We start from the raw sequence: 115,343 nt of genomic DNA, 5'->3' as shown, positions 1-115,343 counted from the left end.
TCCGGGAACCACTGGTCCCAGCAGATGCCCACGCCGATTTTCGCGTAGCGGGTGTTCCACACCTTGAAGCCGGTATCGCCCGGGTTGAAGTAGTACTTTTCGTGGTAGCCAGGGCCATCCGGGATGTGGCTTTTACGATAAATCCCGAGGTTGGAGCCGTCGGCATCAATGATCGCGATGCTGTTGAAACGCGCACGGCCGGCCAGCTCGAAGAAGCTGATCGGCAGGACCACTTGCAGTTCCTTGGCGATTTTCTGGAAGTGCTTGATGGCCACGTTGTCGGCCACCGAGGTCGCCAGTTGCAGGTAGTCCGGGTTCGGCTTCTGGCAGAAGTACGGGCTCTCGAACAGTTCCTGGATCAGGATGATCTGCGCGCCTTTGGCGGCGGCCTCACGGACCAGCTTTTCAGCGGTCTCGATGTTGGCTTCAAGATCCCAGGAACAAGCCATCTGGGTAGCGGCGACGGTAACGATACGGCTCATGAATCATCTCCTGGGCGGTGGTCAGCGGCCAGGATAGCCATGGCCGATGACAGAAAGGGGAATGCTGGACGACTTTATAACGGATAAAAATCGGCTTTTAAAGCCGGCCGATCTCCATCCATCGAAAAAAAACAAAAAATTCCCGATAACAATCGAATTTAAAATTGAAATCCAATCAACAGTGTTGATCTCATTTCAAGTCATTGAAAGGGGTCTACAACCCTTCATCCAACACCTTCGACAGCATGTCGACAAAGAAATCCACACTGCGTCTGGACGTCACCATCGGCGGTTTGATCTTGAGGATGTTCAGGTAGTCCCCCGTCGGCTGCATGAAAATCCCCAGCTCGCGCAGGCGATCACACAACTTCGCGGTCTCTTGCGTCGCCGGCTCCAGGGTCTGCCGATTCCGCACCAGCTCCAACCCCAGATAGAAACCCGAGCCATGCACCGCCCCCACCAGCGGATGCCGTGCGATCAACGCCTCCAGCCGCACCTTGAAATGCCCGCCGACCACTTGGGCGTTTTCCCAGAGTTTTTCCTCCTCCATCACGTCCAGCACCGCCATGCCAATCCGGCAACTGACTGGACTGCCGCCCGAAGACGAGAAGAAGTAGCCCTCAGCCTCCAGCGCTTCGGCGATTTCCCGGCGGGTGATCACCGCGCCCAGAGGCTGGCCGTTGCCCATGCCCTTGGCCATGGTGATGATGTCCGGCACCACGCCCTGCTCTTCAAAACCCCAGAAGAAATGCCCCATGCGGCCATAGCCGACCTGCACTTCATCGGCGATACATACCCCACCCCGGGCGCGAACCAGGGCATACACCTGCTGCAAATAGCCTGGCGGCAGGGAGATACCGCCCGCATTGCCATACACCGGCTCGCAGATAAAACCCGCCAGTTGGCGCTTGCTGGCGGCGATCTTCGCCAGGTTGTGCTCGACGCTGCGCACATAATCCGGTGCACTGTGCGGGCCGCGGAATTCGCCTCGATAAGTGTTGGGCGCGGTCACGGGATGCACCCAGTCCGGCCGGCTGCTCAAGGCCTGGGGGTTGTCGGCGATCGAGGTGGACACCGCATCCGCCGCCACCGACCAGCCGTGATAGGCCTCCAGCACGCTGAGCATGTCGCGCCCGCCGCTGTAGGCCCAGGCCAGGCGGATCGCCAGGTCGTTGGCTTCGGTACCACTGTTGACCAGGAATACGCGGTCCATGGAATCCGGCGCCAGCGCCAGCAGCCGCTCGGAAAACTCGGCAATCGCGGCGTAATGAAAGCGCGAGTTGGTGTTGAGCAACGACCACTGCCGTGCCGCCACCTGTGCCATGCGCGGATGGCCGTGGCCCAGCACCGCGACATTGTTGAGCATGTCCAGATAGGAACGGCCCTGCATATCGATCAGATGATTGCGCCAGCCGCGCTCGATGCGCGGCGGGTCAACGTAATAGTGCTTTTGCGAGCGGGCGAAGCTGGCATCGCGCCGGGCCAGCAAGGCGTCTGGATCCAGCTCCGGCTCAGCGTCACAGGCAAGGCCCAGCAACGTCGCCGGGGACGGGCACAGCGCCTGCCAGGCCGCAGCGCGCGATGGCGTGCAGAACAACGGCGGCTCAAGATCGACGCGGCACAACTGCACCCGTAATGGCCCGCCAGCCTCACCCAGGACCTGGCCCTTGAGCACCGCTGCACCGGGTTGCAACGCGGGTTTCACCCCCCAGAGTCGTACATTCAGTTCCGCGCTGTGCACACATAAGCCGCCATCGGTCGTGCTGCGCAGGGTGCCGGCAAACGGTGCTTGTACGGCAGTACCTTGGGGCGCATGCAGTTCGACGTGCAGCGCGAAGGTCTCGGGTTCGGTCGCGCAGTCAGGCAGCGTGCGGGACAGCCGATATTGACCATAACGGCTGGCCGCCAGGCCATGGACCGCTGCCGCTTGCTGTAATAGATGTTGGTCGATGCCGGGGGCTTCCCAGTTTCCCGCCTCGAAATGCGGACTGAGCACGCCCAGGTCGATCAGTGCGAATTCGCGCCCCACCAGGCTCGGTAGCAGCGGGGCAAACCCTTCGCTGGCCAGCGGCGCCAGGCTTGTACTGACGCACGCCAGGATCGCCGCTTCCATCAGTTCGAAGGGTACCGAGAGGGCAACCTGGAATATTTCCCACTCGTGCTCGGCATTCTTCAACAGGTAGGTGTTATCCGGGTCCAGGCGCTGTTGCTGCTCACTGCTCAACACCAGGACCGCCGCGCGGGCCACAATCAGCGGCCACAACGCCTGCAACTCTTGCGGTTGCAACGGAGTCAGCGCGTGATAGGCCTGGATCGCCGGCAGGATCGCAAACGGGTCACCTTCGGCGTGGTGCAGTAGCGCGGCGCAAGTCACCGACAGATCGGCAATCCGCCAGGTGTGCACCAAGTCACCGAAATCGATAACGCCCTGCACCTGCCAATGCTGCTGGGTATCGCGCTGCCACATCACATTGTCATCGGTGATGTCCATGTGCGCGGCCTGCCAGGGCAATTGATCCGCCAAGGGGCGCAGGTGCTGCTCGACCTGTACCGCGACCCGCTCCAGGGCCGCGCGCTGGGGCACGTTGTCGAGTGTCGACAATAAATGCCTGATCAGCTCCAGCGCGTGGCGCGGGTCCCATTGCAGGGTGCGCGCAAGCCCCGCATGGGTGAAGCCAGCCAATGCCTGGCTCATCTGCCCGCATAGCCGGCCGAAACCTTCGATCACCCCACGATCCAGGTGCGGCAGGTGGGTCAGCGGCTGGCCGTCGATATAGTCCAGCAGCCGCAGATGCACGGCCTGCCCGGCAACCGTCAGACTCAACAGTTGTTCGCCGGCGAGGGTGCTGATGACCTTGGGCACTCGGACGCTGGCGTGTGCCTGCAAGTGCGCCAGGGCCGCATGCTGGGCGTGCAACTCGATGGCCGCGTACTCGCCACGGCAGATTTTCAGGACGAAGCGCCCACGATCACTGTCGACCCGGTAATTGAGATCTTGCTGGCTGCCCAGGGACTGCAGCGTGCCACCGAGGCCGTAATGCTGCTCAAGCAACTGCAAGGCTTGCCCAGGTCCGACCTGTGGGCACGGCAAACTGGCGCGGTGGATCAATGTATCGAGCAACATCTGACAGCCCCTGGTTTTTTATCTGGCGCTTATATCGCCATTGTTATCAGGTCTGATGCAACCCCAACCTATTGCGATTGTCTTCTTTAAGCACGCAAGCCGAGCCAATCTGACCACCGCCTCTTGCACCGCCCACCGCAAGCCCGCAAGCTATGCCCCATTCGCTCAATGTCCGTCTAAGGAAAAGGCCTCTCGACATGCGTATTCTTGTTACCGGCGGCGCCGGTTTTATCGGCTCCGCACTGATCCGCCATTTGATTCAAAACACTGAACATGAAGTTCTCAACCTCGACAAACTGACCTATGCCGGTAATCTTGAGTCGCTGACCAGCATCGCGACCAACACCCGCTATGAGTTCGTCCAGGCCGATATCATCTACCAGGCCACTGTCAGCGCAGTGCTGGCACGCTTCCAGCCCCAGGCCATCATGCACCTGGCGGCCGAGTCCCATGTCGACCGCTCCATCGACGGTCCGTCGGATTTTATCCAGACCAACATCGTCGGCACCTACAGCCTGCTTGAAGCCACTCGCGCCTACTGGCAACAGTTGGCAGAGCCGGCCAAGAGCGCCTTCCGTTTCCACCACATTTCCACCGACGAAGTGTATGGCGACCTGCATGGTGTAGATGACCTGTTCACCGAAACCACGCCTTACGCGCCAAGCTCGCCTTACTCCGCCAGCAAGGCGGCGTCCGACCACCTGGTCCGTGCCTGGCAGCGCACCTACGGCTTGCCGGTGCTGCTGACCAACTGCTCGAACAACTACGGGCCGTTCCACTTCCCCGAGAAACTCATCCCGCTGGTGATCCTCAATGCCCTGGCAGGCAAAGCCCTGCCGGTGTACGGCGACGGCCTGCAAGTGCGCGACTGGTTGTTTGTCGAAGACCACGCCCGTGCGCTGCTCAAAGTGGTCACCGAAGGTGTGGTGGGCGAGACCTACAACATCGGCGGGCACAACGAGCAGAAGAACATCGATGTGGTCCGTGGCATCTGCGCACTGCTCGAAGAGCTGGCGCCACAGCGCCCGGCCGGCGTTGCCCAGTTCACCGACCTGATCACCTTCGTCAAGGACCGCCCAGGCCACGACCAGCGCTACGCCATCGATGCCAGCAAGATCGAGCGCGAACTGGGTTGGGTTCCGGAAGAAACCTTCGAGACCGGCCTGCGCAAGACCGTGCAGTGGTACCTGGATAATCTGGAATGGTGCCGTCGGGTCCAGGACGGCAGCTATCAGGGCGAACGCCTCGGCAGCACCGACGCGAAGGACCTGATTGCATGATGAAGGGAATCGTACTGGCCGGTGGTTCCGGGACACGCCTGCACCCCATTACCCTGGGGGTTTCCAAGCAGTTGCTGCCGGTGTACGACAAACCGATGATCTACTACCCGATTTCCGTGCTGATGCTGGCCGGAATCAAAGAGATCCTCGTGATTTCCACGCCGGTGGACTTGCCGCAATACCGCAATCTGCTGGGCGATGGCAGCCAGTTTGGCGTGCAGATTAGCTATGCAGAGCAACCATCGCCCGACGGCCTGGCGCAAGCCTTCCTTATCGGCGAAGCATTCATCGGCAATGACCCGGTGTGCCTGATCCTGGGCGACAACATTTTCCACGGCCAGCACTTCGGCGAGCAACTGCGCACCGCTGCCAAGCGTCCATCCGGCGCTACGGTATTCGGCTACTGGGTCAACGATCCGGAGCGTTTCGGCGTAATTGATTTCGACGGTGAAGGCCGCGCGCTTTCCATCGAAGAAAAACCTGCCAAGCCGAAATCCAGCTATGCCGTGACCGGCCTGTACTTCTACGACAACGATGTGGTCAAGATCGCCAAGGCCGTCCAGCCATCGCCACGCGGCGAGCTGGAGATCACCGACGTCAACAATGCCTACCTCAAGCGTGGCGACCTGCATGTCGAGCGTTTCGGCCGTGGGTTCGCCTGGCTCGATACCGGCACCCATGACAGCCTCCTGGAAGCCTCGATCTATGTTCAGACCATCGAGCACCGCCAGGGCCTGAAAGTGGCTTGCCTGGAAGAGATCGCCTACGAGAACGGCTGGATCGACCGCGACCATTTGCTCGAACGGGCCAAATACTTCGGCAAGACTGGCTATGGCCAGTACCTGTTCGCCCTAGCCGGGGAAACCAAATGAATGTGAGCGGCACGCCGTTGAAAATCCTCATCACCGGCCAACACGGCCAGGTTTCCCGCGAGCTGCAACAGCGGCTCCAGGGCCTGGGGGAGTTGGTCGTGCTCGGTCGCGACCAGCTCGACCTGGCCAACCCCGAGCAGATCCGCCAACAGGTACGCAGCCATCGCCCCGGGTTGATCATCAACGCGGCGGCGCATACCGCTGTCGATCAGGCCGAGAACGAGCCCGATGTGGCCTTCGCGATCAATGCCACGGCGCCCGGTATCCTGGCCGAAGAAGCCAAGGCCTTGGGCACCCCGCTGATCCACTACTCCACCGACTACGTGTTCGACGGCAGCAAGCCTGCGCCCTACACCGAAGACGATGCTCCCAACCCGTTGGGTGTCTACGGCGCGAGCAAACTGGCGGGCGAACAGGCCATCGCGGCAGTGGGTGGTCAGTACCTGATCCTGCGCACCAGTTGGGTGTATTCGAGCCACGGCAAGAATTTCCTGCTGACCATGCAGCGCCTGCTCCAGGAAAAACCTCACATGCGTATCGTCGCCGACCAGATTGGCGCGCCGACCTGGGCCGGGACCATCGCCAACAGCACCCGCGCCCTGATCGAGCGCTGGCAGGCTGGCCAGGCCGGGGACTGGGGCGTGTATCACCTGACAGCCCAGGGCGAAACCTCATGGTTCGGCTTTGCCCAGGCCATCGGCGAGCAACTGCTGGCCGAAGGCAAGGCATGCGCCGCGCTGGAAGGGATTCGCGCCAGTGAGTACCCAACGCCCGCCAAACGCCCGTTGAACTCGCGCCTCGATTGCAGCCGCCTGCAACAACACTGGCACGTTAGCCAACCGCAGTGGCGCGAAGCATTGCGCGAGTGTCTTGCACAGCAGCACTAGGCATAATGCGCCTGTACCCACAGGCGCAGACTTACATGACTCCACCCCTTCCACGCAGACCCCGCTGGCGCAGCCTGGCCTTGCTGGCATTGTGCCTGGCGCCACTGCTGTGGCCGCTGGAGCATCTGGCCGAGCGTTACTACCGCAGCGAGCTGGCCGGGCAGAACCGCCAGACCCTCGACCTGTACGTCGCCAACCTGCTGGGTACCCTGCACCGCTACGAAGTGTTGCCGCAAATCCTCGGCGACCTGCCGGCCCTGCGCACCGCCCTGGCAGCGCCCCACGTCAGTACCAACCTGGTCGCCGCCAACCAATTGCTCAAGCAGGTAGCGGCCCAGGCGGGCGTGGAAGTGATGTACCTGATGGACACTCGCGGCAAGACCCTGGCCGCCTCGAACTGGGACAAACAAGACAGCTTCGTCGGCCGCAACTTTTCTTTTCGGCCTTACTTCAGTGAGGCCATGGCCGGGCGCCTGGGTCGTTTCTTCGGCCTGGGGACCACGTCGGCCAAGCGCGGGTATTTCTTCGCCGCCGCAGTCCGCGAAGACGAGCATGTGATCGGCGTGCTGGTGGTCAAGGTCGACCTGGACCACACCGAAAGCCTCTGGGGCCAGACCCCCGAGCAATTGCTGGTCACCGACCACAATGGCGTGGTGATCCTGACCTCACGCCCACAATGGCGTTTTCGCACCACCCGGCCACTGACCGAGGCCGAGCGCCAGGCCATCATCGCGATCCAGCCCTACCCGACCCGCGATCCGCAGCCCCTGAATTTCAGCTCCAGCGCCTGGCTGCGCCAATCCACCGAAATCGCCGAAACCGGCTGGAATGTGGAAATCCTCGCTCCGCGCACCTTGATCGATCGCCCTGTACGCACGGTAGTCGCGGTCGGCGGCGCGACCTTGCTGGTGCTGATGCTGCTGCTGGGCCTGATGATGCAGCGCAGGCGTCATTACCTGGAACGCATTGCCTTTGAAGCCAAGGCCCGGCGCGAGCTGGAAATGCGCGTGGCCGAACGGACCAGCGACCTCGAAGGCCTCAACCGCCGCCTGCGCCAGGAAGTGCTGGAGCGCGAAAATGCCCAACAGGAACTGGTGCGCGCCCAGGACGATCTGGTGCAGGCCGGGAAACTGTCGGCGCTGGGCACCATGTCGGCCAGTATCAGCCATGAACTCAACCAACCCCTGGCGGCCATCCGCAGTTACGCGGAAAACGCCGAGATTCTCCTCGACCACCAGCGCACCGACGATGCCCGGGGCAATCTCAAGCTGATCAGCGAACTGACCGGGCGCATGGCCTCGATCATCGCGCATTTGCGCGCGTTTGCCCGCCGCGACCGCCATGCCCCGGAAAGCGTGGCCCTGCAGCCGGCCCTGGACGATGCACTGGCGTTGCTGGCCAAGCGCCGGCGCTCCATGGAAGTGGAGCTGATCCGCGACTTGCCAGAGGCATCCTTGTGGGTAGAAGCCGGGGAAACCCGCTTGCGCCAAGTGCTGGGCAACCTGCTGGCCAATGCCCTGGACGCCCTGACCGAAAAAGGTCCGCCGCGCAAACTGTGGCTGAGTGCCGAATCCACCGAACAGGGCGTCAACCTGTACATCCGCGACAACGGGCCGGGGTTCTGCATGGAGGCCCTGGGCCGCGCCGGCGAGCCCTTCTACACCACCAAGACCCGGACCCAGGGCCTGGGGTTGGGCCTGGCCATCTGTGACACCCTGATGCGTGCCTTTGGTGGTGAACTGTTGTTCGCCAACCACAAGGAAGGCGGCGCACTGATAACCTTGAAACTGCGCGCCGGAGCACCCGGCGTCAGTCTGCAACCGTCCGAGGACCGCAGTGTATGAGTATCGATAACCAGATTCAGGTGGTGTTGATCGACGACGATCCACACTTGCGTCAGGCCCTGTGCCAGACCCTGGACCTGGCCGGGCTGAAAGTCCTGCCCCTTGGCGAAGCCACCGGCCTTACGGCGCAGCTGTCGCGCGACTGGCCGGGGGTGGTGGTCAGCGACATTCGCATGCCCGGCATGGACGGCCTGGAGCTGCTCGCCGAACTCCACGGCCAGGATCCGGAGTTGCCGGTGCTGCTGATCACCGGCCACGGCGATGTGCCACTGGCGGTGCAGGCGATGCGCGCCGGCGCCTATGATTTCCTCGAAAAACCCTTTGCCAGCGACGCCCTGCTCGACAGCGTACGCCGCGCCCTGGCCCTGCGCCGACTGGTGCTGGACAACCGCAGCCTGCGCCTGGCCTTGAGCGATCGCCAGCAACTGAGCACGCGCCTGGTGGGCCAATCGGCGCCAATGCTGCGCCTGCGCGAGCAGATTGGTGCGCTGGCGGCGACCCGCGCCGATGTGCTGATCCTCGGTGAAACCGGGGCCGGCAAGGAAGTGGTGGCGCGCGCCCTGCACGACCTGTCGAACCGCCGCACCGGGCCCTTCGTTGCCATCAACGCCGGGGCGCTGGCTGAGTCCGTGGTGGAAAGCGAACTATTCGGCCATGAACCGGGAGCATTTACCGGGGCGCAGAAGCGGCGGATCGGCAAGTTCGAATTTGCCAACGGCGGGACCTTGTTCCTCGATGAAATCGAGAGCATGAGCCTGGATGTGCAGGTCAAGTTGCTGCGCCTGTTGCAGGAGCGTGTGGTCGAGCGCCTGGGGGGTAATCAGCAGATCCCGCTGGATATCCGCATCATCGCAGCCACCAAGGAAGACCTGCGCCAGTCCGCCGACCAGGGCCGCTTTCGTGCGGACTTGTACTACCGCCTGAATGTCGCGCCACTGCGCATTCCACCCCTGCGTGAGCGTGGCGAAGATGCCTTGATGCTGTTCCAGCACTTCGCCGACGAGGCCAGCAGCCGCCACGGCCTGCCGCTGCATGAGTTGCAACCCGGCCAACGGGCAATGCTGCTGCGCCATAACTGGCCCGGCAACGTGCGCGAACTGCAAAACGTCGCCGAACGCTTCGCCCTTGGCCTGGAATTGGCCCTGGACAGCGCACCGGACGGGCCGGCGCCCGGTGTGCCGATGTCTACCGGAGGCTTGAGTGAGCAAGTCGAACACTTTGAAAAAGCCTTGATCGCCGCCGAACTCGGTCGCCCTCACAGCTCCATGCGCAGCCTGGCCGAAGCCCTGGGGGTGCCGCGCAAAACCCTGCATGACAAGCTGCGCAAGCATGGGCTGAACTTTGCCGACAGCGGTAACCAGCACGCCGATGACGAATGACCTTTCCCACCCGCCAAGAGACCGCCATGAGCCGCGATAGCCGTTACCTGGAATCCATTCTGCACCATGACATCCCCCTGACCCGGGAGATGGGCCTCAAGGTACTCGACTGGCAGGATCGGCAACTGCGCCTGCACTTACCCTTGCAAGCCAATATCAACCACAAGAGCACCATGTTCGGCGGCAGCCTGTACTGCGGCGCCGTGCTGGCGGGTTGGGGCTGGCTGCACCTGCAATTGCGCGAGGAAGGGATCGAAGACGGGCACATCGTGATCCAGGAAGGGCAGATCAGCTACCCGCTGCCTGTCACCCAGGACGCCACGGCGATTTGCCAGGCCCCGGAGGACAAGGTGTGGAAGCGCTTTTTGGCGACCTACAAACGCCATGGCCGGGCGCGGCTGGCGTTGCAGACGTGGATTGTGAATGAGGGCAGTGAAGAGCAGGCGGTGGCGTTTACCGGGCAGTACGTCCTGCACCGCTAAACCCCACAACGCATAACCAATGTGGGCACAGGGCTTATGTGGGAGCGGGCTTGCTCGCGATAGCGGAGTGTCAGTCAATACATGTGCTGACTGACCTGCCGCATTCGCGAGCAAGCCCGTTCCCACATTTTGTTCTGCATTGCCTTCAAGAACGGGCCAGCGCCAGCAAGCGCTCGCGCCACGCAGCCTTGGCCGGCAAGGCCAGGAAGAACGGGTTCAACAGCGACGCACGCGCCGGGTAGCTGAACGGCTGGCCATTCAACTCCAACACTTCGCCGCCTGCGCCCTCCAGCACGCCTTGGGCGGCGGCGGTGTCCCACTGTGAGGTCGGCGCCAGGCGTGGATAGCAATCGGCGCTGCCTTCGGCCAACAGGCAAAATTTCAGGGAGCTGCCGATATTGGCCAGTTTCAACGCCCCCAACCCTTCACTCAAACCGTCGAGCAAGCGCTCCTGCTCAGGGCTGGTATGGCGACGGCTGGCAACCACAGTAAACGCCTCGCCTACGGCGGGCTTCTGCCGCACCTGGATCTGCCGGGGCGCAGCATTCACATCGGAGCGCCACGCCCCAAGGCCAGCACCACCGAAGTAACAGCGGCCGCTAGTGGGCATCGACACCACGCCAAACACCACCCGCCCGTGTTCGATCAAGGCAATGTTGACGGTAAACTCTTCACTGCCGCTGATAAATTCCTTGGTGCCATCCAGCGGGTCCACCAGCCACCAGCGCTGCCAGCCAGCGCGCACGCTCTGGTCGATATCGGCGTCTTCTTCCGACAGCACCGGGATGCTCGGGTCCAGCGCGGTGAGGCCGGCGAGAATCAGGTGATGGGCGGCCAGGTCGGCGGCGGTGACCGGCGAATCATCCGCCTTGGCCGTCACGGCCACATCGGCGCGCCAGTACGGCAGGATGACCTCGCCGGCCTGGCGGGCCAGTTCAATCACCGGAGCAATGTACGGGTGGCCGAGGAACAATTCGCTCATGGCTGGTACGCTCCGCGCTGGGTCAGCAGGTCTCGCACCAGGTACAACGCAGCCAGGGCACGGCCTTCGCTGAACTGCGCGTTCTGCGCCAGTTGCGCAAGCTCGCGCAGGTTGACCCGGTCCACGCGCATCGGCTCGGGCTCGTCACCTTCCAGGCGTTCTTCGTACAGATCGGTGGCCAGCACCACCTGGATTTTCTGGCTCATGTAGCCGGGGGAAAGGGACAGTTCGGTCAAGTGCTCCAACTGCCGTGCGCCGTAGCCCGCCTCTTCCTTGAGTTCACGGTCGGCCGCCGCCAGCACGTCTTCGCCCGGCTCGATCAGGCCCTTGGGCAAGGACAGCTCATATTCATCGGTGCCGCCGCAGTATTCTTCCACCAGCAGCGCGTGGTCAGCGTCGATCATCGCCACGATCATCACCGCGCCATACCCTGCGCCACGGCCCACCAGGCGCTCGTAGGTCCGCTCAACGCCATTGGAGAAGCGCAACTGCACTTGCTCCACGCGGAACAAACGGCTACTGGCGACAATTTCGCGGGCGAGGACGGTGGGTTTCTGGCGCATAAAGGGCTCCTTGGCGTGATCGGGTTACTATACCGTGGCTTTTCCGATTGTCTGTGTCGGATATATTTACTTACCTGCTTGAGAACCCACCATGCCTCCATTGCCCTGGTCCGATATCGATACCGTCCTGCTGGACATGGACGGCACTTTGCTCGACCTGCATTTCGACAACCACTTCTGGATGGAGCACCTGCCCCGGCGCTATGCCGAACTGCACGGGGTGAGCCAGGCCATGGCCGAGATGGAATTGCAGCCGCTGTTCGAGCGTAACGCCGGACAGTTGCAATGGTATTGCCTGGACTTCTGGAGCGCCGAATTGAAGATCCCGGTGCGCGAACTCAAGCTGGAAACCGCCCACCTGATCGCCCTGCGACCGGATGCCGATACCTTCCTGGCAGCCATCAAACAGGCCGGAAAACGCGTGATCCTGATCACCAATGCCCACCGCGACTCGCTGTCGTTGAAGCTGGAACGCATTGAGTTGGCGCCATATTTCGAGCGCCTGATCAGCTCCCATGACTATGGTTTTGCCAAGGAAAACCCGCAGTTCTGGGACGCATTGCAAGCGGACATCGACTTCGACCCGGCGCGCAGCCTGTTTATCGACGATACGTTGCCGATTCTGCGCAGTGCACGGGATTTTGGCGTAGGGCATTTGCTGGCGGTCAAACAGCCGGACAGCCGCAAGGGGCCTAAGGATACGGCGGAGTTTGCTGCTGTGGGGGATTACCGGGAATTGATTTCAGGATTACCGTTGTAGGAGCGAGCTTGCTCGCGAAAAACGTCTAGACAGCGCTTTCATTCAGGATGTCCGCGTCATCGTTAACGACCTTCGCGAGCAAGCTCGCTCCTACAAGGGGACAAGCTTACTCAGGAATACGCAGCGTCTGCCCTGGGTAGATTTTGTCCGGGTGCGACAGTAGCGGCTTGTTGGCCTCGAAGATTTTGTTGTACTTGTTGGCATCGCCATAAACGGTCTTGGAGATCGCACTGAGGGTATCGCCGCTTTTCACCACGACAAAGCGCGAAGCCACCACTACGGCCCCTGGGGCCACGGTAATCTGATCGTCAACAGTAGCCACGCCGGCAATATTGCCCAGCGCCAACAGAATCTTCTCTTTCTCTTCCTGGCTGGCGACTTCACCGGTGACCGTCACCTTGTCGCCGTCCACCGTGGTCTGCACATTCGGGTTACCCAGACCAACCTTGGCAACGTGATCCTTCAACTGCTCACTCGCGTTCGCATTACCCGGCGTCAACAGATCAACGATTTTTTCGCCGGCTTCTTTGATAAAGCTAAAAAGACTCATAGTGCGCTCTCCTTGGGATTGGGTTTCCAGATGCCAAAGACTAGACCAGTCTTACAGACCTTGGTTCCAGTCCGACCAATGACGCAAACGCGCTAGAATCCCTACGCCATTGGAATAAGAGCCCCGGAGCGAAGATGGACATCAAACAACTGAAATTCCTCATCGCCCTCGACGAAACCCGTCACTTCGGCCAGGCCGCCGCGCGCTGCCACATTACCCAGCCGACGCTGTCGATGCGCTTGCGCAGCCTGGAAGAAGAGCTGGAACTGCCGCTGGTCAATCGCGGCCAGCGCTTTGAGGGCTTTACCGCCCCAGGCGAACGGGTGCTGGCGTGGGCGCGTACGGTGCTGGCGGCCTATGACGGCCTGCAGGCCGAGGCGGCAGCCTGCCGGGGCAACCTGGTGGGGACATTGCGCCTGGGCGTGGTGCCGCTGTCGAGCTTTGATCCACTGGCCTTGATGCAACAACTGCACAAGCAACACCCCAGCCTGCGCTTTGAGTTGTCGGCGTTGAGTTCTGAACAGATCCTTGAGCAACTGGCGAGCAATCGCCTGGACCTGGGCGTGTCCTACCTTGAGCGCCTGGACGCCGAGCGCTTTGACTCCCTGGCCCTGGACGAAACCCGCATGGGCCTGCTGTACGACCAACGGTTCTTCAGTTTTGGCGAAAGGCCCCTGAGCTGGGAGGCGCTGATCGAGCTGCCTCTGGGCATGCTCACCAGCGGCATGCACTTTCGCCAATCCATCGACCATAACTTCCACAGCCGGGGCCTGACGCCACAACCGTTGCTGCAAACCGATGCCGTCCATCAGTTGCTGCAGGCCGTGCACGGCGGCCTGTGTTGTGCGGTGATGCCCCTGGACGGCGGCCTCGACGCCCTGACCGAACACCTGCGGCTGCAACCCATCGAAAACGCGCAGACCCTGGCCAAACTGGGGCTCATCATGCGCCGCAGCGCGCCGCGTTCGGCACTGGCCGAGGCGTGTTTCGCGCTCTATCAGTAATCGTTGCTGGAACCTTGATCGACGTCATCTATCGGTAGATCAGTACTGACGATTAGACGCGACCCTTTGTCGCGCCTAGTCTTCACGCTGAACACTTCGCCGGTGACTAGACTTCATGAACGCCCAGCGCCCAGCGTGCGCGGCGCCCGCCCTGACAACGCCCGCGCCCACCGCCAGCCAGAGTTATCAGTACTGCAACCTCGAACACACGGAATCGGCCAGTACCGCACTGGCCGAGGAAGTCGCGTTGGCGATTGCCTATAACGACATCAGCCAGGCCGTGATGCTGGTGACCCCGACCGACCTTGAAGACTTTATTGTCGGTTTCAGCCTGGGCAGCGGCATCATCAGTGACATCAGCGATATCTACGACCTGCAACTGAGCGGTGCAGGCTCAGCCCAGTACGCCCAGGTGCAAATCTCCAGCCGCGCCTTCTGGAACCTCAAGCAACAGCGCCGGCAACTGGCTGGCACCAGCGGCTGTGGCCTGTGTGGCGTGGAAGCGGTGGAGCAGGCGCTGCCCGACCTCAAGGTGTTGCCTGGCGCACCATTGCCGCCTGCCGTGTGGCTGGAGGGCTTGCGCCAGCGCATCAGCGCCTTTCAGCCATTGGGCCAGTACAGCGGCGCGGTGCATGCGGCGGTATTCATGAATGGCCAGGGCGAACTGCTGCTGGGCCGCGAAGACATCGGCCGGCACAACGCCCTCGACAAACTGATCGGCGCCCTGGTCCGCCAGCGCATCCCGACGGCAGGCGGCGTGGCAATTGTTACCAGCCGTTGCAGCCTCGAATTGATCCAGAAAGTCCTGCGCGCGGGCATCCAGACCCTGGTCAGCCTGTCGTCGCCCACCGGCCTGGCCCTGCAATGGGCACGCCGGCACAACCTCAATCTTATCCACCTGCCGCAGAAAAGCGCGCCGCGGGTCTACAGCCCTGCGATGGAGTACCAGCCATGAGCAATCATCACCAAGCCGACCAAACCCCAACCCCGCGCTACAAGCCCTATAAAGGCCCGGCTGGCGGCTGGGGCGCGCTGATCAGCGTGGCGCAGGCGTGGCTGACCAGCGATAACGCGCTGAAAAACCTGCGCATGATGCTCAAGACCAACCAGAACGGCGGCTTCGACTGCCCAGGTTGCGCCTGGGGCGACTCGCCGGAAAGCGGCATGGTCAAGTTCTGCGAGAACGGCGCCAAAGCGGTCAACTGGGAAGCTACCAAGCGCCGGGTCGATGCCGCGTTCTTCGCCAAACACAGCGTCAGCGCGCTGCTGGAACAAAGCGACTATTGGCTGGAATACCAGGGCCGCCTGACCGAGCCGATGAGCTACGACGCCGAGACCGACCGCTACAAGCCCATCAGTTGGGAAGCGGCCTTCGACCTGATCGGCCAGCACTTGCAAGCCCTGCCAAGCCCGGACATGGCCGAGTTCTACACCTCGGGCCGCGCCAGCAATGAAGCGGCCTACCTGTATCAACTGTTCGTGCGGGCCTACGGCACCAACAACTTCCCCGATTGCTCGAACATGTGCCACGAAGCCAGCGGTGTGGCCCTGGCGCAAAGCGTGGGCGTGGGTAAAGGCACGGTGACGTTTGACGATTTCGAGCACGCCGACGCGATTTTTGTCTGGGGCCAGAACCCCGGCACCAACCACCCACGTATGCTCGAACCGCTGCGCGAAGCGGTGAAGCGCGGCGCCCAGGTGGTGTGTATCAACCCGCTCAAAGAGCGTGGCCTGGAACGCTTCCAAAACCCGCAACATCCGCTGGAAATGCTCACCAACGGCGACAAGCCAACCAACACCGCGTATTTCCGTCCGGCACTGGGTGGCGACATGGCCATCCTGCGCGGCATGGCCAAGTTCCTGCTGCTGTGGGAGCGCCAGGCCCAGGCCGAAGGCAAGGACGCGGTGTTCGACCACGACTTCCTCAATGAACACACGGTCAATGTGCTGGATTACCTGGCGAAGATCGACGACACCTCCTGGGAAGAAATCGTCGCGCAGTCCGGCCTGCCGTTGGTCGAGATCGAACAAGCTGCGCGGATGTATGCCAAAGGCAAGAACGTGATCATGTGCTGGGCAATGGGCATCACCCAGCATCGGCACTCGGTGCCGACCATCCAGGAAATCGCCAACCTGATGCTGCTGCGCGGCAACATCGGCCGCCCTGGTGCCGGCCTGTGCCCGGTACGCGGCCACAGTAACGTGCAGGGCGACCGCACCATGGGAATCAACGAACGGCCGCCCGTGGCCTTTCTCGATGCCCTGGAACGCCGTTTCCAATTCAAGGTACCCCGTGACAATGGGCATAACGTGGTCGAAGCGATCCACGCCATGCTTGAAGGCCGTGCCAAAGTGTTTATCGGCCTGGGCGGCAACTTCGCCCAAGCCACGCCTGACAGCCCACGCACCTTCCAGGCCCTGAGCAACTGCGACCTGACGGTGCAGATCAGCACCAAGCTCAACCGCAGCCACCTGGCCCACGGCAAACAAGCCTTGATCCTGCCGTGCCTGGGCCGCACCGACATTGATATTCAAGCCGACGGCCCGCAGGCGGTGACCGTGGAAGACTCGTTCAGCATGGTGCACGGCTCCAATGGCCAACTGCAGCCGCTGTCGAAGCTGATGAAGTCGGAACCGGCGATTCTGGCGGGTATCGCCGCCGCCACGCTGGGCAGCAAACCCGTGGACTGGAACTGGCTGGTGGCCGACTACCGCCGCATCCGCGACTTGATCGCCGATACCATTCCCGGCTTCAAGGATTTCAATGAGCGCGTGCAGCATCCAGGCGGTTTCTACCTGGGCAACAGCGCCGGCGCACGCCGCTGGAACACGCCGTCAGGGCGTGCCAATTTCCGCGCCAATATCCTGCCCAAGGATCTTGTGCATGAACGCACCCGCGCCACTGGCCAATTGCCCGACCTGATCATGCAATCCATGCGTTCCCACGATCAGTACAACACCACCATCTATGGCCTGGATGACCGCTATCGTGGGGTCAAGGGCCAGCGTGATGTGCTGTTCGTCAACGAAGCCGACATCATCCGCCTCGGTTTCAAGCCAGGGCAGAAGGCCGATATCGTGTCGATCTGGGATGATGGCCGCGAACGCCGGGTCAAAGGCTTTACCTTGCTGGCGTTCGATATTCCGGCGGGGCAGGCGGCGGCCTATTACCCAGAGGTCAACCCGCTGGTGCCGTTGGAAAGCACGGGGGATGGTAGCCATACGCCTACTTCCAAGTTCGTGGCGATTCGCCTGGAAGCGGCCAGTGAGAATGGTTTGATCATGGCCAAAACCGCCTGATCGTTCCTGGCACAAAAAAGGCCGCTTTTGCATAAAAGCGGCCATTGCGAAGTAGTTAAAGACCGGCAAAAACGACTTAAGTTCCCTTGTCAAAACAGTAACTTAGCTAATTGTATACAACCTGCACCACTGGTCGGAATTCGATTGTCAGAAAATTCTCGCAACCTCAGGATCGCGCCGTCATCCTCTTGAGGTTCCCCTATGAAGTTCTCCTCGATTCTCTTGTTGTCCCTTGGCCTGGTCAGTGGCGCAGCCATGGCCGGTGGCACCACCGAAGCCGGTGTAGGCGGCGCATTGGGCGGGGTTCTAGGTTCGGTCGTCGGCCAACAGCTTGGCGGCAATACCGGCTCGGCCATTGGTGCAGCCCTGGGCGGCGCTGGCGGCAGCGCAGTGGGCGCAGACAAACGCAGCCGTGGTGAAGCCGCCATCGGTGGTGCACTGGGCGCAGCGGGCGGCAACGTGGTCGGACGCAGTGTCGGCGGCAGCACCGGCAGCCTGATCGGCGCGGCAGCAGGCGGTGGCGCCGGCGGCGCGCTGGGTAACTACATGGGCAACAAGAGCGATGACGACGACCGTCGCTATCGCGATCGCGGGCGTGATGACCGTCGTTACTACCGTGACGACCACCCTGGTCGCGGTCATGCCTATGGCCATCGCAAGAACAAGCATCACTACCGTCACCGGTAAAACCTAAAGAACACTGCACAACCCTTGTGGGAGCAAGCCCGCTCCCACATTTGCTTCGGTGGCGTTTACGCGTTCGGGGTCAGATCACCAACCGCTGCAACGCCTCGCGCAACACTCCCGCAATCGCCACCGGCTGGTTTGTCGCCCGGTCCACAAACACATGGACAAACCGCCCCGCCGCACAGGCTTCGTCCTCACCGGCCTTGAACACAGCCAATTCATACTGCACTGAACTGTTGCCCAACTTACCCACCCGCAGGCCAATGTCGAGGTGGTCGGGAAAGGCAATCGAGGCGAAATAGTCGCACGCCGAACTCACCACAAACCCCACCACCTTGCCGTCATGGATATCCAACCCGCCCTGCTCGATCAGGTAGGTGTTCACTGCCGTGTCGAAGAAGCTGTAATAGGTGACGTTATTCACATGGCCGTACACGTCATTGTCGTGCCAGCGCGTAATGATCGGCTGGAAGTGACGGTAGTCGGCACGCTGTGGCGTTGAGTCTGGCATGGACAAGTCTCGTTGAAGTTGATTTACACGTCGCCCAAGTGCGCCTCGGCCCACTCCCGCACCTCGGCATACGGATACTCTTCCAGCGCAGCAAAGCCCGGAATCCCCCGGGCCTTGAGCTTGGTAAACAACGGCACGCTGATCCCACACAAGAACCGCGTCAGGCGCTCAGCACCCGGCAAACTGCCGGTGTGCTGATGATGCCTGTGGATAAAATCGCCGCACAATCCCTGAAAGTGTTTATCCACAAGCGGCGCCAGGCCAGGGGGAGATGGCAAGTGGGCGATCTGGCCATGACAAACCGAGCAATGCCCGCACTGCCGGGGCGCATCCGTATCGCCAAAATACTCTGCCAACCGAAAACCCAGGCAACGCTCGCTGGCGAACAGTGCCAGCATCCCATGAATCCGCGCCACTTCTGTGGCCTCATGCTGCTTGAAGCTTGTGTATAACTCGGCGCTCAAGGCCAGGGGATCAAACCCGGTGTCGAGCAGGCTGTAGACCTCGGTCATCTGCTTGCTCTCCAGTTCGATCAGCCCCAGCTCCTGGAAATAGTCCAGCGCCTTGACCACCCGGCCACGCTCGGCCTGGTGCTGCTGATACAGCGCGTCGAAATCTACGGTGGCCCAACTCCTGGCCCGCTTGCACACCTGGATGATCGCGGCGACGAACTGCTGCCGTTCGCCGGAAAAACGCGCCAGCAATACCTCCGGCTCCACCAGATACTTGAAGCGATACTCAGCGTAAAACGCGTAGCGCGGTGCGATCACCCCCTTGAGCTCCAACTGCACCAGCAAGGTCTTGAGCGGTAGCTCGCGGATATTGCTCAGGTCCGCCAGCGCTCGCAACAGGAACTCCCATTGCCCTTCGCCACTGGCCGCCAGCAAGTCCTCCAGCACAAGTCGGATGCCTGCCTGCTCCGGCGTATCGCCGTACACGAAGTTCTCCAGCACATTGAGGCTGTCACGATTGGCCAGCACCAGGCACTCGGAAGGCTGGCCATCGCGACCGGCACGCCCGATTTCCTGGCTGTAGTTTTCGATGGATTTGGGCAGGTCGAAATGCACGACGTTGCGGATGTCACTCTTGTCGATGCCCATGCCAAACGCGATGGTGGCGACGATGCAATTGGACTGGCCGCCCATGAACCGGCGCTGGATACCCTCGCGTTTATCGTGAGGTAAACCTGCGTGATAGGCCTCGGCCTGGATGCCATGGCGATTCAGATGCTCGGCGATCTGCTCGGCGGTTTTCTGCAAGGTGACATAAACGATGCTCGGCTGGTTGGGCCGCGCGCCCATCCATTCCACCAGGCGCCGGCGCTTGTCCATGCCCGTGACCGGCTCCACCCACAGATTGAGGTTGGGCCGGTAGAAGCCGGTGGTGATCACGTCAGCGGGGGCGATAGCAAACTTGGCCTGCATATCGGCAATCACCTTGGGTGTCGCGGTGGCCGTCAACAACAGTGCCTGGGGAATCTTGAACTGGCGCTGGTAGTCAGGGAGCTTCAGGTAGTCCGGGCGGAAGTTATGGCCCCACTCGGAAATGCAGTGCGCCTCATCCACCACCAGCAACGAAATCGAAACACTGTGCAAAAAGTTGCGAAAGCGCTCGTTCTTCAGGCGCTCCACGGAAATCATCAGGATTTTCAGCTCGCCGGAGCGGGCACGAGCCATGACGTCATTGGCTTCATCGCGACTTTGCGCCGAATCGATGCTGCCGGCCGAAATACCATGGCGCTGTAAAAAGCCCAACTGGTCCTGCATCAACGCCAACAGCGGCGACACCACCAACGTCAGGTGCGGCAGCAATACGGCTGAGAGCTGATAACAGAGGGATTTACCGGAACCGGTGGGAAAGATCGCCGCCGCCGAACGACCGGCCAGCACGGCGCTGACAGCCGCTTCCTGGCCCGGGCGAAATTGTGGGTAACCAAAGACCTGCTGGAGGGTGTCGTGCATGAGCTGTCACTCCATTGACCGCTGAACAGGCTTAAAACATAGCCCGGTATTTTCAGCGCATCGAGAAAGGTCGCGAGTAAAAGAGAGACAGGATGATACACAGGCTGCGGGGGCGAAGCCGGTAGCAAACGGCAATCTATAAAACACCCCAAAACAAATGTGGGAGCGGGCTTGCTCGCGAATGCGGTGGTTCAGTCACAGTCTCTGTTGACTGAGCCACCGCATTCGCGAGCAAGCCCGCTCCCACATTTTTAGATCTTCACTACAACTCAATCAGCGATTCTGTACACGCTCAATAGCTTTGTCATACACCGGGTTGGCCTTCTGTTCCTTGGCCAATTGGTAGTGACGCAGCGCATCGGCAAACTGCCCAGCCGCTTCGTAGATCCGCGCGATGTTGTAGTAGGAACCGGCACGCACAGTGGCGGCTGTCGGGCCACTGGCCAGGGCAATCGCCTTGCGGTTGGCCCAGATCGACTCGGCGGTGTTGCCGGCTTTCTGATAGGCCAGGCCGAGGTTGCCGTAGGCTTTGCCGAAGGAATTGTCCAGCTCGATGGCCTGGCGGAAGTAGTCGATCGCCTGGTCCAGGTTACCGGCCTGGTAGGCCGCTTCGCCTTTGAGGTTCAGCTTTTTCGCATCACCCTGGACTGCGGAACTGACCACCACGGCATCCACGGCAACGCTATCGTTGAGCAGGGGTTTGACTTCGTTGAGTACATCCTTGGCTTCGACCAGCACGCCGGTGAAGGTATTGATGTCCTGGAAGTCGCCGCTGCCAGTCATGCGGAACACCGTCCACAAGTTGCCGGTGCGGTTGGTCGGCACGTAGTAGGTACGTACCAGGGACTGGCCCATGTACACAAACACTTTGGCCTGGCTCTCGGAGAGTGCCGTGGAACCGGTATTGGTGCGGTTGGAGAAGTCATGCACGGCGTAGACGTAGCTTTCGCCGTAGTGTTTTTTCTGCAGGGTGATGGTTTCGGGGCCGTAGCTGTCGGTGTCATCCACATCCAGCTCGGCGTCGGTGCCGGTCTTGCTGTTGAAGTAGATGTTATTGCCAGGGAAGATCATGTGGGAGTCGAGGTCCGAAGGCGTCTGCCCCCAGGTCAACACCACACGCAGGCCGTCGAGGTTTTCCATCACCGGGCTGATGGCGTAGGTCATGCCTTTGCACGGGCACTTGACCACCAGGTTGGAGTAGCCGGGCTTCTTGATGATCAGCAGGTTGTCAGCGCCGTCGGCAGCTTCGCTGGTGAGGGTGACTTGGCCCTGGGCATTGGTGCGCCCCACCACGTTCTGTGCGCCGTTGCGTTGCAACAAAACTTCGGCATCGGCGATTTTCTGGTCCTTGACCACCGCACTGAGCACTTCAATTGGCAACTGCTCGGCCTGGACGGCAAACGCCAGCGCGCACAAAGACATCGCCGAAGCGACACGAAGCAAACCCATGCTTAACTCCCTTTAAGTAGTGGGCGGAATCGCCCTACAAGATTTTGCGGTGAAACATACGCTGAATTCAGGCTGTTTGCCGGGATTTTATACAAAATGTGACGTGGTTTTTATCCCAACTATGGGTGGGCGCCTCTTAGCCCAACTTCAAGTATCGGAAGCCTCTGTAGGAAATCGCCAAGCAAGGCACCATACGCTTCCCAAACTACCTCCAGTGCAAACTCAACCCCCTACAGAATCAACCAAGCTTGACCGAAACTAGCGCCCTCACAACCCTCTCGGCAAGAAATCCATGGACCTTGAAAGGACTCAATACATTGGCCATTACGGGGTCACGTTCAGCGTGATTCGTTTCACTGTACGACCCAACAACAAGCAAGCACTTGCCAGCCTTTGCTTACTAGAAGCAAAGACCTCAGCGCAGGAAGTTCGCCTGCGACTACAAAATCTGTATGAGCGAATGCTCGCCCAAGACCTTCCTTGCCTCATGACAGTGGTCATTTCAAAACCGCTGACTAGAAAACAGGCAGATAGCTTGAACAACCGGAACAAAGTCATCAAAGAAACTATATCTGGAGCGGTGGCAGCCCCAATTGGGCTCATGTCCAGCAAGGCAGAATCACTGGTCGAAAAAGCTACCAGCGATTTGATATCGCGCCAGCTGCGCAACTTCCAGCATGCAGACATCATCATCGGCCTAGAGGCTCAGGTCAGCGGGGGAATTGGCCCGCAGCGCTCCAGCCTCTCACTACACGTGTACTCAAATGAGCCATAGTCAAATGCTCTATCTACAGGCGGCGATCTTCTTCGCCTTTTATCTGTTGCTGTATTACAAAATCACCGACTGCACACTCAGGAAACGTTTTGCTGTCACGTTTATCGCAAGCGGCTTGATCCTGACATTCTGGCTACCTTACGTAGCGATCATTCTTAGTATTCAACTGCTCCCCCTCGCTCTGTTCTTGATAGGCTTGGCACTGTTCTTCACCCGCAACAAGTACCGCTACCGCCATGACCAACCCCCTCACCCACTCCGGCGTGCCCCCACCATGAACCTGGCCCCGCACTTCCCAGAAGACCCCGTCATGCAGCAGCTCCTGCAATTGCTGCATGAAGAAATCGGCCTGCCCAAGCACAAGACCATCCGCCTTAAAACCTCGCTCAACTTCGACCTCGGGTGCGACGGCGCGGAAGCCAGGCAGTTCATGGAAGCGCTGGAGCAGACATTTGATCTCGACCTGGGCGACTATGATGCCTACCGTTACTTCAACCCACCGGTGTTTGACGTGTTCCTCAAACATCGCGCCAAGGGCCGGGGCGAGAAGATGCCGCTAACCATTGGCATGCTCTACCTGGCCGTCAAGACTCAGGGCTGGGATACGCAGACGCTGGAAAATTTGAGTTGAAAAACACCGAGTCATTAATCTCGGAGCGGGCTTGCTCGCGATAGCGGTGTATCAGTACCAGATTTATCAACTGACACTCTGCTATCACGGCATTGCTAAGCAGATAGGGCTGCTGTGGCGAGCGGGCTTGTCGGAACGCCGCATCGTCCGCGCTGGGCTGCGAAGCAGCCCAAAAACCAGCCGCCACGGTGTATCTGATACAGCACATTCGGCTTACTGGGGCTGCTTCGCAGCCCAGCGCGGCTGGTATTTCAGATTCCCTTGCGCACAAAAAAGCCGCCCACTAGGGGCGGCTTTTTAACAGCCAGTGAATCTTACAACTTAGGACCCGCTGCCTTGATCGCGTCGCTCACTTCAAACTTCTTGAAGTTCTCGACGAACAGGCCGGCCAGAGCCTTGGCTGCTTCGTCGTAGGCAGCCTTGTCAGCCCAGGTGTTGCGTGGGTTCAACAGGCCAGTCTCAACGCCCGGTACGGCCAATGGCACGTCGAGGTTGATGGTGTCCAGGTGCTCGGTTTGCGCACCGATCAACGCGCCGCTCTGGATCGCTGCGATCACTGCACGGGTGGTCGGGATGTTGAAGCGCTTGCCGACACCATAGCCGCCGCCGGTCCAGCCGGTGTTGACCAGGTAGACCTTGGAGCCGAAACCGCGGATGCGCTTGATCAAAAGCTCTGCGTATTCACCAGCTGGACGCGGGAAGAACGGCGCGCCGAAGCAGGTAGAGAACGTCGACTTGATGCCGCTGCCCGAACCCATTTCAGTCGAGCCAACCAGTGCGGTGTAACCGGACAGGAAGTGGTAGGCCGCTTGCTCTTCATTGAGGATCGACACCGGTGGCAGCACGCCAGTCAGGTCGCAGGTCAGGAAGATCACTGCGTTCGGCTCGCCACCCAGGTTCTGCTCGGAACGCTTGGCAACGTGCTCCAGCGGGTACGCGGCGCGACTGTTCTGGGTCAGGCTGACATCGGTGTAGTCGGCGTGCTTGGCATCGTTGATCACGACGTTTTCCAGGACCGCGCCGTGCTTGATGGCTTTCCAGATGACCGGCTCGTTCTTCTCGGACAGGTCGATGCACTTGGCATAGCAACCGCCTTCGATGTTGAACACCACGCCCTCGCCCCAACCGTGTTCGTCGTCACCGATCAGGTAACGGCTTTCGTCGGCGGACAGGGTGGTCTTGCCGGTGCCGGACAGACCGAAGAACAGGGTCACATCGCCTTCTTCACCGATGTTGGCAGCGCAGTGCATTGGCAGCACGTCAGCGGCCGGCAGCAGGAAGTTCTGCACCGAGAACATGGCTTTTTTCATCTCGCCGGCGTAGCGCATGCCAGCGATCAGGACTTTCTTCTGGGCGAAGTTGAGGATCACGCAACCGTCGGAGTTGGTGCCGTCACGCTCAGGTACGCATTCGAAGTTGGCAACGTTGAGCACTTGCCACTCTTCACGACCGGCCGGGTTGTACTGGGCCGGGTTGATGAACAGGCAACGACCGAACAGGTTCTGCCAGGCAGTCTGGGTGGTCATTTTCACGGCCAGGTAGTGGTCTTGCGCAGCACCAACGTGAACGTGGGAAACGAAATGCTCTTGCGCGTTGTTGAAGGCCTCGACGCGAGCCCACAGGGCATCGAACTTGTCGGCCGGGAACTTGCGATTGATCGGGCCCCAGGCGATGGCGGCCTGGGTGGACGGCTCTTCAACGATGAAACGGTCGACCGGCGAACGACCGGTACGGTGACCGGTTTCTACGACCAGCGCGCCAGTATCGGCAAGCACGCCTTCACCGCGCTGCAGGGCTTCTTTGACCAGATCGTCAACACTCAGATCGGTGTATACGGCGTTATTGGCTTGCGTCATGAGGTTCCCCGTCGGCCTATGGCCGAGTGCTCCAAACGTTTTGTAGTAGAAAGTTGCGCACTACTACCGCGAAAAAAGTGGGCCGGATTATGCCAGAAAAGCCCAAAAAGAGTAGGGCCCTCCCGTCAGAACACCTCTAATCCGGCGTTTGTCAGGTGATTTACCTGTGCTTAAACGTTTTAGTGGTGGGTACCCGAAGGGGTGTCAACGCCAGCGCCAGCGAACAATTGGGCGATATCGGCAGCGTCGAACAGGTAGCGCTGGTTGCAGAACTGGCAGTCGATTTCGATTCTGCCACCGTGCTCCACCGCAAGGTTTTGTGCATCTTCCAGGCCCAGGCTCACCAGAGCATTGCCCGAACGCTCGCGGGAACAGCTGCAATGGAAACGCAGCGATTGCGCATCGAACAGGCGCACCTCTTCTTCGTGGTAGAGGCGGTGCAGGATGGTTTCGTTGTCCAGTCCCAGCAGCTCTTCAGCGGTCAAGGTACCGGCCAGGGCAGTGAGACCGCGCCAGCTTTCTTCGCGCTCATCCTCGTCCTTGATACGGTCGGCCGGCAGCTGTTGCAACAGCAGGCCACGGGCGCGCTTGCCGTCGGCATTGAGCCAGAAACGGGTGCCCACTTGCTGGGACATGACGAAATAGTTGGTGAAGCAGTCGGACAGGGTTTCACCGTCCAGGTCGACAATGCCCTGGTACCGCTGGCCAACGGTCGGGTCGATGGTCAACGCCAGCACGCCGTTGGGCATCAGGTCGGCCAAGGTCGCGTCCGCCGGGATCTGGTCCTCTTCATAACGGGCCAGGCCACGGATTTCGCGCTCGCTGGAGCACTCGATCATCAGCATGGGAACCGGGCCTTCGGAGCGGGCCTGGAGAATCAGCAAGCCATCGAACTTCATGGTGCCCACCAGCAGCGAGGCGGCGGCCATCAGCTCGCCGAGCAACTGCGCGACCGGCTCCGGATAGGGGTGCTTGGCAAGGACTTCGGCATAGCTGCGCTCCAGGGCAACCAGTTCGCCACGAGCGTCGTTGTCGTCAAAGAGGAAACGTTGGGTGAAGTCGGTATCCGGTAGATCAGTCATAGGTCTGGGTATCTGAATTGATGACGATATTTCTAAAATTATGCGCCCTGGCACCAATTTGGTGCGCTCTTCTTCCGATAGGTGGAGAGTTTTAGAGCGAAGAGGAAACAGTTTATGAACAATCCGGGTTTGTTCCAAGCCAAGTGAAACCTCGGGCGATTGGCCCTGTGCAATTTACTCGCTCTGGGGCTCCTGTGTTTTGGCTATGGCCCACGGGCCAGATGCTTTGCGTGATATTCGACGAGTGGCTGTTTCAGTTGCTCAATGACCCGCTGGCCAGCCACCCGTTCTGACTGAATGTGTGGGCGATCGCCCGAGCGTGATCCACAACGCCTGAGCCAGTTCCTACAGCAGATAACTGACATTCAGTCGTCATTGCCACTGCCGCGAAACTTGAACAGGTCGCGACGCTGTTTCTTGCTCGGTTTGCCATCAGTGCTCATACCCAACGCTCCGGCCTTGCGCATGGCCGCGGCGTTTTCGCGCTTGGCGATACTGGCCGGGGTCTCGGTGTACAGCGCCTGCGCTTCGGGAGCGCCGCGGCGGACGATGGACAGCGCCTCTACCACCACTGTTTTCTCTTCAAACCCAACACGAATCTGCAACTCGTCGCCAATGCGCGGCTCCTTGCCCGGTTTGCAGCGCTCGCCACGGCAATGCACCTTGCCGCTCTCGATGGCGGCCTTGGCCAAGGCCCGAGTCTTGTAGAAACGTGCGGCCCACAACCACTTGTCCAAACGGACTTTTTCGTCCTCTTCCTGCTTTTGAGCCACTTGAATTCCTCGCTCTGAAAAATGTCGCAACTTAACAGTCGAACCCCTTCGACGCACAAACGCCAAGGCTCACCTAAGATACGCCAGGTGTCAGGCAGTTTCCCTTCAGCCGTGGTTTTTCATGGCGTGAAGATATCTGTCGCCATTTGGTGAATATTCTGCGTGAATACCGCGAATTCGGCTCCAAGCGCTCGTCAACGTTCCTGGGTTGTCACAATCCGTGAGCAGTTGGGCGCTAGTGTCGTCTGACTTGGAAATATTTCTGATTGCCGGTTGTTCATATTGAAGACATTTGACCATTTGACCGTTGTCGGTCTGCGCGAGTGGGTGGCACTTCCCGATTTGGGAGTGGCGGGCCTGCGCGCGAAGATCGACACCGGGGCCAGTACCTCCAGCCTGCACGCCACCGAGATCGAGCCTTTTGAGCGTGACGGTGAAAAGTGGGTGCGCTTCACCGCGCACCTGGGCAGCGTGGTGCAACTGCGCCACCGGCGCTGCGAAGCACCGCTGGTGGCAATGAAAACCATTAAAAGCTCCAACGGCCAGGCGCAGGTGCGCTACGTCATCAGCACCACCTTGGCCCTGGGTGATCGGGTATGGCGGGTGGAGTTCACCCTGGCTTGCCGCAAAACCATGCGTTACCGCCTGTTGCTAGGTTCCAAAGCCCTGATCGACGGCCAATTGGTGGTCAACCCCGGGCTCAAGTACGTTCAAGACAAGCCGGTGTTCCCGGTCTCTACTATTGCTGCCACAGGTGTTGCATGAAGATCGCTGTGCTGTCGCGTAACCCGCGTCTGTATTCCACCCGTCGTCTGGTCGAGGCCGGCACCGAACGGGGCCATGAGATGGTGGTGATCGATACGTTGCGCGCCTATATGAACATTGCCAGTCATAAGCCGCAGATCCACTACCGGGGCAAACCGCTGGAAGGCTTCGACGCGGTGATCCCGCGTATCGGCGCCTCGGTGACCTTCTACGGCTGCGCGGTACTGCGCCAGTTTGAAATGATGGGGGTGTTTCCGCTCAACGAATCGGTGGCCATTGCCCGCTCCCGGGACAAGCTGCGCTCCCTGCAACTGCTGTCGCGCCGAGGTATCGGCTTGCCAGTGACCGGCTTTGCCCATTCCCCGGATGACATTCCCGACCTGATCGAGATGGTCAACGGCGCCCCCTTGGTGATCAAGGTACTAGAAGGCACCCAAGGCATTGGCGTAGTGATGTGTGAAACCGCCACGGCGGCAGAGTCGGTGATCGAGGCGTTCATGGGCCTCAAGCAGAACATCATGGTCCAGGAATACATCAAGGAAGCCGGTGGCGCTGATATCCGTTGCTTCGTGGTGGGGGACAAGGTGATTGCGGCGATGAAACGCCAGGCCAAGCCGGGGGAATTTCGCTCCAACCTGCACCGAGGCGGCAGCGCCAGCCTGATCAAGATAACCCCGGAAGAACGCATGACCGCCCTGCGAGCAGCCAAGGTCATGGGCTTGAGTGTGGCAGGTGTGGATATCTTGCGCTCGAACCACGGGCCGCTGGTGATGGAAGTGAACTCCTCACCGGGCCTGGAAGGGATTGAGACCACCACCGGCAAGGATGTGGCGGGGATCATCATTCAGCATCTGGAGAAGAACAGCGGGCCGAATATGACCCGGACCAAAGGCAAGGGCTGAAATACGCCCTGGAAGACGGCACGAACCCTTGTGGGAGCTGGCTTGCCTGCGATGACTGACTAACATTCAACATCAATGTCGACTGTTACATCCTCTCGCAGGCAAGCCAGCTCCCACATTTGATATTCGTCGTGGTTTAGACCGCATCTCTTGGCAACATCAACCCCAACGGCAAGCGCACCCGCGCTTCCAGCCCGCCATCGACACGGTTGCGCAATTCGACATTGCCGCCATGCATCGAAGCAATCCTCCGCACAATCGCCAGCCCCAGCCCGGTGCCTTTACCGCCACGAGCACGGTCGCCACGGGTAAAGGGGTTGAAAATGCCCTCCAGCTCCGCCGGATCGATCCCGGCGCCACGGTCCATGACACTCAGCACCACATAAGGCGCGCTGGTATCACCAGACACATAGGCAGCGACCTCCACCTCAGTGCCCGCATGATGCAAGGCGTTGCCAATCAGATTGTTCAGCAGGCGCTTCATCGAGACCCGACGCAACGCAAAGGGTTGGATCGGTTCCAGGCGCAAATGCACCTGCTCGCCGTTCTGGTTATAGGGCGCCACGACCTCGCGTACCAGGTCGGTCAGGTCCACCTCTTCCACCACTTCATCGCGACCATCACGGATAAACGCCAGGAACTGGTCGAGAATCGCGTCCATGTCTTCGATATCACGGACCATGTCATCGGTAAGGTCGGTGTGGTTGCCCATCAACTCCAGGGACAGGCGCAAACGTGTCAGCGGCGTGCGCAGGTCGTGGGAAACCCCGGCCAGCATTAGCTCGCGCTCACGACCGGCCTGTTCGACATCCTCGGCCATCTGATTGAACGCGCTGTAGACCTCGGTCATTTCGCTAGGCGTGTCGCTGATTGGCAGGCGCACACTGCGCCCCTGCCCCAGTTGCCTGGCCGCGAACACCAGGCGCTTGAGCGGCTGGTTGAGCTGGCGCACGAAAATCCAGGCCGAGGCGGTTGAAAGCAAGCCAATGGCCAGGAACCAGCCGAGTACGTTCCAGATCTTCTGCCCTCGCAGCGGATGGGGATACAACGGCACTTTCAGCCATCCATCCCCCAGGCTCGGAGCCCGTACCCACAGGGCTGGCGAGACATGCATACGCAGCCGCACCTCGGTGTCTTCACCCAGTTCGGCCTGCATCTGTCGCTGGTAGATTTCACTGTATGGCCAATGTTGCTCCCCCTCCGGCACACCTGCACCCACCACGCGGGTCAAGGTCGCCGCCTTGGCGATTTTTTCGCGGTTCTCCGGGTCGGCAGCCCAATAGGCACGCAGTGTCAGCGCAACACCGTGGCTGTACTGACGATCCACCAGCACGTCTTCGTTCATCAACAGATAAACGAGGGTCAACGCCTTGGAAAACAGCACGACGATCAGCACCAGCCAAAGGGTGCGGGAGAAGAAGCTTTGCGGGAACCACAGCGGGGTTTTCATAGAAGACAGCTAGACACCTGGCAAGAGCGAACATGGCTCGCAGAATTGCAGACGCCGGGCATCCGGCCGACCCCTTGGGATCGAACTCCGGAATACCCGCCTGTGCAAATCATCGGTTACTTGGTTGCCGTACCATCCGGCACAAACACATAACCCACGCCCCACACTGTCTGGATATAACGCGGCTTGGACGGATCGGGTTCGATCATCCGGCGCAAACGGGAGATCTGCACGTCAATAGAGCGCTCCAGGGCGTCCCATTCACGGCCACGGGCCAGGTTCATCAGCTTGTCACGGGTCAACGGTTGGCGAGCGTTCATCACCAGCGCCTTGAGCACCGCGAATTCACCGGTCGTCAGCATGTGGACTTCTTCACCACGCTTGAGCTCACGGGTCGCCAGCGACAATTCGTAGTCACCAAACGTGACGCTTTCGTCTTCGCTGCCAGGGGCTCCGGGTACCGGCGCGGCTTGGCGACGCAATACGGCCTTGACCCTGGCCATCAGCTCATCGGGGTTGAACGGCTTGGCCAGGTAGTCGTCGGCGCCCAGTTCCAGGCCCTTGATACGGCTCAGCTCATCGCCCTTGGCGGTCAGCATGATGATCGGGATCTGGTTGTTGGTGCTACGCAGGCGCTTGCAGGCGGTCAGGCCGTCTTCGCCCGGCAACATCAGGTCGAGCACGACCAGGTTGAACACCTCGCGCCCCAGCAGGCGATCCATCTGCTCGGTGTTCGGCACCGCGCGGGCACGGTAGCCCTTGGAGGTGAAGAACCGCTCCAGCAGGCTGCTCAGCCCCGGATCGTCATCAACGATGAGAATTTTTTCGCCTTCAGCAGTTTGTGCAGTGCTGCTCATTGGATGCTCCTCTTATCTGGCGCGCATTATGGCTTAGCTGCCGTTATACGCACGGTACGCATTGTTAGCAGATTTTTCTCCAACCACCAGTGCGCGCGCCCTTGGCGCAATCCCCCCAAGAAGGGAACGCTGGTTATAATGCCGCGCCTCAGTGCCCGGCAATGCCATGGCCGGCCTGGTGTTTTTTTCATCTGCTTGTCGTGATTTTTTCTATTTCGAGGGTCAATAGGCTGCCTATTGACCCAGGCAGCGGCGCCAGTCGGGCCGCTCAACCAGCCGCGCAAGGCCTTGTTTTCCGGGCCTGTGAACTGCTTTCAAGAATTTCAGGTGGTTTTATGGACAGCATCAACAGCCGCATCGCCGAGGAACTCGGTGTACGCCCACAACAGGTCGAAGCGGCCGTCGCTCTACTGGATGAGGGCTCCACGGTGCCCTTCATCGCCCGTTACCGTAAAGAAGTGACCGGCAGCCTCGATGACATCCAGCTGCGGCATCTGGAAGAGCGCCTGCGCTACCTGCGAGAACTCGACGAACGGCGTATCAGCATCCTCGCCAGCATCCAGGAGCAGGGCAAGCTGACCCCGCAACTTGAACGCGATATCAAGCTCGCCGACACCAAGACCCGCCTCGAAGACTTGTACCTGCCGTACAAGCAGAAGCGCCGCACCAAGGGCCAGATTGCCCTGGAAGCCGGCCTCGGCGAGTTGGCCGACGGCCTGTTCAACGACCCGTCCCTCGCCCCGGAAACCGAAGCCGCGCGCTTTGTCGATGCCGAAAAAGGCGTCGCCGACGTCAAGGCTGCCCTCGAAGGCGCCAAGTACATCCTCATGGAGCGCTTCGCCGAAGACGCCAACCTGCTGGAAAAACTGCGTAACTACCTGAAACAGGAAGCCACCCTCAGCGCCCGCGTCATCGCCGGCAAAGAGGAAGAAGGCGCCAAGTTCCGCGATTACTTCGAACACGATGAACCGCTCAAAAGCATGCCGTCCCACCGCGCCCTGGCCATTTTCCGCGGGCGCAACGAAGGCATTCTCAGCTCCGCGCTGAAAGTCGGCGACGAACTGCCAGGCACCATGCACCCGTGCGAAGGCATGATCGGTCAACAATTCGGCATCCAGAATCAGAATCGTCCTGCGGACAAGTGGCTCGGTGAAGTCGTGCGCTGGACCTGGAAGGTCAAGCTCTACACCCATCTGGAAACCGACCTGCTGGGCGAGCTGCGCGACGGCGCCGAAACCGAAGCGATCAACGTGTTCGCCCACAACCTGCACGACCTGCTGCTGGCCGCGCCGGCCGGCCCGCGTGCAACCCTGGGCCTGGACCCGGGCCTGCGCACCGGTTGCAAGGTCGCCGTGGTCGATGCCACCGGCAAGCTGCTGGACCACGCCACCGTGTATCCACATGTGCCGCACAACAAGTGGGACCAGACCCTGGCCATCCTGGCTGCCCTGTGCGCCAAGCACGCGGTGGACCTGATCGCCATCGGCAACGGCACCGCCAGCCGCGAAACCGACAAGCTGGCCCTGGAATTGATCAAAAAATACCCAGGCATGAAAATGACCAAGGTCATGGTCTCCGAGGCGGGTGCTTCGGTGTACTCGGCGTCGGAACTGGCCTCCAAGGAATTCCCGGACCTCGATGTGTCGATCCGTGGGGCCGTATCCATCGCGCGCCGCCTGCAGGATCCACTGGCCGAGCTGGTGAAGATCGACCCGAAATCCATCGGTGTCGGCCAGTACCAGCACGACGTATCGCAGCTGAAACTGGCGCGCGGCCTGGATGCAGTGGTGGAAGACTGTGTGAACAAGGTCGGCGTCGATGTGAACACCGCCTCGGTCGCCTTGCTCGCACGGATTTCCGGCCTCAATGCCACCCTGGCGCAGAACATCGTCACCCATCGCGATGAAAACGGTGCGTTCAAAACCCGCGCAGCCCTGAAAAAGGTCGCACGCCTGGGCGAAAAAACCTTCGAACAGGCCGCCGGCTTCCTGCGCGTGATGAACGGCGACAACCCGCTCGACTCGTCGGCGGTCCACCCGGAAGCCTATCCGCTGGTACAACGCATCGCTGCTGAAACCGACCGCGACATTCGCTCGCTGATCGGCGATGCCGCGTTCCTCAAGCGCCTGGACCCGAAGAAGTACACCGACGAAACCTTCGGCGTGCCGACCATCACCGACATCCTGCAAGAGCTGGAAAAACCTGGCCGCGACCCGCGCCCCGAGTTCAAGACCGCCGAGTTCCAGGACGGCGTCGAAGACCTCAAGGACCTGCAACTGGGGATGATCCTCGAAGGCGTGGTGACCAACGTGACCAACTTTGGCGCTTTTGTGGATATCGGCGTGCATCAGGACGGTTTGGTACACATCTCCGCGCTTTCGGAGAAGTTCATCAAGGATCCTCGTGAAGCGGTGAAGGCCGGTGATGTGGTCAAGGTCAAGGTCATGGAGGTCGATATCCCGCGCAAACGCGTGGGCCTGTCGATGCGCATGAGCGATACCCCTGGCGAGAAAATCGACGGTGCCCGTGGCGCACGTCCAGGTTCCGCGCCGCGCCAGTCGCAAAGCCGCTCGGAAAACAGTGCACCACGCAAGGAAACACCCACCGCAGCCCCGGCCAACAACGCCATGGCTTCGCTGTTCGCCAACGCCAAGCAACTGAAGAAACGTTGATGGAGCTGCCGGCCGGCCTGACCCACAGCGCCTTCAGCGAACTGCTCGGCTGCCGCCTGCAACGCCTGGACCAAGGCGTTGCCGAGGTTGCCCTGACCCTGGAGCCGCAATTGCGCAACCGCGCAGGCAAGCTCCATGGCGGGGCGATTTTCAGCCTGGTAGACATTGCCATGGGGCTGGCCTGTTCCAGCGCCCATGGGTTTGACCAGCAGAGCGCGACCATCGAGTGCAAAATCAACTACATCCGCGCCGTTTCCGACGGAGATGTGGTGTGCACGGCCCGGGTTATTCACCCTGGCCGACGCACGCTGGTGGTCGAGGCCGATGTGTATCAGGACGAAAGACTCGTCGCAAAAGCACAAGGCACCTTCGCTGTCCTATAGCTCCCTGTCATCAATTTGGGTTAATTTCGGCGCTGCAAAAGCGGCGTCGGAATTTTCTTCCTGCGCGATAGCCACATTCAGGGAATGAAGTCGGCACTTTCAGAGCAGGTTATTCCGGCTCAAAAACCAGGCGATAACGCCAGTTTTAACTTCACCCTTGTAGACCGTCTTGCCCACCCCCATATTGGGGCGACTGACGCGTGAAGGAATCCAACTTGAGCGAACTTCTCAACCGCCGCCTGGCTCTGCTCGGCAAGCGCGAACACCTCTCTTTGCTTGAGCACTGCCTGCACGGCATCGAGCGTGAATGCCTGCGTGTCACCGGCGAAGGTCGCCTGGCTCAAACGCCGCATCCAGAGACCCTGGGCGCAGCATTGACCCATGAATCGATCACCACCGACTATTCCGAGTCGCTGCTGGAGTTCATCACCCCGGCGCTGCCCAACCCGGCAGACACCCTGCGCAGCCTCGATCGAATTCACCGTTTTGCCTACAGCAAGCTCGGCAACGAGTACCTGTGGAGTCCATCGATGCCGTGCCCGTTGCCGGCCGAGGAAGATATTCCGATTGCCTACTACGGCACCTCCAACATCGGACAGCTCAAGTACGTGTATCGCAAGGGCCTGGCCCTGCGTTACGGCAAGACCATGCAGTGCATCGCAGGGATCCACTACAACTTTTCCCTGCCAGAAGAACTGTGGCCGTTGCTCAAGGAAACCGAAGGTTTCGTGGGCACCGACCGTGACTACCAGTCCACGGCTTATATCGCGCTGATCCGTAATTTCCGTCGCTACAGCTGGCTGCTGATGTACCTGTTCGGTGCCTCGCCGGCCCTGGATGCGGGCTTTTTGCGCGGGCGTTCCCATCAGCTTGAACAGTTCGATGCCGACACCCTGTACCTGCCGTATGCCACCAGCCTGCGCATGAGCGACCTGGGTTACCAGAGCAACGCCCAGGCCGGCCTGACCCCTTGCTACAACGATCTGGCCAGCTACACCGACAGCCTGCGCGAAGCGGTGGCAACGCCTTACGCACCTTACGTCGAAGTCGGCACCCACAAGGACGGTGAATGGGTACAGCTCAACACCAACATCCTGCAGATCGAAAACGAGTACTACTCCAACATCCGCCCCAAGCGCGTGACCTACACCGGCGAGCGGCCGATCCAGGCGCTGATGGCCCGTGGCATCCAGTACATCGAAGTGCGCTGCCTGGACATCAACCCGTTCCTGCCGATGGGCATCGATTTGCCGGAATCGCGCTTCCTCGATGCATTCCTGTTGTATTGCGCACTGAATGACAGCCCGTTGTTCGAAAACAGCGAGTGCGGCAACGCCACATCGAACTTTCTCAGTGTGGTCAAGGAAGGCCGGCGCCCGGGCCTGCAATTGCAGCGTCGCGGCCAAGCCGTGGAGATGAAGGAATGGGCTGCCGAACTGCTGGAGAAAATCGCCCCGCTGGCCGCGCTGCTGGACCAGAGCCATGGCATCAATGAGCACAGCCAGGCGCTGGATGCCCAGCTGGCGAAGATCCAGGACCCGTCCCTGACCCCCTCGGCTCAGGTGCTGGCGACCATGCGCGAGCACAAGGAGAGCTTTGCCCAGTTCTCCCTGCGCCAGAGCCAGGTGCATGCCGAGCACTTCCGTAACGAGCCGTTGCCGGCGGACGAACAAGCACGCTTTGAAGAGCTGGCGCGCAGTTCCCTGGCACAACAGGCGGAGCTTGAGCAGAACGAAGTGGGCGATTTCGATGTGTTTGTCGGTTCGTACCAGGCCAGCATCCTGGCGATCAGTAACTGACACTCCCTTTGTAGGAGCGAGCTTGCTCGCGAAAAACTCAAGCACGCCGCGTTTATCCAAGCCGAACGTGTCATCGTTAACGTTTTTCGCGAGCAAGCTCGCTCCTACATAAGCTAATTCGAAAATGTTATTTATTTTCGGATTCTTAGATCATTTAGTCTCCTCACTCGCCGACCCTCGGCCGCCTGATGAGGAGCTTTCCCATGAAACTGCCTGCCCCCTTTCGCCTCCTGGCGGCCCTGTCCCTGGCCGGCGCCAGTCTGTTTGCCCATGCGGCCGACGTGACCATCGCCTACCAGACCACCGTTGACCCGGCCAAAGTCGCCCAGGCCGACGGCGCTTATGAAAAAGCCACCAACGCCAAGATCGACTGGCGCAAATTCGACAATGGCGCCGATATCATCGCCGCCATCGCTTCCGGCGACGTGCAAATCGGCTATCTCGGTTCCAGCCCGCTGACCGCAGCCATCACCCGCAAAGTCCCGGTGCAGACCTTCCTCGTGGCGACCCAGATCGGTGGCGCCGAAGCCCTGGTGGCGCGCAACGGTTCCGGGATCAACAGCCCGCAGGACCTGATCGGCAAGAAAATCGCCGTGCCGTTCGTATCCACCGGCCACTACAGCCTGTTGGCCGCGCTGAAACACTGGAACATCGATCCGTCAAAAGTCACCGTGCTCAACCTCGCCCCGCCGGCCATCATCGCGGCGTGGAAGCGTGGCGATATCGACGCCACCTACGTCTGGGACCCGGCCCTGGGCGTGGCCAAGGAAAACGGCAAGGTGCTGATCACCTCCGGCGAGCTGGCCAAGTTCGGCGCGCCGACTTTCGATGCCTGGATCGTGCGTAAGGACTTCGCCGAGAAACACCCGGAAATCGTCAGCGCCTTCGCCAAAGTCACCCTCGATGCCTACGCCCAATACCGCAAAGACCCACAAGCCTGGCTGGCCGACAAGGGCAACGTCGAGAAACTGGTGAAGCTCTCCGGCGCCAAGGCCAGCGACATTCCGCTGCTGCTGCAAGGCAACGTCTACCCGCTGGCCGCCGACCAGGTGACGCTGCTTGGCGCCCCGACCACCAAGGCCGTGACCGACACCGCCGCGTTCCTCAAGGAACAAGGCAAGGTCGAGGCCGTGCTGCCGGACTACGCCCCTTACGTCAGCGCCAAGTTCATCACTAACTGATCAGGAGTTCACCGCGATGGCCTTGCTACAGCTGGAGCGCATCAGCGCACAGTACCCAGGCGCGACCACGCCCGTGCTGGCGGATATTTCCCTGACGCTTGGGCCCCAGCAATTGCTGGTGGCCCTCGGCCCTTCCGGCAGTGGCAAGACTTCGCTGTTGAACCTGATTGCCGGCTTCGTCGAACCCAACGCCGGTCGCATCACCCTCGACGGCGTACCCGTCAAAGGCCCGAGTGCCGAGCGTGGCGTAGTGTTCCAGGACGATGCCTTGCTGCCCTGGCAGGATGTGCTGGCCAATGTCGGCTTCGGCCTGGAACTGGCCGGCATGCCCAAGGCCCAGCGACAAGCCCGCGCCCGTGAAATGCTCGCGCTGGTGGACCTGGCGGGCTTTGATAGCCGACGCATCTGGCAACTGTCCGGTGGGCAGAAACAACGCGTGGGCCTGGCCCGCGCACTCGCCGCCGACCCACGGGTATTGCTGATGGACGAACCCTTCGGCGCCCTCGATGCCTTCACCCGTGAACAGATGCAAGAGCTGCTGCTGCAAGTGTGGCGGCGTACGGCCAAGCCGGTGTTCCTGATCACTCACGACATCGAAGAAGCGGTATTTCTCGCCACCGACCTGATTCTGCTGGCCCCCAACCCCGGGCAAATCGTCGAGCGCCTGAGCCTCGACTTCGGTCAGCGTTACGCCGCTGGCGAGTCGGCACGCGCGATCAAGTCCGACCCACGGTTTATCGAAACCCGCGAGCACGTGCTGGGCAAAGTGTTCTCACAACGGCAGGTGTACGCATGAGCAGTTATGAAATCCCGGCCACTGCCGTCACCCCAACCGCCCTGCCGCTACGCCGCAGCCTGAGCACGCGCTGGATAAGCGTGCTGACCCTGGTTGCCCTGCTGGCGCTCTGGTGGGCCGTGACTGCCAGCGGGCTGATCGAGCCGCTGTTCCTGCCACCACCGTCGGCCGTATTGCAAAAAGGCTGGCTGCTGGCAACCAGTGGCTACATGGACTCCACCCTCTGGCAGCACCTGGGCGCCAGCCTCGGGCGCATCGGCCTGGGCCTGGGTTTTGCGGTACTGACCGCCGTGCCGGTCGGCATTGCTATCGGTGCCAACCGTATCGCCCGTGGCATTCTCGACCCGCTGATCGAGTTCTACCGCCCGATTCCACCGCTGGCCTACCTGCCGCTGATCGTGATCTGGTGCGGCATTGGCGAACTGTCCAAAGTGCTGCTGATCTACCTGGCGATCTTCGCCCCGATTGCCATCGCTACCGCCACTGGCGTACGTACCGTCGACCCGGCCAAATTGCGCGCAGCGCAGTCCCTGGGCGCAACACGGGCGCAGTTGATCCGCCATGTGATCCTGCCCAGCGCCCTGCCCGATATCCTCACCGGCGTGCGGATCGGCCTGGGTGTGGGCTGGTCGACCCTGGTCGCCGCCGAACTGATCGCCGCCACCAGCGGCCTGGGGTTCATGGTGCAGTCAGCGGCGCAGTTTTTGGTCACCGATGTGGTGGTGCTGGGGATCCTGGTCATCGCCCTGATTGCCTTCGCCATGGAAATGGGCCTGCGCGCCCTGCAACGCAAACTGGTGCCATGGCATGGCCAGGCCCACTGAATAACAACAGCACTGACTACGCCGGCATCTCGGCGCCCGACATTTGCGAGAACAGCATGAGCCGCCTGACCGTTACCCCTTTAAGCACCGCCCTGGGCGCCCAGATCAGTGGCGTCGATATTTCCCAACCACTGAACGTCGAGCAGCGCGACGCCATCGAGCAGGCGCTGCTCCAGCATTCGGTGCTGTTCTTTCGCGACCAGCCGATCACCCCGCAGCAACAGGCGCGCTTCGCGGCAAACTTCGGTGACCTGCACATTCACCCGATCTACCCCAACGTGCCGGAACAACCCGAAGTGCTGATCCTCGACACCGCCGTCACCGACGTGCGCGACAACGCCATCTGGCATACCGACGTGACCTTCCTGCCCACTCCGGCCCTGGGCGCCGTGCTCAGCGCCAAGCTGCTGCCGACCTTTGGCGGTGACACCTTGTGGGCCAGCGGCATCGCGGCCTTTGAGGCGTTGTCGGAACCGATGAAGGGCTTTTTGACCGGCCTGACGGCGACCCACGACTTCACTCGTTCCTTCCCGCTGGAGCGTTACGGCAACAGCGCCGAAGACCTGGCCCGTTGGGAAGAAGCACGTAGAAAAAACCCGCCACTGTCACACCCGGTGATCCGCACCCACCCGGTCAGCGGGCGCAAATCGCTGTTTGTCAGCGACGGCTTCACCAGCAAGATCAATGAACTGGAACCGGCCGAAAGCGAGGCCATTCTCAAACTGCTGTTCGCCCACGCCACCCGCCCGGAATTCTCCATTCGCTGGCGCTGGCAGGCCAACGACGTAGCCTTCTGGGACAACCGCGTGACCCAGCACTACGCGGTGGATGACTACCGGCCACAGCGGCGGGTGATGCATCGGGCGACAATCCTCGGCGACGTGCCCTTCTAACAAACCCTTGTAGGAGCGAGCTTGCTCGCGAAAAACCCAAGGACGCTGCGGGGCATCAGATGCCCCGCGTTATCGTTGACGATCTTCGCGAGCAAGCTCGCTCCTACAGTTTGTTCAGCGAACCAGATGCAGGAACTGCAAGTGCCGTTCGTACTGGTCAAGGATGTCGTTGATGATCTGCTCCTTGGTGTAGCCCACCAGGTCATAGTCCTGGCTGCCCTCGCTCAAGTGCACTTCCGCCCGGTAGTAGCGACGGTTGTTGATGGCCTTGGAGCCCAGCCCACCGAGGGCAAAGGACGGCGTGAAGTACCCGCGCATTTGCACCTGGTAGATAAACGGACGCTCTTCACCGTGGCCGATCTCCAGGCTGACGCTGTCGTTGGCCGGGTCGGGCTGGGTGACGACGTTCAGGCCCTTCTCGACAAACACCGCAGTCACTTCTTCAATCGCCGGGCGCACCGTGGTTTCAAGGAAGCGGTACACCTCATCGCGCGAGGGGAAATGCACTGCCTGGCTCAAGCGCTGGCGCCAGCCGCCACGGCCTCTGCGTGAAGCCGCCGAGACGGGTGTCAGGGAATGCATCCGCGCGATCTGCTTCTGCGATTCGAGGTAGAACGCCTTGTGCAGCCCTAACATCATCAACAGCAGGATCAACGAGAACGGCAGCGAGGTCAGCACCACCGCTGACTTGAGCGAATCGATGCTGCCGGCGAACAGCAAGGCGCTGGTCACCAGCGCCGTCATCGCGCCCCAGAACACCCGTAGCCACTTCGGCCCGTCTTCATCGGCGTTGCCGCCCTTGGACGACAGGGTCGACAGCACCACGGTGCCGGAGTCGGCCGAGGTGACGAAGAACACGAAGCTGATAAACACCGTGACCGCAATCACGGTCTTGCTCCAGGGATAGGTTTCCAGCAGCAGGTAGAGGCTCATCGATGGATTGTCGATGGCCGACTGACCCAGCGCAGCCATCCCATGGTTGAGTACCTGGTCAATGGCGCTGTTGCCGAAGATCGACATCCAGGCCAGGGTGAAGCCCAGCGGGATCAGCAGCACGCCAAAGACGAACTCACGGATGGTCCGGCCACGGGAGATGCGTGCGATAAACAGGCCCACGAACGGCGACCATGCAATCCACCAGGCCCAGTAGAACACGGTCCAACCGCCAAGCCAGTCGCTGGGTTCGTTGTAGGCGTAGACGTCAAAACTCTTGGTTGGCAACGCGCCGAGGTAGTCGCCCAGGTTCTGGATCAAGGTGTTGAGCAAATGCTGGGTGGGGCCTGCGAACAGCACAAACAGCAACAACGCACAGGCCAGCAACATGTTGATATCGGACATGACCCGCACGCCCTTGTCGACCCCGGCGATGGCCACCAGGATAGCCGCGCCCATCATCAGGGTGATCAGGCCGACCTGGATCCATTGGGTGTGGGCGATGCCGAACAGGTAGTCCAGGCCAGAATTGAGGTGCAACACCCCAAAGCCCATGTCAGCGCCCAGGCCGAACACCGTGGCGATAATGCCAAAGCCGTCCACCGCATAGCCGATGGGGCCGTTGATGCGCTTGCCGATCAGCGGGTACAGCGCCGAGCGCAGGGCCAGCGGCAAGTTATGTCGATAGGCGAAATACGCCAGGGCCATGCCGACAAACGCAAACACGCCCCAGCCATGCAGCCCCCAATGCAGGAACAGCACCTGCATGGCCTGGCGCGCCGCATCGGCATTCAAGGCTTCACCCTGAGGCGGTTGCACCAGGTGGGTCAACGGCTCCGAGACGCAGAAGAAAAACAGCGTGATGCTGATCCCGGCGGCGAACAGCATGCCGGCCCAGGACAGGTAACTGAATTCGGGCTCGTCGTGGTCGGCACCGAGTTTGATCTTGCCGTAGCCAGACAGCGCGGTGACCACCACGAAGACCAGATACAGGGTCATCGCCAGCATGTAGTACCAGCCAACCGTATTGGCCGCCCAGTTTTGCGCGGCCAGCAACCAGGCACCGGCCTGTTCGGGGATCGCGATGACGGTGAGGCCAAATAGCAGGATGAAACTCGCGGCGAAGTAAAAAACCGGCGCATTCATGCGCACCAGGCCGCTTGAAGGGGTAGAGGATGCACTCATGAACGGTGCACCTCGATGGGGTCGGATGTGGCTGTAAAAAACGGACTCAGCAAAGGTAAGCCTCCTGTTGTGAGCGGGCAGCGAACCACCGGTTTAACTTGAACGAACGTTCAAGTTAAACATGGATAGGTAGTCTGGGACTAATCGCAGGGCTGAGTGGTAGGTAATTCCTACACTAGCTCAAGGAAGGGTATGACGGGTGGGAAAGGCAAAACGTTCAGCATTTACTGATTGAATTTGGAATACAGGCAAATGTGGGAGCGGGCTTGCTCGCTCCCACATTTGGGTCTTCATTGTTCTGAATGATGCGCTCGCAACACTACTTCTGCGTACCGTCATCATGCTGCAAATTCGCCTGCGTGATGTTCGCCCCCGCCGGCACGCTGCGGGTCAGCCACACATTGCCGCCAATGGTCGAGCCCTTGCCGATGGTGATCCGCCCCAGGATCGTCGCCCCGGCATAGATCACCACATCGTCCTCGACAATCGGGTGGCGCGGGTGGCCCTTCTGCAACTGCCCATCTTCGTCTGCCGGGAAACGCTTGGCGCCCAGGGTCACCGCCTGGTAAATGCGTACTCGCTCGCCAATGATCGCCGTCTCGCCAATCACCACGCCCGTACCGTGGTCGATAAAGAAACTCGGGCCGATCTGCGCGCCTGGGTGAATGTCGATGCCGGTGGCCGAATGCGCGATTTCCGCGCTGATCCGTGCCAACAGCGGTAACCCGGCACGATACAAATGGTGGGCCAGGCGATGGTGGATCACCGCCAGGATCCCCGGATAGCACAGCAATACCTCATCCACACTGCGTGCGGCCGGGTCGCCGTGATAGGCCGCCAGCACATCGGTATCCAACAGGCTGCGCAGTGCCGGCAAGGCCAGGGCAAAGTCCTGGATCAAGCGGATGGCCAGCGCATCGACCTGATTGTCGGCTTCGCCACCCTGGCGTGCGGCATAACGCAACTCCAGGCGGGCCTGGGTGAGCAAGGCATTCAAGGCCACGTCGAGGGTATGGCCGACATAGAAGTCCTCACTTTCTTCGCGCAAATCCACCGGCCCCAGGCGCATGGGGAACAGTGCGCCACACAACGCTTCAAGAATCTGCGCCACCGCCTCACGGGAAGGTAATTCACGACCACCCTGCTCGCCGCTGACCCGCCCGTTGCGGGTACGCCACTGATCCCGGGCGCCTCGCAACTGGCTGACGATGGTCTGTAATTGCCAATGACTGGAACGCTCGCTCACGGTATTCACTCCTGACGTAATGGCCATCACTTTACGATATGCCACCGGGTCGCCATTAAGAACCAATGGTGCATTGCTAATAACCATTTGGCATAAGCAACTGAAGGTTGCCCGCGCAAAAAGCCCTGCCTATAGTCCTTCCCATCTCCTATGACTCGTGCGTAACCATGATCAAACAACAGCTCGACCGTTTTAATCGTCTGGAACTGCTGGGTGGCGCCACCGCCCTGGAAAAACTCGAACGACTGTCGACCTGGCTGGGCCGTGATATCTACATCAAGCGTGACGACACCACGCCGCTGGCCATGGGCGGCAACAAGCTGCGCAAGCTCGAATACCTCGCCGCCGATGCCCTGGCCCAGGGCGCCGACACGCTGATCACCGCCGGTGCTATCCAGTCCAACCATGTGCGCCAGACCGCCGCCCTCGCGGCCAAGCTGGGCCTGGGGTGTGTCGCCCTGCTGGAAAACCCCACGGGCACCGACGACCCCAACTACCTGGGCAATGGCAACCGCTTGTTGGTAGAGCTGTTCGACGCCAAAGTCGAACAGGTCGAAAACCTGGACAACGCCGACGAGCAACTCGACGCCCTGGCCGAACGCCTGCGCAACAACGGCAAAAAGCCATACCTGGTGCCTATCGGCGGTTCCAACGCCCTGGGCGCCCTGGGTTATGTGCGCGCCGGCCTGGAACTGGCCGGGCAGATCAAAGACAGCGGCCTGCAGTTCGCGGCGGTGGTCCTGGCCTCTGGTAGCGCCGGCACCCACAGCGGCCTGGCACTGGCGTTGAGTGAAGCGCTGCCGGACTTGCCGGTGATTGGCGTCACGGTATCGCGCACCGACGAAGCGCAACGGCCCAAAGTGCAGGGCCTGGCCGAGCGGACGGCGCAATTGCTGGGGGTGGATGTACCCGACGCGTTCAAGGTGATTCTGTGGGACGAATACTTTGCCCCACGCTACGGCGAACCCAACGCTGGCACCCTGGCGGCAATCAAGCTGCTGGCGAGCCAGGAAGGCCTGTTGCTCGACCCGGTGTACACCGGCAAGGCGATGGCGGGGTTGCTTGATGGTATCGGGCGCGGGGCATTCGAGGACGGCCCGATCATCTTCCTGCACACCGGCGGGGCGCCGGCGTTGTTTGCCTATGACTCATTGTTCTGACGGGAGGCATGTCCGCTCTCACAATTGAATTTTCATCGAATTCATATTCCTTAATAGAATATAAAACTGAATTTATATTATTTTTAACACTTTAAAACCCGCCCTATAGTCGCGCTCCCACACACCGCGTTTTTAGGGCAGGATACGACCACTGCGTCACCTGCTTCGCACACCATAAAAAACACAGGGGCTTGTCATGACTATTTCTGTATTGCGTCGCACATTGCTGGTTGGCACGTTGGGCCTGGCCCTTGGCGCCGGGTTGCTGGGCCAGGCGGTTGCCGGCGAGCAACTGGACAAGATCAAGAAGGCCGGCGAGATCAAGATCGGCCTGGAAGGCACCTACCCACCGTTCAGCTTCGTTGATGAAAGCGGCAAGCTCAGCGGCTTTGAGGTCGAGTTGTCCGAAGCCCTGGCCAAGGAGCTGGGCGTCAAGGTCAAGCTGCAAGCCACCCCATGGGACGGCATCCTCGCCGCACTGGAATCCAAGCGCCTCGACGCCGTGGTCAACCAGGTGACGATCTCCGAAGAGCGCCAGAAAAAGTACGATTTCTCCAAGCCCTACACCGTCTCCGGGATCCAGGCCCTGACCCTGGCGAAAAACGTCGACACCATCAAGACCGCCGACGACCTGGCCGGCAAGAAAGTCGGGGTAGGCCTGGGCACCAACTACGAACAATGGCTCAAGGACAATCAACCCAAAGCCATCATCAAGACCTATAACGACGACCCGACCAAGTTCCAGGACCTGCGCATCGGCCGTATCGACGCGATTCTGATCGACCGCCTGGCGGCCCTGGAATATGCCAAGAAAGCCAAGGACACCGCCGCTGCCGGTGATGCCTTCTCGCGCCAGGAAGCCGGGATTGCGCTGCGCAAAGGCGAGCCTGAACTGCTCGAAGCGGTCAACCAGGCTCTCGACAAACTGCGCGCCAACGGCACCTTGAAGAAGCTGTCAGAGAAATACTTCAACGCTGACGTCACTCAATAATGGAAGCAGGTTTCCAACTCGCGCTCGACTCCGCGCCCTTTCTGCTCAAGGGCGCGTATTACACGGTGATCCTCAGCCTCGGCGGGATGTTCTTCGGCTTGCTGCTGGGCTTCGGCCTGGCCTTGATGCGCCTGTCGCGCTTCAAGCTCTTGAGCTGGACCGCCCGGGTGTACGTGTCGTTCTTTCGCGGCACGCCGTTGCTGGTGCAGCTGTTTTTGATCTACTACGGCTTGCCGCAAGTGGGGATCGAGCTGGATCCGATCCCGGCGGCGATGATCGGCTTTTCGCTGAACATGGCCGCCTACGCCTGTGAAATCCTGCGCGCCGCCATCGGTTCCATCGAGCGTGGCCAGTGGGAAGCTGCCGCCAGTATCGGCATGACCCGCGCGCAGACCCTGCGCCGGGCCATTCTGCCGCAGGCGATGCGCACGGCCCTGCCGCCTTTGGGCAACAGCTTTATTTCGCTGGTCAAGGACACGGCGCTGGCCGCCACCATCCAGGTGCCCGAGTTGTTCCGCCAAGCCCAACTGGTGTCTGCGCGCACCTTTGAAATTTTCACCATGTACCTGTCTGCGGCCCTGATCTACTGGGTCCTGGCAAGCATCCTGGCGCATTTTCAGAATCGCCTGGAAGACCGGGTCAACCGGCATGACCTGGAGTCTTGAAGCATGATCGTGGTTGAAAAACTGACCAAACAATTCAAAGGTCAGGTGGTGCTCAACGGGATCGACCTGGAGGTCAAGGAAGGCGAAGTCGTCGCCATCATCGGCCCCAGCGGTTCTGGCAAGACTACCTTCCTGCGCTGCCTGAATTTCCTCGAAGAACCTACAAGCGGCCGGATCAAGGTGGGCGACATCGAGATCGACAGCAGCCGCCCGCTCAACCAGCAACAGAGCCTGGTACGGCGCCTGCGCCAGCACGTAGGTTTTGTATTCCAGAGCTTCAACCTGTTCCCCCATCGCACCGCGCTGGAAAACGTCATCGAAGGCCCGCTGGTGGTCAAGAAGATGCCGCGCGAAGCGGCCGACCGCCTGGGTCGCGCACTGCTGGCCAAGGTCGGCCTTGCAGGCAAGGAAGATGCCTACCCCCGGCGCCTGTCCGGTGGCCAGCAGCAGCGGGTGGCCATTGCCCGGGCCCTGGCGATGGAGCCGGAAGTGATCCTGTTCGATGAGCCGACCTCGGCCCTCGACCCGGAGTTGGTCGGTGAAGTGCTGGCGACCATCCGCAGCCTCGCTGAAGAGAATCGCACCATGGTCATCGTCACCCACGAAATGAGCTTTGCGCGGGATGTAGCCAACCGGGTGATCTTTTTCGACAAGGGTGTGATCGTCGAGCAAGGCGAAGCCAAGGCGTTGTTTGCCAACCCCAGGGAGGAACGGACCCGGCAGTTCCTCAGCAAATTCCTCACCCACTAAAACAACCCTGGCCTACTGTAGGAGCGAGCTTGCTCGCGAAAAACGTCAACGATAACGCGCAGAATCAGATTAACCGTGTCGTCTGGGCGTTCTTCGCGAGCAAGCTCGCTCCTACAGGGATTGGCGCTACTCACATAGAAAAGCACCCCACCCGATCCCGCCTTTAAAACCCCTCTCAGTAAGACCCTTCTGAATAATCCCAAACCCGCCGTTTAGCCTTTTGCCGCCATTGACGCCCTCCGGCCAACCCTCTTATCTAAGGCCCAGAGGATTGGATCCTATCCTGGCTTTTCAAAAAATCGTTCCTTTCGAACCCCATCCCTGAGGTTCGGAACGATTGCTGCTGGCTGCATCAAGGAGATTATTTATGACGTACATCCGCCCCCTGGCCATGCTCGCCGCGCCGACACTGCCCCAGGCCATCAAACAAGGTATCAATGCGCAGGCCGCTACCCATTTGCAGGTCGATATCGCCCCCTATCCGGACATGGGCAAGGGCGACTTGATCGAGCTGTTCTGGAACAACTGCTTTGCCGCCTCCAAGCGCGTGAGTACCGCCGATATCGGCCAACCCAGCAGTCTGCGAGTGCCGGAGAGCTTTGTGCAAAATGGCGCCGCGCGGGTTCATTACCGGGTCATGCAGGTGGGGCGCGGACCGGCACGTTCCCTGATCACCCGCGTGCAGGTCAAGACCGCTTGCCCAGGCGGCCAGCCCTCGGTGCTATGCGGTGAAGAAAACCAGAGTCTGGCCCCCGTCGACCTGCCTGAAACCATCCGCCGCCATGGCGTCAACCCCAGCCAGATTCGCCGGGGCGTACCGTTGACCATCGAGCCATACCTGAACATGGCCGCCGGTGATGCAATCACCCTGCGCTGGGGTGATGCGCGCCTGGACCTGCCTCGCATCCAGGCCAACGAGGTGGGCCAGCCTGTACAAGTGTGGGTGCCTTCGGCGCTGATCCTGGAAGCCGGCGACGATGCCCGCCAGGAGGTCACCTACTGCGTGATAGACCGCGTGGGCAACAACTCCCGCTGGGCACCGGCACGTACCGTGAGCATCGCCCAGGCGCATGCGCATGGCTCGGCAGGCAGCCTGTCGGTGTACCAGCCACGGCGTCCTGGCTCGCCCTGCGAGCCGGGGTGACAGACCTTCTATGCATATTCCTAAAAGTTAGTTTATTTAAAAAATAAACACGCTTAGGGTATATGAACCGGACCACCGGACATTCCTGATTTTTAAGCTTTCCACGGATGTGAGGTAGGTATGGTCAAAATTACCCCGGTGCACAACGCCAGGGCATTACGTGTCGCCACGCAGGGGCGCACCGATGTCTAACTTGGCGCAATCGCTCCTCCAGAGTGATCTGGATATCGCCCCGCTGCTGTTGCCCACCAAGGTGTTGCGCAACGACAGTGAAGCCCTTGCCGCTGCCCATGAGCTTGCCCAGGCTGCCCGCCTGCAAGCCGGGCTGCGCGACCGCCAGCGCAAACTGCCCTGGGCCGAGATCGAACAGTTCACCCGCAGCGGCCTGGGCAGTATTTCCATCCCCCGCGAATACGGTGGCCCGCAAGTGTCGTTCGTGACCCTGGCCGAAGTGTTCGCGATTATCAGCGCCGCCGACCCGGCCCTGGGGCAGATCCCGCAGAACCATTTCGGCATCTTGCATGTGTTGCAAGGCGCCGCCAGCCAAGAGCAGAAGAAGCAGTTGTTCCAAAGCGTCCTCGATGGCTGGCGCATCGGCAATGGCGGCCCGGAGCGCGGTACTAAAAACACCCTGGACTTGAAGGCCCGGATCAGTGCCGAGGGTGACGGTTTTGTCATCAACGGCCAGAAGTTCTACTCCACCGGCGCGCTGTTTGCCCATTGGGTCGCGGTCAAGGCTCTGGACGACGAAGGTCGCCAGGTCATGGCTTTTGTGCGCCGCGCCGCGCCGGGGTTGCGCATCGTCGATGACTGGTCGGGCTTTGGCCAGCGCACCACCGCCAGCGGCACCGTACTGCTGAACAACGTGCCGGTGGACGCCGATCTGGTGGTGCCGACCTGGCGCCTGGGGCAAAGCCCCGGCATCCAGGGCGCGGTCTCGCAATTGATCCAGGCGGCCATCGACGCCGGTATCGCCCGTGGCGCCCTCGACGACACCATCAGTTTTGTACGTGAGCGCGCGCGACCCTGGATCGACGCCAAGGTCGAGCGCGCCAGTGATGACCTCTACGTGATTGCCGATATCGGCAAACTGAAAATCGAACTGCACGCCGCCGAAGCGCTGCTGCGCAAGGCCGGCCAGGTACTGGACCAGGTCAGCGCCGCGCCCATCACCGAGCACTCCGCCGCACGGGCCTCGATTGCCGTGGCACAAGCCAAGGTGCTGACCACCGAAGTCTCGTTGCTGGTCAGCGAGAAGCTCTTCGAACTGGCCGGCAGCCGCGCCACCCTTGCCGAATTCAACCTCGACCGGCACTGGCGCAATGCACGGGTACACACCCTCCACGACCCGGTGCGCTGGAAGTATCACGCGGTGGGCGCCTGGCACCTCAACGCAACATTGCCGGCCCGGCATTCCTGGATCTGACGACCAGACATCTGGAGAAAAACATGACGCTTTCCCATCCTGTCGCGGTCATCACCAGCGATGAACAAGCCCTGATTGTCGCCAGCGACCTGGCCGAAGACTTTCGCCGCGACAGCGCCCTGCGCGACCGCGAACGCCGCCTGCCGCTCGCCGAGCTGGAAGCCTTTTCCCGCTCCGGCCTGTGGGGCATCAGCGTGCCCAAGGCCTACGGCGGCGCTGGCGTATCCAACGTCACCCTGGCCAAGGTCATCGCGCTGATCGCCCAGGCCGATGCTTCATTGGGGCAGATCCCGCAGAACCATTTCTATGCCCTGGAAGTGCTGCGGGTCAATGGCAGCCCGGCTCAGCAGCAACGCCTGTACGCCGAGGTCCTGGCCGGCCAGCGCTTTGGCAATGCCCTTGCGGAACTGGGCACCAAGACCGCCCATGACCGGGTGACCGCGCTTACCCGTGACGGCGACGGATTTCGTATCAGTGGCCGCAAGTTCTACGCCACCGGCGCGATCTACGCCCAGCGCATTCCCACCTCGGTGGTGGACGAGCACGGCGTGCAGCAACTGGCTTTTGTCCCGCACGACAGCCAGGGCCTGACGGTGATCGACGACTGGAGCGGCTTTGGCCAGCGCACCACCGGCAGCGGCTCGGTGGTGTTCGACAAGGTATGGGTCGCGGCCGAAGACGTGATCCCATTCCTGAGCGCCTTCGAGCGCCCGACCACCGTGGGCCCGCTGGCCCAGATCCTCCACGCCGCCATCGACACCGGCATCGCCCGCGCGGCCTTTGAAGATGCCCTGCATTTTGTGCGCACCAAGACCCGGCCGTGGATCGACTCGGGCAACGACAAGGCCAGCGAAGACCCGCTGACCCTCAAGAGCTTCGGCCACCTGAGCGTGCGCCTGCACGCCACCGAAGCCCTGCTGGAGCGCTCCGGTGAATACCTCGACCGCGCCCAGGCCGACAGCAACGCGCAAACCGTCGCTGCGGCGTCGATTGCGGTGGCCGAAGCCCGCGCCCTGAGCACCGAAATTTCCCTGGCCGCCGGCAGCACCCTGTTCGAACTCGCCGGCAGCCAGGCGACCCTCGCCGAACATGGCCTGGATCGCCACTGGCGCAATGCCCGGGTGCACACGTTGCACGACCCGGTGCGCTGGAAGTATCACGCAGTCGGCAATTACTACCTCAACGATGAAAACCCGCCACTGCGGGGGACCATTTGATGCCGAAGAAAAAGATCCTGCTCAATGCCTTCAACATGAACTGCATCGGGCATATCAACCATGGGCTGTGGACCCATCCACGGGATACCTCGACCCAATACAAAACCGTCGAATACTGGACTGAACTGGCGCAATTGCTGGAGCGTGGCCTGTTCGACGGATTGTTCATCGCCGATATCGTCGGGGTGTACGACGTCTACCAAGGCTCAGTCGACGTGCCGCTCAAGGAGTCGATCCAACTGCCGGTCAACGACCCGCTGCTGCTGGTCTCGGCCATGGCCGCCGTGACCAGGAACCTCGGCTTCGGCCTGACCGCCAACCTGACCTACGAGCCGCCGTATCTGTTCGCCCGGCGCATGTCCACCCTGGATCACCTGAGCCGTGGCCGGGTGGGCTGGAACATTGTCACTGGCTACCTGGACAGCGCCGCCAAGGCCATGGGCCTCACCGAGCAGGTCGAGCATGACCGGCGCTACGACCAGGCCGACGAATACCTGGAGGTGCTGTACAAACTCTGGGAAGGCAGCTGGGAAGACGACGCGGTACTCAACGACCCGCAACAACGGATCTATGCCCTGCCGGGCAAGGTGCACAAGGTCGAGCACCATGGCGAGTTCTACCAGGTGGAGGGCTATCACCTGTGCGAGCCCTCGCCGCAGCGCACGCCGGTGCTGTTCCAGGCCGGCAGTTCGGAGCGCGGCCTGCTGTTTGCCGGGCGTCATGCCGAGTGCGTGTTTATCAGCGGGCAGAACAAGGCCGCGACCAAGGTGCAAGTGGACAAGGTACGCGCCAGTGCGGTCGAGGCCGGGCGCAACCCAGACGATATCAAGGTGTTCATGGGCCTCAACGTGATTGTCGGCGCCACCGAGGAGCTGGCCTGGGCCAAGCATGCCGAGTACCTGAGTTACGCCAGTGCCGAAGCCGGCGTGGCGCATTTCAGTGCGTCTACCGCCATCGACTTTTCGCAGTACGAACTGGATGAACCGATCCAGTACGTGAAGAGCAACGCCATCCAGTCAGCCACCAAGGCCTTGCAAAACAACGACTGGACCCGTCGCAAACTGCTGGAGCAACACGCCTTGGGCGGGCGCTATATCACCCTGGTGGGTTCGCCTGAACAGGTGGCCGATGAGCTGGAGTCCTGGATCGCCGAGACCGACCTGGATGGCTTCAACCTGACGCGCATTGTTACACCGGAGAGCTATGTGGACTTTATCGAGTTGGTGATTCCCGAGTTGCAAAAGCGTGGGTCATACAAGACTGCTTATGACGCGGGCACCCTGCGCGAAAAAGTCTTCCACCGCGATGCCCATTTACCCAAACAACACACCGGCTCCACCTACCGCCACTAACCCCTATAGGAGCGAGCTTGCTCGCGAAAATCGTTAACGATAACGCGGGGTGCCTGATACCCCGAGGCGCACTCAGGGTTTTCGCGAGCAAGCTCGCTCCTACATTTGGAATATCAATGATGAAAAAAACACTGCTCTCCCACCCAGTTAAAGCACTGGCCCTGGCCCTCGGCCTGTTCAGCTCGGCGGTGTTTGCCGCCGATGCGCCGCTCAAAGTCGGCACCACCGCCGCCTTTGCCATTCCCCTGGAGGCCGCCGTCGAAGAGGCCGGCAAGCAGGGCCTTAAAGTCGAGCTGGTGGAATTCACCGACTGGATCGCGCCCAACGTCAGCCTCGCCGCCGGCGATATCGACGTGAACTACTTCCAGCACATTCCGTTCCTGGAAAACGCCAAGGCCGCCGCCGGTTTTGACCTGGTGCCGTTCAAACCCGGGATCATCAACAACGTGGGTCTCTACTCGAAAAAATACAAAAGCTTCGACAATCTGCCCCAGGGCGCCAGCGTGGCCATCGCCAACGACCCGATCAACAGCGGGCGTGGCCTGCAACTGCTGGCCAAGGCGGGCTTGATCACCCTCAAGCCGGGCGTTGGCTACAAGGCTACCGAAGAAGACATCGTCGCCAACCCGAAAAAGATCAAGATCCTGCAAGTCGAAGCGGTGCAACTGGTGCGCGCCTATGACGATGCCGATCTGGTGCAGGGCTACCCGGCGTATATCCGCCTGTCCAAGACCTTCAATGCCGAGTCGGCGCTGCTGTTCGACGGCCTCGACCACCCGGAATACGTGATCCAGTTCGTGACCCAGCCCAAAGGCACAACCGACCCACGGGTGATCAAGTTCGTCGAGATCTACCAGCACTCGCCGGTGGTTCGCGCGGCCCTGGATAAATCTCTGGGCAAGCTCTACCAAGTCGGCTGGGAAGGCTAAGCATGAGCGCCGCCAACGCCCAACTGCGCGACCTGGGCACACCGCCCAGGGACGCCCGACAGACAGAACTGCATCCTGACCTGAACCACGCCCATGTGCGTTTTATCAACCTGGGCAAAACCTATGACGGCACAGTGCATGCGCTGCAAGGCATCGACCTGGCGATCCAGCGCGGCGAAGTCTTCGGCATCATCGGCCGCAGCGGCGCCGGCAAGTCGTCGCTGATCCGCACCATCAACCGCCTGGAGCAACCCAGCAGCGGCCGGGTGCTGATCGATCAAGTGGATATCGGCGACTTCGACGAAGACCACCTGGTGGCCCTGCGCAGGCGCATCGGCATGATCTTCCAGCACTTCAACCTGATGTCGGCCAAGACCGTGTGGCAGAACGTCGAACTGCCGCTGAAAGTCGCCGGCGTACCCAAGCCACAGCGCGAGCAAAAAGTGCGTGAACTGCTGGAACTGGTGGGCTTGCAGGACAAGCACAAGGCCTATCCGGCGCAGTTGTCCGGCGGCCAGAAGCAACGCGTGGGCATCGCCCGCTCGCTGGTGCACGACCCGCAGATCCTGCTGTGCGACGAGGCCACCTCGGCCCTGGACCCGGAGACCACCCAGTCGATCCTCGGCCTGTTGCGCGAGATCAACCAGCGCCTGGGCCTGACCATCGTGCTGATCACCCATGAGATGGCGGTGATCCGCGAAATCTGTGACCGCGTGGTGGTGCTGGAGCACGGGCGGGTCGTCGAGCAGGGCCCGGTGTGGGAAGTGTTTGGCAACCCTCGGCATGACGTCAGCAAGACCTTGCTCGCGCCCCTGCAACACGGCTTGCCCGAGGAGCTGCAAAAACGCTTGCAGGCCACGCCACAGTCAGCAGATGCGGCCGTGGTGCTGCGCCTGCAATTCACCGGCGCCAGCGCCGACGAGCCGGACCTGGCTGCACTGTTCAGCGCTCTCGGCGGGCGCGTGCGCCTGCTGCAAGGCGGGGTCGAACGCATTCAAGGGCATGCACTGGGGCAGTTGCTGCTGGCGGTGACGGGCTCAACCCTGGACGCCGACACATTACGCACCCGCGCCACGCGCTGGGCACAACAGGTCGAGGTGCTGGGCTATGTGGTTTGATCGTTTATTGCAGGGCGCCATCGACACCTTGTTGATGGTGGGCGTGTCGTCGCTGATCGCGTTGCTGGTGGGTATCCCGCTGGCGGTGTTCCTGGTGACCAGTGACAAGGGCGGCATCTACCAGGCCCCGGCGTTGAACCGGGTGCTGGGGGCGTTCGTCAATCTGTTCCGCTCCATCCCGTTCCTGATTCTGATGGTGGCGCTGATACCCTTCACCCGCCTGATCGTCGGCACCACCTACGGCGTGTGGGCCGCCGTGGTACCGCTGACCATCGCCGCCACGCCGTTCTTTGCACGGATCGCCGAGGTCAGCCTGCGCGAAGTCGACCATGGCCTGATCGAAGCCGCGCAGGCCATGGGCTGCCGGCGCTGGCATATCGTCTGGCATGTGCTGTTGCCGGAAGCGCTGCCGGGGATTGTCGGCGGGTTCACCATTACCCTGGTGACCATGATCAACTCCTCGGCCATGGCCGGGGCGATTGGCGCCGGGGGCCTGGGCGATATCGCCTACCGCTACGGCTACCAGCGCTTCGACAGCCAGATCATGCTCACGGTAATTGTGCTGCTGGTGATCCTGGTGGCGGTGATTCAACTGGGCGGCGATCGCCTGGCGCGCGTGCTCAACAAGCGCTGAGGTATAGTCGGCACCTCTCTTTGCCCTGGTGCCGACTGCCATGAAACTCGCCCCCGACGACCTCGACCAGATCACCTCCACCACCCTGGGCCACTACAACCAGGTGGCCGAGGACTTTCGCGAAGGCACCCGCGACCATGATGTGAGCCAGAACATCGAGGCGTTGCTGCGGCATATCCAGGGTGATGCACCGTTTACCGTGCTGGATTTCGGCTGTGGGCCGGGGCGGGATTTGCAGACGTTTACCCGGCTGGGGCATATCGCCGTCGGGCTCGATGGCGCCGAGCGTTTCGCGCAGATGGCGCGCCAGGACAGCGGCTGCGAGGTGCTGCACCAGGACTTCCTCAAGCTCGACCTGCCGGCCGGGCGGTTCGATGGGATCTTTGCCAATGCGGTGCTGTTTCATATTCCCAGGCAGGAACTGCCGCGTATTCTCAGGCAGTTGCATGGAGCGTTGAAGCCGGGTGGGGTGTTGTTCAGCTCCAATCCCAGGGGGGAAAACCAGGAGGGCTGGAATGGGCCGCGTTATGGCTCGTATCACGACCTTGCGGCCTGGCAGGAGCTGCTGACCACGGCGGGGTTTGTGGAGCTGGAGCACTACTATCGCCCGGCAGGGCTGCCGCGCGAGCAGCAGCCCTGGTTGGCCAGTGTGTGGCGTAAGGCTTAGAAACCGGGGTGCCTGATCTGGCGCTTTCGCGAGCAAGCCCGCTCCCACATATTGATTTGTGAACACTCTCAAATGTGTGTGTGCGAGCTTGCCCGCGATGGACTCACAGGCGCCGCTAATCCACTTGATACACCACCGGCTCTGCCCCCACCACCAACGCCGTCACACTGCGCCCCGCATACCCCTCCCTCTGCTCACTCGCAAAATTGGCCACCAACCGCGTGCCATCGGTAAAGGTCGTCTGCTGCAGCAGCCGGTCGCCGCTCAGCCAGCGAAAATCTGTCAGTGCCTGGGTCGCCAGACGCTCATGCAACGGCCGGAAGAACCCATCCTGACGCTGGATCATTGGCAAGCGCTGTTTCAACGTAGCAGCGCTCAAGTGATAGAGCGGCGGTACGTTGTAAAGCAGTTGGGTCAGTTCGCTCTCCACCTGCACATTGCTCAGCTTCAGGCTATCGAACAGCCAGTGATGGGTGGTGATGACCGAGCCATGGAACACCGCCTGATACAGCGGCAGGCGCATCGCCGGGGCAAAGTACACGGTGCGCAGCGGCTCTTTGAGTGGCACGTGCTTGAAGAATACCGCTGGCTGTTCCGGTGGGTACCAGGCCCCCACGTAGTAAGGCGATTGTTTATCCTGGGTCATCTCGCGGTCGCCCCAGCCCATGACCGGCGTCTGCATGCCATGGGCGAACAGCACGCCTCGGGCGGTGGTGGCGTTGCCGTCTTCGGAACCCACCGGCAACTGGAGGTGGTTGGCGATCCAGCGCGCCGCGTCGACATTCCCCTCGGCGTTCTGCGCCTGGGTCATGCCCAGCACTGAGCGATAGCTGTCAAACAGCATGCCGGTGGAGTAGGCATCGAGAAACCAGGCATTGAACCCGGCCTTGGCCTGCACCGCCGCCACCCGTGCTTGCAGCAGCGGGCGCACGCAGCGTGGGTCGGTGTAGTGCCCGGACTTCTGGAAGCCGGTCTTGAGCTGGCCATTCTTCAGCATGATCGCGCAGTCACGGTAGGCACGGCTGCCCAGGTGCGCGGTGGTCCAGTCAGGGTTTTCCGTATCTGCCAGTGCGGTCTCGTAGGAGTCGTAAGGCGCCATCAAGTACCCGGCCTCGACCCCCTTGCGCACTACCTCCGGGTGCCAGAGCCCGCCCTCCCAGCCTTCGCCCAGGGTCAGCAGCAGGCGTTGCAGGCCGCTGTCCTGTAGGGTTTTTATCGTCGCAGCGGACAACGTGCTACCCCAGGTTTCGGGGGTGACACTCAAGGCGCCGGCGAACGCCAGCGCCAGTTGCCGGCGGACAGTGCCATAGCCTTCGGCAAGCGCGTGCATGTCGGGCTCGGTCCTGGCTTGCCAGCCCTGGCGCGCCTTTTTGTTAAGCGCCGCATTGAGTCCTCGCAGCAGCACGGCTTGCTGGTAGCGATCCAGAAACGGCTGGGCGGCTTGCACCACCTGCGCCGCCTCAGCATCCAGCAGGCCATTGAGTTGCGCGCCCAACCCATCCGGTGCGCGCAACAATGCGCGTAACTGCACCCAGTCGCGTACATCGCCAAGGCCAAGCAGGTCATTGCCCCACAGGTACACATGGCTCGCGCCCAACAGTTTTTCACCGGCAGGCAGGCGTTGCAGTTTTTCTGCCAGCGGCTCGTACAGCCCCTGCTCCACCAGCCACTGGCGATAGCGCTTGGCACCGGCCAGCAAGTCGGCCTCGCCCAGGTTCAGGCGCAGGGTCATGGGCGCGGCCGGGTCCAGTGCGGTGAACTCATGGCGCACCGACAACCCCAGGCGCTGCCCCTCGGCCTGCCACTGCAAGCGATTGTTGTACGGGTTGGTCAGCAGCCAGTTGAGGGTAAACGTGCCATGGTCGACGCCCCATAACGGCAGGCTGAGGTCCTGAGTGCTGTTCACATCGCCATATTCAAGCAGGAAGTCTTGCCACAGGCGATTGCCGGCGGGGATGTAATGCCCTTCGGCGAGCGGCCAGATCAAGCCCTTGCCCATGGCGCTGGCCGGTTGTCGGAGGATTTCCAGCTCAGCCGCCTCGCGAGCGGTGACGGTGAGGATCAGGTCGCGCTGATCCAGGGTGGCACTCAGGCGATAGGCCCCGTTATCCCATTGCCAATCGGCCTGTCGGCTGGACTGTTGCAACTGGCTGACCCCATGGGCCGCCACGCCACTGGAGGCCTGCACCGGCTCGCTGCCAGCAGGGGTGACGCGCACGGCCAGGGTCGCCGGGTCGAGTTCGACGCGCCATAGGGCGTTTTCCAACACGGTACCGGCAATCGCCAGGGGCGAGGGCAACAGCATGCAAACCATCAAGGTATGGCGCAGACAACGAGGCATGGCAAAGACCTTCACACAAGTGAAAGCCTGGAGGGTAAAACAATTGGTTACCCGAAAAGCGACCCATTAAGACTTTGAGACGTTTCCCACAGCCCCCACCGCACTGTAGGGCCCGTCTTACCGGTTCCTACGAGGGCTCGCGGATTTTGTACCAGGCCACATACAGCGCCGGCAAAAACAGCAACGTCAGCAAGGTGGCGATGATGATGCCGCCGATCATCGCGTAGGCCATCGGGCCCCAGAACACTTCCCGGGCGATGGGGATCATGCCCAGGCTGGCCGCCGCCGCCGTCAGCAGGATCGGCCGGCGCCGATGCTCGGTGGCCTGCACCACGGCATCCCACGGTGTATAGCCCTCCGACTCGTAGGCATCGATCTGCGTCACCAAAATCACCGAGTTGCGGATGATGATGCCGATCAGCGCCAGGATCCCCAGGATCGCCACAAAGCCCATGGGCGTACCCGTGGGAATCAGCGCCAGCACCACGCCGATCAGCCCCAGCGGAGCGACGCTGGCGACCAGGAACATCTTCTGCACACTGTGCAACTGGATCATCAGGAAGGTCGCCATCAAAAACAGCATCAACGGCACCACGCTGGCAATCGGGCCCTGGGCCTTGCCGCTTTCCTCCACGGTGCCGCCGGTAGCGACCTTGTAGCCCACCGGCAAACCGGCGCTGAACTTCTCGATCTCAGGCTCAAGCTGCTTGACCAAATCGGTCGGCTGCATCTCGTCGCGCACGGCGGCCTTGATGGTGATGGTCGGCTTGCGATCGCGGCGCCATACCAGCGGCTGCTCCAACTCGTAGCGCACGGTGGCAAAGGCCAGCAGTGGGATCGACGTGCCACTCGGCGTGACAATCTGCAGGTTCTGCAAGGTTTCCGGCGTACCGCGCTCAGCGTCTTCGGCACGGCCAACCACGTTGATCAGGTAGATATCATCGTGCACCTGGGTCACAGCCGAGCCGCTGACCACGCTGTTCATCAGTTGCGCCACGTCTTCGGACGACAGCCCGAGCTGGCGCGCCTTGTCCTGGGCGATATCGACCCGCAGCACTTTGCCCGGCTCATTCCAGTCGTAGATGATCTCGCCCAGGTGCGTGTTTTTGTCCAGCAACGTCGCCAGTTCGATGGCGTGTTTGCGCACCTGGTCGATGTCCTTGCCCGATACCCGGTACTGGATCGGGCGCCCAACCGGCGGGCCCATTTCCAGGGGTTGGACAAAACTGCCGACGCCCACGAAGTCATCACGCAGGCGTTTTTGCAGGCGCTCGATCAACGCACCGCGCTCTTCCAGGCCCTTGCTGACAATCACCAGTTGCGCGTAATACGGGTTCTCCAGCTGCTGGTCCAGGGGCAGGTAGAAACGGATTGCACCCTGGCCGATGTAAGTGCTCCAGCGCGCGATATCCGGGTCGTCCTTGATGATCGCTTCAAGCCGGTCCACGGCCTTGCGGGTTTCGTTGATCGAGGCGTTTTGCGGCAGGTTGAGGTCAACGAGGATTTCCGGGCGATCCGACGACGGGAAAAACTGGTTCTGCACAAACTGCATGGAAAACACCGACGCCACGAACAGCAGCACCGTCAGGCCGATCGCCCACCAGCGATTGCGCATGGCCCACAGCATGCCGCCATTGAATGCCCGGCCAATGCGCCCCGGCTCTTCATTGTGCGGTTTGACCTGGCTGCTGAGGATATGCACGCCAATCACCGGCGCAAACAACACGGCCACCACCCACGACACCAGCATCGCCACGGCAATCACCGCAAACAGGGTAAAGGTGTATTCGCCGGCCGAGCTGGCGTTGAGGCCAATCGGCACAAAGCCGGCCACGGTCACCAGGGTGCCGGTAAGCATCGGGAACGCAGTGGAGGTGTAGGCAAAGGTCGCGGCCTGTTCCAGGGTTTCGCCTTTTTCCAGGCGCGTGATCATCATTTCCACGGTGATCATCGCATCATCCACCAGCAAGCCCAGGGCGATAATCAACGCGCCCAGCGACACGCGCTGCATGGTGATGCCGCTGTACTCCATAAATACAAATACCAGCGCCAGCACCAGCGGGATCGAACACGCCACCACCAACCCGGCGCGCAGGCCGAGGCTGATAAAACTCACGACCAGCACGATGATCACTGCCTCGAACAGCGCACTGGTGAAGCCGCCGACCGCTTCTTCCACCACCTCTGCCTGGTCCGACACCTTGTGTACGCCAATGCCCACCGGCAGATCGGCCGTCAGCTCATCCATGCGCTGGTGCAGCGCCTTGCCGAATTCCTGGATGTTGCCGCCCTTCTGCATGGCGATGGCCAGGCCAATGGCTTGCTGGCCGTTGAAACGGAACATCGGCCGCGCCGGGTCGACATAACCCCGGCTGATATCAGCGATATCCGCCAACCGATAGAAACGATCATTGAGCCGCAGATTGACGTCGGCCAGATCCTTTTCCGAGGCGAATTGCCCGGAGGTGCGCACCGAAATCCGCTCCGGCCCGGCCTCGATCACCCCCGCCGGGGTCACCGCGTTCTGCGATTGCAGGCTCTGCACCACTTGGCGCTGGTCAATCCCCAGGGCGGCCAGTTTGCGTGTGGAGAAATTCAGGTAAATCACTTCGTCCTGCTGGCCGATCATCTCGACCTTGCCCAACCCCGGCACCGCACGGATCTCGGCGCGTACCTGCTCGACGTAATCGCGCAACTGGCGCATCGACATGCCATCGGCGGTAAAGGCGTAGACCGAGCCAAACACATCGCCGAACTCGTCGTTGAACGACGGCCCCTGCAAGCCCTGGGGGAAGGTGCCACGGATGTCGTCGATTTTCTTGCGCACCTGGTACCAGATCTCGGGGATCGCCTTGGCGCTGGTGGTGTCCTTGAGGAACACGAAGACCGTGGATTCACCGGGCCGGGTGTAGCTTTTTACATAGTCCAGAGAGTCCAGCTCTTCGAGCTTTTTCTCGATGCGGTCGGTGACCTGCTTGAGGGTTTCTTCCTGGGTCGCGCCCGGCCAGCGGGTCTGGATCACCATGGTCTTGATGGTGAAGGACGGATCTTCTTCACGCCCCAGATTCATGTAGGAAAACACGCCCATCAGCAGCGCGACGAACATCAGGTACCAGACGAAGGACTGATGCTTGAGTGCCCAGTCGGATAAGTTGAAGCTCCCTTTCATCGCGGGCTGTCCTCGTCGGTTTTGACTTTTTGTCCGGGCTTGAGGCTGTTGACGCCGGCGCTGACCACGCGCTCGCCAGGCTGCACCCCGCCGTTGAGCACCACATGGCTGGCATCGCGACTGACCAGGGTCACCTCACGGGGCTGCACGCTCTGTTGTTGTGTATCGATGACCCAGATGCGGGTCTTGCCCTCGACATCCTGCACCGCGCTGGCGGGCAGTTCGATGCGCGGGGCGATGGCCGAGCTCAGGGTCACGCTGATCGCCGTGCCCAAGCGGAACGCCGCAGGCGTCTGGGCCAGGGTCAGGCGCGCACGACGGGTACGGGTTGCGCTTTGCGCCTGGGGCTCGATCTCGCGCACGGTGGCGGTGGTGTTGATGCCGGGGTCCAACTGGCTGGCCACCACAAACACTACGTCGACCGGCAGGCGTTCGGCGAGGCCGGCGGGCAGGTCGATCACCGCCTCCTTGATATCCGGGCGGGCCAGCGTCACCACTTGTTGGCCGGCACTCACCACTTGGCCGGCTTCGGCATTCCAGGCCGTGACGATGCCGCCGTGGTCGGTGCGTAACTCGGCGTAGTTGAGCTGATCCCTGGCCTGGTCCACCGACGCCTTGGCCTGATCGAGGGAGGCCTGGGTGGTTTTCAGGTCGGTCTGGGCAACGTCCAGTTGTGCCTGGGCGCCAACACCACGGTTGAACAACTCCTGCTGGCGGCGCGCATTGGCCTGGGCATTGATAAATTGCGCCTGGATTCGCGCCAGGTCACCCTGGGCGGCGCGCAACTGGTTCTGCTGGTCAGTGGGGTCGAGCACTGCCAACAAGGCGCCTTTTTCGACTTCGGCGCCCACATCGACCGCGCGCCGCGCAATGCGCCCTGGCACCCGGAAGCCCAGGTTGCTTTCATAGCGCGCCTGGATACTGCCGGCAAAGCGCCCGAGGTGGGCCTGGTCTTCGGCTTTCACCTCGACCCAAAGCACCGGGCGCACAGGCTCCGGCGCCGGTTCTTCCTTGGAGCAGGCGCTCAGCAACAGGCTGCCGGCAAGGACCAGCGTCAGGCGCTTCATGGCTGCACGCCCTTGGCCTGGGCCTGATCCGGCGCCTGGGCGATCTCCACCAACATGCCTGGGTGCAGCAATTGCCCACCGGCCACCACGACTTTTTCGCCGCCCTTGAGGCCATCGCTGATGATCACCTTGCCGGTCAGGTAGCGCGCGACAGTGACCTTGTGCAGTTGCGCCTTGCCGTCACCATCCACCAACCAAACGGCGGGCTCGCTGAGATCCTTGGTCAGTGCCGCCCAAGGCAGTTCGATGCTGGCCTTGGCTTGCCCGTTGGCGGTGGCGCTGACCACCGAGCCCAGTTGCATGCCCTTGGGCAAGGCATCCAGGGCGATCTTCACCTGCACCGTGCCGCTGTTGGCCGCAACGGCCGGGGTCACTTCACGCACCCGGCCCACGGCCTTGATGCTCGGGTTATCCAACAGGTTGACGGTGATCGGCGCATCCGGCGGTGGCTCCGCCAGCAGTGATTCGTAGACGTTGAACACCGCGTCGCGCTCGCCGTCACGGGCCAGGCTGAAAATCGGCACGGTGGCCTGCACCACCTGGCCGACTTCGGCCTGGCGCGCGGTAATCACCCCCGGTGCCTCGGCGATCAATGCGGTGTAGCCCAGTTGTTCGCGGGCATTGGCCAGTTGAGCCTGCGCGGCGGCCAGGGCACTTTGACTGCTACGCAGCGCGGCCTGGGCAGCGTCGTATTCGCTGCGGCTGGTGTAACCCTTGGGCAGGAGTTTTTCCTGGCGCACAAAAGCCGCCGCCGTCTGTTTGACCCGCGCCTGTTCCGCCACCACCTGGGCCTGGGCGGAATCGACATTGGTCTGCAAATCCTTGGGATCGAGCCTGGCCAGCACTTGCCGGGCCGTCACGCGGTCGCCGACATCGACCATGCGCTGGATAATCTTGCCACCGACGCGAAATGACAAATCGGTCTGCACCCGCGCCTGGATATCCCCGGTGAGGGTCACCGCCGCCGCAAATTCGGTGGGCTGCACGGTTTGCACAAACACCCTGGAATGGGCCTTGGCTTCAGGTTTTTCCTGGCCACAGCCGCTCAGCAATGCCAGCAGGGCAACGCCACAAATAACGGTTGAAGTGGGACCGCCCATGCAGACTCCTTTTGCGTGATACCGACGTGCCAGTGTGTATGCGACTGTGAGCTTAGTTCAGGGTTCCGCCTTCGCCTATGTGAATTACATGGCGTCGGTTGATCGCCGGCAAGCCGGCTCCTACAGGGTAAGATGGCGGTCTACACAGGCCGGGAACGCCCTTGATGCTGAAAACCTTAGCGGTGGCCAATTACCGCTCGATCAATAAATTGGTGGTACCGCTGGATCGGCTGAACCTGATCACCGGCCCCAATGGCAGCGGCAAATCCAACCTGTACCGCGCCTTGCGCCTGTTGGCGGAAACCGCCCAGGGCGGTGTGATCAATGCCCTGGCCCGCGAAGGTGGACTGGATTCAACCTTCTGGGCCGGCCCAGAAAATATCAGCCGACGCATGCTCAATGGCGAAGTCGCCGTGCAACTGAGCGTACGCAGTGGCGCCAAGCGCCTGCGCCTGGGGTTTGCCGGGGAGGATTTCAGCTACGCGATCTCCCTGGGCTTGCCAGAACCCAGCGCGTCATATTTTTCCCTGGACCCCGAGATCAAGAAAGAATGCATCTGGGCCGGCCATGTCTATCGCCCGGCCAGCCTGTTGGTGCAGCGCTCCGGGCCGATGGTCCGTGCCCGTGCCGGCCGCGCCTGGGATGTACTGGCCCAGCACACGCCCAACTACCACAGCCTGTTTGATCAAGTCGGCAGCCTGCGCGGCTCGCCGGAGGTGCTGATGCTGCGCGAAAGCATTCGCGGCTGGCGCTTTTATGATCACTTTCGCAGCGACGCCGATGCACCCGTGCGCCAACCGCAGTTGGGCACGCACACACCGGTCCTGCATCACGACGGCCGTGACCTGGCGGCGGCGCTGCAGACCATCCGCGAAATCGGCGATCCCGAAGCCTTGCAACAAGCGGTGAGCGATGCGTTTCCCGGCGCGCGTTTGCATATCGAGCCATTGCGCGGCGGACGTTTTGCCATTGAGTTCTATCAGGAAGGCTTGCTGCGCCCACTGTCAGCGGCGGAGCTATCGGACGGCACCTTGCGCTACCTGCTGCTGATCGCCGCGCTGCTGACGCCGCGCCCGCCAACGATGATGGTGCTCAACGAGCCGGAAACCAGCCTGCACCCGGATCTACTGCCGGCCTTGGCGCGCCTGATTATCCAGGCATCCAAGCACTGCCAGGTGTGGGTGGTGTCCCATGCCAGCCGCTTGATCGCAGCGTTGCAGCAGGATGAGGGGTGCAATTCGATTGTGTTGGAGAAGGTGCTAGGGCAGACGCAGATTGTGGGGCAGCGGGTGCTGGATGAGCCGGCTTGGCATTGGCCTCAGTAGGCGGCGCCTGTACTGCCGCCATCGCGGGCAAGCCCGCTCCCACATTTGGAATGCATTCTCCTGTGGGAGCGGGCTTGCCTGCGATAGCGGTGGATCATTCAGCGCAGATTCAACCCTGCCACTTACCGCCTTCAACAATCACACTCTCAGGCTTGGTGTCATCGCTCAGTTCTTTACGCACGTACTGGTCATACAGCTTGAGCAAGAACTTCTCTTCACCCAACTTCGCCAACTCGGCATTCACCCAGTCGCGCAGTTCGATATTGCCCTTCTTCACCGCCGGCGCAATCGGCGCTTCATCGCCCAGTTTTTCTTCCAGCACGCGGTAGCCCGGGTTCTGCTTGGCCCAGCTGAACAGCACTAGGTTGTCCTGGGCATAGGCATCGCCACGCCCGGCCGACAGCGCTTGCAGCGACTCGGAGTTTTTTTCGAACTTGAGCAGTTTCCAGTCCGGGTGGTTCTTGGTCAGCCAGATATCGGCGGTGGTGCCGGTGGTGACGATGGTGGTGCGGGTCGCCAGGTCGTCGAGGCTTTTCACCGTGCTGTCGTTAGGCACCAGGGCCTGGACCGCGACTTTCAGGTTGGGGTTGGTGAATTCCACCGCTTCCTTGCGCTCCGGGGTCACGGTCATGTTGGCGAGGATCAGGTCGACCTTGTCGCTCTGCAGGAACGGGATGCGGCTGGCCGGCTCCACGGCCACGAACTCGACCTTGTTTTCGTCGCCCAGCAGGTCCTTGGCAAACTGGCGGCCGATGTCGGTATCAAAGCCCACATAGCGCCCGGCTTCATCGACAAAGCCAAACGGCGGTTTATCGGTGAACACGCCGACGATCAGCTTGTCGCGGGCCTTGATCTTGTCGATATAGCTCACCGCCGCCGGCGCGGCAGCGGCGGGTTTGGCCGGTTCTTCAGTTTTGTTGCAGCCGGCCAGTAAGGCGAGGCCGAGCAGCGGCAGTAACAACTTGGCAGTTTTCATGACAGCTCCAGTTCCTTGATTTTCTTGGGCAGTGTTGAAACAAAGGAGAACTTCTCCAGGAACTGCTGCGCGCGTGCGGTCTGCGGGTTCGTAAAGAATGCCTCGGGGGTGTTGTGTTCGAGGATGCGGCCGGCCTCCATAAACACCACGCGGTCGGCGACGGCACGGGCGAAGGCCATTTCATGGGTGACGATCAGCAGGGTCATGCCATCGCGCGCCAGGTCCTGGATCACCTCCAGCACTTCCTTGACCATTTCCGGGTCAAGGGCGGCGGTGACTTCATCAAACAGCATGACCTGAGGGTTCATGCACAACGAGCGGACGATGGCGATGCGTTGCTGCTGACCACCAGACAACTGACGCGGGAACGCATCGCGCTTGTCGGCGAGCCCTACCCGCTCCAGCAGTTTTTCCGCCTGCTCACGGGCTTCGCGGAGTTCGCGTTTTTGCACTTTCAGCGGGCCCAGCAGGATGTTGTCGAGCACGCTCATATGGGGAAACAGGTGATAACTCTGGAACACCATGCCCACATCCTGGCGCACCTGGCGCCAGTCGGTGTGTTTATCCAGCAGCTCTTTGCCGGCAAACCGCAGGCTGCCGCTGTGGGCCACTTCCAGGCCATTGAGGCAGCGCAGCAAGGTGCTTTTACCGCAGCCGCTGGGGCCGAGGATTACCACCACTTCACCGCTTTGCACGCTCAGGTCGATGCCGTTGAGCACCTGCTGTTCGCCAAAGAACTTGTTGAAACCCTGGAACTCGATCAATGCGCTCATGCTTGGGCCCAGCGCCGTTCCAGCACCTTGGAGGCGGCTGACAACGGGTAGCAGATAAAGAAGAAAAACAGGAACAGCGCGCCGTAGATCAACACCGACTCATAGGTGCGCTCGATGATTTGCTGGCCGACCTTGATCACGTCCACCACGCCGATCAGCACTGCCAGGGAACTGGTCTTGATGATCCGCGTGTAGACGTTGATGGTCGGCGGCGTCATGCGCTTGAGCGCCTGGGGCAACAGCACGTAGCCGTAGAGCTGCGGCGCCGACAAGCCAATCGACAGGCCCGCCTCCCGCTGCCCGCGCGGCAGCGAATGCAAGGCGCCGCGCACCACTTCACCCACTTCACTGGCGCCCCACAGCGACAGCACCAGCACCGCGCACCAGAAACTGGGGATGCTCAGGCCGGTGAAAATCGGCAGGCCAAAGAACAGCAGATACAGCCACACCAGCACCGGAATCGCGCGGAACAACTCCAGGTAAATACGCAGCAGCAGGTTGATCGCGCGCACATTCAAGGTGCACAGCACCCCATACAACACCCCGCCAACCGTGCTGAAGGCGATGCTCAAAAAGGAAATCGACAGGGTTTGCGCGGCCCCCTTGCCCAGTTGCGGCAACGACACCCACAACAACTCAAGACCCGAACTGGCCATGCTGGAGCCTCCTTTCCAGGCGGCTGAGCAACAGCGACAGCGGCAAGAACAACAGCACGCAAATCAGCGTGAGCACGGCGAGCATTTCGTAAGTCTTGTAGTAGAGGGCGATGTAGCTTTTGGTGGTGTAGAGAATCTCCGGCACTGCCACTGCCGAGACCACCGTGGTCTCCTTGAGCAGGAAAATGAAATTGGCAAACAGCGCCGGCAGGCTGAGGATCCCGGCCTGGGGCAGGATCACATGGCGCAGCAGTTGCCAGTCGGACAGACCGATGGACTTGCCCGACTCGATCTGCGCCAGCGGCACCGCTTCCACCCCGGCACGCAGCACTTCAGTGAGGTAGGCACCGCCGAGGAAGGTCATGGTGATGATCGCCGCCCAGAACCCGGAGATATTGAAGCCCAGGGCCGGCAGGGCGAAGTACACGAAGAACAGCTGGATCAGCAGCGGCGTGTTACGCGCCAACTCCACGTACAGCGCCACCAGGCGCGACAGGTACGGGGTGCGAAACACCAGCAAGGCCGAGTTGATCAGCGCCACCAGCAGCGAGGTGGCAATGGCGATCAAACCCACTTGCAAGGTCACCCCCACGGCCTTGAGAAACGCCGGCAGGGTGCTGAGGATAAAGGCGTAATCGAAGGTCATTTCTAGTCCTGGGCGCCGCAGGGGTAATGCGGCGTAAACGCAGTCCGCGTTCGACGTGGGTAACGTCGCGAAGTGCTGACTTTAAAGGTATAAAAAATAAAATTTAAATACCGAAATAGCATATTGATATCACCCAAAAAACTAACCTGTGGGTTCGCCGGGTTGGCAGATGACAGCTATGGTTCTGGGGCGTGTAGGAAGGGTCTATTTTTCAGCGCTGAACGACAGGGATGGACAGCGCATGGCCAGACTGAGGGCCATTTAACCAGCGAGGGAATGACAGATGAGCGAGGCGAAACCGATTGATCCGCAGGAATTGGTGAAGTGGTTGGTGGCGTTGCGCCGGGCGATCAACAGCCGGGATTAACAGGCATAACACCCACCCATGTGGGAGCGGGCTTGTGTGGGAGCCGGGCTTGCCCGCGATAGCATCACCTCTGTGTCACTGACACACCGAGGTGCCTGCATCGCGGGCAAGCCCAGCTCCCACAATTTTGACCATCATTGCCCAATAAAAAACGCCAACGCTATATCAGCCGTCGGCGTTCAAACCTTGAAGGGGGTTTGCTCAATCAGAACGCCGGCACCACCGCGCCTTTGTACTTCTGCTCGATGAAGGCTTTGACTTCAGGGCTGGTCAGGGCCTTGGACAGTTTCTGGATGGCGGCACTGTCCTTGTTGTCTGGACGGGCTACCAGGAAGTTCACGTACGGCGAATCGGACGATTCAATGATCAGCGCATCCTTGGCCGGGTTCAGGCCGGCTTCCAGGGCGTAGTTGGTGTTGATCATGTCCAGGTCAACCTGGTCCAGGACACGCGGCAGCAGGGCCGACTCCAGCTCCTTGAACTTCAGGTTCTTCGGGTTGCTGGCGATGTCTTTTGGCGTGGACAGGGCATTGGTCGGGTCTTTGAGGGTGATCACACCGGCCTTCTGCAGCAGCAACAGGGCACGACCGCTATTGGAGCCTTCGTTGGGAATGGCAACAGTGGCACCATCTTTCAGGTCTTCGATTTTCTTGATCTTTTTCGAGTAGCCGCCGAACGGTTCAACGTGCACGCCAACCACGGTGACCAGGTTGGTGCCTTTACCCTTGTTGAAGTTCTGCAGGTACGGCAGGGTCTGGAAGTAGTTGGCGTCCAGGCGCTTCTCGGCCACTTGCACGTTCGGCTGCACGTAGTCGGTGAAGACCTTGATTTCCAGGTCCACGCCTTCTTTGGCCAGGGTCGGCTTGATCAGCTCAAGGATCTCGGCGTGCGGCACCGGCGTGGCCGCGATCACCAGTTTTTCGTTGGCTTGAGCGATACCGGCAGTCAGGGCAGCCGCCAGTGCGGTGAACAACAGAACCTTTTTCATGCAGTGTCCTTAATCGAAAATCCGGGACGTCGGTGACGGCCACTTCTTATAGGGGAGTGCCAGCGATGTGCTATCGCGGCGTGAAAGTGACAATACCGATATTTTTTATTCCCGAACAATACCTTTTATTCACGTTGATATTCCATTTTGTTCATACAGAGCCTAAGCCTTGAAACAGACGCGTCAACGCTATGCGCTCGACTTCGCTGCCGCTGCTCAGGATCTGGCGCACCTGCTGCTCAATCTGTACCACCGAGGCCACCGGCAGGTTCAAATGCTCCGGCAAGATCTCATCGCCACTGCTGACCAGCAGCGCAAAGTGGATCACGTTCTCCAGTTCCCGGGTATTGCCCGGCCAGCTGTGCTGCTCCAGCACCTGCTGCGCGGCCTCGCTGATCAACGGCACCGGCAAGTCCAGGCGCTGGCTGTAGATGCCCAGGAAGTACTCGGCCAACGACAGGATGTCACCCACCCGCTCGCGCAGCGCCGGCAGTTCCAGTTGGCCTTCGCTGAGGTAATGGAACAGGCGCTCATGGAATTTTCCGACCGCCACGGCCTGGGCCAGGTCGATGCTGGTGGCGGCAACCAGACGCACATCCACCGGGCTCGGTTGATGGGCGCCGACGCGGGTGACTTCGTGGTTTTCCAGGGCGGCGAGCAGCTTGATCTGGATCGGCAACGGCAAGTCGCCGATCTCATCGAGGTACAAGGTGCCGCCGTTGGCCGAGCCGAACCAGCCAGCCCGGCTGCTGGCGGCGCCGTTGTGGCTGCCGGCGGCATAGCCAAACAATTCGGCATCGGCGTAGGTAGGGCTGATCGCGCCGCAGTTGACCGAAACAAACAGGCCGCTGCGGTCACTGCCGCGATGGATATGGCGCGCCAGCAATTCCTTGCCGCTACCGGTTTCGCCACGAATCAACACCGGCAAGGCACGCGGGGCCAGGCTTTCGAGGTCTTCGCGCAGTTGCCTTGATCGGGGGTCGACAAACACCAGCGCCTTGGCGCGAATGCTCAGGGGGCTTTTTTCAGCGTCGGGGAAGGTCAGCAATGGCTGGCCAAAGGTTTCATGCAGGCTCATGGCAGGCTCCCGCCCCAATTCCACTCATAGGGACGGGGCGTTGAAAAGATATTAGGCGCGGCGCCGGGAGTGATGCTCCAGACGGTTTTGCAGACGATAGAGGTAGGCGAAACCCTGCTCCCAGCGCTGGTGGCCGGACTTCACGTTGATATGCCCGGCGCCTGCGAGAATCCCGGCTTCCGCCCCCCAGTTACGCGCCAGTTCCAGGGCCCGAGGGGCGCTGACTGCACTGTCGTTGTCGGAGCTGACGACCTGGCTGGGAAACGGCAACAGGTCACGGGGAATCGGTGCAAAGTTGCGCAATGCCGGCGCACATGCGGGGCGCTCGACATCCGCCGGGGCCACCAGCAAGGCACCGCGCACCTGGCGCAGGAACTGCAACGGCGCGCTGGCCGCCCAGTGCGCCACGGTGATGCAACCCAGGCTATGGGCGATAAGGATCACCGGAGTGCTGTCGGCCGCAATGGCTTCGGCCAAGGCCGCCACCCAATCTTCGCGGCGTGGGGTCAGCCAGTCGGCCTGCTCCACGCGAGCGCTGTTGGGCAGGCTGTTCTGCCAATGGGTTTGCCAATGATCTTCTGGCGATCCTTGCCAGCCCGGCACGATCAGGTAACGGATCAACTCGCTGTGCATGGGTGTGCCCTCCTGCAGCGTTTAACGTTGCTGACCAGTATAGGGATGGGGCATATATTCGTTAAGGAATAAGAAGCTATTTATTAATAACCAAAAACACAGCCACATCGATCAAATAATGTGGGGGCGGGCTTGCTCGCGAAAGCAGTGGGTCAGGCAACATCAATGCTTGCTGGGCCGACGTCTTCGCGAGCAAGCCCGCTCCCACATGAGCTCACTCCCATAATTTTTTGTGCCGTAACTTAAATCCCAGGCAAAAAAAAGGCCGCACCCTGCCAAGGAGACGGCCAAAAAATTGTCGAGGCTTTTGACACTAACGCGCAGTAATCACCGACAGCTTGGTAATCCCCGCTCGCTCAATCGACGCCATGGCCCGAGCCACTTCGCCATAATTCACACCATCGTCAGCCTGCAGCTGTACCCGCACCTGCGGGTCCTTCGCCTTGGCGGCCTGCAGGTTGAATTCCAGCAGGTCCGGCTGGATTTCATCCTTGTTGATAAACACTTTGCCGGCGCCGTCGATGCTCACCACCAGCGGATCTTTCTGCTCCACCGGGGCCACGGCTTCGGTCTTGGGCAGGTTGATCGGGATCGCATTGGTCAGCAGTGGGGCGGTGACGATAAACACCACCAGCAGTACCAGCATCACATCCACCAGGGGCGTGACGTTGATCTCACTCAGTACCTCGTCGCTGTCTTGGGTGGAGAAGGCCATATCAGGACGCCTCCTTCACTTTTTGCGCGCTGCCCTGGGCGGTGTTTTTGTGCAGCGCCGGGTGGACCAGCACGCGGAACGCATTTTTCTGCGCCAGGCTGTAGAAGTCATGGGCGAAGTCATCCAGGTCGGCAGCGGTCAGCTTCAGGCGACGCAGGAAGTAGTTGTAGACCAGCACTGCCGGCACGGCGACGGCGATCCCCACACCAGTCGCGACCAACGCCGCGCCAATCGGACCGGCCACGGTTTCGAGGCTGGCGGAGCCGGCGGCGCTGATGCCTTTCAACGCTTCCATGATCCCCCACACCGTGCCGAACAGACCAATAAACGGCGAAGTACTGCCGATGCTCGCGACCACCGCCAGGCCGGTTTCCAGGGAGCGCCGTTCACGCACGATCTGCTGGCGCAGGGCACGTTCCAGGCGGTCCTGATGGTTGATCGCCTGGCTCAAGTCTGCGGCGTGCGGTGCATCGCCCACCTGGATCGCGGCGTAACCGGCCTGGGCCACACGAGCGGCAGCGCCGGGGTGGGTTTCGCTCAGCTCGGCGGCCGAATCCAGGCTCGACGCCGCCCAGAACTGTTTGTGGAACTTGCGATCCTGAGCCTTGAGGCGGCCGAACTGCACGCCCTTGAGCAGGGCCAGGCCCCAGGTGGCGACGGAAAAAACCACCAGCAGCCAGATCACCGCGCTTTCGATGGATTCAAGTGGAGATGCCAGTAACGTCATGATGTGGTCCTCGGTGTAAGCGATAAAGTGTCGAGCACAGGCTCAATGAATCTTGAAATCGATGGGCACGCTGACCCAGCCGTCTTGCGCCACGTCGCCCTGCTTGGCCGGGACGAAGCTCCAGCGCTTCACGGCGGTCAGTGCGGCGTCGTCGAGTTGCTGGCGACCGCTGCTCTTGTGCACCTGGATTTCACCGGGCTTGCCGCTGGCCAATACATGCACCCGCAGCAACACCGTGCCTTCCCAACCACGGCGCTGGGCCAGTGAGGGATACTCGGGCGCCGGGTTCTTCAGGTACGCGGCGTTGGCCGAAGCTGGGGTTACCGGCGCGGGCGCAGGGGGTGCCGGCTTGGGTGCGGGCGGTGCAGGCACAGGCGGCGCAGGCGGCGCAGGTGGCTGTTCGACCGGCTTGGGTTCGGGCTTGGGCACCGGTTTGGGCTTGGGCTTGGGCTTTGGAATCGGCTTGGGTGGCGCCGGCTTGGCCGCCAACTCATCCACCACAGGTGGCGGTGGTTCCACGACCGCAGGCGGCGGTACAGGCGGTGGCGGCTCCACCACCGGCGGCGCCGGCTGGGAAAACTCGATGGTCATCGGTGGAATTTCCGGCGGCACAATCGGCAGCACCGGCAGCGGTTTCTGGCTGACCCAATAGATCACCGCGCCATGCAGCGCCAGCGCCAGCAGGCCCAACAAAATGCCTTCACGCCGGCTCAAGATCCCCTTGGGGGTTTTCTGCAAACGCAACTGCCCCAAGGGCGCGCGGTGCGGCCGGCCAAGGTCGACCAACTCACCACTCGGTGCCTGGCGCCACTGCGCCTCATGTGCACTGGCGGCGGTCTGGACATTGCCCATTGATTAACTCCCTGCTTTCTTCAGCGAAAAAACCGACGGGCCTGCGGGGCAACCGTCGAGAGCTGAATCATCGGGGGCAGACGCTTATCTCTTAAAGTAATCTTTAAAGTTATACATAGACCAAACGGGAATATGAAAAATCATCGGATCCGCTAAAGCCACGCCCCACGTGGCCTGGCGGCGAGAGGCAAAATCATGATGCTTTGCAGGCATGCAAAATATTCCTCAAGGGCATGGCCTCAGCGCGGGTTGGCCTCGCATAAATCCCACAATTGACGCTGCAGGCTCTGCCCCGCCGCCCCCATCCCATTGCGCCCATACAGCGCCAGCCGCACGCCCTGTACTGCGGGTAAACCGCTGTCGGCGCCGAGCACCACATGCCCGGCCTGCACCACCCGCTCCGGCAACAGGCTGATGCCCAACCCCGCCGCCACCGCCGAACACACACTGGCCAGGCTCGCACTGGAATAGCCAATGCGCCAACGCCAGCCACCCACCTCCAGGTGCTGGAGCATTTCATTGCGGTACAGGCCGCCCACCGGGAACGCCACCAACGGCAATGGGTCGCGGCCCAGGGCTGGCATGCGGCGGCTGTCGACCCAGCACAATGGCTCCGGCCAGGCGGCCAGGCAGTCGTCGCTGTCGCCCATCTGCTTGACCAGCAACACATCGAACTCACCGCCGCGATACTGGCGCAGCAGCGCCGGCCCCAGGCCGCTGGTGACCTCCAGGCGCACCCGTGGATAGGCCACGACAAACGCCGAAAGCAACGGCATCAAGCGCTCGGCGGCGAAGTCTTCAGGCACGCCCAGGCGCAGCACGCCATCGCTCTGCTGGTTGATCAGCACGTCGGCGGCTTCTTCATTGAGCGCCAGGATGCGCCGCGCATAGGCCAGCAAGCGCTCACCCTCGACCGTCGCCACCACCCGGCGCTGGTCGCGGTCAAGCAACTGGCATCCGGTGCTGTCTTCCAGACGGCGGATCTGCTGGCTGACCGTGGATTGAGTCAGGTGCAACCGCTCGGCCGCACGAGTGAAGTTCGCGCAATCGACGACGGCGATAAAACTGCGCAACAGCACGGGATCGAACATGGGCATCACCATCGCATTAGCCACTGGTTGGCATGGTTATATTTAATTTCAGAATACCCCAGCCGGTGGCCATACTTCCTGCTCATTGCACTGAAACGAGGTTCTCATGGCATGGCGTATTCCTTTCAAAACGGCCGTTCTGACGCTGGGTTTGATAGTGGCAAGTAGCACTATGGCTGCCGAAAAAAGCCTGCTCGATGCCGTACGCGCCGGGCAGTTGCCCCAGGTCGAGCAACTGCTGGCCAAGGGCGCCGATCGGGATGCCCGCGCCATCGACGGCAGCACTCCATTGTTACTGGCCACCGAGGCCAATCGCGTCGATATCGCCCGCGTCCTGATCGAGGCCGGGGCCGACGTGAACCGCAAGAACCTGATGCAAGACAGCCCTTACCTGCTGGCCGGTGCCAGCGGCCACACTGAAATCCTGGCCATGACCCTGGCCCATGGCGCCGACCTCAAGAGCACCAATCGCTACGGCGGCACCGCCCTTATTCCAGCATGTGAACGTGGGCACGTGCAGACTGTGCGCCTGTTGATCGATGCCGGCGTCGACGTCAACCATGTCAACCGCCTGGGCTGGACCGGCCTGATGGAGGCCATCGTGCTTTCGGACGGCGGGCCGCCGCACCAGCAGATCGTCGCCCTGTTGATCGCCGCGGGCGCCGACGTGAACCTGCCTGATCGCAACGGCGTCAGCCCGCTGCAACAGGCGCAAAAACGTGGCCAGGTTGCCATCGCCAAACTTCTGAAAGAAGCAGGTGCCCAATGAGCCCACAGCACGATCAAACCTGGCTGCAACGTGCCGTCGCCCTGGCGCAGGGCAACGTGGCCCGCGGCGGACGGCCGTTTGGCGCAGTCCTGGTCAAGGAGGGTGAAGTGCGGGCGGAAGCGGTCAACGAGATTCACCTCAGCCAGGACCCTACCGCCCACGCCGAGATGCTCGCCATTCGTACGGCCAGCCAAACCCTCGGCACCAACCTTGAGGGGTGCGTGATCTACGCCAGCGGCCAGCCGTGCCCGATGTGCCTGGGGGCAATGTACTTGTGTGGTGTGTCCCGCGTGGTGTTTGCCGCGAGCAATGAAATGGCGGCGCCTTTCGGTCTGTCGACTGCGGCGATTTACCAGCAAGTGGCGCTACCGCTGGCCGCGCAGAAACTGCCCGTACAGCACCTGCCACAAGCGGCAATGCAAACGCTTTATGCGCACTGGAAGGCTTTGCATGACGCTCAATAAATCCCTCGCCGGCTGGGGCCTGCTGGTGGTGCTGGGCCTGAACCTGCGGCCGATTCTCAGCTCGATCAGCCCATTGCTCGGGGAAATCCGCCTGGCTACCGGCCTGAGTTTCCAGAGCAGTGCCTTGCTCACCAGCCTGCCGGTGGTGTGCATGGGGTTGGTGGCGCTGGTGGGCATCCGGGTCGAAGCGCAGTTGGGCGAACGACGCGGGATCGCCCTGGGTTTGATGATGATTCTGCTGGCGTGCCTGGCACGCTGGCTGCTGGCACAGGCGCCCGCATTGCTGGCCACGGCGCTGCTGGGCGGGGCTGGCGTGGCGCTGATCCAGGCGCTGGTGCCGGCGATGATCAAGCGTCAGTTTCACCAGCGGGTGCCGCTGGCGATGGGGGTGTATTCGGCCTCGTTGATGGGTGGCGGTGGTTTGGCGGCGCTGCTCAGCCCGCTGGTCGCCAGCCATTTCCAGCACTGGCAGGCCGGCCTGGGCATCTGGCTGCTGCCGGCGCTCGGCGCTTTGTTGCTGTGGGCATGGCTGCCGTTAGGCGCGGCGAAAAACCTACAGGTGACGGCGCCGCTCCAAGGCCTGCGCAATCGCCGCGCCTGGTTACTGGCGCTGTATTTCGGCCTGGTGAACTGCGGGTATATGAGCATGGTGGCGTGGCTGCCGGCGTACTACCAGCAACTGGGTTGGGGCGTGCTGCCCAGCGGCTCGCTGCTGGCGTTCATGACGATTTTCCAGGTGATTGCCGCGCTGTTGATGCCGGCGCTGGCGCAACGCGGCATCGATCGCCGGCCCTTGCTGACCATCAGCTTGCTGGCTCAGACCGTGGGTTACCTCGGCCTGCTGTTGGCGCCGCTGCAATACCCACACCTGTGGGTGGCGCTGATCGGCTTCGGCCTGGGGGCGTGCTTTGCCCTGAGCCTGCTGCTGACCCTGGACCATCGCCGCGACCCGCGCGAAGCCGGGCAACTGGCGGCATTCGTACAAGGCGTGGGCTTCTTGATCAATGCCGTGTCGCCATGGATGACCGGCTGGCTGCGCGAACTCACCGGCAGTTTTGTCAGCGCCTGGGTGGTGCTGACCGTGACGGTGATTGCGATGCTGGTGGTCACCCGGGTGTTCAGCCCGGCCACCTACCGCACCGCCGCAGTCCCCACCTAGAAAGCGGCTTGCTGATTTTTGTAGGAGCGAGCTTGCTCGCGAAAAACGTTAACGATAACGCGCAGAATCAGGTTAACCGTGTTGTCTGGGCGTTCTTCGCGAGCAAGCTCGCTCCTACAGGTGATCGGTGGCTAGAAGTCGTAGCGCCCGGTCACGCCCAGGGTGCGCGGGGTGCCCAGCAGCCCTTCATAGCCACCGTTGCCGCCTGTCCACAGGGTGGTGTAGTAGGTTTTGTCGAAGGCGTTTTTCAGCCACAACGACACATCCCACTGGCCCTGCTGGAAGTCGCCACGCAAACCCGTGGACAGGTTGACCAGCCCATAACCGGGAATCTGCCCATAGTCCGAATCCTCGACCGTGCCCACCGCCTTCGAGCGATAGGCATAGCTGGCGGTGACATAGGGTTCGAAGCCGTTGTCCAGGTTCCACTTGTACTCACCGTTGGCGTTGGCAATCCACTTCGAGGCGCCTACCACTTGATGCCCGCTGAGGTCGCAGGAGGCCGGTGCGCCTGGGCGCAGGCTGACTTCCGGTGGGCATGGCGCATCTTTGTACGACAGGTAACGCACGTCGTTGAACGAGCCATTGATATTCAGCGTCAGCCCCCGGATCGGCACCAGGGTGCTTTCCAACTCGACCCCACGGGAGCGTACGGAACCGGCGTTGGTCAGGTACTGCACGCGGTTGCCGGCATCGTAGGCGTTGGTCTGATATCCGTTGACCTGGGTCCAGAACAGGTTGGCATTGAGTTGCAGGCGGCGGTCCCACAGCGTGCTTTTAAAACCCAGTTCGGCGTTGTTGGCACGCTCGGTACCAATCAACAGTGAGTCCGCACCAGCGGTCGGTGCAGAGCCCACCACCAGGTTGACCCCGCCGGACTTCTCGCCATGGGACAAGGTCGCATAGCCCAGCAGGTCATCGCTGAAACGGTAGCTGAGGTTCAGTAAACCGGAGGGGCTGGTGCTGTACTGGCTGAGATCACCGGAATCGTAGGCACCGGCACGACCACGGCGTGCGGTAGCCGCCGCGCCGGCTACCGTTGCACCACCCTCTGGCGCATTGCGGCTGACCCAGGCGCTTTTTTCTTCATAGGTACCGCGCAGGCCAGCAGTGAAATCCAGGCGTTCGGTCAGGTGCCAGGTCCCTTGGGCGAACAAGGCAAAACTGTCGGTGCGGATATGCCCATTGCCAATGCTGGTGACATTGCTCAAGGCCCCTGTCGGCGTGCCGTTCCAGATATCAGCCTGGGGCCCGTAATAGGCGAAGGATTTATTGTCCAAGTCAGAGCCGAAGTAGTAGGCCCCGAGCACGTAATCGAAGAAGCCACCGGTCGGTGACGCCAGCCGGAACTCCTGGGACCACTGCTTATCTTCCACCGACACGCCAGCGTTATAGGACGCCGGCACGTTGAGGCCGTCGTCGTTGCGCGGGGTGAAATTCCACCAGCGATAGGCACTGACCGACGTCAGGGTGAAGTCGCTGGGCAGGGTCCAATTGGCCTCAAGGGACGTCCCGCCCTGGAACACCGTGACACGCTGGTCGTTGTCCAGGTTGACCTTGCGGTGGGAACCGTTGACCAGGGTCGCCCCGGCCGCCCGCGCCCTGGACTCATATTGGTTGACGCCATTGATGGTCGGCCCGGTGCTGTACAACACACGGGTGCCGGCGCTGGAAGCTTCTTCGTTGTAGTCGCCGATCCAGCGCAGGTTGAATGCCTCGTTGGGCTTGTACAGCAACTGCCCGCGAAAGCCCTGGCGTGAACCACCATTGAGATCGTGACCGTTGTATTCGTTCTTGATATCGCCATCGCTGCGCGTGCGATAGGCGGAAAAACGCCCGGCCAGTTCATCGTTGAGCGGCCCGGAAATCGTGCCCTTGGTCTGGAAGTAACCGTCCTCGCCCACTGAGGTTTCGATGCTGCGCTCCGGGGTAAAACTTGGCGCGCGGGTGCTGATATTGATGACCCCGGCCGTGGTGTTCTTGCCGAACAACGTACCTTGCGGGCCGCGCAACACCTCAAGCTGCTCGATGTCCATCAGGTCAAACACCGCCATGCCCGGGCGCCCGAGGTACACGTTGTCGATGTACAGGCCGACGCTGCCCTCCAGGCCGTCACTGGCCGGGTTATTGCCCAGCCCGCGAATCGACACGCTGGATTGACGCGCATGCATGTAGGCGACGTTGACGCTGGGCACCAGCTGTTGCAGATCCTGGATCCGATAAATTCGCTGACTCTCCAGGGCCTGCCCACCCACCACACTCATGGGCGTGGGCACGTCCTGGGCGCTTTCGGTGCGTCGGCGTGCAGTCACGGTGACCGTTTCCAATTGCCCGCTGGCGCTCTCGCCCTTGCTCGCGGGTGCTGGCTCTTCAGCCGCCTGGCTCGGTGACCAACTGGCACTGCCCGCCAGCAATAACGCCAGGGGTAGGCGCTTGAGCCGCCAGGCAGAGGACGGTACAGCAGGCTTCGACACACTCATGAGCGGCTCCGGAATCGAGGAATATGCACAATCACATATTCTTTAAAGTTATTTATTTATGTTTTTACAAGCTTTTACTGCATAAGAGATAGCCTTTATAAGGAGTCGACCTAATGCATAGCCAATGCATTTCCCCGATATTTTTAATGTGAAAAATGCATATCGATCTGCGCCAACTCCGCCACTTCATCGCCCTCGCCGAACAACGCAGCTTTGTCGCCGCCGCGGCCACGGTGAACCTGTCGCAATCGGCCTTCAGCCGCAGCATCCAGGCCCTGGAACACAGCGCCGGGTGCCAGTTGGTGGATCGCGGGCGCAAGGACCTGGCCCCGACCAAACAAGGCCAGGTGCTGCTTGAACATGCGCGGCGGCTGGTCAGCGGTGCCCAGCAGTTGGCCAACGAGATCAGCCAGTTCAATGGCCTGGAAGCCGGCGAGCTGCGCTTTGGTTGCGGCCCCGCACCGGCCTCCGGGTTGGTGCCACGGGCCATCGGCAGTTTTATCGGGCGCTACCCCAAGGCACGGGTGCAGTTCCAGGTGGACGACTGGCAAAGCCTGGGCAAGCGCCTGCTCAGTGAAGAGTTCGAGTTTTTCGTCGCCGACACCCGCCACTTCGAAGCCAACCCGGACTACCAGACCTACCGCCTGCGCCCGCGAAAGTGGCACTTCTGCTGCCGCAGCGGCCACCCGTTGGCCCAGCAGGAAACTGTCAGCGCTGCCGAGCTGATGAGTTATCCCCTGGCCGTGACCATCCGCCCGCCGAACCTGCGCAAGGTCATCGTCGACCTCAGCGGCCGCCCCGACTACACGCCCAATGTCGAGTGCGAGAACGGCTACAGCCTGCTGGGCGTGGTGCTGCGTTCCGACGCCATCGGCATCGTCAGCGCCAACAGCGATGCGCTGCACCTGACCCGGGGCGAGCTTGTGCGGTTGACGATCGAGGGGTTGGCCGAGGACCTGGAGGAGCGCTACACCCGCTATGGCATCGTCAGCCGCGCCGGGTATCGATTGTCACCGTTGGCCGAGGCAATGATCGAGCAGATCAAGCAGGTGGATGAGCAGGATGACGAGGTGTGCTCGCTGGAGAACTTTGCGGTCTGAGCCACCGCTATCGCAGGCAAGCCATGCACCCACTGCATAAACCCCATTCCCCAAATGCACTTGCCTCAACCCCCTGCAACCAGCGAAAACCCTCACCTGCCCCTCATCCGGTGACCCTCATGCCCCACGTACGCAATGTGCTCTACATCATGTGCGACCAACTGCGTCGCGATTACCTCTCCTGCTACGGCCACGCCCACCTGCACACGCCCAATATCGACCGCTTGGCCGCTTCTGGCGTGCGTTTCAGCCGCGCCTACACCCAGGGCACGATTTGCGGGCCGTCGCGGATGTCGGCCTATACCGGGCGCTACGTCAGCAGCCATCAGGTAGCGTGGAACGCGGTGCCGTTGCCACTCGAAGAGCTGACGATTGGCGACTACCTGCGCCCCCATGGCATCCGTACCGCGCTGGTGGGCAAGACCCACGCCACGCCCAATCTCGACGCCTTGCAACGCCTGGATATCGACCCCGACAGCGCACAAGCGCAGCCCCTCAATGAGGTCGGTTTCGAGGCGTATTTGCGCCATGACGGGATCTTCCCAGACAGCCCGCTGTTCGCAGACAAACGCGAGTCCGCGTCCTACACCCATTACCTGCGCGAGCAAGGATATGCCGGGAGCAACCCCTGGCATGAGTGGGCCAACGCCGCAGCCGGCGAAGCCGGGGAAGTCCTGAGCGGCTGGCACATGCGCAACGCCCACTTGCCGGCACGAGTAGCCGAGGCGCATTCGGAAACGGTCTACACCACCGACCGCGCCATCGACTTTATCCACGAGCAAGGCGAGCAACCCTGGTGCCTGCACCTGTCCTACATCAAGCCGCACTGGCCCTATATCGCGCCCGCGCCGTATCACGCGCTGTATGGCGTCGATCAGGTGCAGGCACCGATTCGCGCCAAGCCCGGGCAGGCCAGCGATCACCCGGTGTACCAGGCGTTTCGCCAACACCAGGAGAGCGTGAATTTCTCCCGCGACGAAGTGCGGCTGCGGGTGATTCCCACCTATATGGGCCTGATCAAGCAGGTCGATGACCAGCTCGGCCGCCTGTTCGATGTGCTGCAAAGCAATGGCCGCTGGGATGACACGCTGATTGTGTTTACCAGCGACCATGGCGACTTCCTCGGCGATCACCACTTGGGCGAAAAAGAGTTTCTGCTGGAGCCGGCAGTGGGCATTCCGCTGATCGTGCGCGACCCACGCGCTGCGGCCGATATCAGCCGGGGCACGGCGGATAGGCGCCTGGTGGAAACCATCGACGCCCTGCCGACCTTCCTTGAGGCCCTGGGCTTGCCGAGCGCCGAGCATCGTCTGGAAGGCCGTTCATTGATCCCCCTGCTGCATGGCGTAGAAACGGATTGGCGCCGCTACGCCATCGCTGAATACGACTATGCGTTCCAGGCCCCGGCCCGCGAGCGCCTGGCGCAACCCATCGACCGTTGCCGCATGACCATGGTGCGCAGCGAACGCTGGAAATACCTGGCGTATGACGGCTTTCGCGCCCAGCTGTTCGACCTGGAAAACGACCCGCAGGAATTGCACGACTTGGGCGCAGACCCGGCGTATACCCAGGTACGCGAAATGCATCAGGGCTATCTGTTCGAATGGCTGCGGGGTTTGAAGCGGCGCACCACCATCAGCCACACCGAGATTGATCTGCGTGGTCAACAGTTTCGCTATGGAGAGCCAGAGGCAGAGAAGGTGGTGCAGATCGGCGTCTGGTAAACACCCAAATCCCCTGTGGGACGCGGGCTTGTGTGGGAGCGAGCAAGCCCGCTCCCACATTTGATCTGCGGTGGGCTACAGGCCTTTGGTGGTCTGGCTGCGCTGCCCCTGCACGCTCACCGGCACATCGCCCTTGAGGGTCACGCGGCGCACGATGCGTTCCTGGGTGCCGTAGTCATCCACTGCGTAATGCTGGGTGGCGCGGTTGTCCCAGATCGCCACGTCACCGGTGTTCCAGCGCCAGCGCACGGTGTTTTCCAGGCGGGTGACGTGGCTTTGCAGCAGGTTGAACAGGTGCGCGGAATCGGCCTGCGAATAGCCCTTCAGGCGTTTGACAAAGTGCCCCAGCAGCAAGGTTTTTTCGCCGCTGACCGGATGCACGCGCACCACCGGGTGCTCGGTCTCGTATACCGTCGAGGTGAAGATCTTGCGGTACTCCTCAAGCTTTTCCGGCGCCACATCCGGCTTGCGCGCGGCGTAGTCGTATTCGTTGCTGTGCACCGCCCACAGGGTGTCGGCCAGGGCACGCACCTCGGCGGTCAAGTCGTTGTAGGCGCTGGCGGTGTTGGCCCAGACCGTGTCGCCACCCGATGCCGGCGCCAGCACCGAACGCAGGATCGAGGCCTTGGGGTACGCATCGACGAAGGTCACGTCGGTGTGCCAGGAGTTGGCACGCTGGCCGCGCCCGCCGTCCAGTTCCATCAGAAAACGCGTGCCATCGCGCACCGGCACCGTGGGGTGGGCAATCGGCTCGCCGAGCAAGTGGGCGAAGGCTTCCTGGCTCTGGTCATCGAGGTGGGTCTGCTGGCGGAAGAAGATCACCTTGTACTGCACCAGCGCGTGCTGGATGGCTTCGACCGTGGCGGCATCCAGATCGCCGGACAGTCTGATGCCCCGGATCTCGGCGCCGATACGCCCAGCAACCGGGTGAATATCCAGCGCCAGGGCGACGGGTTGAACAGCGAGTGCGGCATTGCTCATTGGATGACCCTCATGTGTCTGCTTACGGTGGGGTGACGCTGCGCCAACGCTCTATTCATATGCAATTTAGGTCTAGCAAATGAACACATGCTTCGTTGACGGAATAAGAGCTTGCATTTAAAACCTCAGCTCCCCTGGTCGCAAATGCCTTCGACCTATTTTTAAAATGCCGGGAAAGCATATGGATCTTCGCCAACTGCGCTACTTCATCGCCCTTAACGAACACCGCAGTTTTGTCCGCGCGGCCGACGCCATGGGCATCACGCAACCGGCGTTCAGCCGCAGCATCCAGGGCCTGGAACAGGAGTTCGGCTGCGTGCTGGTGGACCGTGGCCACAAGGATCTGCGCCCCACCCCGGAAGGCCAGGTGGTGCTGCAACATGCCTTGAGCCTGGTGCATGGCGCCGCCCTGTTGAGCAGTGAAGTCACGCGCATGACCAAGCTCGATGCAGGCGAGCTGCGCTTCGGTTGCGGCCCGGCGCCAGCCGTGAAACTGGTACCGGATGCCGTGGCGAGATTCGTCAACGCACACCCGAAAATCCGTACGCGCTTCCAGGTGGATAACTGGGAAACGCTGAGCCGCAGCTTGAGCCGGGAAGAGATCGAATTCTTTATCGCCGACATCCGCCAGTTCGAAGCCGATCCGAATTTCCAGACCCAGGCGCTGACGGCCAAGCGCGGGGTATTCTTCTGCAGGCCGGGGCATCCGCTGCTGGCCAAGGACAGCCTCTCGACCAACGACATGTTCGATTACCCGCTGGCGTCGCCGCTGATCTCCCAGGGCATTCGCAAACTGCTGGCGAACCTGAGCGGGCGCATGGATTTCTCACCGAGCATCCAGACCGAGCACTTTCCAGCGCTGGTGAAGATCGTGTTGCAGTCCAACGCCATTGGCGTGGGCACCGAGGAGGCCTTTGCCGAGGACATCGCCCGGGGCGCACTGGTGCTGCTGCACTGGCGCAACCTGCCACAGAACATGGAGACCATGAGTGCGCGGTGCGGGATAGTCAGCCGCACCGGTTCGCGTTTGTCGCCGGCGGCCAAGGCGATGATCGAGACGTTGGTGGCGGTGGATCGGCAGGAGGTGGATGTGGCGGTCTAGCAGGCGCCATCGCGGGCTTGCCTGCGATGAGGCCAGTTCATGCACTGTAGATTTCAGATCCCAGCCGCCGCCAACCCCGGCACCACCCAATCACTGACCTGGAACGGCTTGCGAATCAGCCGCTCCTTCGACGCCAGATCCACCGCATCCTGCAGCTTGCCCAGGAACACAGGATCCAGGGTCGACGGGAAAATCTCGCTAAGTTTCTGATCCTTCAAATCATTGGTCAAAATCACCGGCGGATAACTCGCCAGCCCAGACACCAACTCGATATACGCCTGCTTGTTGTTGTCATCGGTCAACCACTGTACCGCCTGCTGCTGGGCCTTGAGCAGCTTGGCCACCACCTCGGGATGGGCGTCGACAAATTTGCCACTGCCCACCAACACCGCCTGCACGCTGCCCGCGCCGCCCAGGTCCTTGGTGGTCAGGGGGATTTCGGCCAGGCCCTTGGCCTGTAGTGAACTCAGGTTCGACCCGCCCCAGGTCGCATCGATCTGCTTGGCGGCCAGGGCGGCCACGGCCGCGTTGAAGTCCAGGTTGATAATTTTCAGGTCCTTTTCACTCAAACCCTGGCTGGCCAGGGCGCCGTCGAGGGACAGTTGGGTGGCCGTGCCGCGAAACACCGCCACGCGCTTGCCCTTCAGGTCCTGCAAGGTTGTGATCCCGGAGCCCGGTACCACGCCCAGGTATTGTTTAACCCCGCGAGCGGTGGCGCTCAGCAGACGGGTATCGAGGCCATTGGAACGGCCGATGATCGCTGCCAGATCGCCCAGGTAAGCCAGGTCTACCTGGCCGTTGGCGAAGGCTTCATTGATCACGGGGCCGGCGCCCTTGAAGTAATTCCACTGGATCTTGATGCCCTGATCGGCGAAGGCTTTTTCAAAGATCTGCTGGCTCCTCAGGACATCCGTCAGGCCACCACCGCTGTTCTGGGTGCCGGCACTCAGGTCGGGCACGGCAATACGGATTTCCTTGAGGTCGGCGGCGTGTACCAGCCCAGCGAGCGCTGTGCCTGCGACCAGGGTGATCAAGCGTTTGAAGGGCAATTTCATAGAGTGTGCTCCTGTGGGCGACGGTGGCCTGGGGAGCAGAAAGTACGCACAACGCGGTCAAAACTTTAAATACTATAAATTCACAATTTAATAGCTTTTTGATCTATGCGCACTGCGGCCCCGGCGCCAGAGGGTTATGCATCAACAGCATGGAAAATATTCTCCAAATGCATTGGATGCGTGTCGGGCAGAGGCTTTAAATGGTTTTTCTTATCCCTAAATAATCTTGATTGTTTGTTTATAAGATCAAAATCACATAACGCACTCGCCGACACCGGAGGTCTTCCATGGCCCGAATTTCACTGTTGAGCCTGCCGCTCGTCGCCCCTGCCAAGGGTGGGCGGGCACATTGGCCGAACCTGAGTGAACGCCTGCTGCCATGGCTGCTGCCACTCACGCTGTTTGCCCTGTGGTGGCTGGCCAGCCGCAATCACTGGATGAGCGAGCAGATCCTGCCGGCGCCTTCGCTGGTCTGGAGCAGTGCCGTGGAACTGGCCGGCGGCGAGTTGTGGAGCCACTTGGCGATCAGCCTGCAACGTCTGTTCTGGGGGCTGTTGGCGGGCGTCGGGGCCGGGGCGTTGCTGGGCGCGCTGCTGGGCTTCAGTGCCCGTGCCGAGCGCCTGGTGTTCCCGACCTTCAGCGCCCTGTCGCAAGTCCCGACCCTGGCCTGGATCCCGCTGTTCATGGTGTTCTTCGGGATTGGCGAAACCCTCAAGCTGGTGGTGCTGGTCAAGGCCATTGTGGTGCCCGTGACCCTGCACACCCTGGTCGGCGTGCGCGATGCCCAGCCCGGTTTGCGTGAGGCTGCACGCGTGCTGCGCTTGCCCAGCCATCTGTTGATCCACCGCCTGATCCTGCCCGCTGCATTGCCCGCGTTCATGGCCGGGGTACGCCTGGCCCTGGCCGCCGGCTGGACCTCACTGCTGGCGGTGGAGCTGCTGGCCTCCAGCGAAGGTATTGGTTACCTGATGGTCTGGGCGCGGCAGTTGTTCATGCTCGATATCGTGTTTGTGTGCATCGTGGTCATTGGGGTGCTGGGCGTGGTGATGGATCGCGGCATTGGCTGGCTGGATCGCAAGTGGGTGCATTGGCCCCATCCCGCTACCGCGCAGATCCGTCGTGGCCCACGCTACCAAGGCTGGCAACGCCTGCAACCGTGGTTGCTGCCCTTGAGCCTGTTGGCGCTGTGGCAGTCGGCGACCGCCCTGGACTGGGTCGATCCCAATATCCTCGTCAGCCCCTGGACCGTGTTGCACACCACCGCCAGCGGCGTATTCAATGGCAGCCTGCTCAGCGCCCTGGGCAAAAGCCTGGGACGCACCTTGAGCGGGTTGCTCCTGGGCGGCGGCCTGGGCTTTGCCCTTGGCCTGTGGCTGGGCCTGTCACGCCGCAGTGAGCGAGTGCTCGGCCCGACCCTGGCGGCCCTGCGTCAGATCGCCATTTTTGCCTGGGTGCCGCTGCTCACCGCCTGGTTCGGCCTGGGCGAGTTGGCCAAGTCGGTGTTTATCGCCCTGGCCGCGTTCTTCCCGCTGTTTATCGCCACCCAACGCAGTGTGCTGAACCTCTCGCCACAGCTCAATGAAGCCGCCCAGGTGCTGCGCCTGAGCCTGGCCTTGCGCCTGCGTCGCCTGGTATTGCCAGGGGCGGCAGCGGGGATTTTCGCCGGGCTGCGCCTGAGCCTGATCTACGCCTGGCTGGGCACCATCGGCGCCGAGTATTTCATGCCGTCCAACGGTGGCATCGGCAGTTTGATGATCGGCGCCCAACAGTTGCTGCGCATGGACCTGATCATGAGCGGCATGCTCCTGGTCGGCCTCACCGGCGCAGCACTCAACCTTATCGGCCAACGCATCGAAACCCGCGCCACGCGCTGGAGACACGCATGACTGCACCTATTGTCAGCTTCAACCATGTGGGCAAGACCTTCGACGTCGATGGCTTCGAGCTGGAAGCCATTCGCGAATTCAACCTGGATATCGCCGAAGGCGAGTTCGTCGCGATTGTCGGCTCCAGCGGCTGCGGAAAATCCACGCTGCTGCGCCTGCTGATCGGCCTGGACACGCAGTTCCGTGGCGAGATCCGCGTCGATGGGAAGGCCGTGGAAGGCATCGGCGGCGAGCGCGGCATCGTGTTCCAGGAACACCGTTTGTTCCCGTGGCTGACGGTCGCGCAAAACATCGGCCTGGGCCTGGTCAACGAGCCCTTGAGCGAGGCCCAGCGCCAACAGCGCATCACGGACTTTATCGAATTGGTGGGCCTTACCGATTTCACCCGCGCCTACCCGCACCAATTGTCTGGCGGCATGGCGCAGCGGGTGGCGATTGCCCGTGGCCTGGTGGCCAGCCCACGCATCCTGCTGCTGGACGAGCCCTTCGGCGCCCTCGATGCCCTGACCCGCCAACAGATGCAGGATGAGCTGCTGGCGATCCGTGCTCGCGCGAAGATCACCACAGTGCTAGTGACCCACGATGTGGAGGAAGCGATTTTCCTCGCCGACCGCGTGGTGGTGATGGAGCCCCGGCCCGGACGGATCAAGCAGGTGGTGGATATCGCCCTGCCCCATCCGCGCCAGCGCAGCAGCTTTGATTTCCACCAACTGCGCGAAGAACTGCTGCACGAACTGATCAGCGACGACCACTACCAGCCGCCGCTGCGTGAACAGATCCGTGACCTGCCCCTGGCGTTTATTGCTTGCTAATGAGAAATACCTTGATCGCGCAAAGTCCTGCTTTTTAGCGCGTTGACCTAAGGGTCGTCAGGTCTCTACTTAACGGTGTCTTTCGACACAGCTAGAAACAGTCATCAGGAAAACCCTACATTTTATTTTACGATCAACAGTCAACTGGCAGAGTAAGCTGAGTAATGGTATAGGTGCTGGACACTGTAAATGAGAAGACCCTTCACGCAGGGCGGACGTATTATGAACTTCACCCTCTCACTCGGCGCCACGTCTATATTCTTCGCTCTACTGACAACAAGCTGTGGCGTCCACGAGTCCGGCCGGTTATCTCCCGAAGAAAAATTACCTACTGAATTTTCAGACTACAAGTATATCGATGAAATTACCGAATTTGAAAACTATACCGTCGAAAAGTTTAAAGTCCCACCACGTTCCACAGTGGAACACAGCCTCAACAAAACAACAAACAACATCATTATTGAAATTGCCACAGATGTTGACGACCACACTCGCCAGCACACTTTCTACAAACTGAATACCTCTGGCAATATCATTGATAGCCATCAATTTTCAAGAAGCTTCCTGATAGCAAAAAAAACCGGGGACGAGCAATTGGTTGGCGGCACTTTTTTGGTCAACAAAGAAAACAGCTATTACTCTACCTGGCCGTTAAATGGCGACAAAACAAAAAGACCATTTACTCCCATCAACCAGGACTTGGCTTGGAGTACAGAACAGGTCGATGCGTACTACAAAGAAATCACAAAAAAAAGCGCACGCCTGGACGATGTTGAAACCTATGAAAAAATCAGCGCCCACGAAAATAAAAGGCGTATCCGAAAAGTATACTACCTTAACACTACCGGCAAATGGTATGTCCTCTACGGCAACTCACTGACGAGTGACTTCAGCGGCAAACGATTATCCGGTTTCAATACGCTATTTAAAGACTTCACAGACGTCGAACGTGGCTTCGGACGATATACACCACCCTCCAACATCACTATTCCCTACTTTGAAAAGCAGACTTACAGCAAATATTGCGCCCAAAATGCTGGCAGCAGTGGTTGCAGCATGAATTATACCTGGGAGGGCATAGGGTATTACCAAGTCACAATAGCCGACGTTATTTTTAAATTCAAAAACAAAGGCAGTTTGTCACGTTCTGATTTTAAAGGTACAGCGTTCCCGCCCAAAGAAACCCTCCTCAATAATTTCGCCTATTACACAATGCCGGCATTAACGTATTCGTTGTTTTCAGCAAACGAAGAACTCTACCTGATAAAACACAAATAAATCCCATGACCCGACTTATGCAAACAATCACCCGCTGCCTATTAGCCACATTAATCATCATTTTTAGCAACGCGTCTGCAGCTGACCCAATAAAAAGCACGAAACCCACGGAGGCTTCACTTGATAACGACAACAAAAAAATTATCTCTGCCACGTGGATGACGAGCGATTTCAGCAGCGAAATCACAACGTCCAGTAATGGAGGAGCGGTGGGGATTCTTATTAAAACAGTAGGCTACGCACCCGGAGAATCACTTTCAGTCCGGATTGCGGATCAAGAAACCAATGATGATGGAGGGAGCTATAGCATCGTTCGCGAACTTACAGGCGTGGTTGATAAAAATGGCGAAGCCAGAGCAATTTATAAACCCTAAGGGTTCCGCCCTTTTAACATCCTTGAAAGCTCAGCCATACTCGAAGAGCGAACAATGACTTGTGGCGAGGCGGCCTTTAAGACGCCGCGTCAACCCTGCGCCATCTCCCGCAACCGCGGTGCATCAAGTATTTCAATCTCGCCATACCCCAACCGCACAACCCCCTGCCCTTGCAGCTCCTTGAGCAGCGCATTGGTCGTCTGGCGCGACACCCCCAGCATCGCCGCCAAGTCCTCCTGCGCCAACTGCACCACACGCCGCGAGCCATCGATCTCGCCATACCCCTCGGCAATCATCCACAACCGATGGGCCAACCGCACCGACGCGGGTGCAAGGCTCAACTGCTCGATATTGATAAAGCTCAGCCGCAACTTCTGGCTCATCAGCAAGGCCATGTCCCGCCAATAGGCCGGGCTTTGCGCAAGCAAGTGCAGCATCGCCGACTGCGGCACCTGCAACAGGGTGCAAGGCCCGACCGCACACGCATCGTGGGTACGCGGCAGGCCGTCGAACACGGCGATTTCGCCAAACCAGAAAGGCGCTTGCGCCAGACTCAACAACGCCTCCTTGCCCTGCTCGTTCACCGCGCTGATGCGCAGGCTGCCCTCCAGCACCGCGTACAGGCCGCACGGCGGGTCGCCACGCTTGAACAGCACCTGCCCCGCCGCCAACTGCCGCACGCGGGCGTGGGCCAGCAAGCTATGCTGCAAGGGAGCAGGCAGATGGCGGTACCAGTGGCCGCTGGACAACCGTGCATGCCAAGACTCTGCGTCCATGAGAACTCCAAAGATTGTCGCCCAGTTGACAGTTTGTCGCAGTCCTACAGGGCATGATCAAGCATCCTACAGGAGGAATAACAATGAAAAGCCTCGTCGACCACCTCAGCCAATACGCCGCCTACCACCGCGACCCGCGCAACATCGTCAGCCACTTTATCGGCATCCCCATGATCGTCGTCGCCGTCGCCGTACTGCTGTCGCGCCCCGAATCGCAAGTGGCCGGCCTGTGGCTGTCGCCTGCAGTGTTGCTGGCGGTGTTTGCCGCCGGGTTCTACCTGCGCCTGGAACTGGCGCTTGGCATGTTGATGAGCGTACTGATGGGCCTGTCGGTATGGGCCGGGCATGTACTGGCAGCGCAAAGCACCCTGGTGTGGCTCAGCAGTGGTATCGGCCTGTTTGTGGTGGGTTGGGTGATCCAGTTTGTCGGCCATTACTACGAGGGGCGCAAACCGGCCTTTGTCGATGACGTGTCCGGGCTGATCGTGGGGCCACTGTTTGTGGTGGCGGAACTGGCGTTCCTGGCGGGGTTGCGGCATGACCTCAAGCGGCAGATCGAGGAGCGGTCGGGGCCGGTGCGGGTGAAGCGTAAGGATTTGGTGGTTTGAGTGTGCAGCGTCAGTGAAATTTATCCCACAGGAGCGATACCGTGCAGCGAAACAACCAGAAAAAACCCCAGTAACAGGGCCAGACAACCCAGCGTTTGAGCGCTAATGGAATGGCGGCAAGCTCCTCATGACTTACATCGCCAAGCTTGATGTACCTGGCAGGGTGAAACAGGAAACAGACGATCACACTCATTCGCATCGTTTTGTCGATGTGGCGGTTTTTCGACCAAAAACGTTTGTTTCGCTGCACCACTTCGTTTTCGCTGAAATAACTCTCCAGTTCTTCCAGCTTTGTGTATTCAACGAACAATAAAAGCCCTACAAGAACAAGGGATTCAAGCAAGGGCAAGGCAGAGAAAAAAAGCTCATCAGTCATAGTCAGTGTTCGATTGTTTCGTACAAAATTTCGCCGTGTTTGGCTGCCGCTGTACCCAATTTATCTCCTCCAGCAGAGCCACCTGCAATACCACCGATAATTCCACACACAAGCCCCCCTTTTCCCTTAGTCACAACTCCCAAGACGGTCGTACAGACATATCGCCCAACATACGCGCCCAACTTTCCACCTCCGGCCGCACCGCTAACACCCCCTACCAATCTCGCCCCTTCCACATACTGCGCCCGCCGACACTGCGCCTCTCGCCCCGTCATACACCCCTCCTTGATCGCCAACCCCGCCACGCCCACATCCAGCGCTAACCCCACATACGTGCCCTTGCCCAAGAACCGCGACGTCTGCGCAATGCTCCGGATTCGCTGCGCATAGCCCGCTATCTCACTCTTGTGCAGATAGCTTTTGGTCGATATCCCCAGCACTTTTTTTAACGACGTATTGCCCTGCAAGCTCGTACCAAACCGAGCTGCGCCCTTCAGTTGAGTGTCCAGGCGCTGGAACAACCCCTGGCGCTGACGAATGAACGCCTCCCGATCCAGGGCCCCACTCTTGAGTTGCTGATGCAGGCGCTCGACTTCCTCCAGCGTATGCCGGACCTCATCCAGATGCCGCGTCCAACCTGAACTGCCGGCCCCCACACCCAACGAGCTATACCCCAACAGGCTCTGCAATAAATCGTAGTTATTGATGACGGCAATCCCTGCCGCGGAATTCAACTCCAGGGCACGACGGATTTCCTGTGCATGGCGCATCAACCACGCGTCATTGAGGGTGCAGGCAACAGCGTATTCGTCAGGCACAATCACCATTTGCCCGGGCGTTACCAAGCCATGACGCAGGTGCAGGTTCAGCGCATCGAACTGCTCCGCCGACTGCTGACTGGTGAGGCGCAAAAGCTGGCGGGGCATAAAACCGGGAGGAATTTAAGTTTCGGAAGCTGCCCACACAGCGAAGAAAAAGTACCTACAAATCTCCCCTAAAGACTCCCGACCAAGAGCACTCAGGCCACTGGCGGCGGTGATGGCTTCGGACATGTCCCAGACGGGTTGGAACATCCTTTTCACCAGCACCAACAAGCCAGCTCCCCCACAAGCCACCCCCACAGTTGATCGGGGCTGGCCAAAAACTCAGGCTTTTTGCCAGACCTTGGGCTTGAAGAACAACGTCGCGCCCCGCGTCAGCCCGGTGAGGCTGTCGTGGTCCTTCACCACTTCGGCTTCAATCAGTTCGCTCTGGCCTTCGACCTTCAGCGTGATCCGCGTGGTGGCGCCCAGCGGGCGGATGTCGCGCACTTGCGCGGCATGGTGATCTTCCAGCTCATGGCGCGACAGCGACACTTCGTGCGGGCGGAACAACACGTGCTGGTCTTCGCCCAGGTGCAGGCGGTTGGAGTCGCCCAGGAAGTGGTAGACGAAATCGCTGGCCGGGTTTTCGTAGACGTCGCCCGGTGAGCCGATCTGCTCGATCACGCCCTTGTTCATCACCACGATGCGGTCGGCGACTTCCATGGCTTCTTCCTGGTCGTGGGTCACGAACACCGAGGTCAGGTTGATGTCCTCGTGCAGGCGTGCCAACCAGCGGCGCAGCTCCTTGCGCACCTTGGCATCCAGGGCGCCGAAGGGTTCGTCGAGCAGCAGCACCTTGGGCTCCACCGCCAGGGCGCGGGCCAGGGCGATACGCTGGCGCTGACCGCCGGAGAGTTGTTCCGGGTAGCGGTCCGACAGCCAATCGAGTTGCACCATGTTCAGCAATTCATGGACCTTGGCCGCGATCTGGGTTTCATTCGGGCGCTGGTTCTTGGGCTTCATGCGCAGGCCGAATGCGACGTTGTCGAATACGGTCATGTGGCGGAACAGCGCGTAGTGCTGGAACACAAACCCGACGTTGCGATCACGCACATCATGACCGGACACGTCCTCGCCATGGAACACGATACTGCCGGCGTCCGGGGTTTCCAGGCCGGCGATGATGCGCAGCAAGGTGGTCTTGCCGCAGCCGGAGGGGCCCAGCAAGGCCACCAGCTCGCCACTCTGGATATCCAGGTTGATGCTGTCCAGGGCCTTGAAGGCGTTGAAGTTCTTGCTGACGTTACGGACTTCGATCGACATGACTTATTCCTCAGCCGCACCGGCGCGCAGGCGGTTAATTCGGTTCTCGCTCCACTGCTTGAGCAGCAGGATGAAGAGCGCCAGGATCAGCAACAGACTCGCCACCGCAAACGCAGCGACGTGGTTGTATTCGTTGTAGAGAATCTCGACGTGCAGCGGCAAAGTGTTGGTCACGCCGCGAATGTGGCCGGACACCACCGACACCGCGCCGAACTCACCCATTGCCCGCGCAGTACACAGCACCACGCCGTAGATCAAGCCCCACTTGATGTTCGGCACGGTGACATGCCAGAACATCTGCCAGCCATTGGCGCCCAGCAGACGCGCGGCTTCTTCTTCCTGGGTGCCCTGCTCCTGCATCAGCGGGATCAACTCGCGGGCCACGAATGGCACGGTGACGAAGATGGTCGCCAGCACGATGCCCGGCAAGGCAAAGACGATCTGGATATCGTGATCCTGCAACCACGGCCCGAAGAAGCCCTGGGCGCCGAACATCAGCACATAGACCAGACCGGCGATCACCGGCGAGACCGAGAACGGCAGGTCGATCAGGGTCACCAGCATGCTCTTGCCACGGAACGAGTACTTGCTCACGCACCAGGCCGCACTGACCCCGAATACCAGGTTGAGCGGCACCGAGATCAGCACCGCAATCACCGTCAGCTTCAATGCCGACAGCGCGTCCGGCTCGAAGATCGCGGCAAAGAATGCGCCGAGGCCGAGCTTGAGGCCCTGGGATACCACAATAAACAGTGGCAACAGCAAGAACAGGGCGAAGATCAGCCAGCCAAGGCCGATCAGGATACGTCGCGAAACCGCACTGCCACGACGGGCAGCGTTGGCCGAGGACGCGGCGGAAATAGACGATTGGGACATGTTCCGCGCCTCCTTATGGACGTTCGATGCGCCGCTGCAGCAAGTTGATCAGCAGCAGCAAGACAAAGGAAACCACCAGCATCAGCACGCCGATGGAGGTAGCGCCGGTGTAGTCGTATTGGTCGAGCTTGACCATGATCAGCAACGGCAGGATCTCGGTTTTCATCGGCATATTGCCGGCGATGAAAATCACTGAGCCGTACTCACCCACACCTCGGGCAAACGCCAGGGCAAACCCGGTCAGCCACGCTGGCAGCAGCGCCGGCACGAGGATGTAGCGGAACACTTGCAAGGGCTTGGCGCCGAGGCAGGCGGCGGCTTCTTCGATTTCCCGGGGGATATCGGCCAAGACCGGCTGCACGGTGCGCACCACAAAGGGCAGAGTGACGAAAGTCAGGGCCAGGGTGATGCCCAATGGGGTGTAGGCGATCTTGAAGCCCATGTCCGTGGCGAACTGGCCAACCAGACCGGACGGCGCGTACAGCGCGGTCAGCGCGATACCGGCCACGGCGGTGGGCAGGGCGAACGGCAGGTCGATCATCGCGTCGATAATCTTGCGCCCGGGGAAGGTGTAGCGCACCAGCACCCAGGCCAGCAGCGTACCGATCACGCCGTTGATCAGCGCGGCGTACAGGGCCGTACTGAAGCTCAACTTCAACGCCGCCCACACTCGCGGCGCCGAGATGATGGCCCAGAACTGATCCCAGGTGAGTTGGGCGGCGTGGACGAACATGGCCGCCAGTGGTATGAGCACAATCAGGCTGAGGTACACCAAGGTGTAGCCCAGCGTCAGCCCGAAGCCGGGTATGACGGGGGAGATACGACGCGACATAAAAGTCCTTGGTTAACAGGTAGATACCACTGCAGGAATGAGTTTTTGTGGGAGCGGGCTTGCTCGCGAAAGCGGCGTGTCAGTCACTAAATGCGTTGACTGGCACACCGCTTTCGCGAGCAAGCCCGCTCCCACACAAGCCGCATTCCACAGGGAGGCCGTGTTGGTTATTGGGCCGTGTAGATCTGGTCGAACACGCCACCGTCATTGAAGAATTTCGGTTGGGCAGTTTTCCAGCCGCCGAAGTCTTTGTCGATAGTCACCAGCTCCAGTTTCGGGAACTGCTGGGCGTATTTGGCGGCCACATCCTTGTCACGCGGGCGGTAGAAGTTCTTTGCCGCGATCTCCTGGCCAGCCGGGCTGTACAGGTGGTTGAGGTACGCCGTGGCGATTTCGGTGTTGCCCTTTTTCTCGGCGTTCTTGTCGACCACGGCCACGGGTGGCTCGGCGAGGATCGACAGGGACGGCACGATGATGTCGAACTTGTCGGCGCCACCGTCTTCCTTGAGTGCCAGGAACGCTTCGTTTTCCCAGGCCAGCAACACGTCACCCTGACCGTTGTTGACGAAGGTGATGGTCGAACCGCGCGCGCCGGTGTCGAGGATCGGTACATGCTTGAACAGTTCTTTCACGTATTCCTGGGCCTTGGCTTCGCTGCCACCGGCCTTCAGGCCATAGGCCCAGGCGGCGAGGAAGTTCCAGCGGGCACCGCCAGAGGTTTTCGGGTTCGGCGTGATCACCGACACGTCGTTCTTGATCAGGTCGCCCCAGTCCTTGATGCCTTTGGGGTTGCCCTTGCGTACCAGGAACACGATGGTCGAGGTGTACGGTGTGCTGGCCTCAGGCAGACGGGTCTGCCAGTTCTGCGGAAGGGTCTTGCCCAACTTGGCAATTTCGTCGATGTCGCCGGCCAGGGCCAGGGTCACCACGTCGGCGCGCAGGCCGTCGATCACCGCCCGGCCTTGCTTGCCCGAACCACCGTGGGACTGCTGGATCTTCACGTTGTCGCCAGGGTGCGCTTTTTTCCAGAAGCTGGTGAATTCGGCGTTGTAGTCCTGGTACAGCTCACGGGTCGGATCGTAGGAAACGTTGAGCAGCTCGTAATCCTTGGCGACAGCAGAACCGGCAAACACGGCGCTGGCCAGGGCGGCCAGGGCATAACGGCGAATCGACGACATAGACAAGCTCCTGAAATTCTGGGGTGTTGGCTTTTCTTATAAGTACGGGTCCCGCAATCGAAGCGCCGTGTTGCCTCAGCTCGGTTTGTTGCCCGGGCTCTGCAAGCGGAATTTCTCTTTGCGTTCGATCTGCACCACTTGGGCGTTGTGTACGGTGATTTCCACTGCGCCAAAACGCAGGTCACGCAATGCGCTCTGGATCTCGCGCAAAATGGCTGCTTCGTCCTGGCCGTCAACGCTGCGTAGAGATGCGCTCATGGTCGTGCTCCTGAAATGAGAAGTGCCTGGCAGTGGCGGCACTGCTTGCGGCGTGAGGGCGATAGTAGATAAGCGCGGATATTCTTAAAAATACTATTTAAGAATGTTTATATAACCAGAAAGAATTTTCAGGCAGGACACGACGTTACACAGAGTGGAGATCCAAATGTGGGAGCGGGCTTGCTCGCGAATGCGGTGTATCAGCTAGCAAATTCGGTGACTGACACACCGCATTCGCGAGCAAGCCCGCTCCCACATTTACTGTATTCCAACCCCGGATAGAGGTCAGCGGATAGCCGGGGCCCTGGCCCAATCAATCTCAGCCGCCAGCATCGGCCTTGCAAACCAGTAGCCCTGGCCCATGTCGCATTGATGGTCGAGCAGGAACTGCGCCTGTTCCTTCTGCTCGATACCTTCGGCATGTACCAGCATGCCCATGCTTTGCGCCAGGGCGATGACCACCCGCACAATCGCCGCATCGTCTTCATCCCACGGCAACCCGGCAACGAAGCCTTGGTCGATTTTCAGCTTCTGTACCGGCAAGCGCTTGAGGCGCAGCAGTGACGAATAGCCGGTGCCGAAGTCATCGATGGCCAGGCTCAAGCCCAGCTCGCGCAAGCGATGCATTTGCTCCAGGGCCACTTCCGGGTCATCCATCACCGCGCTTTCGGTGACTTCCAGCTCCAGTTTCGACGGATCCAGGCCGGTGTCATGCAGCACCTTGGCCACCTGCTCATACAGTTCATGACGGGCAAACAGGCGGCTGGAAATATTCACCGCCAGGAAGGACAGGTCCCTGCCCTCTGCCAGCCACTGACACATCTGGCGACAAGCCTGGTCCATGACCCAGGCGTCGATTTCGGCGATCAGCCCGGTGCGTTCGGCAATCGGGATAAATTCCGCCGGCGGCACCAGGCCGCGCTGCGGGTGCTGCCAGCGCACCAGGGCTTCTACCCCCATCATCTTACTGGTTTGCAGGTCATGGACCGGCTGGTAGTAGACCCGCAACTCCTGCTGATCCAGAGCGCGGCGCAGTTCATTACCGATCTCGATGCGGTTCTGGGCATGGGCGGTGAGTTCTTCGGTGTACAAGGCATAGCCTTCGCGCCCGGTGCTCTTGGCCTTGAACAGCGCGGAGTCAGCGTTACGCAGCAACTGTTCGGCACTCAAGGCATCACTGGGAAACAGGCTGATGCCGATGCTGGCGCTGATGAACAATTGATGACCGTCGAACATGAACGGCTGTTTCATGCTGTCGATGATGCGCTGGGCCAGCGCGGCAGCCTGGACCACCTGTGGACAACTTTCCGCCAGCACTGCGAACTCATCACCGCCCAGGCGTGCCAGGGTCACGCCGGGGCCAAAAAGGCCCTGCAGGCGCTCGCCTACGGCCTTGAGTAACTGGTCACCGACATTGTGGCCAAGGCTGTCGTTGATGATCTTGAAGTGGTCCAGGTCCAGCAGCAGCAACGCGCAGCCACGCTTGTGGATCTGTGCCGAAGCCAGCGCCTGCTCGGCGCGGTCGGTGAACAGCAGGCGGTTGGGCAGGTCGGTCAACGGGTCGTGGTGAGCCAGATGGGCCAGTTCGCGCTCGGAATGCTTGATCGCGCTGATATCGGAGAATACCGCTACGTAATGGCTGATCTGGCCCTGGTCATCATGGATGACACGGATGGTTTGCCACTGTGGATAAATTTCCCCGCTTTTACGCCGGTTCCAGATCTCGCCGCTCCACTCCCCATCTTGGTTGAGGGTGCGAAACATCTGCTCATAAAAAGCCGGCGAATGCCGCCCCGACTTGAACAGGCTCGGTTGGCGGCCCATCACGTCTTCCACCTGGTAACCGGTGATTTCGATAAAGGCGCGGTTGACGTGGACAATCCGCCCCCGGGCGTCAGTGACCAGCACCCCTTCGCGGGTGCAATCGAACACTGCCGCCGCCTGGCGCAGGCGCTCGCGGTTTTCCTTCAAGGGTTGCTGGATACGATGGGCACGCACGCAGCGGGCACACAACAGGAAAATAAACAGGGCACTGAGGGTCACCCACAGATAACCGCGCAGCATCTGCCAGTGCACCACCTCGCTGGGTTCATCGAGGAATGTGATAAAAACCTGCTGACTGAGCTGGATCCACAAGATGGAAATCAGCAAGTACACCAGCCCTGCGCGTAGGGCACCTCGGTATGAAAGCAGCATATGACTAGTAATCCTTACTAAAAAACAGAATCGCCCTACAAAGGTTGCGGATTATAGGATAAGTAACATCTCGTCACTCCTATTCAAAAGGGTGACTGGTTTTATCTGTAGGCTTAGTGATAATGCGTGAGCTGTTCTTTTCTTTATCTGAGGGCCATACAGCCTATGTGGTACAACGGTTTTCTTGACTTGTCAGCCTGGCAACTGGTGGCAGTCACTCTGTTGATGACCCACGTGACCATTATCGGGGTCACGGTCTATCTGCACCGCTATTCAGCCCATCGCTCCCTGGAGCTCAATGCTGGCCTGAAACACTTCTTCCGCTTCTGGCTGTGGCTGACCACAGCGCAGAACACCCGCGAGTGGACCGCCATCCACCGCAAGCACCACGCCAAGTGCGAAACCGTCGACGATCCCCACAGCCCGGTGATCAAGGGCCTGTCCACAGTCCTGCGCAAAGGCGCCGAGCTGTACCGCGCCGAGGCCGAAAACCCCGAGACCCTGCGCATCTACGGCAAGAACTGCCCGGACGACTGGATCGAGCGCAATGTCTATACCCGCTACCCGCTGCTGGGCGTGGCGATCATGGGGGTCATCGACCTGCTGCTGTTCGGCACCATCGGTATCACCATCTGGGCGATCCAGATGATGTGGATCCCGGTCTGGGCTGCCGGCGTGATCAACGGCCTGGGCCATGCCATCGGCTACCGCAACTTCGAATGCCGCGACGCGGCGACCAACCTGGTGCCGTGGGGCATCATCGTCGGTGGCGAAGAGCTGCATAACAACCATCACACCTATCCCAATTCCGCCAAGTTGTCGGTGAAGAAGTGGGAATTCGACCTGGGCTGGGCCTGGATCCAGGTGTTCAGCTTCCTGCGCCTGGCCAAGGTGCAACGGGTTGCACCTATCGCCCACCGGGTCGAAGGCAAGGGTCACCTGGACATGGACACCGCCATGGCGATCCTCAACAACCGCTTCCAGATCATGGCCCAGTACCGCAAGTTGGTCATTGCGCCGCTGGTTAAGCAGGAGCTGGAGAAGGTCGATCATTCGGTACGCCACCAGTTCCACCGTGCCAAACGCCTGCTGTCGCGCGAGACCAGCCTGCTGGATGACCGCCATCACGTGCGCATCCAGAACATGCTGGAGCACAGCCAGGCCTTGAAAGTGATCTACGAAAAGCGCCTGGCGCTGCAGCAGATCTGGCTCAAGACCAGCAGCAACGGGCATGACATGCTCGCGGCGATCAAGGAATGGGTCCACGAAGCCGAAGCCAGCGGGATCCAGTCCCTGCGCGACTTTGCCCACCAGCTGAAAACCTACTCCCTGCGCCCCACCGCCTGACATTGCAGAAGCCGGTTTGCCGGCGATGAGGCCTTGAACTGCACTCCACATTCAAGGCCCCATCGCTGGCAAGCCAGTTCCTACAAGGCCCAGGTACATTCCAAGCCGACCTCCAGTTTTTTGGCGCCATTTCACAGTCACCGAACATTCCGTCTCAATCGCGACTGATAACGGAACTTAGCTGCAATTCCCCTCTCTCAAACAACACTTCGCCATCCTGGCGGGCTTTGTTTTGACTGCTGTTCGATGCTGCGGCATGTCCAGAGAGAATTGTGCCGATGGTCCACGAAAAGGACTCCCCGACCCCCACCACCCCCGACTCGGCGGATACGTCGCGCCCGGCCGCTGCTGCCACCTTGCTGGCGTTGATGCACGCCCAAGGCGAAGTGGAGCGCCTGAGCGAGCGTGAGCAACTGTTGAGTTCGCTGCTGGTGAGCGTCAACGCAGTGCTCTGGGCCATCGAGTGGGAAACCCGGCGCGTGCTGTACGTGAGCCCCGCGTATGAGCGCATCTTTGGTCTTTCGGCAGGCCTGCTGCTGGCCGACCACCGTGGCTGGCGCGACAGCATCCACCCCGAAGACCAGGAATACGCAGAGCGAAGCCTGGCCCAAGTACTGGAACTGGGGGCGGTCGAGGATCGCCAGTACCGCATCATCACCGCTGACGGGCAGATCCGCTGGCTCAGCGACAAGTGCTTTACCAACCAGCAGGCCACCCCGGGAAAACCGCTGATTGTGGTGGGCATCGCTGAAGACATCACCGAAAAAAAACACCTGGAACTCGAACTGCAACGCCTGGCCACCACCGATGTGCTGACCCGCAGCAGCAACCGCCGGCACTTCTTTGAATGCGCCCATCACGAATTCGAACGGGCCAGCGCCCAGGGCCTGCCCCTGGCGTTCCTGCTGTTAGACATCGATGATTTCAAGGCCATCAACGACACCTACGGCCACCTGGAGGGCGATCAGGTGCTGTTGCGTATCGCCGAGAGCGGGCGAGGCATATTGCGCCGTGGCGACCTGTTCGGACGCATTGGCGGCGAAGAGTTTGCCGCCGTGCTGCCTGGATGCGCGCCGGAAACAGCCATACAGGTCGCCGAGCGCCTGGGACAGGAAATCCAGCAACTGGGGTTCAGTCACGAAGGCCAGCCCTATGTGGTGACTGTCAGCCAGGGCCTGGCCAGCCTGAGCGCCGAAGACACAACCCTCGACAGCCTGTTCGCCCGGGCCGATGCGGCGATGTATGAAGCCAAGCGCCAGGGCAAGAACCGGGTAATTGTCGGTTGAATGTCCGTAGGGTGCCTGACACAGTGCCTACGCAGGCTTGCGGATGCGCATCAACTCTGAAAGCCCGACCTTGAGCAGCCGCGCCGTCTTGCCCTTGGCCAGCGCCTCGATACCTTCATGCTCGGTCAGCCCCGCCAGTTGCGCAGCTATGTTCATCACCAACGCCTCACGGGAATACACCCCACCTTCCAGGGAGTAGATCGCCGCGATCAGTTGGCGCAGCTCAAGGGGCAAACGCCAGCGCGTGCGCAACGCCGAGCCGTAGCTGGCGCCATAGGTGACCAACGACTCACCAATCAACTCATCATCCAGTTCGCCACCGCCCTGGCGCCACTCCTGCAAACTGCGTAGCAGGGCCAGGTCGCCCAGGCGATGGAGAATGCCGGCGCTGTAGCAGCGCTCGTGGTCAAGGTCGAGCATGCGCGCCAATGAGCGGGCATATTGCGCGGTTTGCTGGGACAGTTGCCAATGGCGCTCGGCGTACTCCTTCAGTCCGGCATCGCTGAGGATCACGTTGTGCTTGAGGGCCAGGCCGAGAATCAGGTTCATGCTCTGCCCTGCTGCCAGCTTGTGCAGGGCCATGGACAGGGTCTGCACCGGCGTGCCGTGATGACCAGCGCTGTTGGCGGCGGCGATCAGCACGGCGGTGATCTGCGGGTCTGTTTTCACCTGCTCTTCCAACTGCTTGAGATCCAGCCCCTCCGGCGCCAGGCTGCGTTGCACGGCAGCTTTGACGTCAACCCGTAGCGGCGCGCCGTCCGACAACACACGGCGCCGCTCCAGGAACACCGACAAGGTCATGCCCGCCGCCAAGGCCGGGATTTCGCAATACACCGTTTCGCCTTCGTTAAGCAGCAGGTCCTGCAGGCGTTGCGTGAGACCTTCCATGTCCAGGGGTTTGGTCAAGTAAGCGGTGGGAGCCAGGGGCAGGGCTTCGCGCACACTGGCGCTGTCATTACGCGTACTCAACAGGATAAACGGCAACGCCGGCACCCGCCGCTGCTGGCGTACGTTGCGCAGCAGGCTCAAGCCATCGACGCCCGGCAGTTCCCAATCGGCAATGATCAAATCGTAGGGTTTGTCTCGCAGAAAGCCGGCGGCCTGCTGCCCATCGGCGCACACATCCAGCCGCGCGTCGCAGCGCACATTCAACAACACCTGCTTGAGCAGATCCCGCGACCAGGGATCGGCCTCGGCAATCAACACACGGGGTACAGCAGGTAAATCAACAGCAGTCATGCAGCACGCTCCATCGGCAATCCTTGCACATTAGACAAAGAAGCCGCCCGTGGGCAAAAAAAAACCGCATACGCGGTTTTTTTGTTCACGGGCGGCTTCTTTGAGCGGCAAGTTTTAAGCTACAAGCTACAAGCGTTACATCACTTGCAGCTTATAGCTTGCCGCTCAAAGCTCTGCGAAGCACTCTTCGATAATCGCCAGGCCTTTATCCAACTGCGCGTCCGGCGAGGTCAGCGGAACCAGTACGCGCAACACGTTGCCGTAGGTGCCGCAGGACAGCAGGATCAGGCCCTTGTCGCGCGCCTTGGCGACCACAGCAGCCACGGCAGCAGCGTTCGGCTTGTGGCTGTCGCCATCTTCGAACAGCTCGACCGCGATCATCGCGCCCAGGGCACGCACTTCGCCGATCACCGGGTACTTGGCCTGGATAGCTTTCAGGCCAGTGACCAGACGCTCGCCGACAGCCTTGCAACGGTCCAGCAGGTGCTCTTCTTCGAACACGTCCATGACCGCCAGCGCAGCGGCGCAAGCGATCGGGCTACCAGCATAGGTGCCGCCCAGGCCGCCTGGAGCAATGGCGTCCATGTATTCGGCCTTGCCACACACGCCGGCCAGCGGGAAGCCGCCAGCGATGGATTTGGCGAAGGTGGTCAGGTCGGCGGCAACGCCCATCTGTTCCATGGCGAAGAAGGTACCGGTACGACCGGCGCCGGTTTGCACTTCGTCGGCGATCAGCAGGATGCCGTGCTTGTCGCACAGTTCGCGCAGGCGCTTCATGAAGGCTTTCGGCGCGACGTAGAAACCGCCCTCGCCCTGTACCGGCTCGATGATGATCGCAGCGATGTCACGCGGCTCGGCATCGTTTTTGAAGATGCGTTCGATGCTGGCGATGGAGTCGTCGACACTCACACCGTGCAGCTCGTTCGGGTACAGCGCGCGGAACACACCGCCTGGCATCAGGCCCATGCCGGCCGAGTACGGCACGACTTTGCCGGTCAGGCCCAGGGTCATCATGGTGCGGCCATGGTAGGCGCCGGTGAAGGCGATCACACCGGCACGGCCTGTGGCGGCACGGGCAATTTTCACGGCGTTTTCCACGGCTTCGGAACCGGTGGTGACCAGCAGGGTTTTCTTGGCGAAATCACCCGGGACCTTGGCGTTGACTTTCTCGCACAGCTCCACGTAAGGCTCGTAGGCCAGGACCTGGAAGCAGGTGTGGGTCAGCTTGTTCAGTTGCTCGGTCACGGCCGCGATGATTTTCGGGTGCAAGTGACCGGTGTTCAGCACGGCGATACCACCGGCGAAGTCGATGAACTCGCGACCTTCAACGTCGGTTACCGTGGCGTTCTTCGCGGATTCGGCGAAGATCGGGTGAATCTGGCCCACACCGCGTGGTACAGCGGCTTCGCGGCGTTTCATCAGGGATGCGTTGGTCTTGTTGCTCATAAAGTCCTCATTCGCCGCTCATCGGGCGGCGTGGTCCAAGGAATACGTGGCGGGGAGGCAACTACGGCAGCATGCGATGATCGACTGCCACAGCTTTCCCGGCCACTTGCGAAATAACATTCAAAACACGCAAAGGGTCAGCGCTCTCGTGCCCTTTGCGTTTCACGCAATGCCTTGCCGGGTTTAGATGCCCAGGCAGAGGTATTTGATTTCCAGGTAGTCCTCGATCCCGTACTTGGAGCCTTCACGGCCCAGGCCCGAAGCCTTGATACCGCCGAACGGTGCCACTTCGTTGGAGATCAGCCCGGTGTTGACGCCGACCATACCGTATTCCAGGGCTTCGGCCACACGGAACACACGGCCCAGGTCGCGGGCATAGAAGTAGGACGCCAGGCCGAACTCGGTGTCGTTGGACATGGCGATCACTTCGGCTTCGTCTTTGAAGCGGAACAGCGGCGCCAGTGGGCCGAAGGTTTCTTCCTTGGCCACAGCGGCGTTTTTCGGCACGTTGGTGAGGATAGTCGGTTCGAAGAAGTTACCTTCCATGACCTTGCCGCCAGCCAGCAGGGTCGCGCCTTTGCTCAGGGCGTCGGCGATGTGTTCCTGAACCTTGGCCACGGCTTTTTCGTCGATCAGGGGACCGGTGGTGGTGCCTTCTTCCAGACCGTTGCCGATCTTCAACTTGGCCACGGCCGCTTTCAGTTTTTCAGCGAACGCGTCGTACACCGAGTCCTGGATATACAAGCGGTTGGCGCAGACGCAGGTCTGGCCGTTGTTGCGGTATTTGGAAATGATCGCGCCTTCGACAGCCTTATCCAGGTCGGCGTCGTCAAACACAATGAACGGCGCGTTGCCGCCCAGTTCCAGGGACACTTTCTTGATGTCCTTGGCGCATTCGGCCATCAACTGGCGACCGATTTCGGTCGAGCCGGTGAAGGACAATTTACGCACGGTAGGGTTGCTGGTCAGCTCACTGCCGATATCGCCAGCGCTGCCGGAGACCACGCTGAACACACCTTTGGGGATACCGGCACGCTGCGCCAGTTCCGCCAGGGCGAACGCGGAGAACGGGGTTTGCGATGCAGGCTTGAGCACCATGGTGCAACCGGCGGCCAGGGCCGGGCCGGCTTTACGGGTGATCATCGCCGCCGGGAAGTTCCACGGCGTGATGGCGGCGGTGACACCGATCGGTTGCTTGATCACGATCAGGCGCTTGTCCGGCTGGTGGCCAGGGATCACGTCACCATAGATACGCTTGGCCTCTTCGGCGAACCACTCGATGAACGAAGCGGCATAGACGATTTCGCCCTTGGCTTCGGCCAGCGGCTTGCCCTGCTCCAGGGTCATCAGGCGTGCGAGGTCATCCTGGTTCTCGATGATCAGCTCGAACCAACGACGCAGCTTGTTCGCGCGATCCTTGGCCGTCAGTGCGCGCCAGGCCGGCAAGGCCTTGTCGGCGGCTTCGATGGCACGACGGGTTTCGGCAGCGCCCATCTTCGGCACGGTGCCCAGGATCTCGCCAGTCGCGGGGTTGTTGACCTTGATCGTTTGACCGTTGTCCGCATCGACCCAAGCGCCATCAATAAAGGCTTGCTGGCGAAACAACTGGGTATCTTTAAGCTGCATGTCGGCTTTCCTTAACAGCACCGCGCGCGCGCGGGGCAAATTAGAGTTGTTGAAAGGCGCCTCGAAGGCTGCCGTCAGGGAAATCAGTCACTGGGCGCAATCGCGCACGGGAGACAGAGCGTTTGAAATCTCAAACGAATCCTAGGATCAATGGGGGTTCAGGGCAATAGTCTGTTCGAAAAAAAGAACGAAAACGGCGCATTAGCCGGATTATTCTGACAAGCGTATCGGCGCCACACCCAACGCCCATGGCACACACCGCCCGGTACAGAGCCTCCCTGCTCCAGAATCCCACCGCCAGCCGGCCAAAAACCAGCATGGACGCCCAAGGTCGACATGGGTATGATGGCGCCCGCACAAGCATCCGTAGCTCAGCTGGATAGAGTACTGCCCTCCGAAGGCAGGGGTCGTGGGTTCGAATCCCGCCGGGTGCACCATCTTTTTTCCCTTGTATTACAAGGGGATAGCGCTCCTGACAGAAACCTGTCCTAGTCCTGAAAGTCGTTTTTGCCACAAATTTGCCACACTTGAACGTGGCGGGAATGGTCGAAATGGCAACAATCAGGAATCGCGGCGAGTATCAGTGGGAAGCGCAAATCCGTCGCAAGGGCTATCCAGCCCAAAGAAAAACCTTCGAAACTAAAGCCAATGCCCAAGCCTGGGCGCGCATGATCGAAAGCGAAATCGACCGAGGCATTTTTGTCTCTCGCGTCGAGGCTGAACGCACCGCCTTTCATCAACTCATTGATCGCTACATCTCTGAGATCGCTCCGAAGCACAAAGGCGCCTATTCGGAAATCAAACGCCTGGAAGCGCTCAAGCGCCACCCGCTGGCGACACGAATCGTCGCCACCCTCACCTCTTCAGATTTTGCACGCTACCGCGACGAGCGCCTGAAGATTCGGAAGGGCAATACGGTGAAACGTGAACTCGCACTGTTCCAATGCGTGATTGAGGTCGCTCGCCGCGAGTGGGGAATTCATCTTGCCGAGAACCCAGTCAGGATGGTCAGCCGTCCCAGCTACAACGACGAACGCTCGCGGCGGCTCGACCCAGTTGAAGAGGAATACATTCTCAACGCCCTGGAGCTTCGTGAGCGCCGTGCTGACGGCACCTATGCCGACTCCTCACACAATCCATGGATACGGCCCATCGTCCAACTCGCGATTGAGACAGCCATGCGCCGTGGCGAAATTTTCGAGCTGCGCTGGAAGCATGTGAACCTAGATCGCAGGACCGCGCATCTTCCAGCGACTAAGAACGGACTGCCCAGAACCATCCCGCTTTCACCAAAGGCTATTCATCTGCTGAAGGACTTGCCGCGCTCGCTGTGCGGTCGAGTCTTCCCCACCACCGCCGACGCTCTCAAGAAGGCCTTCGTGCGAGGCCTGGAGCGAGCTAGGCTGAAATACCTGGGGGATTGCGGGGCGGCGCAGGTAACGCCTCAGGAAGACTTCCTGATCAATTTACGCTTTCACGATCTGCGGCATGAAGCGACATGTCGGCTTGCGACCAAGCTGCCGAATTTGATCGAGCTTGCCAGCGTGACGGGACATCGGGAGGTGAACATGCTGAAGCGTTACTACAACATCACCGCAGAAGAGCTCGCGGCAAAGCTGGCTTGATCAGACCTACGGCTACTTCTAAGTGGTCAGCTTGGAGCTGACCACTGATCTTGCAACACGCCCGCACGAACTCAGCATAGGTCTACGAGGCACTGTTGCCGGTTCAGCAATCGCCTCTTGTTGCGGCCCCTTCCTTCAGAAAACCTTTCATCTGTTAAAAAGCTGTCCTAGCGATTGAGCGTCTGATTGGCAAAAGCTGGCGTCACCAGATCAATCGAGCGATAAAGCGATGACAGTAGATTATGAAACTATCCAGAAGATACAGAAGCTTGGTGACGACGTTCTGATTGGCGTGGTTGAAGTTGCGGCGCTGACCGGCTTCAGCGTGCTTACGGTCCGTCAGCGCAAATTGCCGGGGCTTGAGCCTGTACCGGGACTGTCAAGGTTGAGATGGAGACTGGGTGATCTGAGAACTTGGATGCGCACCGGCAACACCGAGAGTCGAGATTCAGCCACCGTCATCGCACCTTTTTCACATCCCAAGCGCACAGGGAGACCCACAAAGAAATCACAGGTGGAAGCGCGACAATGACCTGTCCTGGCTGGATTCATCTCCTTTGCACCGGGAGCAGCGAGCATGAGTAGACAACGAACCATTCGGGACCAGAATTTTTGGCGCTCCCCACGTTTACTAAATTGCACCACAGAGGACAAAGTTGCTTTGCTGCACCTGCTAACTGCTCCTGACAGCAACATTACGGGCGTATACCCACTAGTTCCACGCATTGCCGGAGCAGAAATTGGATGGACGGCGGATCAGTGGCTGCAGGTCATCCACCGCCTCCAGGATGAAGGCCTAGCCAGGTATGACAACGTGAGACTCATCGTTTGGGTAAAAATCTGGTGGGATCACCACTCTGCTACTCAAGTGACAGGGCCAAAACTACGAGCTAGAGCGTTGGAAGAAATTCGCCGTGTCCCAAGCGAGTGGCTAGACGACTTTCTGAATGACTTCAAAGAAAGACTGAACGACGACCAGCAGGATTGGATAGATGAATCCCTGCTGCCGCGCTCAAAGCGATACGTAGAAGAGGGCTCGATATCACACGAATGCCATATCGATACCGTATCAGCCAAGGTCATACCTAACACTAAACCTCAACCCAAACTCTCAACCAAAACACCAACGTCTTTGCCCACCTCTTACGAATTGGATATGTCAGGAATCCCTCCTGAACATCGGACGGATGTCCACAGAGCGCTGGTGAAGGCGAAGGTAAGCGGAAAACTTAGACATAGGCCGCAACTCGTAGTCAACGCGATGGCGGAAAATTACCAATCTGCTTCAGGTAAGCCGCATAACGCCATGGCCTTAACTCTGTATCTGGCCGAGAATCTGAATGGCGGTAACGAAGTCAGCTAGGTTTGTCTGAAGCCAAGTCAAACGGGGAGGATGAATGCCATGGCTAGAAGTAGTCGTACCGCCGTTGAGCGAATAATCCTCCAAGCTCGGATATGGGGTTGGGATATGTCCTGGTCGTTCAGCATGGCCACGCGGTCCGATACAAGAACAATCGGCCACCATTACTCAGAGCATACTGTGATCAAGCTTTACGGCTCCGTTCGATACCCCGAAACATTCAAATACCCGACCCTAGAATGCTACCTATACGTTGATCCACTGCTCCTAACCGACGAGTCGGTTCCTCTCTGCATCGGCTCCATGCAGGCGACGGGTAGTAGGCTTATCGCATATGTCGCCGTTCACAATGATCGTTTCAACAGCTTGGTCACCGCTGGTAGTCGACTTGTTGCCCTGGAGATAAATGCGGAGCCGTTGAAATACCGCAAAGCTAAGGTGATGGGTATCCACCTAAGCACCGAGCTGGAGCCTGATTGGTGATGTTTTTTTGATAATCGGGGCGCTAGTGTCCGGTGCCCGTTTACTAGCCCCATCCCGGTAGAGAGAAACGTGTGTCGAGGCCAAAAATCCTCATTCCTCGTCGAAGTAATCGCTATCCAATTTCGGCAGTTTGAGAAGCCTGGACGTTACCCCAACCTCATGGTCCATCATCAGGTTGACCAAGCGGATGCCGTCCACCAGTACCATGCCTTCCACTGAGCGGGCAAAGTCGATGCCTTGGGCAGTGAAACCCGAAGTAGTGATAAAGACCCCTCGCTTAGCCTTTTGCCCAGCAAGTGCTCCATAGAACGCTTGCAACTCGGGACGGCCTACAGTGCCTTGCCAGCGCTTTGCTTGGACATAGACTTTTTCCAGTCCGAGCTTATCAAGCGAAATTACGCCGTCAATTCCGCCATCTCCGCTTCCACCAACACGCTGCAAGTCGTTTCGGCTAGCCCCGTAGCCAAGGCTGTGCAACACGTCGAGAACAATGACTTCAAAGCGGTTGGGGCTGACTTGTAGCAGGTTATCCAGTAGATCTGCAGCTGTCGCATTGCGTAGCTCACGCAGAGCCTGCTCCAACCGATCGTCTGGGCTCACAGTTGCTGATATCGGTGTGTCTGCGCCGTGATCACGTCCATCTAGCGGGACGGCATCGGAAGCGCTCCTAAGCTTCACGTCCATGAAGCCGATGGCAAGTTGTTCAACCTGATCCGTAGTGAGCGGTGAAGGGTGCTGCTGGGAATAAACAACGCCAGCTTCAGTTAGCTTCCAGTAGCCCCGTTTGGCGTTGGAGGATAGTCCTGCGCGCTTGAGACGGTCGTGAGCCCATCCTGCGCGGTTCTTATAGGTCGCTTGCCCACTCGCAATCAGCTCTTGAAGCTGTGGTTCGGATAAATTCAAAGCCCGGGCCGCAGCTTCATGCGCGTCGCGTGCTGTCGCACCTTCTGGATTAGCCGCTAGGTAACGCAAGATCGGCTCAATGAATTTGTCGTATGTAGGAACGGACATCAGGATTCCTTTCGCAAGGTTGCCAGCGTGGGCAAATGTAGTAAGTCGCATGTTATTCGGAGCAATTAGTTACCTCGAGGCCTAATGAGCTTGCTAGCTCTCGCGCTTCTGAATCTACCCGTAAGCGGCTGGCGACTGCTTGCGCTCGCTCCTTCTCTTTGGCCAGATACACCTCGGTAAAACACTCGACAATCTGCTCCTGAGTCAAACTTGGCGCCGATATCTGACGCTTCAGCCTGTTCAGAATTTTGCGGGCGCTGAATTGGGCCGCCTCTCGCAGATATGACCCGAGTAGAAGATCGCGAAAAACCCATTCAGAGATCCACCCCTTCGCGAATGCCCAAAACAACAACCGATGGTAGGTATCCCAAGCAATGCGCGAATGGCCACTTAGATAACGTCGCAGGATTCGACCGTCGGCGTCCCTAAAACCATAAATCCCAAGCTCAGTAAGCAATCGCTCCAGCTTGACCTTGGACATGCCCGACTTCAGAGCAATACCGGAGAACAGGTACTCGACCATATCCACAGGAACGCGGACAACGAAATTTTTCCTACCGGTGTCCTCATGACGCGCAATCTCGCGAAAGACGAACTGGAAGGCTTCTGTTGGGTCGATGTCTGGATAAGATAGCTGCATCTAACTATTCTTTGGCTAATCGGCGCAGCTGTCAAAGGAGTACCCAACAGGTCAGGCAATACAATTGTCGGCACTGGAGACGCGAAGCCCGCGAAACTTGGAAGCTCACCGAAGTGATATGTCGCACGTGATACTTTGAGTGCCGCCCAAAATGAGCCCGGTAAATCATTCGGGCACGGCGTCTGAGGTGAATTGGTGCAATCGCTCCCCAACGATTCCTGTGCGGAAAAAACATAGTGGGGTGAATCCAAAAGACAACTGCTGCCTACTACCGCCCATGCGGAGCCTGGGCAATAGCAGCCAGCCTGAGAATTAACTGATTATGATGTCGTACTACACAATAAAACGTGCGAACTCCGAAATGAAAACGACGAACCGCATGTCGATTTTTCGCGAAAATCGTTCAATACAAGAGGAGCTATTTGTCGCTCACGAACGCTGGCGGGGCAAGGCGCTGTCGGCGACGGCTAGGATCGACAGAGCCAAGCAAAACGTCCTTGATGCGCTGGGCGGAAATCTCGAGCTCTTCAGGGGAGGCTTTTCGGATGGCACAAATCAACCGCTCACGATTGGAGCGCTTCAGAAGCATAATCTCGGCGAAGCTACTTTCGCCGTCACTGGATTGTTCCATAACAACCTCCAAGGCATCTTGAGATGCATCACCGGAGAACTAAACGGCAGCGTCAAATAGCTCTCTCAGATTCGTCACTTTAGCCTTTGTGCTTCCGCATCACCACAAGCGTCGAAAAATCGTCTCGCGCTTATCAGCGTCAAGTACACACACCTGCTGCTTTCTCCTTACTCTGCAGCAGAAAGCCACTCAAGGCTTGGTAAGCCTAACCGTCGCTCTATCGTCTTTCACGCCGTCCAATCGTCTCATCCTCAGTTGCAAATAAGTTACGCATTTTTCGCACATGTAATCGTCTTGAATTCGTCTTTTTTTCGTACCCCATGGCGCTCCCTAAATACCAACGCCTCTTGCCCCCTGCTGTAACCGGATGGTGTAAAAATCATCTAAATTTTAAGAGAGAAGACTAGGACAAGGTAGGGTTTGTGATACCGCCAGTTCCTGGCAACTCACAATCGGCGCGCACCAGTCGTTACACTGCCTTTGCTTGCCTACCTTCCCTACTCAGGGCAAGCCCCGAGACCCCAACACATGGAAAAGGAAAGCTCATGAGCAGTAGCGAACAACGCCGACGCACAGGATGGCTGCCGGCAATTCGTTGTTTCGAGGAAGAAGAAGCACTGGTGCGCGAGAAAGCCCACGACAGCGGAATGAGTGTTGGTCAGTTCGTGCTGGCCGCCGCATTGAAGCGACAGACCAGAAGCAAAATTGACTCTCACGTAATCAATGAGCTGCGGCGCCTAGGTGGCCTTCAGAAGCATCTCTTCACAGAGGGCAAAGGCGCGCTTTCCAAGGAATATGCAAATGTCTTGGTTGAGATAACCGAGGCCATCAAGCGTATCGGGTGTTGAGGTAAACCAGTTGGCGCCTTGGTGACTCACAGCCCTGTACGTATCTCATACATTGCCAGGACTTCGTGCTCTGCTAGACCATGACTGCACTGTTCCATCCCTGCCGTCGAGCTCAACACTTGATGCTCGATTTCCTGTTGCTCCAACAATCTTCCTAACAAGATGACCTCACCGTCCGCCTCCAGCTTGCGAAGCTGCTCAGGATAGCCAAACGCCCAACGATCAAGTATTTGCCAGCCACGGGCGTGATAAGACGGAGAGCGGCGGATGGGTCCAATAGTGGTGCTCGCCAACACGTTGGCCGCGATCGATAGCGGCGTGCTGTCACTGTGCATACTGGTCTACCACCTTGCGAAGACGTGTAATCATTCTTGTGTTTTGCGCGATCGAAGAAGACCGGAAGCCGCCTTTTTGCTTCAGCTCTCCGATGTGTTGATGGGAAAATCCGAGAGCAGAAAGAGTGGCGATATCATCGCGGGCAAGAGCCAGATTAGCCGAGCGCATCATCGCATTTGCCTGCTCCAGTTGAATGATATCCGTCGGCACAGGAATGCTTCTGACGGGATTACTCATAGATTGCTCCTACTGAATGATGAACTGACGTTCAAGAATGGTAGTCCAGAGGCGCAGCTAGGTACCAAGCAACGTATCAAGTCGAGCCTCCGTATTGAGTACCTCTGTCGGCTTCAAAACGAGGCTGAACACGGGAACATCAAGATTGCTGGTCAGTACCTCCAACCGATGATTGTGCTTACCTACCGGGACGATCCGCCAAGCATTAATTTCATCAAACCTGAACAAATACTCAGCTCCTTTGACTGGGTACGCCAACAGCTTACGTGCAGATCCATCGATCCCCAGGTAGGCATCGTTAATCTTTGCGAATACTTCGAGCTGCGGTTGAAAACCTGCGTTCTGGAAACCTGCAACCAGTTGCTTCAGCTTGTCTGCGTAGCGTTGGTTAACAAGCCAAAACAACCAGCCCCCTCCGACGAAGTAGAAAGCCAAAGCCCAGAACAACCACCGAATGGCAGGATCAGCACCGCCAGCAAACCCCAAAAAGAACGGAAGGTTGAAACCGCACAAAACCACCACAATCAGCAGCAACACACCAACCGGTAGGCTTCCAACAATCCATAGAACTCGGAATAGCTCCCAAATCTGTCTCATCACATTTACTCACGCCAATGTTCAGCACAAAATATCTGATAATCAGATATCTTAAAAGCAGATATAGCTTAGTCAGCCGCCCTCCAGATACGCGGCAATGACCAAAGCAATCTATCGACGTGAGCATGAGATTCTTCTTCAAGTGCTCAAACGCATGCGCGTCGAGTCCGGAATGACTCAAGCCCAGTGCTCCGCAGCCCTGGGAAGACCGCAGTCATTTATGAGTGATGTGGAGCGGGGAGTCAGAAGGCTCGATATTGTTCAGCTTCGCGATCTTTGTCTCGTCCTTAAGACTGATCTCTCAAGCTTTTCCAAAACGTATGAGCAAGCCCTTAATGAGGGGTGATGCATGCATCCAGCAGGACATGAATGGCAGAGATCGGCCAGAAGTGGTCAGTTAGGACAGGCAGGCAAAGGTAGGTTGGATCAATATCGTGATCTGTCCTCAAATATCCTTACGATCATGGCGCCACGCTTGTTTTGGGGTTACAGCCTTCAAAATAGAGTGATAGAGGCGTAAATCGCCATGATTCCTTACTATTGCGGGAGGGCCCCTTCGATCAAACAATCCGGAGCATTCGAAGATAACTGCTGATGTGGCTATCAGGCAGACTTCCAAGGATTTAAAACAATTTGAGACGCCTTTGAGCATCAATGCCTGAATGCCGGACGTTGGGGGACCACAACAGATGTAGCCCCGTATCTGGGCGAAGTGAAGGACTGGGTTTACCGCTGGCAGGAGCACGAGGATCTACCCGCGCACAAGATCGAGCGACTGTGTGGAAATCTCAGCTCACCGAGATTGATGAATAGGTGCGCACGGGTGGTCCCGATGACAATACGGAGAACGGAACCTACAAAAGAACCCAGTGAGGAAGTATCGTGAGCCAGAAAGAACCCTCCTCGACAAGAATCTCCTACGGCAGGTAACCAGCAAAACAAGGGACTGGATCAAAATCGCCAAAGACTGCATTGCTTTGCCAGTGCAATTGCTGGCCGGTCTATTAACGGGCACAAATGAGTTTAGGACTCCCTGCTGATGACTACACCCAGAACACTTGCCAGTACTCCGCTGCGCTGGCAAACCGAGCCCACCAAACCACTCAGCCACCTATACACACGATAGAGTGGCCAAGTAAACCGAATGGAAATAGGCATAATCGTATGACAAGCACCCAACAACGCGCCGCCCTGCAACGCCAGATTTGGCAGATCGCCAACGATGTCCGTGGCGCCGTAGATGGCTGGGATTTCAAGCAATACGTGCTCGGCACCCTCTTCTATCGCTTTATCAGTGAAAACTTTGCCAGTTACATCGAAGGCGGCGACGACAGTATCAACTATGCTGAATTACCGGACAGCGTCATCACCGCAGACATCAAAGATGACGCCATCAAGACAAAGGGCTACTTCATATACCCCAGCCAGCTGTTTACCAACGTGACTGCCCGCGCCAACACTAATGAAAGCCTTAACACCGACCTGGCCACCATTTTTGCCGCCATTGAAGCCTCCGCCAGCGGTTACCCCTCTGAGCAGGACATCAAAGGCCTATTTGCCGACTTCGACACCACCAGCAACCGCCTCGGCAACACCGTCAAAGACAAAAACACGCGACTGGCCGCTGTACTTAAGGGCGTGAACGAGCTGGATTTCGGGCATTTTGACGCCAGCCACATCGACCTGTTCGGCGATGCATACGAATTCCTCATCTCCAGCTACGCTGCCAATGCCGGCAAATCGGGAGGTGAGTTTTTTACCCCGCAGCATGTGTCCAAGCTGATCGCGCAGCTCGCCATGCACAAGCAGACCAGCGTCAATAAAATTTATGACCCCGCCGCAGGTAGTGGTTCACTGCTTCTGCAAGCAAAAAAGCATTTTGACGCGCACATCATTGAAGACGGGTTCTTTGGACAGGAGATCAATCACACCACCTACAACCTTGCTCGTATGAACATGTTTCTACACAACATAAACTACGATAAGTTCAATATCCAACTGGGTAACACCCTGATAGACCCGCATTTTGCCGACGACAAACCCTTTGATGCCATCGTCTCCAACCCGCCGTACTCGGTGAAGTGGATCGGCAGCGATGACCCCACCCTTATCAACGACGAGCGCTTTGCCCCGGCCGGCGTGCTCGCGCCCAAATCCAAAGCCGACTTTGCCTTTGTACTGCACGCCCTCAGCTACCTTTCCAGTAAAGGCCGAGCGGCCATCGTGTGCTTCCCCGGCATCTTCTACCGAGGCGGAGCCGAGCAGAAAATCCGCAAATATCTGGTGGACAACAACTATGTCGAAACGGTGATTTCGCTCGCGCCTAACCTGTTCTACGGCACTACCATCGCCGTGAATATTTTGGTGCTGTCCAAACACAAAGCTGACACCACCACCCAGTTCATCAATGCCAGCAAGTTATTCAAGAAAGAAACCAACAACAACGTACTGCTGGACGATCATATCAAAGAGATCATGGCTGTATTCGACAGCAAAGCGAACGTAGATCACTTTGCCCAATCCGTATCTTTTGAGAAGGTTGCA

General features: G+C 60.2%; 104 protein-coding genes, 1 tRNA gene and 2 pseudogenes (2 of these 107 cut by a window edge). 56 read left to right on the top strand and 51 right to left on the bottom strand.

Annotation, left to right across the window (positions count from 1 at the left end; genetic code table 11):
- Together aguB and H097_RS00755 are read right to left on the bottom strand one after the other, a co-directional pair.
- On the bottom strand, positions 1-482 hold the 5' portion of the coding sequence (gene aguB, locus H097_RS00760; protein WP_032856604.1) for an N-carbamoylputrescine amidase. 397 nt of this gene lie to the left of the window's left edge; the window shows 482 of its 879 coding nt (coding positions 1-482); it begins with the start codon at positions 480-482; its stop codon lies off the left edge, out of view.
- A 214-nt stretch (positions 483-696) separates the two neighbouring features.
- The gene (locus H097_RS00755; protein WP_032856603.1) at positions 697-3,606 is read right to left on the bottom strand and encodes an aminotransferase; all 2,910 of its coding nucleotides are present in this window, start codon (positions 3,604-3,606) and stop codon (positions 697-699) included.
- Between the two features lie 197 nt (positions 3,607-3,803).
- Here H097_RS00755 and rfbB point away from each other — a divergent pair, with 197 nt between their 5' ends.
- Genes rfbB through H097_RS00725 form a run of 6 tightly spaced genes read left to right on the top strand, consistent with a single transcriptional unit; the run spans position 3,804 to position 10,350 of the window.
- Positions 3,804-4,886 carry a dTDP-glucose 4,6-dehydratase gene (gene rfbB, locus H097_RS00750; RefSeq protein WP_032856602.1) on the top strand — a complete coding sequence of 361 codons (1,083 nt, stop codon included), beginning with the start codon at positions 3,804-3,806 and terminating at the stop codon, positions 4,884-4,886.
- Complete coding sequence (rfbA, locus tag H097_RS00745; RefSeq protein ID WP_032856601.1) at positions 4,883-5,758, top strand: glucose-1-phosphate thymidylyltransferase RfbA; 876 nt, start codon at positions 4,883-4,885, stop codon at positions 5,756-5,758. Before rfbB ends, rfbA begins: the two co-directional genes overlap by 4 nt.
- Positions 5,755-6,645: a dTDP-4-dehydrorhamnose reductase gene (gene rfbD / locus H097_RS00740; RefSeq protein WP_032856600.1), complete on the top strand. Its 891-nt coding sequence runs from the start codon at positions 5,755-5,757 to the stop codon at positions 6,643-6,645. The genes rfbA and rfbD overlap by 4 nt, the downstream gene beginning before the upstream one ends.
- Before the next feature lie 35 nt (positions 6,646-6,680).
- Complete coding sequence (locus H097_RS00735) at positions 6,681-8,489, top strand: ATP-binding protein (protein ID WP_032856624.1); 1,809 nt, start codon at positions 6,681-6,683, stop codon at positions 8,487-8,489.
- Positions 8,486-9,868 carry a sigma-54 dependent transcriptional regulator gene (locus H097_RS00730; RefSeq protein ID WP_032856599.1) on the top strand — a complete coding sequence of 461 codons (1,383 nt, stop codon included), beginning with the start codon at positions 8,486-8,488 and terminating at the stop codon, positions 9,866-9,868. The genes H097_RS00735 and H097_RS00730 overlap by 4 nt, the downstream gene beginning before the upstream one ends.
- A gap of 26 nt (positions 9,869-9,894) precedes the next feature.
- Positions 9,895-10,350 carry a thioesterase domain-containing protein gene (locus H097_RS00725; protein ID WP_032856598.1) on the top strand — a complete coding sequence of 152 codons (456 nt, stop codon included), beginning with the start codon at positions 9,895-9,897 and terminating at the stop codon, positions 10,348-10,350.
- A 145-nt stretch (positions 10,351-10,495) separates the two neighbouring features.
- On the opposite strand, the gene cysQ is transcribed toward H097_RS00725, so the two are convergent.
- The gene (gene cysQ, locus H097_RS00720) at positions 10,496-11,332 is read right to left on the bottom strand and encodes a 3'(2'),5'-bisphosphate nucleotidase CysQ (protein ID WP_032856597.1); all 837 of its coding nucleotides are present in this window, start codon (positions 11,330-11,332) and stop codon (positions 10,496-10,498) included.
- Positions 11,329-11,895, bottom strand: coding sequence for an ADP compounds hydrolase NudE (nudE, locus tag H097_RS00715; RefSeq protein ID WP_032856596.1), 567 nt, complete (start codon positions 11,893-11,895; stop codon positions 11,329-11,331). Before nudE ends, cysQ begins: the two co-directional genes overlap by 4 nt.
- Positions 11,896-11,986: 91 nt before the next feature.
- On the opposite strand from nudE, the gene yrfG reads away from it, so the two are divergent.
- Positions 11,987-12,655 (top strand): GMP/IMP nucleotidase, encoded by a 669-nt coding sequence (yrfG, locus tag H097_RS00710; RefSeq protein ID WP_032856595.1) that lies wholly within the window; start codon positions 11,987-11,989, stop codon positions 12,653-12,655.
- Positions 12,656-12,761: 106 nt separating this feature from the next.
- Here the strand turns inward: yrfG and lysM are convergent, their stop codons facing one another.
- Positions 12,762-13,205, bottom strand: coding sequence for a peptidoglycan-binding protein LysM (gene lysM, locus H097_RS00705; RefSeq protein ID WP_032856594.1), 444 nt, complete (start codon positions 13,203-13,205; stop codon positions 12,762-12,764).
- Positions 13,206-13,339: 134 nt separating this feature from the next.
- Between lysM and H097_RS00700 the strand changes: the two genes are divergently transcribed.
- The 4 genes from H097_RS00700 to H097_RS00685 all read left to right on the top strand — a co-directional run bounded on the left by H097_RS00700 (position 13,340) and on the right by H097_RS00685 (position 18,196).
- Positions 13,340-14,209, top strand: a complete 870-nt coding sequence (locus tag H097_RS00700) for a LysR family transcriptional regulator (RefSeq protein ID WP_032856593.1) — start codon at positions 13,340-13,342, stop codon at positions 14,207-14,209.
- A gap of 115 nt (positions 14,210-14,324) precedes the next feature.
- Positions 14,325-15,164, top strand: coding sequence for a formate dehydrogenase accessory sulfurtransferase FdhD (fdhD, locus tag H097_RS00695; RefSeq protein WP_032856592.1), 840 nt, complete (start codon positions 14,325-14,327; stop codon positions 15,162-15,164).
- Entirely contained in the window at positions 15,161-17,509 is a 2,349-nt protein-coding gene (locus H097_RS00690; RefSeq protein WP_032856591.1) for an FdhF/YdeP family oxidoreductase, read from the top strand. The genes fdhD and H097_RS00690 overlap by 4 nt, the downstream gene beginning before the upstream one ends.
- Before the next feature lie 201 nt (positions 17,510-17,710).
- Positions 17,711-18,196, top strand: a complete 486-nt coding sequence (locus H097_RS00685) for a YMGG-like glycine zipper-containing protein (RefSeq protein WP_032856590.1) — start codon at positions 17,711-17,713, stop codon at positions 18,194-18,196.
- A gap of 79 nt (positions 18,197-18,275) precedes the next feature.
- Here H097_RS00685 and H097_RS00680 read toward each other — a convergent pair whose 3' ends face one another.
- The 3 genes from H097_RS00680 to H097_RS00670 all read right to left on the bottom strand — a co-directional run bounded on the left by H097_RS00680 (position 18,276) and on the right by H097_RS00670 (position 22,117).
- A complete protein-coding gene (locus tag H097_RS00680; protein WP_032856589.1) occupies positions 18,276-18,707 on the bottom strand; it encodes a thioesterase family protein in 432 nt (143 codons plus the stop codon).
- Positions 18,708-18,730: 23 nt separating this feature from the next.
- Positions 18,731-20,668 carry an ATP-dependent DNA helicase RecQ gene (locus H097_RS00675; RefSeq protein ID WP_032856588.1) on the bottom strand — a complete coding sequence of 646 codons (1,938 nt, stop codon included), beginning with the start codon at positions 20,666-20,668 and terminating at the stop codon, positions 18,731-18,733.
- A 273-nt stretch (positions 20,669-20,941) separates the two neighbouring features.
- Entirely contained in the window at positions 20,942-22,117 is a 1,176-nt protein-coding gene (locus H097_RS00670; protein WP_032856587.1) for a tetratricopeptide repeat protein, read from the bottom strand.
- 292 nt (positions 22,118-22,409) lie between these two features.
- Here H097_RS00670 and H097_RS00665 point away from each other — a divergent pair, with 292 nt between their 5' ends.
- Positions 22,410-22,892, top strand: coding sequence for a hypothetical protein (locus H097_RS00665; protein ID WP_032856586.1), 483 nt, complete (start codon positions 22,410-22,412; stop codon positions 22,890-22,892).
- Between the two features lie 274 nt (positions 22,893-23,166).
- Entirely contained in the window at positions 23,167-23,523 is a 357-nt protein-coding gene (locus H097_RS29065) for a DUF1493 family protein (protein WP_032856623.1), read from the top strand.
- 314 nt (positions 23,524-23,837) lie between these two features.
- On the opposite strand, the gene H097_RS00655 is transcribed toward H097_RS29065, so the two are convergent.
- Together H097_RS00655 and hslO are read right to left on the bottom strand one after the other, a co-directional pair.
- Positions 23,838-25,379 carry a phosphoenolpyruvate carboxykinase gene (locus H097_RS00655; RefSeq protein ID WP_032856585.1) on the bottom strand — a complete coding sequence of 514 codons (1,542 nt, stop codon included), beginning with the start codon at positions 25,377-25,379 and terminating at the stop codon, positions 23,838-23,840.
- 179 nt (positions 25,380-25,558) lie between these two features.
- Positions 25,559-26,461 (bottom strand): Hsp33 family molecular chaperone HslO, encoded by a 903-nt coding sequence (gene hslO / locus H097_RS00650; protein ID WP_029299788.1) that lies wholly within the window; start codon positions 26,459-26,461, stop codon positions 25,559-25,561.
- A 159-nt stretch (positions 26,462-26,620) separates the two neighbouring features.
- On the opposite strand from hslO, the pseudogene H097_RS28510 reads away from it, so the two are divergent.
- Positions 26,621-26,751: pseudogene (locus tag H097_RS28510) on the top strand (phosphoesterase); the annotation flags it as partial.
- A gap of 75 nt (positions 26,752-26,826) precedes the next feature.
- On the opposite strand, the gene H097_RS00645 reads toward H097_RS28510, so the two are convergent.
- Entirely contained in the window at positions 26,827-27,234 is a 408-nt protein-coding gene (locus tag H097_RS00645; protein ID WP_032856584.1) for a S4 domain-containing protein, read from the bottom strand.
- A 315-nt stretch (positions 27,235-27,549) separates the two neighbouring features.
- Here H097_RS00645 and H097_RS00640 point away from each other — a divergent pair, with 315 nt between their 5' ends.
- Positions 27,550-27,999 carry an ATP-dependent zinc protease gene (locus tag H097_RS00640; RefSeq protein ID WP_169851488.1) on the top strand — a complete coding sequence of 150 codons (450 nt, stop codon included), beginning with the start codon at positions 27,550-27,552 and terminating at the stop codon, positions 27,997-27,999.
- Positions 27,996-28,901, top strand: coding sequence for a 30S ribosomal protein S6--L-glutamate ligase (rimK, locus tag H097_RS00635; RefSeq protein ID WP_010567113.1), 906 nt, complete (start codon positions 27,996-27,998; stop codon positions 28,899-28,901). The genes H097_RS00640 and rimK overlap by 4 nt, the downstream gene beginning before the upstream one ends.
- Before the next feature lie 136 nt (positions 28,902-29,037).
- Here rimK and H097_RS00630 read toward each other — a convergent pair whose 3' ends face one another.
- The gene (locus H097_RS00630; RefSeq protein WP_032856583.1) at positions 29,038-30,351 is read right to left on the bottom strand and encodes an ATP-binding protein; all 1,314 of its coding nucleotides are present in this window, start codon (positions 30,349-30,351) and stop codon (positions 29,038-29,040) included.
- 116 nt (positions 30,352-30,467) lie between these two features.
- On the bottom strand, positions 30,468-31,208 hold the full coding sequence (gene ompR, locus H097_RS00625) for a two-component system response regulator OmpR (protein ID WP_032856582.1): 741 nt from the start codon (positions 31,206-31,208) through the stop codon (positions 30,468-30,470).
- Positions 31,209-31,543: 335 nt separating this feature from the next.
- Between ompR and H097_RS00620 the strand changes: the two genes are divergently transcribed.
- From H097_RS00620 to tauD, 7 genes are all read left to right on the top strand, one after another.
- Positions 31,544-33,880, top strand: a complete 2,337-nt coding sequence (locus H097_RS00620) for a Tex family protein (protein ID WP_032856581.1) — start codon at positions 31,544-31,546, stop codon at positions 33,878-33,880.
- Positions 33,880-34,263 carry a PaaI family thioesterase gene (locus H097_RS00615; RefSeq protein ID WP_050593283.1) on the top strand — a complete coding sequence of 128 codons (384 nt, stop codon included), beginning with the start codon at positions 33,880-33,882 and terminating at the stop codon, positions 34,261-34,263. The genes H097_RS00620 and H097_RS00615 overlap by 1 nt, the downstream gene beginning before the upstream one ends.
- A gap of 215 nt (positions 34,264-34,478) precedes the next feature.
- Positions 34,479-36,062, top strand: coding sequence for a glutamate--cysteine ligase (gshA, locus tag H097_RS00610; RefSeq protein ID WP_032856580.1), 1,584 nt, complete (start codon positions 34,479-34,481; stop codon positions 36,060-36,062).
- A gap of 203 nt (positions 36,063-36,265) precedes the next feature.
- Positions 36,266-37,243: a taurine ABC transporter substrate-binding protein gene (gene tauA / locus H097_RS00605; RefSeq protein ID WP_032856579.1), complete on the top strand. Its 978-nt coding sequence runs from the start codon at positions 36,266-36,268 to the stop codon at positions 37,241-37,243.
- A 16-nt stretch (positions 37,244-37,259) separates the two neighbouring features.
- Positions 37,260-38,039: a taurine ABC transporter ATP-binding subunit gene (gene tauB / locus H097_RS00600; RefSeq protein WP_032856578.1), complete on the top strand. Its 780-nt coding sequence runs from the start codon at positions 37,260-37,262 to the stop codon at positions 38,037-38,039.
- Positions 38,036-38,863, top strand: a complete 828-nt coding sequence (gene tauC / locus H097_RS00595) for a taurine ABC transporter permease TauC (protein ID WP_032856577.1) — start codon at positions 38,036-38,038, stop codon at positions 38,861-38,863. The genes tauB and tauC overlap by 4 nt, the downstream gene beginning before the upstream one ends.
- A gap of 56 nt (positions 38,864-38,919) precedes the next feature.
- The gene (gene tauD, locus H097_RS00590) at positions 38,920-39,756 is read left to right on the top strand and encodes a taurine dioxygenase (protein ID WP_032856621.1); all 837 of its coding nucleotides are present in this window, start codon (positions 38,920-38,922) and stop codon (positions 39,754-39,756) included.
- A gap of 8 nt (positions 39,757-39,764) precedes the next feature.
- On the opposite strand, the pseudogene H097_RS29060 reads toward tauD, so the two are convergent.
- The 3 genes and pseudogenes from H097_RS29060 to epsC all read right to left on the bottom strand — a co-directional run.
- A pseudogene (locus tag H097_RS29060) lies at positions 39,765-39,851 on the bottom strand (outer membrane lipoprotein carrier protein LolA); the annotation flags it as partial.
- A gap of 19 nt (positions 39,852-39,870) precedes the next feature.
- Positions 39,871-41,835, bottom strand: a complete 1,965-nt coding sequence (gene betT / locus H097_RS00585) for a choline transporter BetT (RefSeq protein WP_167360839.1) — start codon at positions 41,833-41,835, stop codon at positions 39,871-39,873.
- A gap of 358 nt (positions 41,836-42,193) precedes the next feature.
- Entirely contained in the window at positions 42,194-43,120 is a 927-nt protein-coding gene (gene epsC / locus H097_RS00580; protein ID WP_032856575.1) for a serine O-acetyltransferase EpsC, read from the bottom strand.
- A gap of 167 nt (positions 43,121-43,287) precedes the next feature.
- On the opposite strand from epsC, the gene H097_RS00575 reads away from it, so the two are divergent.
- The 12 genes from H097_RS00575 to H097_RS00520 all read left to right on the top strand — a co-directional run bounded on the left by H097_RS00575 (position 43,288) and on the right by H097_RS00520 (position 55,173).
- Positions 43,288-44,280, top strand: coding sequence for a D-cysteine desulfhydrase (locus tag H097_RS00575; RefSeq protein ID WP_032856574.1), 993 nt, complete (start codon positions 43,288-43,290; stop codon positions 44,278-44,280).
- Positions 44,281-44,476: 196 nt separating this feature from the next.
- Positions 44,477-45,271, top strand: coding sequence for a cystine ABC transporter substrate-binding protein (gene tcyJ, locus H097_RS00570; RefSeq protein ID WP_032856573.1), 795 nt, complete (start codon positions 44,477-44,479; stop codon positions 45,269-45,271).
- Positions 45,271-45,936: a cystine ABC transporter permease gene (gene tcyL, locus H097_RS00565; RefSeq protein WP_029299561.1), complete on the top strand. Its 666-nt coding sequence runs from the start codon at positions 45,271-45,273 to the stop codon at positions 45,934-45,936. The genes tcyJ and tcyL overlap by 1 nt, the downstream gene beginning before the upstream one ends.
- 3 nt (positions 45,937-45,939) lie before the next feature.
- Positions 45,940-46,686, top strand: a complete 747-nt coding sequence (gene tcyN, locus H097_RS00560; protein ID WP_032856572.1) for an L-cystine ABC transporter ATP-binding protein TcyN — start codon at positions 45,940-45,942, stop codon at positions 46,684-46,686.
- 367 nt (positions 46,687-47,053) lie between these two features.
- Positions 47,054-47,830, top strand: coding sequence for a hypothetical protein (locus H097_RS00555; protein ID WP_032856571.1), 777 nt, complete (start codon positions 47,054-47,056; stop codon positions 47,828-47,830).
- 184 nt (positions 47,831-48,014) lie between these two features.
- On the top strand, positions 48,015-49,256 hold the full coding sequence (locus tag H097_RS00550) for an SfnB family sulfur acquisition oxidoreductase (protein WP_032856570.1): 1,242 nt from the start codon (positions 48,015-48,017) through the stop codon (positions 49,254-49,256).
- Positions 49,257-49,279: 23 nt separating this feature from the next.
- Positions 49,280-50,473: an SfnB family sulfur acquisition oxidoreductase gene (locus tag H097_RS00545; protein ID WP_032856569.1), complete on the top strand. Its 1,194-nt coding sequence runs from the start codon at positions 49,280-49,282 to the stop codon at positions 50,471-50,473.
- Positions 50,473-51,825, top strand: coding sequence for an LLM class flavin-dependent oxidoreductase (locus H097_RS00540; RefSeq protein WP_032856568.1), 1,353 nt, complete (start codon positions 50,473-50,475; stop codon positions 51,823-51,825). The genes H097_RS00545 and H097_RS00540 overlap by 1 nt, the downstream gene beginning before the upstream one ends.
- 119 nt (positions 51,826-51,944) lie before the next feature.
- Complete coding sequence (locus H097_RS00535; protein ID WP_032856567.1) at positions 51,945-52,754, top strand: MetQ/NlpA family ABC transporter substrate-binding protein; 810 nt, start codon at positions 51,945-51,947, stop codon at positions 52,752-52,754.
- A 2-nt stretch (positions 52,755-52,756) separates the two neighbouring features.
- A complete protein-coding gene (locus H097_RS00530; protein ID WP_032856566.1) occupies positions 52,757-53,872 on the top strand; it encodes an ATP-binding cassette domain-containing protein in 1,116 nt (371 codons plus the stop codon).
- Entirely contained in the window at positions 53,862-54,506 is a 645-nt protein-coding gene (locus H097_RS00525; protein ID WP_032856565.1) for a methionine ABC transporter permease, read from the top strand. Before H097_RS00530 ends, H097_RS00525 begins: the two co-directional genes overlap by 11 nt.
- 40 nt (positions 54,507-54,546) lie before the next feature.
- Entirely contained in the window at positions 54,547-55,173 is a 627-nt protein-coding gene (locus tag H097_RS00520; RefSeq protein WP_032856564.1) for a class I SAM-dependent methyltransferase, read from the top strand.
- A 115-nt stretch (positions 55,174-55,288) separates the two neighbouring features.
- On the opposite strand, the gene H097_RS00515 is transcribed toward H097_RS00520, so the two are convergent.
- The 4 genes from H097_RS00515 to H097_RS00500 all read right to left on the bottom strand — a co-directional run bounded on the left by H097_RS00515 (position 55,289) and on the right by H097_RS00500 (position 62,850).
- Entirely contained in the window at positions 55,289-57,514 is a 2,226-nt protein-coding gene (locus H097_RS00515) for a glycoside hydrolase (protein WP_032856620.1), read from the bottom strand.
- Between the two features lie 127 nt (positions 57,515-57,641).
- Positions 57,642-60,683 (bottom strand): efflux RND transporter permease subunit, encoded by a 3,042-nt coding sequence (locus tag H097_RS00510; RefSeq protein ID WP_032856563.1) that lies wholly within the window; start codon positions 60,681-60,683, stop codon positions 57,642-57,644.
- Positions 60,680-61,750, bottom strand: a complete 1,071-nt coding sequence (locus tag H097_RS00505; protein WP_032856562.1) for an efflux RND transporter periplasmic adaptor subunit — start codon at positions 61,748-61,750, stop codon at positions 60,680-60,682. Before H097_RS00505 ends, H097_RS00510 begins: the two co-directional genes overlap by 4 nt.
- A complete protein-coding gene (locus tag H097_RS00500; protein ID WP_032856561.1) occupies positions 61,747-62,850 on the bottom strand; it encodes an efflux RND transporter periplasmic adaptor subunit in 1,104 nt (367 codons plus the stop codon). Before H097_RS00500 ends, H097_RS00505 begins: the two co-directional genes overlap by 4 nt.
- 164 nt (positions 62,851-63,014) lie before the next feature.
- On the opposite strand from H097_RS00500, the gene H097_RS00495 reads away from it, so the two are divergent.
- Positions 63,015-64,175, top strand: a complete 1,161-nt coding sequence (locus H097_RS00495) for an AAA family ATPase (RefSeq protein ID WP_032856560.1) — start codon at positions 63,015-63,017, stop codon at positions 64,173-64,175.
- A gap of 109 nt (positions 64,176-64,284) precedes the next feature.
- Here H097_RS00495 and H097_RS00490 read toward each other — a convergent pair whose 3' ends face one another.
- The 11 genes from H097_RS00490 to H097_RS00440 all read right to left on the bottom strand — a co-directional run bounded on the left by H097_RS00490 (position 64,285) and on the right by H097_RS00440 (position 73,677).
- On the bottom strand, positions 64,285-65,151 hold the full coding sequence (locus H097_RS00490) for a transporter substrate-binding domain-containing protein (protein WP_032856559.1): 867 nt from the start codon (positions 65,149-65,151) through the stop codon (positions 64,285-64,287).
- Positions 65,148-65,924: an amino acid ABC transporter ATP-binding protein gene (locus tag H097_RS00485; protein WP_032856558.1), complete on the bottom strand. Its 777-nt coding sequence runs from the start codon at positions 65,922-65,924 to the stop codon at positions 65,148-65,150. Before H097_RS00485 ends, H097_RS00490 begins: the two co-directional genes overlap by 4 nt.
- Positions 65,921-66,580, bottom strand: coding sequence for an amino acid ABC transporter permease (locus H097_RS00480; protein ID WP_032856557.1), 660 nt, complete (start codon positions 66,578-66,580; stop codon positions 65,921-65,923). The genes H097_RS00485 and H097_RS00480 overlap by 4 nt, the downstream gene beginning before the upstream one ends.
- A complete protein-coding gene (locus H097_RS00475; RefSeq protein WP_032856556.1) occupies positions 66,561-67,226 on the bottom strand; it encodes an amino acid ABC transporter permease in 666 nt (221 codons plus the stop codon). Before H097_RS00475 ends, H097_RS00480 begins: the two co-directional genes overlap by 20 nt.
- Positions 67,227-67,798: 572 nt before the next feature.
- The gene (locus tag H097_RS00470; protein ID WP_032856555.1) at positions 67,799-68,581 is read right to left on the bottom strand and encodes a MetQ/NlpA family ABC transporter substrate-binding protein; all 783 of its coding nucleotides are present in this window, start codon (positions 68,579-68,581) and stop codon (positions 67,799-67,801) included.
- Positions 68,582-68,732: 151 nt separating this feature from the next.
- Positions 68,733-69,659, bottom strand: a complete 927-nt coding sequence (locus H097_RS00465) for a sigma 54-interacting transcriptional regulator (RefSeq protein ID WP_032856554.1) — start codon at positions 69,657-69,659, stop codon at positions 68,733-68,735.
- Between the two features lie 51 nt (positions 69,660-69,710).
- On the bottom strand, positions 69,711-70,292 hold the full coding sequence (locus tag H097_RS00460) for an alpha/beta hydrolase (RefSeq protein ID WP_032856553.1): 582 nt from the start codon (positions 70,290-70,292) through the stop codon (positions 69,711-69,713).
- A gap of 313 nt (positions 70,293-70,605) precedes the next feature.
- Positions 70,606-71,007 carry a biopolymer transporter ExbD gene (locus H097_RS00455; RefSeq protein WP_032856552.1) on the bottom strand — a complete coding sequence of 134 codons (402 nt, stop codon included), beginning with the start codon at positions 71,005-71,007 and terminating at the stop codon, positions 70,606-70,608.
- Position 71,008: 1 nt separating this feature from the next.
- Positions 71,009-71,734, bottom strand: coding sequence for a MotA/TolQ/ExbB proton channel family protein (locus H097_RS00450; RefSeq protein WP_032856551.1), 726 nt, complete (start codon positions 71,732-71,734; stop codon positions 71,009-71,011).
- Between the two features lie 42 nt (positions 71,735-71,776).
- On the bottom strand, positions 71,777-72,586 hold the full coding sequence (locus H097_RS00445) for an energy transducer TonB (protein ID WP_032856550.1): 810 nt from the start codon (positions 72,584-72,586) through the stop codon (positions 71,777-71,779).
- A gap of 239 nt (positions 72,587-72,825) precedes the next feature.
- A complete protein-coding gene (locus H097_RS00440; RefSeq protein WP_032856619.1) occupies positions 72,826-73,677 on the bottom strand; it encodes a LysR substrate-binding domain-containing protein in 852 nt (283 codons plus the stop codon).
- A 172-nt stretch (positions 73,678-73,849) separates the two neighbouring features.
- On the opposite strand from H097_RS00440, the gene H097_RS00435 reads away from it, so the two are divergent.
- Genes H097_RS00435 through H097_RS00425 form a run of 3 tightly spaced genes read left to right on the top strand, consistent with a single transcriptional unit; the run spans position 73,850 to position 76,069 of the window.
- A complete protein-coding gene (locus H097_RS00435) occupies positions 73,850-74,446 on the top strand; it encodes an ankyrin repeat domain-containing protein (RefSeq protein WP_223232736.1) in 597 nt (198 codons plus the stop codon).
- Complete coding sequence (locus tag H097_RS00430; protein ID WP_032856548.1) at positions 74,443-74,910, top strand: nucleoside deaminase; 468 nt, start codon at positions 74,443-74,445, stop codon at positions 74,908-74,910. The genes H097_RS00435 and H097_RS00430 overlap by 4 nt, the downstream gene beginning before the upstream one ends.
- Positions 74,897-76,069, top strand: a complete 1,173-nt coding sequence (locus H097_RS00425; RefSeq protein ID WP_032856547.1) for a CynX/NimT family MFS transporter — start codon at positions 74,897-74,899, stop codon at positions 76,067-76,069. The genes H097_RS00430 and H097_RS00425 overlap by 14 nt, the downstream gene beginning before the upstream one ends.
- Before the next feature lie 131 nt (positions 76,070-76,200).
- Here H097_RS00425 and H097_RS00420 read toward each other — a convergent pair whose 3' ends face one another.
- Positions 76,201-78,549, bottom strand: coding sequence for a TonB-dependent receptor (locus H097_RS00420; protein ID WP_032856546.1), 2,349 nt, complete (start codon positions 78,547-78,549; stop codon positions 76,201-76,203).
- Positions 78,550-78,704: 155 nt separating this feature from the next.
- Here H097_RS00420 and H097_RS00415 point away from each other — a divergent pair, with 155 nt between their 5' ends.
- A complete protein-coding gene (locus H097_RS00415) occupies positions 78,705-79,649 on the top strand; it encodes a LysR family transcriptional regulator (RefSeq protein WP_032856545.1) in 945 nt (314 codons plus the stop codon).
- 119 nt (positions 79,650-79,768) lie between these two features.
- The gene (locus H097_RS00410; RefSeq protein ID WP_032856544.1) at positions 79,769-81,373 is read left to right on the top strand and encodes an alkaline phosphatase family protein; all 1,605 of its coding nucleotides are present in this window, start codon (positions 79,769-79,771) and stop codon (positions 81,371-81,373) included.
- Between the two features lie 75 nt (positions 81,374-81,448).
- Here the strand turns inward: H097_RS00410 and H097_RS00405 are convergent, their stop codons facing one another.
- A complete protein-coding gene (locus H097_RS00405; RefSeq protein ID WP_032856543.1) occupies positions 81,449-82,354 on the bottom strand; it encodes a TauD/TfdA family dioxygenase in 906 nt (301 codons plus the stop codon).
- A 181-nt stretch (positions 82,355-82,535) separates the two neighbouring features.
- Here H097_RS00405 and H097_RS00400 point away from each other — a divergent pair, with 181 nt between their 5' ends.
- Complete coding sequence (locus H097_RS00400) at positions 82,536-83,456, top strand: LysR family transcriptional regulator (protein ID WP_032856542.1); 921 nt, start codon at positions 82,536-82,538, stop codon at positions 83,454-83,456.
- Positions 83,457-83,509: 53 nt separating this feature from the next.
- Here the strand turns inward: H097_RS00400 and H097_RS00395 are convergent, their stop codons facing one another.
- Positions 83,510-84,511 (bottom strand): ABC transporter substrate-binding protein, encoded by a 1,002-nt coding sequence (locus H097_RS00395; protein ID WP_032856541.1) that lies wholly within the window; start codon positions 84,509-84,511, stop codon positions 83,510-83,512.
- A 287-nt stretch (positions 84,512-84,798) separates the two neighbouring features.
- Here H097_RS00395 and H097_RS00390 point away from each other — a divergent pair, with 287 nt between their 5' ends.
- The 4 genes from H097_RS00390 to H097_RS28085 all read left to right on the top strand — a co-directional run bounded on the left by H097_RS00390 (position 84,799) and on the right by H097_RS28085 (position 88,861).
- The gene (locus tag H097_RS00390; protein WP_032856540.1) at positions 84,799-86,397 is read left to right on the top strand and encodes an ABC transporter permease subunit; all 1,599 of its coding nucleotides are present in this window, start codon (positions 84,799-84,801) and stop codon (positions 86,395-86,397) included.
- Positions 86,394-87,209 (top strand): ABC transporter ATP-binding protein, encoded by an 816-nt coding sequence (locus H097_RS00385; protein ID WP_032856539.1) that lies wholly within the window; start codon positions 86,394-86,396, stop codon positions 87,207-87,209. Before H097_RS00390 ends, H097_RS00385 begins: the two co-directional genes overlap by 4 nt.
- A 222-nt stretch (positions 87,210-87,431) precedes the next feature.
- Positions 87,432-88,487, top strand: a complete 1,056-nt coding sequence (locus H097_RS00380; protein WP_032856538.1) for a hypothetical protein — start codon at positions 87,432-87,434, stop codon at positions 88,485-88,487.
- Between the two features lie 17 nt (positions 88,488-88,504).
- The gene (locus H097_RS28085; RefSeq protein WP_139115755.1) at positions 88,505-88,861 is read left to right on the top strand and encodes a hypothetical protein; all 357 of its coding nucleotides are present in this window, start codon (positions 88,505-88,507) and stop codon (positions 88,859-88,861) included.
- A gap of 89 nt (positions 88,862-88,950) precedes the next feature.
- On the opposite strand, the gene H097_RS00375 is transcribed toward H097_RS28085, so the two are convergent.
- Complete coding sequence (locus H097_RS00375) at positions 88,951-89,637, bottom strand: Crp/Fnr family transcriptional regulator (protein ID WP_032856537.1); 687 nt, start codon at positions 89,635-89,637, stop codon at positions 88,951-88,953.
- Between the two features lie 83 nt (positions 89,638-89,720).
- On the opposite strand from H097_RS00375, the gene H097_RS00370 reads away from it, so the two are divergent.
- The gene (locus H097_RS00370) at positions 89,721-90,245 is read left to right on the top strand and encodes an Mpo1-like protein (RefSeq protein ID WP_032856536.1); all 525 of its coding nucleotides are present in this window, start codon (positions 89,721-89,723) and stop codon (positions 90,243-90,245) included.
- Between the two features lie 10 nt (positions 90,246-90,255).
- Here the strand turns inward: H097_RS00370 and H097_RS00365 are convergent, their stop codons facing one another.
- From H097_RS00365 to dibA, 8 genes are all read right to left on the bottom strand, one after another.
- Positions 90,256-90,621 carry a hypothetical protein gene (locus H097_RS00365; RefSeq protein WP_032856535.1) on the bottom strand — a complete coding sequence of 122 codons (366 nt, stop codon included), beginning with the start codon at positions 90,619-90,621 and terminating at the stop codon, positions 90,256-90,258.
- 2 nt (positions 90,622-90,623) lie between these two features.
- Positions 90,624-91,547 carry a hypothetical protein gene (locus H097_RS00360; RefSeq protein WP_050593282.1) on the bottom strand — a complete coding sequence of 308 codons (924 nt, stop codon included), beginning with the start codon at positions 91,545-91,547 and terminating at the stop codon, positions 90,624-90,626.
- A gap of 219 nt (positions 91,548-91,766) precedes the next feature.
- A complete protein-coding gene (locus H097_RS00355) occupies positions 91,767-92,747 on the bottom strand; it encodes a sulfate ABC transporter ATP-binding protein (protein WP_032856533.1) in 981 nt (326 codons plus the stop codon).
- Between the two features lie 3 nt (positions 92,748-92,750).
- Entirely contained in the window at positions 92,751-93,623 is an 873-nt protein-coding gene (gene cysW, locus H097_RS00350) for a sulfate ABC transporter permease subunit CysW (protein WP_029299486.1), read from the bottom strand.
- A 13-nt stretch (positions 93,624-93,636) separates the two neighbouring features.
- Positions 93,637-94,455, bottom strand: a complete 819-nt coding sequence (gene cysT / locus H097_RS00345; RefSeq protein WP_032856532.1) for a sulfate ABC transporter permease subunit CysT — start codon at positions 94,453-94,455, stop codon at positions 93,637-93,639.
- Positions 94,456-94,622: 167 nt separating this feature from the next.
- Complete coding sequence (locus tag H097_RS00340; RefSeq protein ID WP_032856531.1) at positions 94,623-95,633, bottom strand: sulfate ABC transporter substrate-binding protein; 1,011 nt, start codon at positions 95,631-95,633, stop codon at positions 94,623-94,625.
- Positions 95,634-95,708: 75 nt separating this feature from the next.
- Positions 95,709-95,891 carry a sulfur starvation response protein OscA gene (oscA, locus tag H097_RS00335; RefSeq protein ID WP_029299482.1) on the bottom strand — a complete coding sequence of 61 codons (183 nt, stop codon included), beginning with the start codon at positions 95,889-95,891 and terminating at the stop codon, positions 95,709-95,711.
- A 285-nt stretch (positions 95,892-96,176) separates the two neighbouring features.
- The gene (gene dibA, locus H097_RS00330; RefSeq protein ID WP_032856530.1) at positions 96,177-98,087 is read right to left on the bottom strand and encodes a phosphodiesterase DibA; all 1,911 of its coding nucleotides are present in this window, start codon (positions 98,085-98,087) and stop codon (positions 96,177-96,179) included.
- Between the two features lie 165 nt (positions 98,088-98,252).
- Between dibA and desA the strand changes: the two genes are divergently transcribed.
- Together desA and H097_RS00320 are read left to right on the top strand one after the other, a co-directional pair.
- Complete coding sequence (gene desA / locus H097_RS00325; protein ID WP_032856529.1) at positions 98,253-99,434, top strand: delta-9 fatty acid desaturase DesA; 1,182 nt, start codon at positions 98,253-98,255, stop codon at positions 99,432-99,434.
- Positions 99,435-99,712: 278 nt separating this feature from the next.
- Positions 99,713-100,720 (top strand): sensor domain-containing diguanylate cyclase, encoded by a 1,008-nt coding sequence (locus H097_RS00320; RefSeq protein ID WP_032856528.1) that lies wholly within the window; start codon positions 99,713-99,715, stop codon positions 100,718-100,720.
- 27 nt (positions 100,721-100,747) lie between these two features.
- Here H097_RS00320 and H097_RS00315 read toward each other — a convergent pair whose 3' ends face one another.
- The 3 genes from H097_RS00315 to gabD form a co-directional block, all read right to left on the bottom strand.
- Complete coding sequence (locus H097_RS00315) at positions 100,748-101,959, bottom strand: HDOD domain-containing protein (RefSeq protein WP_032856527.1); 1,212 nt, start codon at positions 101,957-101,959, stop codon at positions 100,748-100,750.
- 165 nt (positions 101,960-102,124) lie between these two features.
- Positions 102,125-103,405 (bottom strand): 4-aminobutyrate--2-oxoglutarate transaminase, encoded by a 1,281-nt coding sequence (gene gabT, locus H097_RS00310; protein ID WP_032856526.1) that lies wholly within the window; start codon positions 103,403-103,405, stop codon positions 102,125-102,127.
- Positions 103,406-103,588: 183 nt separating this feature from the next.
- Entirely contained in the window at positions 103,589-105,031 is a 1,443-nt protein-coding gene (gene gabD, locus H097_RS00305; RefSeq protein WP_032856525.1) for an NADP-dependent succinate-semialdehyde dehydrogenase, read from the bottom strand.
- Positions 105,032-105,391: 360 nt separating this feature from the next.
- Between gabD and H097_RS00300 the strand changes: the two genes are divergently transcribed.
- The 3 genes from H097_RS00300 (at position 105,392) to H097_RS00290 (ending at position 108,019) form a co-directional block, all read left to right on the top strand.
- Positions 105,392-105,468, top strand: a tRNA-Arg gene (locus H097_RS00300).
- Between the two features lie 105 nt (positions 105,469-105,573).
- Complete coding sequence (locus H097_RS00295; RefSeq protein ID WP_229752201.1) at positions 105,574-106,656, top strand: site-specific integrase; 1,083 nt, start codon at positions 105,574-105,576, stop codon at positions 106,654-106,656.
- A 577-nt stretch (positions 106,657-107,233) separates the two neighbouring features.
- Positions 107,234-108,019 (top strand): hypothetical protein, encoded by a 786-nt coding sequence (locus H097_RS00290; RefSeq protein WP_032856524.1) that lies wholly within the window; start codon positions 107,234-107,236, stop codon positions 108,017-108,019.
- Positions 108,020-108,589: 570 nt separating this feature from the next.
- Here the strand turns inward: H097_RS00290 and H097_RS00280 are convergent.
- Both H097_RS00280 and H097_RS00275 read right to left on the bottom strand, forming a co-directional pair.
- Complete coding sequence (locus H097_RS00280; protein WP_032856522.1) at positions 108,590-109,510, bottom strand: restriction endonuclease; 921 nt, start codon at positions 109,508-109,510, stop codon at positions 108,590-108,592.
- Between the two features lie 52 nt (positions 109,511-109,562).
- A complete protein-coding gene (locus H097_RS00275; RefSeq protein WP_032856521.1) occupies positions 109,563-110,150 on the bottom strand; it encodes a hypothetical protein in 588 nt (195 codons plus the stop codon).
- Between the two features lie 361 nt (positions 110,151-110,511).
- Here H097_RS00275 and H097_RS00270 point away from each other — a divergent pair, with 361 nt between their 5' ends.
- Together H097_RS00270 and mobA are read left to right on the top strand one after the other, a co-directional pair.
- Positions 110,512-110,841 (top strand): hypothetical protein, encoded by a 330-nt coding sequence (locus tag H097_RS00270; protein WP_156356768.1) that lies wholly within the window; start codon positions 110,512-110,514, stop codon positions 110,839-110,841.
- 485 nt (positions 110,842-111,326) lie between these two features.
- A complete protein-coding gene (gene mobA / locus H097_RS00265) occupies positions 111,327-111,629 on the top strand; it encodes a plasmid mobilization protein MobA (protein WP_032856519.1) in 303 nt (100 codons plus the stop codon).
- A gap of 26 nt (positions 111,630-111,655) precedes the next feature.
- On the opposite strand, the gene H097_RS00260 is transcribed toward mobA, so the two are convergent.
- The 3 genes from H097_RS00260 to H097_RS00250 are packed head-to-tail and all read right to left on the bottom strand — an operon-like array spanning position 111,656 to position 112,799.
- Positions 111,656-111,964 carry a hypothetical protein gene (locus tag H097_RS00260; protein ID WP_032856518.1) on the bottom strand — a complete coding sequence of 103 codons (309 nt, stop codon included), beginning with the start codon at positions 111,962-111,964 and terminating at the stop codon, positions 111,656-111,658.
- Positions 111,954-112,202, bottom strand: coding sequence for a hypothetical protein (locus H097_RS00255; protein ID WP_082445497.1), 249 nt, complete (start codon positions 112,200-112,202; stop codon positions 111,954-111,956). Before H097_RS00255 ends, H097_RS00260 begins: the two co-directional genes overlap by 11 nt.
- A 57-nt stretch (positions 112,203-112,259) precedes the next feature.
- A complete protein-coding gene (locus tag H097_RS00250; protein ID WP_032856517.1) occupies positions 112,260-112,799 on the bottom strand; it encodes a hypothetical protein in 540 nt (179 codons plus the stop codon).
- Positions 112,800-112,896: 97 nt separating this feature from the next.
- Between H097_RS00250 and H097_RS00245 the strand changes: the two genes are divergently transcribed.
- Positions 112,897-113,145 (top strand): helix-turn-helix transcriptional regulator, encoded by a 249-nt coding sequence (locus H097_RS00245; RefSeq protein ID WP_032856516.1) that lies wholly within the window; start codon positions 112,897-112,899, stop codon positions 113,143-113,145.
- Between the two features lie 818 nt (positions 113,146-113,963).
- Positions 113,964-115,343 carry the 5' portion of a type I restriction-modification system subunit M gene (locus H097_RS00240; protein WP_032856515.1) on the top strand. 177 nt of this gene lie beyond the right edge of the window, so only the first 1,380 of its 1,557 coding nucleotides appear in the window; its start codon is at positions 113,964-113,966; its stop codon lies beyond the right edge, outside the window.

Origin of the sequence: Pseudomonas sp. FH4, from assembly GCF_000510915.2 — a bacterium.
GTDB lineage: Bacteria > Pseudomonadota > Gammaproteobacteria > Pseudomonadales > Pseudomonadaceae > Aquipseudomonas > Aquipseudomonas brenneri.
This window is presented reverse-complemented; position numbering and strand designations above follow the sequence as displayed.

Bases quoted from the DNA above. Each gene is read 5' to 3' on its own strand.
- H097_RS00755 (WP_032856603.1), bottom strand. From the start codon at position 3,606: ATGTTGCTCGATACATTGATCCACCGCGCCAGTTTGCCGTGCCCACAG.
- rfbB (WP_032856602.1), top strand. From the start codon at position 3,804: ATGCGTATTCTTGTTACCGGCGGCGCCGGTTTTATCGGCTCCGCACTG.
- rfbA (WP_032856601.1), top strand. From the start codon at position 4,883: ATGATGAAGGGAATCGTACTGGCCGGTGGTTCCGGGACACGCCTGCAC.
- rfbD (WP_032856600.1), top strand. From the start codon at position 5,755: ATGAATGTGAGCGGCACGCCGTTGAAAATCCTCATCACCGGCCAACAC.
- H097_RS00735 (WP_032856624.1), top strand. From the start codon at position 6,681: ATGACTCCACCCCTTCCACGCAGACCCCGCTGGCGCAGCCTGGCCTTG.
- H097_RS00730 (WP_032856599.1), top strand. From the start codon at position 8,486: ATGAGTATCGATAACCAGATTCAGGTGGTGTTGATCGACGACGATCCA.
- H097_RS00725 (WP_032856598.1), top strand. From the start codon at position 9,895: ATGAGCCGCGATAGCCGTTACCTGGAATCCATTCTGCACCATGACATC.
- cysQ (WP_032856597.1), bottom strand. From the start codon at position 11,332: ATGAGCGAATTGTTCCTCGGCCACCCGTACATTGCTCCGGTGATTGAA.
- nudE (WP_032856596.1), bottom strand. From the start codon at position 11,895: ATGCGCCAGAAACCCACCGTCCTCGCCCGCGAAATTGTCGCCAGTAGC.
- yrfG (WP_032856595.1), top strand. From the start codon at position 11,987: ATGCCTCCATTGCCCTGGTCCGATATCGATACCGTCCTGCTGGACATG.
- lysM (WP_032856594.1), bottom strand. From the start codon at position 13,205: ATGAGTCTTTTTAGCTTTATCAAAGAAGCCGGCGAAAAAATCGTTGAT.
- H097_RS00700 (WP_032856593.1), top strand. From the start codon at position 13,340: ATGGACATCAAACAACTGAAATTCCTCATCGCCCTCGACGAAACCCGT.
- fdhD (WP_032856592.1), top strand. From the start codon at position 14,325: ATGAACGCCCAGCGCCCAGCGTGCGCGGCGCCCGCCCTGACAACGCCC.
- H097_RS00690 (WP_032856591.1), top strand. From the start codon at position 15,161: ATGAGCAATCATCACCAAGCCGACCAAACCCCAACCCCGCGCTACAAG.
- H097_RS00685 (WP_032856590.1), top strand. From the start codon at position 17,711: ATGAAGTTCTCCTCGATTCTCTTGTTGTCCCTTGGCCTGGTCAGTGGC.
- H097_RS00680 (WP_032856589.1), bottom strand. From the start codon at position 18,707: ATGCCAGACTCAACGCCACAGCGTGCCGACTACCGTCACTTCCAGCCG.
- H097_RS00675 (WP_032856588.1), bottom strand. From the start codon at position 20,668: ATGCACGACACCCTCCAGCAGGTCTTTGGTTACCCACAATTTCGCCCG.
- H097_RS00670 (WP_032856587.1), bottom strand. From the start codon at position 22,117: ATGGGTTTGCTTCGTGTCGCTTCGGCGATGTCTTTGTGCGCGCTGGCG.
- H097_RS00665 (WP_032856586.1), top strand. From the start codon at position 22,410: ATGGACCTTGAAAGGACTCAATACATTGGCCATTACGGGGTCACGTTC.
- H097_RS29065 (WP_032856623.1), top strand. From the start codon at position 23,167: ATGAACCTGGCCCCGCACTTCCCAGAAGACCCCGTCATGCAGCAGCTC.
- H097_RS00655 (WP_032856585.1), bottom strand. From the start codon at position 25,379: ATGACGCAAGCCAATAACGCCGTATACACCGATCTGAGTGTTGACGAT.
- hslO (WP_029299788.1), bottom strand. From the start codon at position 26,461: ATGACTGATCTACCGGATACCGACTTCACCCAACGTTTCCTCTTTGAC.
- rimK (WP_010567113.1), top strand. From the start codon at position 27,996: ATGAAGATCGCTGTGCTGTCGCGTAACCCGCGTCTGTATTCCACCCGT.
- H097_RS00630 (WP_032856583.1), bottom strand. From the start codon at position 30,351: ATGAAAACCCCGCTGTGGTTCCCGCAAAGCTTCTTCTCCCGCACCCTT.
- ompR (WP_032856582.1), bottom strand. From the start codon at position 31,208: ATGAGCAGCACTGCACAAACTGCTGAAGGCGAAAAAATTCTCATCGTT.
- H097_RS00620 (WP_032856581.1), top strand. From the start codon at position 31,544: ATGGACAGCATCAACAGCCGCATCGCCGAGGAACTCGGTGTACGCCCA.
- H097_RS00615 (WP_050593283.1), top strand. From the start codon at position 33,880: ATGGAGCTGCCGGCCGGCCTGACCCACAGCGCCTTCAGCGAACTGCTC.
- tauA (WP_032856579.1), top strand. From the start codon at position 36,266: ATGAAACTGCCTGCCCCCTTTCGCCTCCTGGCGGCCCTGTCCCTGGCC.
- tauB (WP_032856578.1), top strand. From the start codon at position 37,260: ATGGCCTTGCTACAGCTGGAGCGCATCAGCGCACAGTACCCAGGCGCG.
- tauC (WP_032856577.1), top strand. From the start codon at position 38,036: ATGAGCAGTTATGAAATCCCGGCCACTGCCGTCACCCCAACCGCCCTG.
- tauD (WP_032856621.1), top strand. From the start codon at position 38,920: ATGAGCCGCCTGACCGTTACCCCTTTAAGCACCGCCCTGGGCGCCCAG.
- betT (WP_167360839.1), bottom strand. From the start codon at position 41,835: ATGAATGCGCCGGTTTTTTACTTCGCCGCGAGTTTCATCCTGCTATTT.
- H097_RS00575 (WP_032856574.1), top strand. From the start codon at position 43,288: ATGATCAAACAACAGCTCGACCGTTTTAATCGTCTGGAACTGCTGGGT.
- tcyJ (WP_032856573.1), top strand. From the start codon at position 44,477: ATGACTATTTCTGTATTGCGTCGCACATTGCTGGTTGGCACGTTGGGC.
- tcyL (WP_029299561.1), top strand. From the start codon at position 45,271: ATGGAAGCAGGTTTCCAACTCGCGCTCGACTCCGCGCCCTTTCTGCTC.
- tcyN (WP_032856572.1), top strand. From the start codon at position 45,940: ATGATCGTGGTTGAAAAACTGACCAAACAATTCAAAGGTCAGGTGGTG.
- H097_RS00555 (WP_032856571.1), top strand. From the start codon at position 47,054: ATGACGTACATCCGCCCCCTGGCCATGCTCGCCGCGCCGACACTGCCC.
- H097_RS00550 (WP_032856570.1), top strand. From the start codon at position 48,015: ATGTCTAACTTGGCGCAATCGCTCCTCCAGAGTGATCTGGATATCGCC.
- H097_RS00545 (WP_032856569.1), top strand. From the start codon at position 49,280: ATGACGCTTTCCCATCCTGTCGCGGTCATCACCAGCGATGAACAAGCC.
- H097_RS00540 (WP_032856568.1), top strand. From the start codon at position 50,473: ATGCCGAAGAAAAAGATCCTGCTCAATGCCTTCAACATGAACTGCATC.
- H097_RS00535 (WP_032856567.1), top strand. From the start codon at position 51,945: ATGAAAAAAACACTGCTCTCCCACCCAGTTAAAGCACTGGCCCTGGCC.
- H097_RS00530 (WP_032856566.1), top strand. From the start codon at position 52,757: ATGAGCGCCGCCAACGCCCAACTGCGCGACCTGGGCACACCGCCCAGG.
- H097_RS00525 (WP_032856565.1), top strand. From the start codon at position 53,862: ATGTGGTTTGATCGTTTATTGCAGGGCGCCATCGACACCTTGTTGATG.
- H097_RS00520 (WP_032856564.1), top strand. From the start codon at position 54,547: ATGAAACTCGCCCCCGACGACCTCGACCAGATCACCTCCACCACCCTG.
- H097_RS00515 (WP_032856620.1), bottom strand. From the start codon at position 57,514: ATGCCTCGTTGTCTGCGCCATACCTTGATGGTTTGCATGCTGTTGCCC.
- H097_RS00510 (WP_032856563.1), bottom strand. From the start codon at position 60,683: ATGAAAGGGAGCTTCAACTTATCCGACTGGGCACTCAAGCATCAGTCC.
- H097_RS00505 (WP_032856562.1), bottom strand. From the start codon at position 61,750: ATGAAGCGCCTGACGCTGGTCCTTGCCGGCAGCCTGTTGCTGAGCGCC.
- H097_RS00500 (WP_032856561.1), bottom strand. From the start codon at position 62,850: ATGGGCGGTCCCACTTCAACCGTTATTTGTGGCGTTGCCCTGCTGGCA.
- H097_RS00495 (WP_032856560.1), top strand. From the start codon at position 63,015: ATGCTGAAAACCTTAGCGGTGGCCAATTACCGCTCGATCAATAAATTG.
- H097_RS00490 (WP_032856559.1), bottom strand. From the start codon at position 65,151: ATGAAAACTGCCAAGTTGTTACTGCCGCTGCTCGGCCTCGCCTTACTG.
- H097_RS00485 (WP_032856558.1), bottom strand. From the start codon at position 65,924: ATGAGCGCATTGATCGAGTTCCAGGGTTTCAACAAGTTCTTTGGCGAA.
- H097_RS00480 (WP_032856557.1), bottom strand. From the start codon at position 66,580: ATGGCCAGTTCGGGTCTTGAGTTGTTGTGGGTGTCGTTGCCGCAACTG.
- H097_RS00475 (WP_032856556.1), bottom strand. From the start codon at position 67,226: ATGACCTTCGATTACGCCTTTATCCTCAGCACCCTGCCGGCGTTTCTC.
- H097_RS00470 (WP_032856555.1), bottom strand. From the start codon at position 68,581: ATGAAAAAGGTTCTGTTGTTCACCGCACTGGCGGCTGCCCTGACTGCC.
- H097_RS00465 (WP_032856554.1), bottom strand. From the start codon at position 69,659: ATGAGCCTGCATGAAACCTTTGGCCAGCCATTGCTGACCTTCCCCGAC.
- H097_RS00460 (WP_032856553.1), bottom strand. From the start codon at position 70,292: ATGCACAGCGAGTTGATCCGTTACCTGATCGTGCCGGGCTGGCAAGGA.
- H097_RS00455 (WP_032856552.1), bottom strand. From the start codon at position 71,007: ATGGCCTTCTCCACCCAAGACAGCGACGAGGTACTGAGTGAGATCAAC.
- H097_RS00450 (WP_032856551.1), bottom strand. From the start codon at position 71,734: ATGACGTTACTGGCATCTCCACTTGAATCCATCGAAAGCGCGGTGATC.
- H097_RS00445 (WP_032856550.1), bottom strand. From the start codon at position 72,586: ATGGGCAATGTCCAGACCGCCGCCAGTGCACATGAGGCGCAGTGGCGC.
- H097_RS00440 (WP_032856619.1), bottom strand. From the start codon at position 73,677: ATGTTCGATCCCGTGCTGTTGCGCAGTTTTATCGCCGTCGTCGATTGC.
- H097_RS00435 (WP_223232736.1), top strand. From the start codon at position 73,850: ATGGCTGCCGAAAAAAGCCTGCTCGATGCCGTACGCGCCGGGCAGTTG.
- H097_RS00430 (WP_032856548.1), top strand. From the start codon at position 74,443: ATGAGCCCACAGCACGATCAAACCTGGCTGCAACGTGCCGTCGCCCTG.
- H097_RS00425 (WP_032856547.1), top strand. From the start codon at position 74,897: ATGACGCTCAATAAATCCCTCGCCGGCTGGGGCCTGCTGGTGGTGCTG.
- H097_RS00420 (WP_032856546.1), bottom strand. From the start codon at position 78,549: ATGAGTGTGTCGAAGCCTGCTGTACCGTCCTCTGCCTGGCGGCTCAAG.
- H097_RS00415 (WP_032856545.1), top strand. From the start codon at position 78,705: ATGCATATCGATCTGCGCCAACTCCGCCACTTCATCGCCCTCGCCGAA.
- H097_RS00410 (WP_032856544.1), top strand. From the start codon at position 79,769: ATGCCCCACGTACGCAATGTGCTCTACATCATGTGCGACCAACTGCGT.
- H097_RS00405 (WP_032856543.1), bottom strand. From the start codon at position 82,354: ATGAGCAATGCCGCACTCGCTGTTCAACCCGTCGCCCTGGCGCTGGAT.
- H097_RS00400 (WP_032856542.1), top strand. From the start codon at position 82,536: ATGGATCTTCGCCAACTGCGCTACTTCATCGCCCTTAACGAACACCGC.
- H097_RS00395 (WP_032856541.1), bottom strand. From the start codon at position 84,511: ATGAAATTGCCCTTCAAACGCTTGATCACCCTGGTCGCAGGCACAGCG.
- H097_RS00390 (WP_032856540.1), top strand. From the start codon at position 84,799: ATGGCCCGAATTTCACTGTTGAGCCTGCCGCTCGTCGCCCCTGCCAAG.
- H097_RS00385 (WP_032856539.1), top strand. From the start codon at position 86,394: ATGACTGCACCTATTGTCAGCTTCAACCATGTGGGCAAGACCTTCGAC.
- H097_RS00380 (WP_032856538.1), top strand. From the start codon at position 87,432: ATGAACTTCACCCTCTCACTCGGCGCCACGTCTATATTCTTCGCTCTA.
- H097_RS28085 (WP_139115755.1), top strand. From the start codon at position 88,505: ATGCAAACAATCACCCGCTGCCTATTAGCCACATTAATCATCATTTTT.
- H097_RS00375 (WP_032856537.1), bottom strand. From the start codon at position 89,637: ATGGACGCAGAGTCTTGGCATGCACGGTTGTCCAGCGGCCACTGGTAC.
- H097_RS00370 (WP_032856536.1), top strand. From the start codon at position 89,721: ATGAAAAGCCTCGTCGACCACCTCAGCCAATACGCCGCCTACCACCGC.
- H097_RS00365 (WP_032856535.1), bottom strand. From the start codon at position 90,621: ATGACTGATGAGCTTTTTTTCTCTGCCTTGCCCTTGCTTGAATCCCTT.
- H097_RS00360 (WP_050593282.1), bottom strand. From the start codon at position 91,547: ATGCCCCGCCAGCTTTTGCGCCTCACCAGTCAGCAGTCGGCGGAGCAG.
- H097_RS00355 (WP_032856533.1), bottom strand. From the start codon at position 92,747: ATGTCGATCGAAGTCCGTAACGTCAGCAAGAACTTCAACGCCTTCAAG.
- cysW (WP_029299486.1), bottom strand. From the start codon at position 93,623: ATGTCCCAATCGTCTATTTCCGCCGCGTCCTCGGCCAACGCTGCCCGT.
- cysT (WP_032856532.1), bottom strand. From the start codon at position 94,455: ATGTCGCGTCGTATCTCCCCCGTCATACCCGGCTTCGGGCTGACGCTG.
- H097_RS00340 (WP_032856531.1), bottom strand. From the start codon at position 95,633: ATGTCGTCGATTCGCCGTTATGCCCTGGCCGCCCTGGCCAGCGCCGTG.
- oscA (WP_029299482.1), bottom strand. From the start codon at position 95,891: ATGAGCGCATCTCTACGCAGCGTTGACGGCCAGGACGAAGCAGCCATT.
- dibA (WP_032856530.1), bottom strand. From the start codon at position 98,087: ATGCTGCTTTCATACCGAGGTGCCCTACGCGCAGGGCTGGTGTACTTG.
- desA (WP_032856529.1), top strand. From the start codon at position 98,253: ATGTGGTACAACGGTTTTCTTGACTTGTCAGCCTGGCAACTGGTGGCA.
- H097_RS00320 (WP_032856528.1), top strand. From the start codon at position 99,713: ATGGTCCACGAAAAGGACTCCCCGACCCCCACCACCCCCGACTCGGCG.
- H097_RS00315 (WP_032856527.1), bottom strand. From the start codon at position 101,959: ATGACTGCTGTTGATTTACCTGCTGTACCCCGTGTGTTGATTGCCGAG.
- gabT (WP_032856526.1), bottom strand. From the start codon at position 103,405: ATGAGCAACAAGACCAACGCATCCCTGATGAAACGCCGCGAAGCCGCT.
- gabD (WP_032856525.1), bottom strand. From the start codon at position 105,031: ATGCAGCTTAAAGATACCCAGTTGTTTCGCCAGCAAGCCTTTATTGAT.
- H097_RS00295 (WP_229752201.1), top strand. From the start codon at position 105,574: ATGGTCGAAATGGCAACAATCAGGAATCGCGGCGAGTATCAGTGGGAA.
- H097_RS00290 (WP_032856524.1), top strand. From the start codon at position 107,234: ATGAGTAGACAACGAACCATTCGGGACCAGAATTTTTGGCGCTCCCCA.
- H097_RS00280 (WP_032856522.1), bottom strand. From the start codon at position 109,510: ATGTCCGTTCCTACATACGACAAATTCATTGAGCCGATCTTGCGTTAC.
- H097_RS00275 (WP_032856521.1), bottom strand. From the start codon at position 110,150: ATGCAGCTATCTTATCCAGACATCGACCCAACAGAAGCCTTCCAGTTC.
- H097_RS00270 (WP_156356768.1), top strand. From the start codon at position 110,512: ATGAAAACGACGAACCGCATGTCGATTTTTCGCGAAAATCGTTCAATA.
- mobA (WP_032856519.1), top strand. From the start codon at position 111,327: ATGAGCAGTAGCGAACAACGCCGACGCACAGGATGGCTGCCGGCAATT.
- H097_RS00260 (WP_032856518.1), bottom strand. From the start codon at position 111,964: ATGCACAGTGACAGCACGCCGCTATCGATCGCGGCCAACGTGTTGGCG.
- H097_RS00255 (WP_082445497.1), bottom strand. From the start codon at position 112,202: ATGAGTAATCCCGTCAGAAGCATTCCTGTGCCGACGGATATCATTCAA.
- H097_RS00250 (WP_032856517.1), bottom strand. From the start codon at position 112,799: ATGAGACAGATTTGGGAGCTATTCCGAGTTCTATGGATTGTTGGAAGC.
- H097_RS00245 (WP_032856516.1), top strand. From the start codon at position 112,897: ATGACCAAAGCAATCTATCGACGTGAGCATGAGATTCTTCTTCAAGTG.